The sequence below is a fragment of the Rhodococcus sp. OAS809 genome, from assembly GCF_040546695.1.
GTDB classification, from domain to species: Bacteria; Actinomycetota; Actinomycetes; order Mycobacteriales; family Mycobacteriaceae; genus Rhodococcus_F; species Rhodococcus_F qingshengii.
Window position 1 is genome coordinate 4,166,624 of sequence record NZ_JBEPOI010000002.1, and the last position, 115,343, is coordinate 4,281,966.

Consider the following 115,343-nt stretch of genomic DNA (forward strand, 5'->3'; position numbering starts at 1 on the left):
TGGTGCGCTCTTCTCGCCGAACGCGCCGTACCGGTCTCACCGATCCGGCATCTCGACGAGATCTACTCCGATCCCCACACCGCCGCGCTCGGCATGGTCGGAACCGTCGACCATCCGACGCTCGGACCGTTGAAGCAAGTGGCCTTTCCGGTCAACTTCTCCGGCCAGAGGCCACGTCTGACGTCGGCGCCGCCCGTTCTCGGCGCCGACAACGACGAAGTCCTTGGTACCGCTCAGGCCAGCCCGCTCAACGCAGGCGGCGTGTTGTCGTCGCGCCAACCGATGGCCTCGGCAAGCGTCGTGAGGTCGTAGTCCGGTCCGCTGACGCCGACGGTGAAGAGCGAGACACCGTCGGCGACCAGGTCAGCAGCATTCTCGAGCCCAGGCCACGGAACCGAGTGCTCTACTTCCAGCGGGTTCCGGCCCACGTCGGCGCAATGGTCGGAGAGGATGTCTGACTTGCGAAGGTGTGTCTCACGGTCGCCGAAGCTGTGCCAGACGTCGGCGTACTCGGCGACCAGGCGCAGGGTCTTCTTCTCGCCGCCACCGCCGATGAGGACCGGGATGTTGCGCGTCGGCGGCGGGTTGCCCTTCGCCAGGCGGCCCGTGATGCGGGGGAGGTATTCGCCCAGCAGTTTCAGCCGTGAACCGGGAGTGCCGAAGTCGTATCCGAACTGGTCGTAGTCCTTCTCGAACCAGCCGGCACCGATGCCGAGGATCAGGCGTCCGCCGCTGATGTGGTCGACGGTTCGCGCCATGTCGGCCAGCAGATCCGGATTGCGGTAGCCACCACCGGTGACCAGGGCGCCGATCTCGACGCGTTCGGTCTGCTCGGCCCAGGCGCCGAGCATGGTCCAGCACTCGAAGTGTGCGCCGTCGGGATCGCCGGTCAACGGGTAGAAGTGGTCCCAGTTGAAGACGATGTCCACCCCGGCGTCCTCGGACCGCAAGACGGCGTCGCGTATCAACCCGTAATCGGGTGCGTGCTGGGGTTGGAGTTGAACACCGATGCGTACCGGACGAGTCATGCCACGCTCCTGACGAGAGGAATGGTTGTCTTCTCCCATCATGGCCGGGTGTGCGCGGTACCGCTACCGCCGCCGTCGGTGACGGGTTTGCCCGATCTTGTGCCCACCCCTTTTCGAGCGAACGGTACTTTCGGCGCCTTAGATCGACTGAACGTGCCGTTCGCTCAAACAGGGGGGCAGTCAAAGGGGGCGGGCAAAAAAGGGGGGGGCGGGCAAAGGCGGCGGGTAAAAACAGGGGTGGTCTGCCCACAGCAGACAGGCGGGGCCGCGGCACTGCCGCGCCGGTAGGAATGGATTCATGACTACTGAAGCGCCCACCGATACCGGCTACCGTGACCTGTTGACAGACAGGCTCTTCCGACAGCGAACCATTCTGCTCACCGGCGAGGTCAACGACGCCATGGCCGAACGTGTGTGTTCGGAACTGGTGCTCCTCGCCACCACCGACCCCAAGCGCGACGTCGTGCTCTACATCAATTCACCTGGCGGATCGGTGTTTGCCGGCCTGGCCATCTACGACACGATGAAGCTCATCCCCAATGACGTCGTGACGGTCGCGATGGGCTTCGCGGCCAGCATGGGCCAGGTGCTCCTCTGCTCCGGCACCCACGGCAAGCGAATCAGCCTGGCGCACAGCCGCATCATGATGCACCAACCTTCGGCAGGTATCGGTGGCACTGCGGTGGACATTGCGATCCAGGCCGAGAGCCTCGAGCTGATGAAGCGTCAATCGCAGGAAATCCTCGCCGCCGAAACGGGCCGGACCGTCGAAGAGATCGAGACCGACAGCGATCGGGATCGCTGGTTCACCGCCGAGCAGGCGCGCGAGTACGGAATCGTCGACCGCGTCGTTACGTCCTTCGCCGAGATCGCACCGCAAGCCACCTTCCCCAAGATCGGATTGTGACGTCATGTCCCAGTACACGATTCCCAGTGTCATCGAGCGAACACCAACGGGTGAGCGATCTTTCGACATCTTCAGCAGGCTGCTCAACGAGCGCATCGTCTTTCTCGGCACAGAGATCGACGACGGCGTCGCCAACGTCGTGATGGCTCAGATGCTGCATCTGCAAGCCGACAACCCGGATCGCGAAATCGGTTTGTACATCAACTCTCCCGGCGGTTCCACCACGGCGATGCTCGCGATCTACGACACCATGCAGTTCTTGAAACCGACGATTTCGACGTACTGCATGGGTCAAGCGGCTTCGGCTGCTGCAGTGCTTCTGGCCGCCGGCACTCCAGGCCATCGGCATGTTCTTGCCCATTCGCGGGTGCTGCTGCACCAACCGTCGACGCAAGGTAGTGGCACCATCTCGGACCTCGCGCTTCAAGCAGCCGAGATCCTGAGAATCCGGGAGCAGACCGAGGCGATTCTGAGTAAGCACACCGGTCAGAGCGTCGAGCGGCTCCGTAAGGACACCGATCGCGACAGGATCTTCACTGCCGACGACGCTATCTCCTACGGACTGGCTGACACCCTCATCGAAGGGAACTGATCAGGCTGCCATCAGGACGGGACCGGAGATCGGGGCGGGAGAATGTCCGAAGGTGAGGGAGTTGAGCGCAACGATCCTGTTGCCCGCTCGGAACAGCAGGTGCTCGAGCGGCATCCCGAGCGCTTCGCAGATGGCGCGCAGAATTTCCGACGACGGTTCCTTCTTGCCCCGTTCGATCTCGGAGAGGTACTGCTTCGACATCCCGACCTTTGCGGCTACGTCGTCGAGAGTTCGGTCCTGATCGCGTCGAACCTCCCGCAGCACTCGTCCGTAGGCTTCACGAATCAGCGGGGGTTTGCGCACGGCGACAGCCGGATCGGGGGAGTTCCGACTCACCCTTGACCAGGACCAGTCTGCGCGGCGCATCCATAGGCCGAGTATTCCAGCCGACCGGTTCGCACACCACCCGGTTCACCGAGGGCTGACATCTAGTCCGTTCGAACACCACCGGCAAGGAACATCGCTCGAAGAACGAAGGCCGCCTCGGGCCCGATGATCTCGCCGACAAGGCTGGTGTAGCGGTCGACGAACTCGGGCCCGTGGGAGGCCTCGTCGGAAGTGGGGTCGCCGAGGTGGTGCGCCAGTTCGTGCAAGACAACGAATTCGCGTAGCGCCCACCGGCCGTCACGGTCGTCCGGGACGGCGATGACGTCGTTCGAGTAGTGAGCGGCGGCATTGCCGCCGCGGGAGCGTACGGACACCGGAATGGTTGCCCGAGTCCAGGTCTCCCGTACCCAATTCAGCCCGAGTAGCTGATCGCAGTACGCCTGGACCGACTCCACGGAACCGAATTTGCGCTCGACCGGCAAGGTGATGGTGGAAACCCATGACCTCGACGCTCCGAAGTCCACGCTGGTCGGCGCGATCGAACATGGTGCGCACCAACGTCTCTGCCTCGTAGACGGCGCTCCGCTGCGTATCCCTCACGAGTCCAGCTGCCCGCGCACCCCGCCGATCTCCGGAAGGTTCCCCAGACGTGCGGAGCGCGCAGCCCGATCACCCGCTCGTCGAGCATGCGAGGAATGCCCGGCGCTTGCGCGGCCGCCGCCCCGCCACGTCCCACGCGCTTTGGAGTTGGACGAGTAGTAGTCCTTCAGCTCGATTTCCTTGTTACGCAGCACGAGTGCGGTTTCGGAAGACGACGTGGCAGATTCTGCGATCGCAGTCTTCTCCGTCTCCTGCTTCGTCTCGGCCAACCGAGCGCCGATGCGGGACGCGTACGCCATCTGGAAGTTCAGGCGCGCCGTCACTCCGGCGACCGGCTTGCGGACCTGCGTGCTGACGCGTCGTCGTCCACGAGTTTCGACGACGGTCCGCACGGACGTTTCGCCGCGGTACGCCCCGGAACGCACGTACGCGTCGGAGTCACGCACCATCTGGAAGAGCAGGCTCGAATACAGGGCCTCACACACGTCGATGTCGCCGGCGAACCCGTAGGCGTAGATGACGGCCGACGTCTGCGCGATGTCGCATTGCACGTCGTTGGCAGCGGCGATGGCGATGAACAACTGGGCGTACGTTCGCAGCCCGCGCTTGCCCGGTTCGCCGATGGTGATGAGCCGTTGAGTGGGCGTCGCACGCTTTTCCGAAGACGCGGTGTGCGCACGCGCGACCGCCAGGTCGATCGCGGAACTGGTGGCCAACCGCTGAGCGGCAGCCATGAAGGCTTCACCTTCGTGTGGATTGTCGGTGGACTCCGCTTGGCGAAGCAGCGCACCGATGCGGGTCAGCATCTTCTCCGAACTCACCGTGAAAGACTACGCTCGCGCGCCGACACGGACGTTTATGCTGCTAGCGCACACGCTCACCCTCGACTTGGATCGTCCGGCACGTTCCTGCCGGTAGAAGGGATCAACCCCGTCATGGCTTCAGTGACTTTCGAGAGCACCACCTGCCTGTTCCCCGGATCGAACACTCCGGCAGTGGACAAGCTCGACCTCGAGATCGAGGACGGCGAGTTCCTCGTCCTCGTCGGACCCTCCGGCTGCGGAAAGTCGACCACCCTGCGCATGCTCGCCGGGCTCGAAGACGTCCACAGCGGACGCATCCTCATCGGCGACCGCGACGTCACCGGTCAGGAGCCGAAAGAGCGCGACATCGCGATGGTCTTCCAGAACTACGCGCTGTACCCGCACATGTCGGTGGCCGAGAACATGGGTTTTGCGCTCAAGCTCGCCGGAACCAACAAGACGGAGATCCGCGCCCGCGTCGAAGAGGTCGCGAAGATGCTCGATCTCGAGCCGTACCTCGATCGCAAGCCCAAGGCGCTGTCCGGTGGCCAGCGTCAGCGAGTGGCGATGGGCCGCGCCATCGTTCGCCAGCCGCAGGTCTTCCTGATGGACGAGCCGCTCTCGAACCTCGACGCGAAACTCCGTGTGCAGACACGTACGCAGATCGCTCAGCTGCAACGACGCCTCGCGACGACGATGGTTTACGTGACCCACGACCAGGTCGAGGCCATGACGATGGGTGACCGCGTCGCCGTCCTCGAAAAGGGAATCCTGCAGCAGTGCGCCTCGCCGCGCGAGCTGTACAACAAGCCGAAGAACGTTTTCGTCGCCGGCTTCATGGGTTCACCCGCGATGAACCTCTTCACCCTCCCCGTCGTCGACGGCGGCGTCGCATTCGGTGACGGGATCGTTCCGGTTCCGCGCGAGACGATGAACGGCGTCGTCGAAACCGAGGTTGTTCTGGGTATTCGCCCCGAGCACCTCGAGATCGCAGCCGAAGGCCTGCCGATGGAGGTCGACGTCGTCGAGGAACTCGGCTCGGACGCCTACGTCTACGGCCGGACCACGATCGGCGGACGGTTGCAGCAGATCGTCTCGCGTGGTGACTGGCGCAATCCGCCGCAGAAGGGCGAGCGCGTCAACCTGCGCGTCGACCCCGAGAAGGTGCACATTTTTGCCACCACCGACGGGCGTCGCCTGGGTTAGGTCGACCTGTCAAACGACACATGACCGATTCAGGTTCGGCGTAATACCCACAAGTAGGGGTGTCTCGTGCCACAGTAGGGGCCGATGCCGGGAGCCGGCACCCATGGCGCATGCCGTGAGCCGGCTCTCGGTGACCGTCTATTTGTCATACACATACGGGGAGCGAATCCATGGTTCTGAACTCGAAGGCGATGCGCCGCGCTGCAATTGCAGCCACGGCAGCGTCCATGCTGGTACTGGCAGGCTGTTCGTCCGATTCGGACAAGGACAGCGGAACCAGCACCACGGCCGCATCCGGGGGATCGTCCTCGAGCGAAGGCCGCGGACCCATCACGATCGTCGAGGGGCAGGATGCCCTGAACGAGGCGCTCGAAAACATCATCTCCGACTGGAATGCCGAGCATCCGGACGAGAAGGTCACGCTCAAGCCGCTGGCGAAGGAAGCCAACGCGCAGGTCGACGACATCACCCAGCGCATGCAGGCCAAGAGCGACGAGTACGACCTCATCGGCGTCGACGTCGTCAACACCGCCCAGTTCGCCGCAAACGGTTGGCTGCTGCCGCTCGAGGGTGACCTCGCGATCGACGAGTCCGGCCTCCTGCCGTCGACCGTCGCTTCGGGCACCTACAACGGCAAGCTCTACGCAGCGCCGAAGAACACCAACGCCGCCTTCCTGTACTACCGCAAGGACCTCGTCGAGAAGGCCCCCACCACGTGGGCCGAGCTCAAGGAAAACTGCCCGAAGGCTGTCGAAGCCGGCATCTCCTGCTACATCGGTCAGTTCAAGAACTACGAGGGCCTGACGGTCAACACCACCGAGATCACCAACGCCTTCGACGGACCGTGGGTCGGCCCGGACGGACTCACCCCGGCCATCGACGACAAGACGAAGGCAGGCGTTCAGTCGATCGTCGACAACTTCGCCGACAACACGATCCCGCAGGAAGCGCTGACCTACTCCGAGGGCGAGTCGCAGACCGCGTTCGGCGACGGCAAGGCACTCTTCATGCGCACGTGGTCCGGCTTCTCGGTCGACGGTGAGAAGACCTCGGTTGCCGGCAAGTACGGCTACACCGTTCTTCCGGGTGTCGACGGACCGGGCGCTTCGACCGTCGGCGGCTACAACGTCGGCATCAGCGCGTACTCGGACGCACCCGCCACGGCTCGTGACTTCCTCGAGTTCATGCAGACCAAGAAGTCGCAGACGTACTTCACCGAGGTCGGCGGCGCACCCGTCCTCTCGGCTGTCTACGACGATCCGGCAGTGCTCGCTCAGTTCCCGTACTTCGCGACCCTGAAGGAAGCACTCGCCACCGCTCAGCCGCGCCCCGTCACGCCGTACTACACGCAGGTGTCGAAGTCGATCTCCGACAACACCTACGCTGCTATTCGCGGCGAGAAGACCGTCGAGCAGGCTTTGGCGGACACCAAGGCCGGCATCGAAACCGCCGGTAACTGATCTACCAGGAGCAATAAGCAATGGCAGAACCGCAGGATCCTTCCGCGGCTGTGCCTACCAACCCCACGGTCGGGGCCGGTTCAACCGGTCCCGACCGTTTGGGCGTTGGTGGGAGACACCGTGCACCGGAACCGCTAGAAGAGCCGTCGGCATCCGAGGCAGCAGGGACATCCCTGACCAAGGTTCTGCCTGACCTTGCAGCTACTCCACCCCCGCCGACCTCGCCCCCGCCTGCGTCGGCGGACAAGCCGAAGAAGCGTCGACGAGTTCCGGTGTGGGCGTTCGTCGCACCGTCGCTGATCGTTCTCGCCGTCATCATTCTGTATCCGCTCGGACGAGCGATCTGGATGTCGATGCACAGCGACGGCAAGAAGCTCGATCCCGAGACCGGCATGTTCGTCACCGGTCAGTTCACGTGGTTCGACAACTACAAGAACTGGATCACCCAGTCCTGCAACACCGCCAACGGCTCGATTCCCTGCCCGCCCGGCACACTCGGATCGCAGTTCTGGCAGTCGATCGGAAATACGTTCGGCTTCACCGTCGTCACCGTCCTGCTCGAGACGGTGATCGGTCTGTCGATGGCGTTGATCATGGCCAAGACGTTCCGCGGACGCGGTTTGCTCCGCGCTTCCGTGCTGATTCCCTGGGCCATCCCCACCGCCGTCACCGCGAAGCTCTGGTTCTTCATCTTCGCCAACGACGGCATTGCCAACAAGATCCTCGGCACCAACATCCTGTGGACGGCGGACCCCTGGCCGGCGCGATTCGCGATCGTCGTCGCCGACGTCTGGAAGACCGCGCCGTTCATGGCGTTGCTGATCCTCGCGGGTCTTCAGATGATTCCCGCCGACGTCTACGAGGCCGCCAAGGTCGACGGTGCGACGGCGTGGCAGCGGTTCCGCATGATCACGCTTCCGCTGGTCAAGCCCGCACTCATGGTGGCGGTGCTCTTCCGCACGATGGACGCGCTGCGCATGTACGACCTGCCCGCGATCATGATGGGATCCAATCCCGCCACCTCCACCATCTCGGTTCTGGTGGTCGATCAGATGCGCGTCGGCGCCAATTCGGCGTCGGCACTGTCCACCATCACGTTCCTCATCATCTTCGCTGTGGCCTTCATCCTGGTCCGATTCCTCGGAGCAAATGCGGTCAGCACGCAGGAAAAGCAGCGGAAGGGGGAGCCGGTATGAACAAGGCACTACGCGGCAAGATCGGCACCTACATCGGCGTCGTACTGATCATCGTGTGGGGACTCGCTCCCTGCTATTGGATGATCGTGACGGCGCTGCGCGACCCGGCGGACACGTTCTCGACGTCGCTGTGGCCCACCAATCTCACGCTGTCCAACTTCACCGCGGCGCTCGATCCCGACGCGAAGGTGAACTTCACCCGTGCACTGATGAACAGCCTCATCATCGCGGGGCGCGACCACGCTGATCGCCTTGGTCATCGGCGTGTTCACGGCGTACGCGCTCTCGCGTTTCGATTTCCGTGGCAAATACTTCGTCACCGGAATCATCCTCGGCGCGTCCATGTTTCCGGTTGTCGCCCTCGTGACTCCGTTGTTCCAGTTGTTCACCGACATCGGCTGGATCGGCAGCTACAAAGCGCTGATCATCCCGAACATCTCGTTCGTGCTGCCGCTGACGGTCTACACGCTGACGTCGTTCTTCTCCGAGCTTCCGTGGGAGCTCGAGGAGGCGGCGCGTATCGACGGCGCCACCCGTGGCCAGGCCTTCCGTCTGATCATGCTTCCGCTCGCCGCGCCGGCACTGTTCACCACCGCGATCCTCGCCTTCATCGCAACGGTCAACGAGTACCTGCTCTCGCTCCAACTCTCGAGTGACAAGACCGCACCCGTCACCGTGGCGATGGCCAAGTTCTCCGGAACGGACCCATTCGTCACGCCGTACACCTCGATCATGGCCGGCGGAACCCTCGTGATGGTCCCGCTGGTCATCATGGTTCTCATCTTCCAGCGACGCATCATCGCCGGTCTGACCGCAGGCGGCGTCAAGTCGTGATGCGGGCCGCACGGTTTCGATGAGGCGGGCTTCGCGCGCCCAGCGCATGGAGCTGATTGCCGGCTTCATCTCGGTCTTCGCCCTCATGGCGTTGATCGGCGCTGTGGTCGCGATCGTCAAGGGCGACCCCGGCGTGATGCCGTCTTTGGTGCTGCTCGGTTGCGTCGTCGCTCTCGGGCTGGCGTTCCGCGGATATCGGAACGCGGTCCGAGCAGAACGTCGCGAGTAGCCAGCCCGGTAGGGTGACATTTCGGTATCGCAGTTGCCGGGAGTTATCTGATCGAGATATCACCCTGGTGGAATGGTGCCGGTAAGTCCGGATCCACGACCGGGAGTGTTGAGTGAGTCCATCTAACAGATCGAGTGCGACGGGTGGCGATCAGTCGTCGGCTCGATCGGGCAAGTCGGCTAATTCGCCCCGGTCGAACAAGTCGGCCAAGCCCGCGAAAAAGCAGCGCTCGAAGTGGCGGTACGTCCGGCGGACCATCTACGTGCTCGTGCTCCTGATGGTCATCGTGCCCGCGTCGGTTTTTGCTGTCGCGTACAGCCGGACCGACGTCCCGCGCCCCTCTGACATGCAGACCAATCAGGTGTCCACCATCTACATGGCCGACGGCACGACCGTGCTCGGCAAGGTAGTGCCGGCGGAGGGAAACCGCACCGAGGTCGCGTTGTCGGCCATCCCGATTCACGTCCGCGATTCGGTGCTCTCGGCGGAGGATCGTAACTTCTACACCAACCCCGGGTTCTCGATCTCCGGATTTGCTCGCGCTGCCCGCGACAACGTGATGGGCAAGGAAAGCGCCGGCGGTGGTTCGACGATCACTCAGCAATACGTGAAGAACGTCTTGGTCGGTGACAAGCGCAGTATCGACAGGAAGCTGCGTGAGCTCGTCATCTCCGCCAAGATGGCGCGCGAATGGTCCAAGGACGACATTCTTGCCGCGTATCTCAACACCATCTACTTCGGTCGCGGTGCGTACGGCATCGCCGCCGCGTCGAACGCGTACTTCGACAAGCCGGTCAGTGAGCTGAGTGTCGAGGAAGGCGCAGTTCTCGCGTCCGTCATCCAGAGCCCGTCGTTCCTGGACCCCGAGACCAATCTGTCCGCGCTGCAAGCGCGTTGGGACTACGTTCTCAACGGCATGGTGGAACTGGGCAGCCTGACCAAGACGGATCGCGACGCGATGCAGTTCCCGGTCGTCGCCCCCGCCAATCGGCCGACCGATCTGAACCAGGCGCCAGGACCCGAAGGCCACATCAAGACCCAGGTACTCAAGGAACTGGCCGAGGCCGGTATCAGCGATCAGACGCTGAACACCGCTGGTCTGCAGATCACGACGACCATCGACCCGGTTGCGCAGGAAGCTGCGCTGAACGCCGTCAGGCGGAATCTCGAGGGCGAGCCGGAAGACCTGCGGACCGCAGTAGTGTCCATCGACCCCAAGACCGGTGGCGTCGACGCCTATTACGGCGGTGACGACGGAGCCGGCTTCGACTACGCCCAGGCGCCGCTGCAGACCGGTTCAGCGTTCAAGGTCTTCGGTCTGGTCGCAGCATTGATGGAAGACATTCCGCTGTCCGCACGGTTCGACAGTTCACCGCTCACGATCAACGGCGTGACCATCGGAAACGTCGGCGGCGAATCCTGTGGTCGATGCACCATCGCCGAGGCACTCAAGCGTTCGCTGAACACCAGCTTCTACCGGTTGATGCTCTCGATGGAGAACGGTCCCCAGAAGATCGCCGACGCCGCCCACCTGGCCGGCATCCCCGAGCACATTCCCGGACTCGACTACCCGACGCTCACACAGGAGGGTGGTCCGCCGGAGAACGGAATCGTGCTCGGCCAGTATCAGTCTCGCGTTATCGACATGGCGTCCGCTTACGCGACGCTCGCCAATTCCGGTGTGTACCAGCAGCCGCACTTCATCCAGAAGGTCGTGACGGCCGAAGGTGAAGTCCTGCTCGATCGCCCGGTCTCTCCCGGTGAGCGTCGTCTCGATGCTGCCGTTGCCGACAACGTCACGCAGGCAATGCTCCCGATCGCGTCGTACTCGAACGGTCACGCGCTTGCCGGTGGACGCCCGTCTGCAGCCAAGACCGGTACCGCGCAGTTGGGTGACACGGGCCAGAACAAGGATGCGTGGATGGTCGGTTACACGCCGTCGCTGTCCACCGCGGTGTGGATCGGAACTTCCGACGCTCAGGCCATCACCAACTCCTACGGTGGTTTGATCTACGGCTCCGGAGTGCCTGCGGACATCTGGAAGAGCACGATGGACGGCGCGCTGAAGGGATCCGACTGGGAGAGCTTCCCGTGGCCGGACCCCATCGGCGGGCAGGCCGGCGTTCCCGCGAACTCCGGCGTGACCTCGGGGGACGGGACGGGCACGCGCACGACGGGCGCGGTCGCTCCCCCGGCGCCCATCGAGGTGCCCGGCCTACCGCCGATCGAAGTACCGCCGCTCCCCCAGTTGCCGCGTCAGATCGAGATCCTGCCGGGCATCGTCATCCCACTACCGGGCTGACAAGCAGCGCCCGATTTCCGGTTCTCAGGCCTGATCGTCGAAGAGACCGAGTTGGGTGGGCGCTGCATCCTTGGCGGGCAGTACGACGACGCGCAGTCCGCGCCTGAGGTTGCGGATCGCGTGCGTCCACGCGCGCTTCTCGCCCGCACACAGGTCGGTGTCGTCGTCCTTGCGGCGGATGGACTCGGTCAACGCCTCGTGCCAGGCAGTCTCCTGCTCCTGGCTGATCCGCAGGTAGTCGAGAATGGTGTCGCGGTCGTGCTCACAGATCACGGCAACCTCTTCGGCGCTGAGCTCGCCCGTTCCGTCTGCGTCGAGTTCGAGGAGCGCCATGAGAGCCGGAGGAAATTCGTGGCACTCGTGTGACTCGTATTCGGCACCGGGATCTTCGTGCTCGGAGGCCATGCCGTCGTTGAAGGCGGTGTCTCCGGTTGCGCGGATGGGTTGCCCGCCCAGTTCTTCGGCGAGTTCGTCGGATGCTTCGGCCAGTTCGGCGAACGAGCGCAGAGCCCGCAGCAGGTGCTCGGCGACGAAGGGTGCGCCGTCCACGCGGACCACGCCCAGCACACTCTGCTCGACGAGAATGAGCTTGATGGTCGGCCATTGCCGATTGAGCTGAGCAAGAATTACAGCAGCGTTCTCGAGGTTCTCCACCGAATGCACGACCCGCGAGAACACCTCTACGTACTCGTCGTCCTCGAGGACACGAACATAGGTGACCTGCTCACCGCGGACCAGCGGGATATCGCCGTCGTCGTCACGCTTGGGCGGATGACCGAGAAGGCGCTCGACGGCCCCGTCGACCAGGATCCGCAGCATGTCGCCCGAACCCGAGGGAGCGTGAGACGGCGTCGTGGCGAAGGCCGGCGTCGACTCGCGCCCACTGGTGCTGGCACGCAGGAACGACGGGTGCGCAATGCTCCACATTTCACGGAAGACGCGCAACACCTTTGTCACCAGTTCCTCGGGACGAGCGCGGTCGACGTCGATGTAGAAGGACATGGACCCATTGCCCTCGGGTACGTGCTCGCACAGATCGGGAGCGTTGAACCCCATGTCGAGCAGCGCTGAATGGTCTTCCGGTTCGAGCATCCGCAGTGGATGCAGAAACCTGTTGGAAGGAACTTCACAGCGCACGGAGGTCTGGTTCCATGCGAAGAACTGGATGCACGCGGGTGCGTCGGCCAGTTCGTCCATGCTGTCGTAATGCGACTCCACCACGAGGGTGTCGTCGTCCTCCATCACGGAGATGTAGCGAGCGAGATGAGTCTCGAAAGTAGTCCAGGCACTCAGGATTTCCAGATCGAAAGTATTGTCCGACATCGTCGCTCCTCTGGTCCGGGGGCGCATGGGGCCCTACCGACGACTCGCCGAAACCCCTGCTTTTCAAACCCCGCCTACGACGGTAGTCCTGGGGTCCGACAGTGAAGATGTAGTCCCAGACTGCCGTGGCGCTGGGACTGACAGTCGGCCCGATGCTTGCCGATTTTGCATCCTTGTGTAAGCCGCAGGACTAGCTCCGTCTCGCGTACCCCCGCTGCGCTGCCGATACTTCAGGGATTTGGGGGATTCCAACTCGCTTGAATGGCGAATGAAGGGGCGATCCGCCACGGACCGCTTCCCATCCCAGCGAGGCACTCTGGTGGGCCGCCGCACACACCACGGAATTGAATTGAATCAGCCAGGGCTCGTTCGACCTGTCGGGTTAGTCACCAGCGATGGGCCGCTCAACGACTGTCTGGCCATGCTGTTCCAGACCAAGGAAGACCTGCCGTGACCGCCGTAGCTAGTGCTTAGACCGGCTCGGGATTGGCGTCGAGCCAGAGCTTCAACGCTTCATCCCCGATTTGGCGGCGGCTTTTCCGTGTGCGCTTGAGGACATCTGCCCTGACGCGGATGTCCTCAACCAACTCTGGCGCTACTGGCCAGGGAAAGTTGATTGGGTTCGCTGCAGAGGCTCGGGTGGGTGTAGCCATCAGCTCCGCCCGGGGAAACAGCTCGATGAGTGTGATCATCTGTTGGACTGTGATTTTCAGAGGCTCGTCCTGGACACCCCACGTCAGCAGGGTGTTACGTATTGATTCGTCTGCGGTGCCCTGGTTGTGCACAAAGTCATTTCTGAGGGTGCGAATATCTCCGAAAAGCGGAATCAGGATATCTGTTCGGCGCCAGCGTTTACCGTCAGCGGCGAGTTCGTGGGCGAGCGCGAGTCGGCCTCGATAACGTTCTTCCCACACCGCGAAGATGTGGGTGAACCACTGGCCATACAGCATCGCTTGTACCTGTGGGTAAGGGCCGATATCAAGCAGCCCTTCACCGAGGACGTGCGTCGTCACGCCGGCAGAGGTAGCGGACGCGACGTGATGCATATCGGTCCGGCCCTGCCCAGGGGAGTCGACGATCCGGAATGTCGCCACGTCCAGGAAGCCAGGTAGCCGTCCGTTCGAGTGCCACGAGTTCACCTTGGCCGCAATCGCACCTTGGCTGGTCAACGTAACAGCAAGAGAAAGGAGGTAGTCGCGCTCGAACTGGTCGACGAGTTGCTCCACTGTGACCTCGTTCGGGATCACAGCGTCGAGCGCGCTTAAGGCGTCCTCAGCTGCAGCTGTGATGGAGTGCATGTGCACTACCAGATCGCGGCCGGTCATGACTTTGGGGCGTAGTAGATCACGGATTCTCGCGATTGCGGGGTCAACGGCCCGGACTACCGCTTCGGTAGTAGTTGCGGACAGCCGGTCAAAATCGGACACCGTGTCGCCAAACGGCGTTGCGTCGAGTGCCTCGATGTATGGCCCAGCCATGGGCTTGTCCGCCCCCCCATTCATCGGTTGGCGTCCCCACGCCGACGACAGCTCGCGAACCGTGACAAGGCGGAGCTTCCATTCCGTGACGTCGTTATTCATGCCGTCAGGCTAGGTGTAGTTCCCGACAGGTCTCTAGCTTCGAAATCATCGTCGGTTGTTCTTCACGACCGGTTAACGATTTTCGCGGCTCGTGAGGGTCGGCGAAGTTGCCATCCGGCAGGAGTTCCTTCCGGGGCTGCAGACGTTGTGGCAAAACCTCACATCGTCGGCGCCGTCGGTATGTGCATTGTGGTCGTTTCTCGGTTCACTCGCTGTCCTTAGGCTCGGCAGAGGGTACTGGCAAGGAGAGGCGTGCGATGAGTCGTGAGAGCTGGGTGGGCCGTGATGCCCGATCCATCGCCGAAGCCGTGCGGTCGGGTCAGGCGTCGGCGCGGACCGTCGTCGAAGACCACCTCTCACGGGTCGACGAATGCAATGTCGAACTCAACGCACTGGTCACCGTGCGCGCCGAGGAGGCTCGCACGGCCGCGGATGCCCTGGACGAACGACGCCTTCTCGGTGAGACACTCGGCCCCCTTGCCGGGGTTCCGTTCACGGTCAAGGACCTGATCGCCACTGCCGGCGTGCGCACCACTGCCGGTTCTCGCACTCTGGCGGACAACGTCCCGACCGTCGACGCCCCGGCCGTCGCGGCATTCAAGGCTGCCGGTGCAATTCTGATCGGCAAGACCAACACCCCGGAATTCGGCGCGTGCGGCCTGACTCGAAACGAACTGTTCGGAACCACGGCCAGTCCGGTGCGACCGGACGGCGTCGTCCGGTCCCCCGGCGGATCGAGTGGCGGCGAGTCCGCGTCGGTTGCTGCCGGAATGAGCGTGCTCGGACTCGGTACGGATTTTGGTGGCTCGGTGCGTTGGCCCGCCCACTGCACCGGCCTCACTTCGGTTCGCCCGACGCTCGGACGTGTCGATCCGGAAGGTCAGTATCCAGGCGTGCTTTCGGATGGACGGGTACTCGCCAACCCTGCGACGATGCACGGCACGATCCAGACCATCGGCCCACTGGCCCGCAACCTCGGTGATGCGGCGCTTGCGTTGCGCGTCCTGTCGAAGCCGCATTTCTCGTGGACCGAGCCTGATTCGGTCGACGTCGACGACCTCGACATCCGCTGGGCCACCGGCGAGGGAACGATTCCCGTCGACGAAGAAATCCGGTCAGCGGTTCGGACGGTGGCGATCAGCCTGGACGCGAGCGAGTACGACGGTCTGGCCCTGCCGCGGGCCAACGCGCTTTTCGGCGCGTTGCGATCGGTCGAGACCCACGCGGACATCCACTCTCTCGCCGCAGGTTCAGCGCACTCTTTCGACGCGGACATCACCGCCATGCTTGCGGCAGGCCGTGATCGCAGTTTTGCCGAGGTGGAAGCGCTGTGGGCGGATCGTGCGATGTTGATCGCCGACTTCCTCGACGAGATGGGCGACGTCCTGATTCTGCCGGTTGCGTCGGTGCTCGCTCCGCCGCTCGGTGTGGAGAGCTTCGAGGTGGGCGGTCGCAAACTCACGTGGATGGACGCGCTCGCGAGTTGCCGGGCGATCAGTGTGCTCGGCCTTCCGTCGGTCGTGGTTCCGGTAGGACTCTCCCGCAACGGTTTACCGGTCGGAGTGCAAGTGGTGGCCCGGCCGTTCCACGAGCACGTTGCGCTGTCCGTGGCGGCGCGAATCACGTCGAATGCGCAAGCTCTAGTCTGACTTCCATCTTTCGGTTTCGGCTGCGAAACGTGTTGCGTACGAGTCGGCAAGGTCGTGAAGCGTGGTGACGCAGTCGCCGTAGTACGTCGGTGCATGCATGGTAGCCAGAATCCGCGGCTCGAGGTCGGCCAGGGCGCGGATCGTGGGTTCGAGATCCGGGGTGAGGCAGGTGGCGTGGCCCAAGTCCTCGGCTTCCAAAGCGGGACCGACGATTTCGTGCTCGGTGGTCGCGGGGTGGTGCCCGAACGCAGTGAAGAGATCTCCGCAGAACAGCGTCGACGTCGTCTCCTCGAACATCAGACCCGCGTCCCAACCGTGTGGGACGTGTGGGGTGTCGATGTGCCGGACTCGGCGGCTGCCGGTTTCGAGTACGTCGCCGTCCTGCAAGGGAAGTGGCGCCCGATCGGCCAGATCGTTGACCTGGACGAAGCACCCCATCGCACCGTGTGCAACTTGCGCTTCGGGGGCCGCCGCAAGCCAGGAGTTCATGGACCCGCATTCGTCGGCCTCGACGTGACCGAACGTGATCCATTTCAGACGGTCGATGTCGATCAGCGTGGAGAGTGCGTCGGAAGCCGAGGTGAACAACGCTCGCTGCCCGGTGTGGAAGAGCAAGGGTTCCTCGCCGTCGACGAGAAACTGGTTCATCGTGAGGTTCGCTTCGTCCACGAAGGTCGACAGTCGGTAGATGTCCGGCGCGATTTCGGTGATCGTGGTGGTCATCGCTGTGCTCCGATCAGGGCTGTTGTACATGTCGAGCTGTCTTCTCCAGCCTTCTCGCCGCCCCGCGCCTGCACAAGGTTCTGGACGTGCTTACGGCTCTGCAATAGTGGAGGACGTGTTCGTACTGCTGCTGACAGGCCCGCCGGGCGCGGGGAAGAGTTCCGTGCTGACCGCGCTTCACGATCGACTCGGTGAGGCCGGGGTGAGCAACGCGATGATCGAGGTGGACGAACTCGAGCGGTGCTACCCGCCGCTGGGAACCGAGCGGGCAATCGCACACGTCGGGATGTTGTGCGCGTCGTACAGGGAAGCGGGGTACGAACTCCTGTTCCTCACGGCGACCGTCGAAGACGACGACTACGGGCGCGCCCTGCTGGCCGCGACCGGCGCCGAGGGGCACCTGCTGGCGCGCCTCGAGGCCGATCCGGATACGTTGCGTACCAGAATCATCGAACGTGAACCGGCCGGCTGGGCCGGGTTGGACGAGTTGGTGGAGGCGTCACAACTGCTGGCCGGTTCGATGCCGACGCTCAGTGGAGTCGACGTGGTTCTGAGCACCGAAGGCCGCGATCCCGAAAGTGTTGCCGACGATCTGGAAGCGGCTCTGCGAGAACACAGTCCGTCGCTTCTAGCCGTCGGTGTTCAGAGCGGTGACCACTGAAGCGAACATCGTCGACTTGATTGCCCCCAGTGTGCCCGCATTCTTCGGGCCGATCGGTGCAACCATTTCGATGGCCTTGGCGGTCAAAGCGTCGACGGATGCGGTGAAGTCCACCAAACCGGCTGCGAATGCGTCACTTCCGCCGTATCGCCGCCCCGTGGTCATGGCGACGATTGCCGACGCCGGGCTGAGTTTGGCCTGGATGAGAGCTGCCATTCCTTCGGTGAAGGGGATGTTGATGTCCACCTCCGGGAAGCAGTAGTAGCCGCGATCATCGCGCATGACGCGGTAATCGTGCGCGATGCCGAGCATGGCGCCGGCTCCGAAGGCGTGGCCGTTGATCGCCGCGACGGTGGGCATCGGGAACGTCAGCATCCGGGCGAACAGCGACTGCACCTGCTGCACATACCACTTCGCCTTGTCGCCGTTAGCGCCCAGCCAGTCGAGGTCGAGTCCGTTGGAGTAGAACTTGCCCGTCGCCGTGGTGACCAGGGCATGTGCGCTTTCGCTCAAAGCCTGGTCGAGTAGCTTGTCGACGGAATCGAGCCACTCCGGCGAGAATCGATTCTCGTCCTCGCCGAGATCGAGAACGGCGATCTTGTCTTCGAAGCGCAGAGTTGCGGTCATGATTGGCCTTTCCTGTTGCGTGGCTTGGGCAGTGGTGGGTCGAGATGCAGAACCGCTCGAACGGCGGCATCCAACCGCGCGCGTGCTGCGGCGTCGGGGACTCGCCAACCGTCGGCGCGTTTGGCGGGATGGATGAGCAGTCCGGTAGGCAGGCCGACAACACAGGCCTCGATTGCCTCGACGGCTCTGCCGTCCTTGCGGCCCCAGAGCGCGGTCGACAACCGGATGAACAACTCGACCAGAGACCGGTCGAGTTGTGTGAGTTGCTCGGCGATGTCGGCAGGGACGTCGGTGCCGAGCAGTTCGTCGCGCTGGATCGTCAACAGCAGCAACGCGGATTGTGGGTAGTCGAGCGCGAAGACGGCCGGAACTTCGGCGGCTGCGACGACGGCGGAAACCGCCGAAGTCGGCGACGGGTCCGCGAGAGCGTCGTCCACTCTCGATTGTTGAAGCGCGAGAAATCGTCGCGCAGCACGCAGCCACGCGCTACCGACCAGTCCACTGCGAGAGCCGAATGCGTGATAGATCGCCCCGTTGGATACACCGGTGGCGTCGGAGACTGCCCGGACCGTGACAGCGCTCGGCCCGGCGGTGGCGGCAAGTTTTTCGGCAGCGTCGAGCAGGGTGTCGAGGTCGTGGACGCGTGGCCGAGGCATGAACGCACAGTAACAGAGCGTCTGCTCTGTTACTAGTGTGCGGTCAGATCACCGAATTGGCGCGAAGATCCTCGATCTCCTCCGGGCGCAGGCCGAAGTCGGTGAGTACGTCGTCGGCGTCACCGCCGAGAGTCATGGGTGGCGCATTCCTGACGGGAAGAGTCTTGCCGTCCACCCAGAACGGTCCGCGGACAACGGGAATCGACGTTCCGTCGGCGCTCTGGGTCTGCTCGACCATCTGCAATGCCTCGACCTGCGGGTCGGAGAACACCTGATCGATCGAATGGATCGGGCCGCAGGGGATTCCGGCACCGCGGATCTCGGAGATCCATTGCGCCGCGCCCTTCGTGGTCAGTAGGTCCTCGAGTTCTTTGGTCAGTTGGTCTCGGTGCGCCAAACGTTCTTTACCCGTGGCATATTCGGTACGGAAGGCGAGCTCGGGGTCACCGAGTACCGAGCACAGTGCGATCCAGTGCTTGTCCGAGCCGGTGGCAATGTTGATCGGGAAGTCGGCAGTGTCGAAAGCGCCGTACGGCGTGATCGTCGGGTGCGTATTGCCGTTCGGCGTCGAAACCCGTCCGGTGCTCAGGTAGTCCTGCGCCTGGAAGGTCATGATCGAGATCGCGGATTCCAGCAACGAGGTCTGCACGCGGTGCCCACGACCGTCGCGTCCGCGCGAAGCCAGTGCCGCCGTGATTCCCAGTGCCGCGTAAATGCCCGAGACCGTGTCGATGATGGGGATACCGACCCGCATCGGGGTCTGTTCCCCGGCACCGGTGACCGACATCAGCCCGGACATGCCCTGGGCCACCTGATCGAGTCCGGGCGCGAACTGGTCCGGGCCCACCGGGCCGAAACCACTGATGCTCATCACGACGAGCCCTGGATTCTCCTGCTCGAGCGAGTCGGGATCGAGCCCCATGTCGGCCAGTACTCCCGGACGGAAGTTCTCGACCAGCACATCTGCGTCGAGGGCCAGGCTGCGAAGCAGTTTCCGCCCGCGGTCACTGCGCATGTCGATGGCGATCGACCGTTTGCCGCGGTTCACGGAAGCGAAGTAGAGGCTTCGATCGCCGTCGAACGGCGGCCACTGACGCGAACTGTCGCCGGAGCCACGGGTTTCGACCTTGACCACGTCGGCGCCGAAGTCCGAGAGCAGCGACGTGCACAGAGGCCCCGCGAGAGCGCGGGTGAGGTCGAGAACTTTGATACCGCTGAGCAATTGGTCCATGGGAGAAACCTCGGTTCTGTGGTGTGCAACGTCGCCCACTCGATCCGTCGCACCATCTGCGTGAATTGCCGCTGCAGTGATCGTCGGAGAGGGGAAGAATGAAGGTCAGGCCTGCTTTCGGCTGGGCTCGGTGACAACACTGGTCGAGAGCGCAAGGTGATGCGACGGCGACATTGCACAACTGCAGGGCCCGGATTTAGGCGCATTGTGTGACAGGCAGGATTGCGGTGGGCCGATACCGTGAACTCTCTACGGACGGCGATGCAAGCGGGAGGCGAGGCGATGCGCGACATTTCCACTCAGCTGGCGCAGTGGCACGCCCGCGGCGAGGATTTTGCACTGGCGACGGTTGTCCGTACCTGGCGATCCTCACCGCGCATGCCCGGTGCTTCGATGGCCGTCTCACGCTCCGGCGAGGTGGTCGGCAGCGTCTCGGGCGGGTGTATCGAGAGTGCACTGTACGAGATCGCCCAGGAGGTTCTCGCCGACGGCACCAGTCGCGTCGAGGTCTTCAGCGTCTCCGACGACGACGCCATCGGAGTAGGGCTGACCTGCGGCGGAACCATCGAAGTGTTCGTCCAGGCCGTCGGAGCCGATTTCGTCGAGTTCGGTCAGGTTTGTGAACGGATCGAGGCCGATACGCCCGTCGTCGTGGTCACCGAAGTGCGTCCGGGAGCACCGGCACGGCACCTCGTCGTCGAGCATGGCCGACGCAGCGGGGATCTGGATGCCACGGAGGACGAGGTGTCCATCCTGCTGCGCACGATGGACACCGGTGAGTCCGTCGCTTTTGTCGCGCCGGCGGGAACTCTCATCGATTCGCAGCACGACCTGCTGGTCGAGATCTTCGCGCCACTACCGCGGATGTACGTGTTCGGGGCCATCGACTTCGCGGCCTCGATGTGTACGTTGGGCGCCTTTGCGGGTTATCGCGTGACCGTCGTGGACGCACGGCCGGTCTTCGCGACACGGGCGCGCTTCCCCGACGCCCACGATCTGGTCGTCATGTGGCCACACAAGTTCCTCGAAACCGCACCGATCGACAACAAAACCGTCCTGGCCGTACTCACGCACGACGAGAAGTTCGACATCCCCCTGCTCGAGATCGCGCTGCGTTCGCCGGCTGCGTACGTCGGCGCGATGGGAAGTCGTGCGACGCATGAGCGTCGGGTGGCGCTGTTGAAGGAGCGAGGCGTCACCGACGTCGAGTTGGGGCGTCTGCACTCACCGATCGGGTTGGATCTCGGTGCGAGGACACCTGAGGAGACTGCAGTGTCGATCCTCGCCGAGATGACCAAGACCCTGCGCAATGCCTCCGGTTTGGAACTGCGGGATCTGCAGGGGCCGATCCACCCGCCACCTCAGGAGAATCCGACCGCCCTGCATCGAACGGCCTGAGTCGACTGCGCTGAATTCGGACATCTTGTGTTCGGTGGGGATAGGATCGTTTCTTTCGTGAACCATCTTCCGTGATCCGAATGAAATCGAGGTGCCTGCCAAGTGGCAAACCCGGCCGTACCGGCATCCGAGGTGAATGCTGTTCTCTCCGAACTTCTTCGAACCCCGCTCCTTCCTGGTGTTCGAAAGGTCGCCGGCGGCTGCGAAGACCCGACGGTAGCCCGGGTGGGATTCATGGCGGTTCCGGACATCGGACCGTGGCTGCGGCACGGACAGTTGCTGATCACCACGCCGGAAACCCTCGCCAGGGTCACCGAAACCTTCAAAGCATTTGTCGGACGGTTGTCGACGCGAGGTGTTGCGGCACTTGCCGTCCAATTCGGCGCAGACGGGGACACTCTCGCGCCGGAGCTGGTCGACGCGGCCGAAAGCGCCGGCTTCCCGCTCCTGGTTTTTCACGGTGCGTGTGATCACCCTGCGGCGAGAGACCGTGAGCAGACGGAGTCGGCCCAGATCGACGCCATGTTCGGGGCCGAGCGCTTGCGACGGCTGCTGGTCGACGTCGTGATGGGCGGCGGCGGCCTCCCGCAATTGACCGAGGTCATCGCACGGGAGATGAAGGGCGCCGCCCTGATCACCACCTCGGACGGACGCGAGATCTGCCGCGCCGGGGACGCCGCGGAGCGCAAGCATCTGTCTGCCTGTCCCGCCGTCGATTCCACCGGTCGTCTGCGGACCGACACCGTCGAGGGCGGATTGGGTCTGCACGAGTTCGACGGTCAATTCATCGCGGTGTCCGCGATTTCCGCCAATCACATCGACCACGGGCGTCTCGCGTTGTTCACCGGTGAGCGCGTCATGACGAGTTACGACCAGTACCTGGTCGAGCGGGCCGCGTCGGTGTGTGCGTTGGTCATCACCCGCGAACAAGCCGTGGCGTCGGTGGAAGAACGCCATCGCGCCAACTTCGTTCACGACCTGCTCCTCGGCCGGGCCGGGGACCACGATCACGTTGTCTCCCACGCCAAGACATTCGGTTGGGACTTCGACCGCCCGCTGGTGATCGTCTCGATCGAGCCGGACCCGATCGACGAACCGGCCTCGGCGGCGCCCGCTCGGCTGCCCGTCGTCGATCGCCAGGCGATGGCGTTCTCCGGGGCGATCGCCCACCGTGATCCCGGTGCGGCGGTGACCGCGCTGACGGGCGAGACGGTGATCGTCATGGGCGTCGGCACCGACACGATGGCATTGGTGCGGGACCTCGTCACGGTCGTTCGCGGTGAAGGTGGCGGCGGGAGAAGGCCGTTCAGTGTCGGGGTGTCCCGGCCGACAGCGGCGATCGACGCCGTTCCGGCGCTCTACAGTCAGGCGCGCACCGCACTGACCGTCGGGCGACGGATCTCCGGTCCGTGGACGGTGACTCAGTTCGACGATCTGGGCGTGTACAGACTGCTCAGTCTGGTCGAGGACGAAAACGAGCTCGAGACGTTCGCCCGCGAGACGCTGCGGGAATTGACGGAGGAAACTGCCGAAGCGCAGGACATGCGCAAGACATTGGAAGTCTTGCTCGCGACCAACATCAACATCGCCGAGACAGCGCGCAAGCTCCACTTCCATTACAACACACTGCGTTACAGGGTCGTTAAGCTGGAGAAAATGCTGGGACCCTTCACGGCGCAACCCGAACTCCGGCTGGATCTGTCTCTAGCACTGAAGATAACCGCGATGCGCGGCATCAATCACTAATATTGCCAATCCGGGTCGGTGGGTTCTGGCAGATTGTCATCACGTCGATACCCCCGCGCTGTAATAGCGTTTCACTCCAGTCACGGTGTTTTGTGAGCTGGAGCACACTCAGCGTTCGGACACCTTCCTCTGCACGAAAGGTCCCATCATGCCGATTTGGACGTTGCACGGAGATGGAAAGAACATCAAACCGGGTGAAGTGGTCGCTCCCGGCGAGCGGCTCAGCTGGGGAAGAACCATCGGGCTGGGCAGCCAGCACGTGGTGTCGATGTTCGGCGCGACGTTCGTCTTCCCGATCATCATGGGGCTCAATCCTCAACTTGCCGTGATGATGTCGGGTTTCTGTACGCTCTTCTTCCTGCTGGTGGTCAAGGGACGCATTCCCAGCTACCTCGGTACGTCGGCGGCCTTTGTCGGTGGTATCGCCGCCATTCGTGCCCAAGGCGGAACATCCGCAGAGGTGACCGGCGCGATCCTGGTGTCCGGACTGGTCCTGGCAGCCATCGGTATCGCGATCCACTTCCTCGGTGGCCGGGTCGTATTCAAGGTTCTTCCCCCGGTGGTGACCGGCGCAGTGGTGATGCTGATCGGATTCAACCTGGCACCCGTCGTCGCGGGGCTGTACTGGCCACAGGACCAGTGGGTGGCTCTGATCGTCATGGTGGCCCTGATCGTCATGAGTATCGCGCTACGAGGCTTCATGGCGCGCATCGCCATCTTCCTGGCGCTGATCTTCGGCTACGTCCTCTCCTGGATCCTCGACCGGGTCTCGGGGACGATCACCTCCTACGACGCAGGCACCGGTCAGATCACCGAGCACTTCCGCGTCAACTGGGATTCGGTGCAGTCGGCGTCGTGGTTCGGGCTTCCTCCGTTCTCGGACGAGGCCAACGGAATCGTCGGCATCCACGCTCCGTCGTTCAGCCTCACGTTCATCATCCTGGTCCTTCCGGGTGTCATCGCGTTGATCGCGGAGAACGCGGGCCACGTCAAGGCCGTGGCCGAGATGACCGGGGACGACCTCGACCCGTACATGGGACGTGCGCTCGCCGGTGACGGTTTCGCCACCGCTATCGCCAGCAGCGTCGGCGGTTCGCCCACCACGACGTACGCCGAGAACATCGGTGTCATGGCAGCGACCCGTGTGTACTCCACCGCCGCCTACGCGGTTGCCGGCATCGTCGCCATGATGCTCGGCTTCTCCCCCAAGTTCGGTGCCGTCATCTCGGCGACGCCCGGCGGTGTTCTCGGCGGAATCACCGTGGTGCTCTACGGCATGATCGGTCTGCTCGGCGCCAAGATCTGGAAGGAGAACGGCGTCGACTTCGGGAATCCGCTCAACCTCATGCCGATCGCGGCCGGCCTCATCATCGGTATCGGCGACACCGCTCTGAAGTTCAGTGACACGTTCTCGCTCAGCGGCATCGCGCTCGGCACCATCGTCGTGATCGGGATGTACCACCTGTGCCAGTTCATCGGTTCGAAGAACCCGGAACTGAATGCGAAGAATCCGGAACCGAACAAGCCGGATTCGAAGACTCCCGGCGGCGATCGGGAGGAACCCGCCAAGCAACTCACGTGACGCTTGGCTGAGTGTGCTCGATCGACGAAGGCCGGACATCCTCCGCGGAGGATGTCCGGCCTTTCCGGTGTTCTGGGTACTGATCGATCAGACGGAGGTACTGGCTTCGACCAGGCCGATACGGTCGATGCGTTCGGTGCGGGTGTTGAGCCGTTCAGTCGCATCGGTAGCACTGAGCACGCTCAGCTCGTAGTGCAGTACCGCTCCGACGCGAGTGCAGAAGGCGGCGGATTCGTCCGCGGCATCGGGAAATTCGGGGATGACCCGATCGACGATGCCGCCCGCGAGCAGATCGAAGGACCTGATCCCTTGACTGGCTGCCATGTCCGGCGCGTGCGTGACGTCGTGGAACATGATCGCGCTCGCACCTTCGGGAGGTAAGGGCGAGAGCCAACCGTGGCGGGCCGCCAGCACTCGATCGGCCGGAATCAGTGCCAGGGCGCCGCCGCCCGTGCCCTGCCCGAGCAGGAGGGAAATGGTGGGGACCTCGAGTGAAATCATGTCGGCTATGCACCGAGCGATCTCGCCCGCCAGTCCACCTTCTTCGGCCTCCTTCGACAGTGCCGCGCCCGCTGTGTCGATGATCGTCACCAGCGGCAGGTCGAGTTCTGCGGCCAGCCGCATACCTCGCCGAGCCTCCCGCAGAGCGCCGGGGCCGAGTGGGGAGTGAGCAGTCTGTCCGCGCCGGGTCCTGTCCGAGAAGGACGCAGGGCATGTCGCCGAAGCGAACGAGCGCGAGCATGATGCCGGGATCGTTCTCGCCTTGGCCGGTTCCGTTGAGCGGGAGCATGTCCGAGGCGGAATTGAGCAACACTTCCCGTATCCCCGGTCGGTCTTCGCGCCGGGATGCGACGACGGATTCCCACGCCGACGTATCGGGTGGGCAATCGTACGAGCACGGGTCACTGGGCAATAAGTACCCACGATGCGCCCCGGTGATGATGCGCAATGCGCGTTCGACGATTTCGGCGAGCTGGTCTGGCGGCCTCACTGCATCGATGAGTCCGTGCTCGTGAAGGTTCTCCGCTGTCTGGACACCGGCGGGGAAAGGTGAGTTGTACAAGGCCTCGAACACTCGAGGGCCGAGGAATCCGACGAGGGCCCCCGGTTCCGCGATCGTCACGTGACCGAGTGATCCCCAGGACGCGAATACGCCTCCGGTGGTGGGGTTTCGGAGATAGACGATGTAGGGCAGGTGCGCTTCTTTGTGCTTGATGAGCGCCGCGGTGATCTTGACCATCTGCAAAAACGCCGTCGTCCCCTCCTGCATACGCGTTCCCCCGGACGTGGGAAGCGCAAGAAGGGGCAGCTGCTCTTGGGTGGCTCGACGGATGGCGACGACGAGGCGTTCTCCCGCCGCCACGCCGATCGAACCACCGAGAAAACCGAACTCGCAGACGATGATTGCCACACGGCGGCCTCGGACGGAGGCGCTTCCGGTCAGGACGGACTCGTCGAGCCCGGTCTTCTCCTGGGCCCGCAGAAGTGCTTCGGCGTAGTCGGAGTCGGTCGCGACGGGAATCGGAGGGGTATCCCACGATTCCCAGGTGCCGGCATCGATCACCAGATCGAGCAAGTCGCGAGCCGTCAGGCGGTTCATCGGGTGAATCCTTGTAGCCACGACATGATTTCGTCAGTGTCTTCACCGAGAACCGGAGGTGCAGTGTGGCGGGTCTCCGTCACTTCGGTTCCGTCCGGATCGAAAAATCGTAGCGGTGGACCGGGCAGTGTGATGTTTCCGAGCGTGCTGTGGTCGACGTCGACGAGCAATCCCTGTGATCGGGTCTGCTCCCATTCGTACACTTCGGAGATCGTCCGAACCCGTCCTGCCGGTACTCCGATGCGGTCGAGTTCGGTCAGAAGCTCGTCACGCGAGTACGGCTTGAAGGTACGTTCGATCAATTCGACGACCTGGAAATGATTTTCGACGCGTTCGGCGTTTGTTGCCATACCCGGGGCGTCAGGGTCGAGGTCGAATCCTTCGCAGAATCTTCTCCACAGGCTTTCGCTGCCGACCGAGATCTGTACTGCGCCATCGCCGGTACGAAAGAGTCCGTACGGTGCGATGGAGGGATGGTGGTTGCCCTGCGCTGTGCCTACCTCACCGGCGACGGTCCACTTCGTTCCTTGAAACGCGTGAACACCGACCACGCTGGCCAAGAGCGACGTTCGGACAACGCGGCCTCTCCCCGTCTGCTCGCGTTCCTTCAAAGCCGCGACGACACCGAACGCCCCGTACATTCCGGCGAGAAGATCGGCGATCGGAACTCCGACTCGTTGAACGTCGTCCGGACTCGAGCCGGTCAGCGACATGAGTCCGGCTTCCCCCTGGGCGATCTGGTCGTAGCCGGCGCGACCGCCTTCCGGGCCGTCGTGGCCGAAACCGCTGATGGACAGAACGATCAGTCGAGGATTGAGTTCGGCCAGCCGCTCGGTCGAGAATCCGAGTCGATCGAGAACTCCGGTGCGGAAGTTCTCCATGAGAACATCGGCGCGGCAGACGAGATCTTCGAGGGTCGCGCGCCCACTGTCGGATTTCAGATCGAGCGTGATCGACTTCTTGTTCCGGTTCGTGGACAGAAAATACGTCGATTCCCGTTGCGTGTTCGGTGGTTCCAACGTGGGCTCCACAAAAGGCGGCCCCCACCCACGGGTGTCGTCGCCGCCGTGAGGTGATTCGACCTTGATCACGTCGGCACCCAGATCGCCGAGCATCATTGCCGCGTGAGGACCCGCGAGTGCGCGCGTGAGGTCGACGACTATCACGTCGTGTAACGGACCACTACGAGCACTTGTGTTGTGAGGCTTCGAAGTCGAGTTCATGTCGCACCGCCGTGTTCTGGTGTAATTGGCTGAGCCAGTTGGTGGTTGAGGCCTCCGTAGTTCGGTCGACTCCGGTCCGCTGGACCGAGAAACCGGCCAGGGCCACTGAAGGAGGTATGTGCGGCCCGTCTTTCGAACCGTAAGCGGGCACCGGTGAACGGCACATGGGTAACCTTGCCGACGACGGGTGTCAGTGGTGGGTAAGAAGTGACGAACGCTCACCGGGCGGCGCGATTGCGGTTGTATCGAACCGTTATCGGGACGTTCTGTCAGCTCATATCGTGCGAAGTCATGACATTTCGTGCATCTTCATGACCTGCAGGGCGAGTGAGACGTTCAATCGAAGGACGGGGTCGTCGGTGAACGATCCGACGACGCTCTCCAGCTTTCCGATTCTGTAACGCAAAGTGTTGTAGTGCATGTGCAGCGCCCGGGAGGCCTCGGCGACATTGCAATTGCAGTCGAGCAGGGTCTGGAGTGTCAGACGCAGGTCAGCGGCTTCGGCGTTGTCCGCCGACAAGGACTTCAGAACGTCATCGGTGAACGAACGCAGTTCGCTCTTGTCCGTCTGGAGCGAGAGGAGTCGGTGTACACCGAGTTCGTCGAAGTGTGCGATCTGCCCCGGCCCGTTGATACGTCGGCCGACGACCACGGCTGTACAGGCTTGGTCGTAGGCCGCGGGTAGATCGGCCAGGGAGTAGATCACCCGGCTCACTCCCGTGCTGAAGGATCGGCGGCCGCTGGTGCGATCGCCGGCAACCTTGCGCACCAACCCTTCGATGTCCCGAACCGCACGGTCGGTGCTGGTCGGGAAAAGCGTGACCACCTCGTGTCGAAACCCGACGGACGGCGCCGTCCGCTCGTGTGTTCGTACCACTTGTTGCCAGCCGTCGCTGAGTCGATCTTGGTCCGTGCGAGTGGAATTCGCGTGCTGGGATTCCGGGTGATCGACGTCGAGTTCTGCAACCACAACGGCAAGTGGACGAGTGACATCCCACCCCAACTGGGTGAAGTGCGCGCTCACTTCCGCTGGCGAGCCGGCTTCGCCTATCAGTGCGTCGCGGAGGAAGTCGCCGCGGAACTTGGATTCCACTGCCGCAACTGCCAGCTGTTTGGTGACGGCCAGCGCGGCAACGGTGGCCGCTCGCTCCAGCGCTTGAACGACAACTGCGCCGAGTTCGTGGGTGCCGGCGTACGCCACCATTCGGCCGTGGTCGGTGCCGCCGGCCACCACCCGGGTGAGCGCCAACTGGCCGGGAAATCCTTTGGGCGCGTTCTGTAAACCGACAGCGACCCGTTCGGTCAGGAACCGACCGGTGCTTTCGAACAACGGAAGCGCGTTCAGCGCGGCTGAATCTCCGGCCTCCGTCAACACTCTTCCGTCCGGCGAGCAGATGAGAACGCTGACGTCGAAAAGCGCGGCGAATTCTGCGGCAATCTGAGGTAGATCGCCACCTTCCAAGACGATCGACGTCAACGAGCGGTGAAGTCGATCGGCAATGTCGAGTGCCGCGGACTGCTTCGCCACCAACTTGGTGAAGACCTCCGAGATCACCTCGTCGAATCCCGCGGTGACGGGAAGAACCAACAGCGGAAGCCCTCGCTGCTCTGCCATGTGCAGCATCGCCTCGGGCAGCTCGTCGAGATAACGGCCCGTTTTCACGGCAAGTGCCGCGACTCCTCGACGTGCAAGACCGTCGACGAGGTCACTGAGATCTGTGTCGTCGAGAAGCTCGCCGGTTCGCCCGTAGCGCAGCGGGAACCCGGTTGTCACCAACAACTCGTTCGGCTTCACCCAAGCGAGGATGTCCGGTACTTCCATCACGTTCACCGATTGAACGAGGTGGCGCAAGCCCCCGTGCCCGGCAAGGACTTCGGCTCCACGCAGACTGGGCAGCTCGAGGACATCCCGAACTGTGAGTCTGTAGTCGCCACCTTCTGGCAAATGTTGAAGCTCTTCGCTCGAATATTTGGCAGATCTATCCATGTCGCGAGACTACGCTCGATCTCACAGTGAACATTGTCAACAGTTGACGAAAATAGCCTCTCGGAATGAGCGGTTCTCCGTATGTCTGCCAACTACCGCGGCCCGAATTGGCGATCGCCCGCGTCTCCGAGTCCAGGTATCAGGAAAGCATTTTCGTTCAGGCCGTCGTCGATGCTCGCTGTGAGGAGCCGGACCGGATGTCCGGAGTTCTTCAGTGCTTCGATCCCTTCCGGAGCCACGACGACACATATTGCAGTCACATCGGTGGCTCCGCGTGCAATGAGCAGATCGATTGTGCGGACGATGGATCCACCGGTCGCCAACATCGGATCGAGGACGTAGACGGGGGTGCTCGACAGATCAGCAGGCAGGGACTCCAGATACGGAACCGGCTGGTGTGTCTTCTCGTCTCGTGCCATTCCCACGAAACCGACGCCTGCCTGCGGAATGAGGGCACTCGCCTGTTCGACCATGCCGAGGCCCGCTCGCAAGACCGGGACCAGGAGTGGTGGATTCGCCAGCCGCACCCCCAGCGTCGGAGCAACTGGCGTCTCGATGTCGAACTGTTCCAGTTCTGCGCCGCGCATGGCCTCGTAGACCAACATATGGGTCAGTCTGCGCAAGGCGGACCGGAACGTTGCGTTGTCGCTGCGAGCGTCGCGCATGGTCGTGAGCAGCGATGCCGCCAGCGGATGGTCGACAACAGTGGTGTCCATGGTCGAATCGTAAGTGAGAACCGATGGGGCGGCGCACAACCGGTGATTCGGAGTCGAAATAACCAATCGCGGTTTTCGTTTGGGCAAGTATTGACGATGCCGATGGGTTCGAGTCGTCATAGCGTGGTCGACACGGCAGTTCCGAACCGCTCGGCTGGACTGGGCGCCCGGAGCTGTCAAGGCCCAATTTTGCCTCCACGATTCCCTATACAAGGAGATGCCAATGCCCGAAGCAATCGAGGTCCGTAAGGTTCCGCTACACAGCGTCTCCGACGCCAGTGAGCTCGCCAAGCTGATCGACGACGGTGTCCTCGAGGCCGACCGCGTCATTGCAGTCATCGGCAAAACCGAGGGTAACGGCGGCGTCAACGACTACACGCGCATCATCGCGGACCGAGCGTTCCGAGAGGTTCTCTCCGCCAAGGGTAATCGCAGCCCCGAAGAAGTGGCGGAGGTGCCGATCGTCTGGTCCGGCGGCACGGACGGCGTGATCAGCCCGCACGCGACGATCTTCGCGACCGTGCCGGCAGACAAGGTCACCAAGACCGACGAGCCGCGCCTGACCGTGGGTGTCGCCATGAGTGAGCAACTGCTGCCCGAGGACATCGGCCGTACGGCCATGATCACCAAAGTTGCTGCGGCAGTGAAAGACGCGATGGCCAATGCCGGCATCACCGATCCCGCCGACGTGCACTACGTACAGACCAAGACTCCGTTGCTGACAATTCACACCATCCGTGACGCCAAGAGCCGCGGCAAGACTGTGTGGACCGAACAGACTCATGAGTCGATGGACCTGTCCAACGGCGGAACGGCTCTGGGGATCGCGGTTGCGCTCGGCGAAATCGACATGCCGACCGACGAGGATGTCATGCACAGCCGCGAACTCTTCTCCTCTGTCGCATCCTGCTCGTCCGGCGTCGAGTTGGACCGCGCGCAGATCGTCGTCGTCGGTAACGCACGTGGCGTCGGCGGACGCTACCGGATCGGCCACAGCGTGATGAAGGATCCGCTCGACCAGGACGGCATCTGGGCGGCGATCCGTGACGCCGGACTCGAACTTCCGGAGCGGCCGCACTCGAGCGACCTGGACGGTCAACTCGTCAACGTGTTCTTGAAGTGCGAGGCCAGTCAGGACGGAACGGTCCGTGGCCGTCGTAATGCGATGCTCGACGACTCCGACGTGCACTGGCACCGCCAGATCAAGTCGTGTGTCGGCGGAGTCACGGCAGCTGTCACCGGCGATCCGGCAGTGTTCGTCTCGGTATCGGCAGCGCACCAGGGTCCCGAGGGCGGCGGCCCAGTCGCTGCCATCGTCGATCTCGGTCAGTAGTAGGCAAGAACCTCGCTGGAAACCTCGACAGTCGCGCCGCCACCGGCAATTCGTCCTCGAATCAGTTGCCGGTGGCGGCGAGTCCGCCGCGGCGTACCCCACTTCACTGCTTGAAAGGATTCACGATGGTTCATGCTGCTGACCCTGTCGACGAGAGCGTTTCCGGTGCGCCCGAGAATCGCGAACTCGTCATGGCCGATGCGGTCACGCTCAGTGGTCTGATACGCAGGCGTGAAGTGTCGTGTGTCGAGGTGATGGAGAGCTTCCTCGATCAGATCGAATTACATAACCCGGCGGTGAACGCGATCGTCGCATTGCGGGATCGGGAAGCGTTGACGGCGGAGGCGCGCGAGCGTGATTCGCAGTTGGCGAGTGGGCAGTATCTCGGTTGGATGCACGGGTTTCCGCATGCGGTGAAGGATCTTTCGGCAGCCAAGGGTCTGCCGTTCACGTCCGGGTCGCCGATGTTCGCGGACCGAATCGCCGAAGATGACGAACTGTTCGTCAAGCGGATCAGGTCTGCCGGTGCCATTGTGATCGGCAAGACGAACACACCGGAGTTCGGGCTCGGATCCCAGACGTACAACCCGGTGTGGGGTACGACGGTGTCGCCGTACGACAATTCGCGCACTGCCGGCGGTAGCAGCGGTGGCGCCGCAGCGTCGTTGGCGCTCCGCATGTTGCCGGTGGCTGACGGAAGCGATTACATGGGTTCGCTCCGAAACCCGTCGGCATTCAACAACGTTGTTGGGTTTCGACCATCCTGGGGTCGGATACCGGAGACGGGATTCATCGCTCAGGGCGCTGTTGTGGGCCCGATGGGCCGAACCGTCACCGACGTGGCTCACCTGCTTTCCACGATGGCGGGGCCGGATGCTTATGCACCGTTGGGGATTCGTGAGGATCCCGCGGTATTCACCGAAAGCCTCGCACGTGATCTGAAGGGCTCTCGGATCGCATGGGTCGGTGACTGGAACGGTTACCTGGCAACCGAACCTGGAGTTCTCGAGTTGTGCGAATCCTCGTTCGAGGTCTTCGAACAGTTGGGGTGCCGCGTCGAGGCGGCGCTTCCCGACTTCAAACCCGAGGACATCTGGCAACTGTTCTTGCGGTGGCGTTGGTGGGCACAGCTCGGCTTGATCGATCAGTACAACGATCCGAGCTTGCGCGAGTTGATGAAGCCCGAACTGTTGTGGGAACTCGAGCACGCGGTCACACTGTCGGCTCTCGACGTGACCAAGGCCGCGGAGGCCCGCAACGGCTGGCTGTCGGCCATTACCAAGATGTTCGAAACCTACGACTACATTCTCGCGCCGAGTGCTCAGGTGTTTCCTTTCGACAAGAACACTCACTGGCCCGAGACCGTCGACGGCCGATCGATGGACACGTATCACCGGTGGATGGAGACGGTTGTTCCCTGGACGATGGCCGGGGTTCCGGTTGCGGGGATGCCGGTCGGCTTCGACGATCGTTCGCTTCCCATGGGTATCCAGATCATCGGTCGGCACGGAGCCGACTTGGACGTACTCCAACTCGCCTACGCATTCGAGCAGGCAACCCAGTGGGTCGAGCGGGTTCTTCCGCCCGCACTCCGCGTGAACTGACCGATCTATTTCGAACGTATCCAGTTGGGAGAGAAAGACGATGGCTTCGGCATTGTGGCACGGGTTCGCGGACATGGGCGCTGTGGAGAAGAACGGCGCGTTTGTCGTCTCTCGCGGTGAGGGCGCGTACATCTGGGACCGCGAGGGCACGCGGTATCTGGATGCGACGGCGGGCCTGTGGTTCACCAATGTCGGGCACGGGCGCACGGAGATCGCGGATGCGGTGGCGGCTCAGTTGTCGAAGATCGCTCATTTCTCGAATTTCGGTGATTTTGTTCCCGAGACCACGCAGGTGTTGGCGGAGCGGTTGGCGACGATCGCGCCGGTTGCCGGGAGCAAGATCTTCTTCACTTCGGGTGGTTCGGATTCGGTGGACACTGCGGCGAAGCTTGCTCGTCGGTACTGGCACGAGGTGGGGCAGCCGGAGAAGGCGATCATCGTCGGTCGTCAGAAGGCGTATCACGGAATGCACGTTGCGGGAACGGCTCTCGCTGGTATTCCGGTGAACCGTGAGGGGTACGGCGAGCTGATGGCGGATGCGGCGACGGTCGGCTGGGATGATGCGAAGAGTCTGCTCGAGTTGATCGAGAGGGTCGGTGCGAACAAGATCGCTGCGTTCTTCGCGGAGCCGATCATCGGTGCGGGTGGGGTGTATCTGCCGCCGGAGGGGTATCTGGCGGAGGTGCGTGACATCTGCCGTGAGCACGACATTCTGTTTGTCGTCGACGAGGTCGTGACCGGTTTCGGCCGTATCGGTGGTGAGTGGTTCGCGTCTACTCGTTTCGATTTGCAGCCCGACATGATGACCACGGCAAAGGGTTTGACGTCGGGTTATGTTCCGATGGGTGCGGTGTTCATCGCGCCGCGGGTGGCGGAGCCGTTCTATGCGGGTTCGTGGTGGCGCCATGGGTACACGTACGGCGGGCATGCCGGTGCTGCTGCTGCGGCGATGGCGAACCTCGACATTCTCGAGCGTGAGAATTTGCTCGCGGAGTCGAAGCGTTTGGAGGCGTCGTTGCATACGCATCTGCAGCCGTTGGCGGAGCATCCGCGGGTGGCGGAGGTTCGTAGTGGGCTCGGTGCGGTTGCTGCGGTGCAGTTGGCTGATCCGGCGGAGGCGTTGCCGTTTGTGAAGACGCTTCGCGAGCATGGTATTTCGGGTCGCGCCGCGGGTCAGGGTGCGATGCAGATTTCGCCGACGTTCGTCATGACCGATGATCAGGTCGCGGAGATGGCAGCGGGAATCCTCGCAGCCCTCGGCTAGGTACCTCGTTTTCCGTTGACAGACATCGTGTTACGGAATCATTAAGCCGAAGAAAATGTTTGGGCCCTTTGTGGCGTGGTCCTCATCTCGGTCGAAACTGCCTCCAGCACTGACGATGACCCCTGCCCGCATCATCTGCCACCATTGTTGCCAATCTCGGTGAGTGGGTTCTGGCAGATTGTCATCACGTCCAAATCTCGGTCCTGCATTAGCGTTTCACTCCAGACACGGTGTTTGTGAGCTGGGGCACAAAGCATTTCGAACACCTTCCTCCTTTGCGAAAGGTCTCGTCATGCCGATCTGGACGTTGCACGGAGACGGAAAGAACATCGGAGCCGGTGAAGTGGTCGCTCCCGGCGAGCGACTCAGTTGGGCGAGAACCATCGGGTTGGGCGGCCAGCATGTCGTGTCGATGTTCGGCGCGACGTTCGTCTTCCCGATCATCATGGGCCTCAATCCTCAACTTGCCGTGATGATGTCGGGCTTTTGTACGCTCTTCTTCCTGCTGGTGGTCAAGGGGCACGTCCCCAGCTACCTCGGAACATCCGCAGCTTTTGTCGGTGGCGTTGCCGCCATTCGTGCCCAAGGTGGAACGACGGCCGAAGTGACCGGTGCGATTCTGGTGTCGGGGTTGGTTCTGGGATTCGTCGGCATCGCCATCCACTTTCTCGGCGGTGGCGTCATCAGTAAAGCGCTACCGCCGGTGGTGACCGGCGCTGTGGTGATGTTGATCGGCTTCAACCTGGCGCCTGTGGTCGCGGGGTTGTACTGGCCGCAGGATCAGTGGGTGGCACTGATCGTGATGGTTGCACTGATCGTGATGAGCGTTGCGCTACGCGGCTTCCTGGGACGTATCGCCATTCTCGTCGCGCTGGTTTTCGGCTACATCTTCTCGTGGGTCCTCGACCGGCTCTCCGGTCCGATCACGTCCGCCAGTGGTAGTGGCGCACCCACCGAGCACTTTCGTGTCAACTGGGATTTGGTGCACTCGGCGTCCTGGTTCGGGTTGCCGCCGTTCTCGGACGAAGCCAACGGGATCGTCGGTATTCATGCTCCCTCGTTCAGCCTCACGTTCATCGTTCTGGTGCTTCCCGGTGTCATCGCACTGGTCGCGGAAAACGCCGGACACGTCAAGGCGGTCGCCGAAATCACGGGCGACGACCTCGACCCGTACATCGGACGCGCCATTGCCGGTGACGGTTTTGCCACCGCCACCGCCATCGCCAGCGCAGTAGGCGGCTCCCCTACGACGACTCATGCCGAGAACATCGGTGTCATGGCTGCCACGCGGGTGTACTCGACCGCCGCGTACGTGATTGCGGGTTTCATCGCGATCCTGCTCGGCTTCTCGCCCAAGTTCGGAGCAGTCATGGCGGCGACGCCCGGCGGCGTCCTGGGCGGAATTCTTGTGGTTCTGTTCGGCATGATCGGTCTGCTCGGCGCCAAGATCTGGAAAGAGAACGGCGTCGACTTCGGGAACCCGCTGAATCTGATGCCGATTGCCGCCGGTCTGATCATCGGTATCGGCGACACGGCGCTGAAGTTCAGTGACACGTTCTCGCTCGGAGGTATCGCGCTCGGCACCATCGTCTTGATCGCGATGTACCACCTCTGCCGGCTCGTGGGGTCCTGGAACCCTGAACTGAACAGGCCGAAGTCCGGGAGGCGGCCGGGCGCAACGCCGGGGGCGAATGCGTCAGATGACGAACTTGAAGAGCCCGTGGCGCAGCTCACGTGATGCCAAGTTGAATGTATGCCAGGTATGACCCGTGACCGTTGTCACATCTGCACAAAACGTGAAGTGACTCATAGAGGCAGGATTGAGTAATGAAACCGTCGCCGCTGACTTATCACCGACCGTCCTCGGTCGAGGACGCGTGCCGAATCCTCTCCGAGGTCTCTCACGAGGGGAAGGTGCTCGCCGGTGGGCAATCGCTTGTGCCGCTGCTGTCCATGCGCCTCGCCGCGCCCGCCCACATCGTCGACATCGGATCGATCCCGAACCTCGCTTCGGTGACCTCGTCCGAAGACGAAGGAGTGCGGTTCCAGGCCCTGGCCACGCACTCGGTGCTGGCGGCCGACGAAGGTGCTCGTCGAGTCCAGCCTCTGCTGAACCGTGCTCTGCAGTTGGTAGCGCACCCCACGATCCGTAACCGCGGGACGAGCGTCGGCTCCATCGTCCATGCCGATCCGTCGGCGGAGATGCCGGCAGTCCTGACGCTGCTCGGGGGCAGCGTGACCGTCCAGTCGGTGCGTGGCACCCGCGAGATCGCGTCGACGGATCTCTTCGCCGGCCCTCTCGAGTCGAGCCTGGAATCAGACGAGATCGCGGTGTCGGTGTCGGTGCCCGCCGCCGAACCCGGCGTGGGAACCGCCATCGACGAGATCGCGCGCCGTCACGGTGACTACGCACTGGTCGGTGTCGTCGCACGGATTCGCGTCGTCGACGGTCTGGTGGCCGAAGCGCACATGACGTACGTGTCCGCCGGAGAGCTGGGACAGGTCGTGGACTACACGGACGTATTGGCGGGGGCGTCGGCGACGGATCAGCGGGATCCGCGGTGGCGCACTCTCGGAGAATGCGCCCGCGCGCAGATAGATACCGAGGCAGACATTCACGGGACGGCGGCGTACCGCTCGCAGTTGGTGTCCGCGCTCACCGCGCGGGTCGGCTTCGCAGCGGCAACGGATGCTCTCAGTGAGAACGCAGTACTGGCAGGAAAGTGGTGACAATGTCCAAAAACGATCGCTCCATCGATGATCAACTTGCCGAGCTGGCAGCAGACACCGGTGAGCACCATGTAGCTGTCACGTTCACGCTCAACGAGGTGACGAACACCGTCGTTCTTCCCTCCCGCACTCTGGCTTCGGATGCCATTCGTCACCACCTCCGTAAGACGGGCACGCACGTGGGTTGTGAACACGGCGTGTGTGGTGCGTGCACCGTGCTGCTCGACGGAAAGCCTGTTCGATCCTGTCTCGTCCTCGCGGCCAGCCTCGAAGGTCGATCGATCACCACCGTCGAAGGCCTCGTCGAGCCGGACGGCACTTTGCATCCGGTTCAGCAGGCGTTCAAGGATTGTCACGGTCTGCAGTGCGGATTCTGCACTCCGGGATTCGTGACGACCATCGCGGCATTTCTCGAGGAGAACCCCAACCCCACGCGGGAGGAAGCTACCGACGCGATAGCGGGAAACCTCTGCCGTTGTACGGGGTACCAGAACATCAGGGCGTCGGTTTTGCGCGCAGCCGAGATCAAGCGTGAACGGGCCGGGCAGTTCCCGCTCGGAATCGACGACGCGTCCACTCGGGAGGCGTTGGATCGCAAGGTGCGGGGAACAACGAATCCTGTCGGAGGACGGGCGGGTAAGGCATGAGTACTCCGGTCAAACCAGCAAAGCGCAACGGGGCGAAGCACCCCGCTTCCGATCATTCGACGGCCGATCATTCGGTTGCCGACGACGGCAAGTTCTTCGGTAAACCGATTCCGCGCGAGGAAGATACGCGTCTGCTCAGCGGTCAGGGGCGATACCTCGACGATCTGGGCCACAACGCGCTGATCGCGGCATTCGTCAGGTCGCCGCACGCTCATGCGCGAATCATCGACATCGACATCGACCAGGCGCTGGAAGTGCCTGGTGTACATGCCATCTACACCTACGAAGATCTCCTGGCCGACACGCCGGAAATGGCGGAGAACCTGCCACTGCTCATTCCGCATCCGGGAATCATCGCTCCGCGCAACGGGTATCCCCTCGCGAAGGACGAGGTGAAGCATGTCGGAGAAGCCATCGCCATGGTGGTCGCGGACAACCGGTACATCGCCGAGGACGCTTGCGCGAAGATCGACGTCACCTACGAGGCGCTGAAGCCTGTAGTGGGGATCGACGTCGCTCGCACCGCCGCGAACGCCGTCCACGCCGACGTTCCGGACAACGTCGCCGCTCACCTGCAGCACGGGTTCGGAGATCTGGATGACGAACTGGCCGCCGCGCCGCACCGACTGACGCTGGATCTCGAAATCGAGCGTTCGGCTTCCATGCCGATGGAGGGCAAGGGCGTCTACGCACGTTGGGACGGTGACGAGAACACCCTCACGTTCTGGACCTCCACCCAGACGTCCACGTCCGCCCGCGCCGCAATCGCCGCGCGATTGGGGATGGCGCTGAACAAGGTTCACTGCATCGCTCCTGACGTCGGCGGCGGATTCGGCGTCAAGATCGTTCACCCGTGGCCCGAAGAAGTCATGATCACGTGGGCTGCTCGACGCCTCGGCCAGGCCGGTATCTCCTGCGAGGTGAAGTGGGTCGAGGATCGCCGTGAGCACTTCATCTCGAGCGCACACGAGCGCGGGCAGATCCAGAAGGTCGACATCGGATTCGACGACGAGGGTCGTCTGTTGGCGTTCGACTTCACGTTCTGGCACGACAACGGTGCCTACCTGCCGTACGGGATCATCGTCATGATCAACACCGCGACGCAGGTTCTCGGGCCGTACAAGCCGAAGTCGTTCCGGGTCAACGCCTATTCGCTGTACACCAACACCGTGATCGTGACCCCGTACCGCGGCGCCGGACGTCCGCAGGCCGTGTTCGCGATGGAGCGATCCATGGACGCCATCGCCAAGTACCTGAAAAAGGACAAGATCGCGGTGCGGGAGGCGAACTTCATTCGCCCCGAGGACATGCCGTACGACTTCGGCCTGATGTTCCAGGACGGACGCCCGTTGATCTACGACACGGGCGACTACCAGGCGGGCATCGACAAGCTCAAGAAGCTCATCGACTGGGACGGATTTCCCGAGTACCAGAGGAAGGCTCGCGCCGAAGGTCGGTCGGTCGGCATCGGTATCGGCGCGTACGTCGAGGGAACCGGACCCGGACCCTACGAGGGTGCGCACGTCGTGGTCGAGACGTCCGGAAAGGTCAAGGCCGCAACAGGCTTGACGACGCAAGGCCAAGGCCATCAGACCGCGTTCGCCCAGATCGTTGCGGACGACCTCGGAGTCAAGGTCTCCGACGTCGAGATCGTCACGGGTGACACCCGCCGGTTCGGTTATGCCGTCGGCACTTTCGCCTCGCGTGGTGCGGTCATGTCGGGTTCGGCCTTCCATGTCGCGGCGCAGATGGTCGCGGAGAAGGCGAAGAAGATCGCGTCCGGAATCCTGGATCTGCCGGAAACCGAACTGGAACTCCGGGAAGGCCACGTGTGCAAGATCGGCACCGAAGCCGGAGTGGAGGGTACGTCCGTACCGCTGAGTGTTGTTGCCGTGCTGTCGAACCCGCTACGATATGCGTTCGACCGTGAGTCGAAGCTGGCCACCGGTTTCGCCAAGACCGACACGGACATGTCGAAGCCGCCGATTCCCGAGGGTGAGCAGCCCGGTCTGGAAGCAACCGGCTACTACTCGCCGCCCAGTTCCACCTTCGCTTCGGGAGTGCACGCGGCGATCGTCGAAACCGATCCCGTGACAGCCGAGATCACGGTCCGTCGTTACGTTGTCATCCACGACTGCGGAAACGTGATCAACCCCCGCATCGTCGAAGGTCAGGTCATGGGCGCCGTCGCGCAAGGTATCGGCGGCGCACTCTACGAGCGGATCGTCTACGACGAGCACGGGCAGATGCTCAACGCGTCGTACATGGACTTCTTGATGCCGTTCGTCACCGAGATGCCGGATTCGCTCGAGATGGATCACACCGTGACGCCGTCAGGGCTCAACCCACTCGGAATGAAGGGTGCCGGTGAGGCCGGTGTGATCCCCACCAGCGCCGTCATCGCGGCTGCCATCGAGGACGCCGAAGGAATCTCGATCACGTCCATGCCCATTTCACCGTCCGAACTGTTCGAACTTCGACTCGCACATGCGGGTTCGTCATCAGAGGAGAATGCATGAGAATCGCCGGCACCGCGCAGCTGACGGCACCTCGCGAAGAGGTCTACGACAAGCTCCAGGACGGTCGTGTACTGGCCGCGACCATTCCCGGTGTGCAGTCGCTCGAGCAGCTCACGGACAATCACTACAAGCTCTCCATCATGGCGGGGGTCGCGTCGATCAAGGGCGTCTACGACGGCGAGGTTGTTCTGTCGCAACAGAATCGGCCTAATTCGTTTGTCATGACGGCTTCGGGGGCGGGTGCTCCCGGCACGGTGAAGGCGGACGTCACGGTCACCTTGACGGAGAACGAGGGTGGCACGCTGCTTTCGTATGACGCCGACGCCGTGGTCGGCGGGATGGTCGGCGGCGTCGGGCAGCGCATGATCACCGGTGTAGCCAAGAAGATGGCCGGGGTGTTCTTCAAGAGCATCGACGGCGTCATTGCCAACGGCATCCCCGAGAAGGTCACTGCCGCCGTGGCGGCGGCGGTACCGGCAGTGGCGGTCGAAGGCGCGCCGGTAGTTTCCGGAGCTGTCGCGGCACCGGCGGTTCTCCCGGCCGCTGCACCGACAGCGGGCGGCACAGATGCTCGCACGGTGATGGTCAGCGCCGTCGTCGGCGCAGCCATTGCTTTGTCAGGTGTTGCTATAGGCGGATTCCTGGCGCGTTCTGGTTGTCGCGAGTAGTTCACTCAGGTGTCAACAGCTGATTTGCGATGAGGGAAACGCCCCGAACCGACCAGGTTCGGGGCGTTTTTCACGTCCGCGTAACCCACGGGGGCGCCGGCGAAGATCCGCTCGTGATCGTGCGCCGAACCTTGGTCCCCCGATTCGGCGAATTGTGACAAAGAATCCGCTCTTCCGAACCTGTGGAATAGCTCTACACGTCAGGTACGAGCCACTTACCGGCTAGGCCGCAACCGTCGATCGGTACCAGACGAGACGAGCCAAAGATCTCAGGAGGAAGCGTGGAACCCAGGAAGATTCGGGTCGGTATCGATACCGGCGGAACGTTCACCGACATCGTGGCAGTGGACGACGAAACCGGCGCCATCGTCACCACCAAGACCCCGTCCACCCCGGCGGACCCCGCCGAGGGCTTTCTCGCCGGTATCGAGAAGGTACTCGCCAAGCTCGGTGAGAGTGGCGACTCCATCGGTGCGGTCAGCCACGGCACGACCGTAGCGACGAACAAGCTGCTCGAAGGCAAGGTCGAGAACCTCGGCTTCATCACCACTGAGGGCTACGAGCACGTTCTCGAGATCGCTCGTCAGTCGGTGCCGGACGGTTACGGCAACTCGTACTTCTGGGTCAAGCCCGAACGCATCGTCCCCGCCGATCGTGTACGCACCGTCGGTGGACGCCTTTCCTTCGACGGCAGCGAGATTCGTCCGCTCGACGAAGAGAGCGTTCGCAGCGCAGCGCAGTTCTTCAAGGACCGCGGGATCCGGACCATCGGCGTCTGCCTCATGCACTCGTACGCCGATCCGACGCACGAGGAGCGCGTACGCGACATCCTCTTCGAAGTTTTCCCCGATGCGACGGTGAGCATCTCGAGCCAGGTGCTGCGTGAGTACCGCGAATACGAGCGGTCCATCACCACACTCGTGGACGCCGCGGTCAAGCCGAACATCCGCAACTACGTGAACAACATCGCGAATCGTCTGCGTGAGTTCTCGACCACCGACGGTGAACCCCGCGACATCCCGTTCTACGTCATGAAGTCCAACGGAGGTGTCCTGTCGGCCAAAGAGGTTGTTCACCAGCCTATTACGACAGTCCTGTCGGGACCGGCCGCCGGAGCCCTCGGTGCTGCGCTGATCGCCGACGCCGCCGGCGTCGAGCAGGTGTTGACCTGTGACGGCGGCGGAACGTCGACGGATGTCACCGTCGTGGTTCGCGGCGAGCCCGCGCTGACCACCGAAGGGCGAGTAGGCAACTACCCGTCGAAGATCCCGATGATCGACGTCGTGACCGTCGGCGCCGGTGGTGGGTCGATCGCGTGGATGACGCCGGAACACACCCTCCGAGTCGGCCCTCAGTCGGCCGGGGCCGATCCCGGACCGTTGTGCTACGGCAAGGGCGGCAGCGAACCGACCATCACCGACGCGCACGTCCTGCTCGGTCGCATCCCACCCCACCTACTCGGTGGCGAGATTCCTCTCGACACGGAATTGGCACGCAAGGGCCTCGAAGAGCTTGCAACACAGCTCAGTCTGGGCTTCGAAGAGTGCGCGGTCGGCGTCCTCGAGGTCTCGGCATGGAACCAGGCCAACGCCCTGCGTCAGATCACCGTCAAGCGTGGCCTCGACGTTCGCGACTTCACCCTCGTGACGTTCGGCGGCTCCGGCTCCCTGCTCGCCTGCCGTCTCGTCGACATCCTGGGTCTGAAAGACGTTCTCGTCCCGCTCAATCCGGGTAACGTCTCCGCGTTCGGTCTGCTGACGGTCGATGTCCGCAACGACTACGTCCAGACGCACGTCAGTCGTCACGACCGGTTGAAGGCTGAAGACCTGCAGAGCCAGTTCGACGCGCTGGCCGGCGAAGCCGAGATCGCGCTTGCCGAAGAGGGTTTCGACGAGACGCAGCGCAAGTACTCTCGCACTGCGGATCTGCGTTACCTCGGTCAGGCCTTCGAGGTACGCGTCCCGGTGGCGGAAGGTACCGTCACGACGCAGATCATGGACGACGCGGCCGAGGCGTTCCACCAGGCGCACCGCGAGCTGTACGGCTACGACTTCCGGGGAGACCCGTCGCAGCACGTGGAATGGGTCAACCTGCGCGTGAGTGGCATCGGCCCGATCAAGCGTCCGACGCTCAAGGAGATCCCGGCCGGCACCGGCGCCGACACCGCTCGAACCGGTTCGCGTCAATCGTATTTCGACAGCTGGGTCGAAACGGCCACCTACGATCGCACACTGCTCGGTGCGGGTGACGTCATCGAAGGACCGGCCGTGATCGAGGAGTTCAGCTCGACTGTCCCGATCCATCCCGGATTCTCGGCACGTATCGACACCTTCGGGAACATTCGTATCTCGAAGTCTTCCGACTCGAACGGAGTGAAGTGATGACCGCCATTCTCGATGCTGCTGCTGCCACCGCGGCCAAGCCGTACCGACTCACCGCTACCGACGGCGCGTCACCTGATCCGATTTTGGTCGAGATCGTCGCCGGTTACCTCGCCAGCGTGGAAATGGAGGTCGAGACCTCCATTTCGCGCACCTCGCGCTCACCGATGATCCGTGACGCTCACGATTTCCGCGCCGGTATTCACGACCGGAACCTCCGCAAGCTCACGGGCCGTTCGTATTCCGCGCTGGTGCATCCGATCGCCCGGGACTTCCCACTCGAGACGATGAAGCCGGGAGACGTGTACTTCCACAACGACGTCTACCTGTCCGAAGGTGGCATCGGCCATCTCCCCGACCTCTGCGTCACGGTGCCTGTCTTCGCCCGCGTCACTCCCGATGCCGAGCCGAAGGTTGTTGCGTTCGTTCAGGCATTCGGTCACCACGACGACATCGGCGGTTGCTGCCCCGGCTCCATGCCGTCCGGCGCCACCACGGTGTACGAAGAGGGACTGATGGTTCCGCCGATCAAACTGTGGGACCAGGGAGTTCCCAACGAGGCGGCACTGCGCATCATGACGCGTAACTCCCGTATGCCGGATGCGTTGGCAGCTGACCTCGACGCCGAGTGCTCGGCGTGCCTGATGGGTGCGCGTCGACTCACCGAATTGTTCGAGCGCTACGGCGTCGACACCGTCGAGTCGTGCTTCGACGCGATGATGGACGCGACCACCGAGACGTACCGTCGCGAGATCCTCAGCAAGATCCCGGTCGGTGAGTACACGTGGGAGGACTACGCCGAGCACGACGGCGTCGACGAGCCGATGCTCCACATCCAGCGCATCACGCTCACGAAGACGCGGCCGGAGGACGAGGGCGGCGAGCGACTCATCCTGGACTTCAACGGAACCGGACCGCAGGCAAAGGGTCCGATCAACCACTGCGGTGACTACGCGGACGGAAACTTCCTCATCAAGTGGTTGGCCCCGATTCTGCGTAACCTCGCGGACACCCCGGAGCGCATGGCCGAACTGGATGTCAACGAGGGCGTCGTACCGCTGATCGAGATGAAGTTCCCCGAGAAGGGAACACTGATCACCCCGATCTTCCCCGCTCCCACCAACGCGCGCACGTTTGTCATCCTCCGTCTGCTCGGAGTGCTGGCCGGCGTCGTGGCCAAGGCTGTGGACGGCAACATGCCCGCCGATCAGGAGACCATCAGGTACACCGGTGTTTACGGTGAGGACTTCGAGGGTCACTCGTACCTCATGCGTGAGGTGCTCGGCGGAGGTTCCGGCGGACGCTACTACGCCGACGGCGAGGACACGATTCACGTCGTTCCCGATTCACGGAACCTGCCGACCGAATTCACCGAGAGCCGTTTCCCCTTCATCGTCGAAAAGCTCGGTCTGGCCATGGATTCGGGCGGAGCCGGACGCTACCGCGGCGGTCTGGGATACGAGAAGCACATCCGCATGCTCAAGGATGCTCACTTCATGTCCATCGCGGACCGTTCGATCCTCGCCTGCTGGGGAGTCAAGGGCGGCAAGGCCGGTCGGCCGTTCTCCGTCGTCCTGGATCCGGGTGGACCGAACGAGCGTGAGTTCGACGCGCTGACCGATGCCGAGCCGATCAAGGCCGGCGAGGTCGTACGGATTCGCACCACCGGTGGTGGCGGTTGGGGAGATCCACTGGAGCGCCCGACCGAAGAGGTCTTGCGAGACATTCAGTGGCGCAAGGTTTCCGTAGAGGGTGCACGCGACGACTACGGCGTTGTCGTCGTGATCGAGGGTGACGAGCCGACCGTCGACGAGGCTGCTACCACGGAGCTACGGGATCAGTTGCGCTCGGAACGCGGTGAGAACGAACCCTTCTTCGATCGGGGTCCGGGCTACGCGCAGCTTTCCGGTGGCGCCACCTCAGCGGTCTACGACTACGTCTAGGACGGAAAACTCTCATGGAGAACGGAATTGCTCGCGGCGCCGACATCGCGGTGATCGGCGCCGCGGGTAAGACCGGTGAGGCAGTCGTCGCTGCACTGCCGCCGAGCGTGACAGTTCGGCGACTGGTGCGAAAGGCGCGTGTCGACGGGGACTTCGAGGTAGAACTGGAAACCGGAAGCGGACTGCGCAAGGCGCTCGCCGGGTGCCGAGGCGTGTACTTCATTGCCCCGAACGTCCATCCCGACGAGCCCGCACTGCTTCGCAATGCGCTGACGGCAGCGGCATCGGCGGGAGTGGAGCACTTTGTCTATCACTCCGTCGCGTGGCCGTTCAGCCCGTCCATGCCGCATCACCTGGACAAAGCCAGGTGTGAGGACGAGCTGCATCGTTCACCCTTGAAATGGACTGTGCTGCAACCATGTGCGTACGCGCAGAATTTCGAGGCGGTACTCACTGGTCGGTCTGACACCATCGTCCTGCCGTACAGCGCGGAAACGAAGTTCTCGTTCGTGAGTTTGGCGGACGTGGCGGCTGTTGCCGCGGTCGTACTGAGCGAGGGCTCGGGTGAACATCACGGAGCGACGTACGAGGTGGGCGGCCCGCAAGCTCTGAGCGTCATGGAGGTGGCACAGATGGTGGAAAAGCAGACGTCACGGACCGTCGCGATAGATCAGATCAGCGTGGATCAATGGCGCGAACAGATCGGCAGCAGCCTTGACGTCAACGCCAGCTCGCGTCTGGCGGCGATGTTCGAGTTCTACAACCACCACGATTTTCTTGCCGGCAGCGCGGCCGTCGAACTGCTTCTGGGTCGCCGACCGATGGCCGTCGAGAGCCTGATTCGCTGAATCCGGCTACGAAATGCCTCCTGCCGCCCAGACCACCAGTGGGGGCAGGGCGGCCAGGATCAGGCAGACCGTTCCGTTGAGCCACTTGTGCTCCACCGTGACGGCGGCGAACTCGCGCAGAATGGCGCTCGGCAGGTAGTACCGGGCGGTGTGGGAACCGATGACTTCCGCATCCAGATCGAGGCTTCGGGCAAACGTCGCAGTTCGGAGGATGTGGAAGTTGCTGGTGACCAGCACCATTCGAGGCTTCGTGGTGTTGGCACGGAGAAGGTCCCTGGTGTACTCGAGGTTCTCGAGCGTGGTGGTCGAGCGGTCCTCGAGAATCACGCTCTCGCGCGGTATCCCGTGATCGACGAGGTAGACGCACATTGCCTCCGCCTCGCTGACCACCTCGTCCGAACCCTTCCCACCGCTCACGACCAACAGTGGTGAACGTCCTTCGCGGACCTCGGCGCGAAAGACGTCGGCCGCCTTGTCCAGACGGCTGGCAAGCAGGGGTGTCACGTCGGCGCCCGAAAGCCCGGCGCCGTGAACCACTATCGCGTCCATCCCGGGCTGGTACTTCTGGCGTCCGTAGACGTAGGAGTAGAGCAGAAAGCTCGTGAACAGAAACCCCAGGTACGACGCGACCAGGCTGAACGAACCGAGAACGACTGCGAGCCAATATCTCTGCGTCAGCAGCGCTGATGCGAGCAACACGTAGGGAACGAGCAGGCCGAGTCCGGCGACGAGTGAGAGCAGATTCGCGACGCTGAATCCCTCGCGCCGCAGCATCGTGACTCCGTTGACGATCAGGAATCCTGCAAGCATGAGCACCAGCAACGGCGAGAGCAGAGCGATCGTCGCGATGACGAACGACGGGACCTCGGTTCCCGGCGCACCCGACTGCAACATCCACAGACCGGTGAAGATCAGTCCGAGAAGTAGGTAGACGCCGTTGCTCAGCCTCCGTCGATCCTGCCTGAACCGGTAGCCGCAGAATCCGAGCAGCGCGAGGCCGATGAGGAGAAGGATCACGGAGCCAGCCTAGGCGAGGCGCTTACGACACGGGCGCCACCACCTTCGACTGCTGGATCGCGGACAGGACCCTGGTACGGCACTCGATGAACAGTGGGTCTGCCTTGGTGGTCAGTTGATCTCGAGCTCCGGTCAACGGGACGTCGACGATGTCCTGCGTCAATGCCGGAGTTCCGCCGAGGACGACCACTCGATCGGACAGGTACACCGATTCGTCGACGTCGTGGGTGACGAGGAGGACGGTGATGCCAAGATCACGCTGAAGCGTCAGTAGCAGGTCTTCGAGTTCCGCGCGGGTCTGCGCATCGACCGACGCGAAGGGTTCGTCCATGAGGAGTACCTGCGGCCGATAGGCGAGAGCGCGAGCTATCGCCACTCTCTGCTGCATTCCGCCGGACAACTGCCAGGGGTAGGAACGCGCAGCACCGCCTAGACCGACAACGGCAAGTGCATCGCTAACCCTCTCGTTCTGAACCTTCCGCGCCAGACCGTTGCCCCGTAGCGGCAGGCGAACGTTCTCGCCCACTCGAAGCCACGGCATCAGTGTGCGTCCGTAGTCCTGTGACACGAGAGCCAGCGTGGCCGGCGGTGCATCGATCGCGATCCCGGCGATGCGGACCTCACCGGTGGTCGGCTTCTGCAGACCGGCGATGCAACGAATCAGCGTGCTCTTGCCGATGCCGGAATGGCCGACGATGCAGACGATTTCTCCGGGTGCAACGGACAGATCGATGCCGCGGAGCACTTCGCGGCCGGTGGGACCGCCGTAGGTCACCCCGAGGCCGCTCAGTTCGACTGCGGGTTTCGATGCCGCAGATTCTGTGGATGACATCAGTTTCCTTTCACTGCGAGAGCGTCGTGGGTCCGCGGCTGCCATCTGAGCAACCATCGTTCGATCACGCCGTATCCGAGGTTGAGCACGTATCCGATGATTCCCAGCAGGAGAATTCCGGACCACATGTCCGCGATCGCGAAGGTCTGTTGCGCGACGATCACGAAGTGACCGATTCCTGCAGTGGATACATACATTTCGCTGCCGACCATGATGACGACACCGATCGCGAGACTGGTACGGATACCGACTGTTATCTGCGGCATCGCTCCGGGGAGGAGTACCTGCGTCACCAGGAGGGGTGTACGGATCCGGTAGCTGCGCGCCACCAATCGGATACTCGGGTCGATGGAGCGAATGCCGTCGAGGGTGTTGAGGAGTATCGGCCAGACCGCGCCGAAGGCGATGGCGGCAACGTTACCCGTCGAACCGGTTCCGAAAACGATGAAAAGAGCGGGTAATACGGCCAGCGCCGGAATAGCGCGGAAGAACTGGAGAAACGGATCGGCAATGTCGGCAGCCAGCGGGAACAGTGCCAGCAGGAGACCGGCGCCGACGCCGACCACCAGTGCCACGGCGAAACCGAAGGCAAGGTTGGTCAAGCTCGGTACGACATCGTGGGCGAATCCCGGACCGAACCAGTTGTCCACAAACGCTTTCCAGATACGCGACAGCGGCGGGAAGTAAGGCGACTTGCTCGACTCCGAACCGAAGTACCATACGACGACGATCAAGATCGGCAGCCACAACTCCCACGCGAGGAGTCGAAGTCCTGACATCATCTTCACGTCGTCATCCTCCTCGGGATGTAATGCCAGGCAAGTAAACGATTCTCGATCGCCATCACGGCGAAGGCGAGCAGCATTCCGAGTAGTCCGGCGACGATGATCAGTGCGAACATTCGATCGGGGACGGATTGGCTCAGCAGGATCTCCTTACCGAGTCCCGGCACGCCGGCGATCAATTCTGCACCGATGGTCAGCAGCAAGCTCAGTGTTGCCGAGATGCGAATCCCGGTGAAGATGTAGGGCATCGATGCCGGTGCGACGACGAGAGCGAGCCTGCGCCACAGTGGAAGTCGGAAGGATCGTGCGGTGGCCAGCAGTTCCGGGTCGACGTTGCGCACACCGTGAATCGTCTGGAGCAGAATCGGCCACACACTTACTGCCACGATCAGTGCCACCGCCATCCGTTGCGTCGGGCCCATGATCAGCAGAAAGAGCGGAATGATTGCGAGCGGCGGAACGGTTCGGCAGAAGTCGATGACGAAGCGGGAGGAGACCGTCAGGAACGGGTGCGCGGCGAGCAGCAGCCCTGCCGGGATTCCGATCACCAGGCACAGCGCCAATCCGATCGCCGTGGTGGTCACCGTTTGTCCCAGTGATGTCCACAACGAGGACGTGCCGAGCTCGTTCACAAAGGCCACTGCCACGTCGCTGAACTTCGGAATACCTTTGACGTCCTCGTCGCCGAGCATTCCGAAGATCTGCCAGGCGGCTGCCAACGCGAAGAGCGTCAGCAGCCGACCGAGCAGAACCTGCCTGCGGCGAGTCTGCAGGGTTGTCAAGGCGGACAACTCAGTTGGCCGGGGTCAGCAGGGATTCGGCCTCGACCGAATCCGTCAGTACCCCGTACTTGACCAGCAGTTCGATCTCCGTGCCGAGAGCACCCGGTTCCACTACTGCGACGAACTGAGGATTCTTGCTGTTGGCCAGCATTTCGAGCGGAATCTTGGCTTGTGTCGAGAGTGCAGCCTTGACCGCGCCCGGATTCTGATTGGCGTAGTCAACTGATTTGGCAAGCGCGGTACGGAATTTAGCGAGTGAGTCAGGGTTCGCATTGACAAACGATTCCGAAGCGACCAGCGAGGTCCCTGGCACACCGGGTGCGGCCAAGGGGAAGGGGTGGCCGAGGATCTTCAGCCCCGAGTCGGTTGCTTTACTCAGGAACGGATCGATGAGGAATGCCGCGTCGGCCCCGCCGGTGGAAACCAGGTCGCCGAGGTTGGGCATGGGCGCCTGAATGAACGAGACCTTGTTCGCTGCTCCGCCGGATTTCTCCACCGCGGCAGAGATGACTGCTTCGCTGACGGACTTCAAACCGCTGATCGCGACGGTCTTGCCTTCGAGGTCACGGAAGCCGCTGATGGAACTGTCCTTGGCGACCACGAGACCGGACTGGTCGACGCTGTCATTTGCGGCAAAATTCGTGAGCCCGCCGACAATGGTGACGGGCATGTTCTGGCTCCGTGCCTGAATTGCGGCAGCGGCAGTCGTGGCTGCCATATCTGCATTTCCGCTGAGCAGCAACGGAATTTGAGCCGAGGAACTAGCGCCGCCCTCCACGAGTTGGATGTCGAGTCCCTCATCGGTGAAGTACCCCTGCTCCATGCCGAGCCAAATCGGTGCGAAGTCCGCGATCGGCTGAGGTGCGATTCGAATCGTGGTGGTCTGGGTGCCCCCGTCGTCGGAGGCCGTGGCGTCGCTCGAACAGCCTGTCAGTGCCAATGCCGCGGTCGCGACCGCGGCTAGGGCAACAACTCTGAACCGTGGTGCCGACCGAAGGGTAAGTCCAACCGTCATGTCCGAAAACCTCTCGCTGGGAAAGATATGACTTCCTTGCCGGTAATCCGGTGGGAAGGTGAAGACGCTCAAAGAATTCCGTATGCCGGAACGATTGTTGTGACTATAGTAATTTCCTAGGCGAATGCCAAGGGTTTTCCAAGAACACGAGATTTCGGATCGCCGGGTACATCCACGGCACCGGGAGGGGATCGGATGACGAAGGGTTCTGCGTCCGCCGTCGACAAAGCGCTGGATCTACTCGAGGCCATCGCGCGCTCGACCACGCCGATGAAGCTCAGCGAACTGGCAGAAGAAGTCGGGATGCTCCGCCCGACTGCGCACCGAGTGCTCGGAGAACTCGCGAACCGTGGTTGGGTCTTCCGCTACGACGGTCGCTATCTCCCCGGCCCGGCTGCACTGCAGGTTTCCCACGAAGCGGCAGCGCATTCGTTGGCGGCCTTGTGCGATCCGACCATGCGGGTGCTGTCCGAGAGCACGGACATGATGGTGAATCTGCAGGTTCTCGAGAGCGGCGGGACGCGGATCATCGCGGCGCTGCGTCCCGAGAGACTCAAGATGATCACTCGGATGCTCGGGGATCTGCTTCCGCCGCACCGGTTCGCGGGTCCGCTCGCGTTGGTGGCGGCACTCGAGGACAACACCCGGGCGCCCTACCTGGCGATGGTGGAGAAGAGCGGCTATCCGCTGGAAGGACCCACCGGCTTTCTCGCCGACATCGCCGAGACGCAGAAAACCGGATTCGCCGTTGTCCACAAACGATCTCAGGACATCATCGGTTCGGTCTCGCGTGCAGTGTCTTCCCGCAAGGGGTCTCCGCTCTGTGCGTTGACGGTGATCGGTTTCGATACCGACTTCGATGAGAAGACGACGCGAATGGTCGAAGAACACCTGCTGCGGGCCACCGATGAAGTGCAGCAACTCCTCACTGACCACACTTCGGGCAAGCGCCCGTCCGACACAGGAGAATAAGGATGATTTCACGGACCGAGGGCTTCATCACCGTCGCAGACGGCGAACGGGTCTGGTACGAGACTGCCGGCGAGGGCCCGGATCTGATTCTCACGCACGGTCTCGGCGGAAATGCGGCCGTCTGGTACCAGCAGGTGCCCTACTTCGCTCAGCACTATCGGGTGATCAGCTGGGATCAGCGAGGATTCGGACGCTCTACCAACGAGAACGGCAACCACGGCCCGGTAGCGGCAGTCTCTGATCTGATCGAAATCATGGACCTGTTGGCGGTTGATCGAGCGCACGTGGTCGGCCAGTCGATGGGCGGTTGGGCCGCATTGGGGACCGCGATCGCTGTTCCGGACCGGGTGGAGTCGGTAGTCCTGGCCTGCACGACCGGCGGCATTCCCGTCGGATTCGGTCCGGACAGCGCACCTCCCCTCACCGCAGCACCCGTCACCGCGCGGCCCCTGGGGGAGCATCCCGCTGTGGGCGGACGGTTGCCGAGCTTGGACATGGCGAGGGCATACCTGTACCAAGCTCTCGGCACCTTCGGCCATCGCCCACCTGACACCGAGTTCTTCCGAATTCTCAAGGCCCACAACTATTCGGTGGCCGAACTCGCGGCGGTGGCTGCGCCGGTTCTCCTGATCGCAGGTGAGCTGGACGATTTGATGACACCCGAGCGGATTCGCGGCGCCGCCGAGTTCCTGCCTCACGCCGAAGTGGTCGAGCTTGCCGACCGCGGCCACTCCCCCTACTTCGAGGACCCACACGCGTGGAACGAGTTGGTGGCGCACTTCCTGGCCGATGTTCGTGCGCGCCCAGTGCACTGAAACGCCAACTCGTCACGCATATTCCAACTCCGAGGAGATCTAATGGATTCATCTCAGACCGTCGAGTTCATCCCACCCGCTTTCGATACGCCGTTCTCCACCGGAGTGCGCGTCGGAGACGTTCTGTATCTGTCGGGTCAGATCGGCATGCTTCCCGACGGGACCTTGGCAGACGGCTTCGAAGCGCAGGCTCGCCAGACGATGGAGAATATCGTGGCTTCGCTGATCGCCTACGGTTCCGGTGTCGAAGCGATCTTCAAATGCACTGTCATGCTTGACGACATGTCACGTTGGCAGGAGTTCAACAAGGTCTACCTCGAGTACTTCCCGGCGTCGAGACTGCCGGCCCGCAGTGCGTTCGGAACAGACGGACTGGCGCTGGGTGCGCACATGGAAGTCGAATGCATGGCCTACACCCCGCGGGTCTGACTGCTCGCGGGCACTAACCGTCCCAATCCACACGTTCAGCCAGGCGCAGCAATGTGCGTCGGCGTGTAGTGCTGGTTTCGCCGATGTGCGCGATCCGGCCGTAGATGTGGGCGCGGAAGTTCTCCACGCCATCCCGATTCTGTTCCTGCGCAGAAGTACTGGCGGCATTGTGCAGCAGGGCGCGCAAGCGATCGTAGTCGTCGCGCGGATACGAGGGTTGGTCGTTGATCACCAGCCCGGTGAGGTGTTGGCGTCGATGAGGGCGCATCACCTTGGTCTTTCGTGGATGGATGGCAAACCCTTCGTCTCTGGCGAACTGCTCGACCGTCCAGAGGAGGGTGCCGACGTCGACTACTTCGATTCCGGAGAACGCGAGGTCGTCGGCGTATCGGGTGTAGGTGAGCCAGTTCGCTTGTGCGAGTCCACTCAAGCGGATGTCGAGTTTGCGTGCGACGAGATTCGCCAGTGCAGGAGAAGTGGGTGCGCCTTGCGGAAGATGCGCGGTGCGTAGCTGTGATGCCTGTGCATACGGTAGGCCGCGCAGGGTATCGGCAGGCGTTGCAACAGTGCACAATCCGGTGAGAACGCCTGCCACTGCGGGTGGATAGCCGAGGGCGGCGAAGACGGCATGAACGCGGCTGCCGCTGATCGAAGGGAAGAACTGCGCGAGGTCCGCGCCGATCACGATTTCCGACTGTGCGTGCGGCGCTGCAAAAGTCAGAGGGCTTCGACCACGGACAAATCCGTGTGCCGCGTCGTGCGGGGGCACCAGGTCGAGGATGCGGCGCAGGATCTTCCGCTGAATTTCGCGCAATCGGGGTTTCGGTACCTCGAGGAGGCGAGCGCCGGCCTTCTTGCTGATCTGCATCGGCCGGTAGTGGCGTAGCGGTCGGGGTTTCGTGCGGAGCCATTCCCCTCGGTCGGCGAACCACTCGAGTTCGGAGATCGTCAGATCCAGTGAACGAGCCAGGTCCACACTGGTGTTGTAGCGGGGAACGTCGAACCGCCACACCGAGGTTTCATTGGTGTCCAGTGAGAGAGGAACAGGCCGCAGGCGAGGTAGTTCGCGAAGCAATCGATACAGAGTCTGCGGTTCGAACGGTGGAGCGGGCGTGAGGTCGAGAACGCGCACGGCCAGGAGCGTCGGGGAAACGCCGAAGACGGTTCCGAATGCCTCCTCGAGGCCGCTGAGGGTCCACGGAGCGTCAGCGGCCGCAACGGCCAGACGACGCGCCAACTCGGGATCGAGCTCGAAGTCACGCATGATTCGACTCCGGGATGCGACGGGGCGGGGTGACCAAATCCTTTGTCCGGTGCGGCGGCAAGCACGCGGAGCGTGCCGAACGCCGGTGGACGCAGTATCCAATTCTTCTGGCCGACCCAGGGGTTACCCCTGAGACTGGTCGCGTGGACCAACTCTCACCCACGCGCCGCCGCATTCCTTCACAATGGCAGACCGTTCGGTATCTGTCACGTGTGAAGCGGATCTGTCAGGAGTGGGTCCTCAGATCGACGAACGATCCGAACCGACGAACTCGCTGATCCACGGCACGACTGCTTCGCGGACGGTGACCGCTTTCGGCAGTAGTCCGTTGCTCAGCAGGAGATCGGCCGCGCGCTGCTGCTCGTCCAGGAACTCGTCGGTGACAGGGTTGACACCGAAAGGACGTCCGCGCAGTGCAGCTTCCCAGGCATCGAGGCTCGCGGACCCGCCACGCTTCTCGACGTCGTCGACGAAGACCTGGGCGGCTTCGCGGGGGTTGGCTTCGATCCAGGCGTCGGATTCCTGCAGGGCCTCGATGATCGCCTGGAGGGCCTCCGGGTTGGTATCCGCGAAATCGCGCCGGGTGAACCACAGTGAGGGGTGGCTGAAGAGTCCGTCGGTGGCGATCAGCGTGCGCAGTTCGTGGTTCGCTTCGATGTCCGTCAGCCCCGGGTACGCGCCAACCCAGGCATCGATGGTGCCGTCGACGAGGTCCGCTCCACCACCGCGTACGTCGGTGTCGACGGGGACGATGTCGGACCAGGTCAGCCCCGCCTGATCCAAGGCGAACAACAAAAGTGTGGTCTGCCACGATCCGTGCGCGATGCCGACGCGCTTGCCACGCAGGTCCTCAACCGTGTTGATCTCGGACTCCGCCTTGACTACCAGGCGCCCGTTCTCCACACGTGGGCCGGAGATTCCGATGTAGACGAGATCGCGGCCCTGAGCCAATCCGGTGACGGGCGGCGTGAATCCGGTTCCGATCACGTCGTATCCGCCCTCCTCGAACAGCCAGTCCGAGTGCAGGGTCGGCAAGGCGTTTTCCGGGTTGACTGCAGGCTTGGCGGGAAGCTCACGCAGGTCCACCCACTCGACGTCCGGGAGACGGCGTTCGAGGATTCCGGTGTGGCGCAGTACGAACAGCGAATTGTTGTGTGGGAAGTATCCGACGCGAACGGTCATGAGATCTACGGTTTCCTGTTCTGAATCAGTGATGGGGGTGGCTAGATGAGGCCGCGTCGACGCGCCTCGTCGGCGAGTCCGCTACGGCCCCACTGCACGGCGAGGTTGGACGGATCGAATTCGACCGAACCGCCGAGGGATTCGGCGATCGCCTGGAACTGTGCGCCCTCCTCGAGGAGGACGACGAACTTCGCGAGGTCGAGCAACCCGCTGCGGCCGATGACGTTGACCCCGCCGTTGGCTTCGAAGATCGCCACCAGATCGGGATCGTGTTCGAGACGCTCGAGAATGAAATCGCCTGCAGAACGGGACCGATCGATGTGCGGCGGAATCTCTCGGGAGAGCGTCAGCCTCTGCGAAGCCGCATAGCGGATGGGTAGCGTCCGATGTGTCTGTGCCCAACCGCCGAGCCACGGTGTGTGGATGTGGACAACGCTGGTGATTTCCGGATGCTGACGGAAGACCGATGCGTAGCCGGTGACAAATCCGGCCGATCCGTTGCCGGACAGCACCTCTCCATCGAAGGTGGCGACAACCGGTGACACCGACGGATCGTTCGCCCACGGTCCCGGATCGTTCAGGGCGACCGCGATTTCGGTGCCGGGTACTCGTTCGACGAAGTTGACGGTCCCGTTGGCTGCAACGGTTCCGGTCTTGCGGAAGACGTCGAATGCTTTGTCTGCTGCTTTGCGAGCTTCTTCGACGAATGCTGCGGTATCGGTGTCGAGTCGAGTTTCGGTGGTGGTCATCGAGTCTCCAGTCCAGAAGGTGTGATCGGGGTGCGCTGCAGGAGGGGAAGAACTTCTTCGCCGACGCGGTATGCCTCTTCGAGATGCGGGTTACCGGCGAGGATGAAGGCGTCGACGCCCAGTTCGCGCAGCTCGTCGAGTCTTTCGGCGACCTGCTCGTAACTGCCGACCAGTCCGAACGCCGGTCCGCCGCGGATGAGGCTGAAGCCGCACCACACGTTGGGTTGCACTTCCAGATCTCGGTAGCCGGTGATGTGTTCGGGTACCCAGCCTTTGATGCGGGCGGCGCCCACCGAGTCACCCTGGGCTGCACGGTCGGCGGCCCCCTTGTCGACGAAGGCCCAGCCTTTCTCGATCTCGGCCCACGCGGCTTCTTCGGTGTGCCGGGCTACGACGTCGATGCGTACGGCGAATTTCGGCGTGCGTCCCAGTTTGGCCGAGTTCTCCCGCACTCCGTCGATCTTGGCTCTGAGATCGGCGTACGGCTCCAGCCAGGAAAGGTAGTAATCGGAGTGCAGTCCGGCGGCGGCGACGGCTGCGGCCGAAGATCCGGAGAAGTACACCTCGGGAAACGGTTGGCCGGCCAGTCCGGTTGGCAGTGCGGCGCCGTGGGTTTGGAAGAAGCGACCGTCGAAGTCGAAAGGTTCGCCGTCCCACACACCCTTGAGGACATCGAGGAACTCGGACGTCCTGGTGTAGCGATCGTCGTGGTCGACCTTGTCGCCCCACCACAGCTGAGGCGCTCCACCTCCACCACTGATGATGTTGTAAACCAGACGTCCGCCGGTTGCGCGCTGCAGACTGGCCGACATCCGCGCTGCCTGTACCGGGTGCAGGAACCCTGGTTGGAACGCAACCATGAAACGGTAGGTGGTGGTCTCGGCGGCCAACGCTGCTGCGGTCGCCCACGGATCCTCGGTCATCGGGAAAGACGGCAGCAGTCCACCGAGGAACCCTGCGGACTCGGAAGCCTTTGCCACCGCGGCCATGTGGTCGATGTAGCTGTATCCGTCCAATTCGCCGCCGCGGATCGCGGGAGCAATGTTGCCCGGCCCGTATCCACCGGCATCGCCGCGGTTGTAGCGACGCGGAGTACGCAGTGACGCGTGGTCGCCTTCCATCCCGATCCGCCAATAGAAATCGATGCTCATGCGGTGGCCTTCTCTTCTGTGGTGGCCTTCTCTTCCTTGCGAATCCGACCCTCGGGATCGACCAGGTGCAGGAGATGCTCGCCCGCCCGGTGCAGCTCTTCGATGTGTGGCCGACCGGACAAGACGAAACCGTCCACGCCGATATCGCGATACGACGACAATCGCTGCGCCACCTCCTCGTAGCTTCCGACGAGGCCGATACTGTGCTCGTAGCCGATGCGGTCGAATCCGGACCACAGGATGCCGCCCCGATCGATCTCGAGTGCAGCGGAATCGGCTTCTCTCAGTTGCCGTTCGACGCGAGCCCAGGCTTCGTCCGCTGTTTCCCTCGCGATGATCGGGATGCGCAGGACCTTCTCGACGGTCCTGCCGAGTTCGGATGCTCGGTCGTCGAGGGTGGTGATCCGTGTCGACAACTCGTCGCCGGCAAGGGTGAACTGATGGACATCGGCATGGTGGGCCGAGAGTTCCAGAGCTTCCGGTGAGTCCCCGGTCAGATGCACTCGGGGAAAGCGGAGTCCCGACAAGATGCCTCGGAATCCGCCGCCGAGTACGTCGTAGTACTCGCCGTCGAAGTCGTAACCCGTGCCGCCGAATCCGCCAGGGAGAATCTGCTCCTCGTTCCATACGCCACGGGCGACGGTCAGGAACTCCGCGGCGCGCGCGTAGCGGTCGGCTCCTCGAACCACGTCGCCGCGAGCAGCGGCGTCTTCGGGGTCCGTCTCTACCTTCACTCGCCATTCGAGACGACCTGCTGACAGGCGCTGAAGTGTCGCCGACATTTTGGCGGCGTAGACGGGGGTGCCGAAAGTGGGGTGAAACTCCACGACCACTCGCGAATGACGCGTCTGACGTAGGGCGGCGGCAGCAACGATCCAGGATTCTTCGCCATTCGGATCGTACGGTGCGACAACGCCGTCGACGCCCGACAGTTCGGCGGCGAGAACGATCTGTGCCAATTCGTCGAAGGGCCCGAAGTTTCCGGGACGAACATCGGTCGCGACGGTAGTCGGTCGCTGCGGCCCGAAGCCGCCGCGACTGTTCAGTGCGGCCACCGCGCGGCGTCCGTCACCGCGAGACGGTAGCTCCCAGTAGACGTCCGTCATTCTGCTGTGCCCTTCTGCGCAACGAGGTTGCGTGCCTGTTCCAGTGGTTCGTGCGCCACCCAGGACTGCAGGTCGAAGTCGGCGGCAAGGAAGCCGTGCGCATACAGGAATTGTTTCTGCACGCCGAGCAGGTCCACACGCTCGTCAGACAGGCTCAAATGCAGTCCGGTGTGGAAGTTCTCGCCGTACGCTGCCACCACACCTTCGGGCCCCGACTGTGTTTCGGTCTGCAGAACGGCTCGGACCTCGTCGATGTTGGCTGCGGCCCAGTCCGCCGCTCTCAGGCTCTCGGCGAGGAAGCCCACGACGATGTCCGGGCGTTGTTCGAGTAAGTCGGCGTGAACTGTGATCGGTCGTGGGGTGCCGTTGTTGACGCGATCACGTAGCGATGCAGTGGAATCGAGATCGACGGCAACGGCGAGGCCATGTTCGCGGGCAACTTCCTGGGCGCGGGCACCCTTGACGTAGATGGCGTCGACGTCGCCGCGTAGCAGGGATTCGACGCCCCACGTCGTGTTGCGGGTGGACGAGGCGGTGCGGACCTCGGGGGCTGCCGTCGTCGCAACCTCGACGAGAGTGACGTCGGCAAAACTCAACTCGCCGAGTCGAAGTGCGGAGGCGAAGCCGTGCAGGGCCATGGCACGGGGAAAGCTCCTGGCCTGATCTGCCGCCCAGGCCGGGATGCCGATCCGAGCGCCTGCCAGAAGACCGGCTTCTCGGATGTCGGAGTCTCCGCGCACCAGGATTGCCTGGGCCTCGTCGATCCAGGTGAGCCCGATGAGCCTCGTCGGAGAACCACTGGCACGCGCGGCCAGTGCGGGGACGTTGCCGCCTTCACGAATGAGTCCGGAGAGGTGGTGATCGAAATGGCGCACTGCCAATTCCGGTCCGGCATCTTGCAGTACGCCGAAACGCACTCCGGATTCGTTTGCCGTCCGGTCGAGCCAACCGAGACTGTTGGCGAGGCCGCTGGCGGTGGGAACGGGGCAGCGGGTGTACCAGAGTGTGTCGATTGCGGAATCAGCGATCAATGTCATGACTGTCCTGTCCGTCGGGGAAGGTGCGACCGACGCCGAGTTCCTTCAGGAAACTCGCTCGGTAGCGCAGAGATTCGGGATCGTTCCGATCGCGGGGGCGTGGCAGGTCGATGTCGACATCCACGGCAAACCCGCCCTTGTCGAGGATGAGCACACGGTCGGCAAGTCGTACGGCTTCGTCGACGTCGTGCGTGACGAGTAGTACAGCCGGACGGTGGCGGGCGACCAGATCGCCTACCAAGTCTTGCATTTGGAGCCTGGTCAAAGCGTCGAGGGCTGCGAACGGTTCGTCGAGCAGTAATAGTTCAGGTTCGCGAACAAGAGCGCGCGCCAATGCGACGCGTTGGGCCTCACCGCCGGAGAGCGTGGCCGGCCAGGCGCGGTGCTTGTCCGCGAGGTTGACCTCGGAGAGTGCGTTGCGTGCGTTGTCGGCCACCTGGCGCGATCGCTTTTGTCCCACCGTGACATTAGCCAGAACTCGCTTCGACGGTATCAATCGCGGTTCCTGGTAGACGACCGTGCGGTCGCGCGGGACCAGCACCTCACCGCTGTCCGGTGCTTCCAAACCAGAGAGCACTCGCAGCAGGGTCGTCTTGCCGGTTCCGCTGGGGCCGAGCAGAACGACGAACTCGCCGCGCGTGATCTCGAGGTCGATACCACCTAGAACAGTCTTGTCGCCGAATGACTTACGCACTCCGGTGAGTGAGACTGCTACCGGTGATCCGGCACGTCGCTCGGCCGCAGTGGTGCCGGTCCGCTCACGGGCTGCCAACGGCGGCAGAGGTGCTTCGGTGGATGGCAGCGAGCCGATGGTTGTATTCGTCATCGCGCCACCGACAATCTCCGCCACGGCATGGAGTACCGCTCGATCAGTCTGACGATTGCGTCGAAGATGAGTCCCAGTGCCGCGTACATGACGATGCACAGAACCATGTAGTCGGTGCGGTTGTATTCCTGCGCCAGGGTGACCAGATACCCGATGCCCTCACGTGTGCCGACCTGCTCGGCGGCGATCAATCCGGTGATGCTGAGCGACAGGCAGATTCGAAGCCCCATCAGAACACCGGGGAGGGCGGTCGGAAGAATCGCTCCGAACACCAGTCGCCAACCCGTCAGGCCGAAACCTTGTGCCGCTTCCACCATCTTGCGATCGACTCCGCGCACTCCCAGGTAGGTGTACGCGTACATGGGGGCGACGGTCGCGACGGCGATCAGGACTACCTTGAAGGTTTCGTCGATACCGAACCAGGCGATGAACAGCGGAACGAGCGCGAGGAACGGAACCGCGCGATTGATCTGCATGGTCGAGTCGATCAGTTCTTCACCGAGCGAGGAGAGACCGGACAGAACCCCGAGCACCAATCCGACGATCACACCGACCGAAACACCGAGTGCAGCACGTTGAAGCGACGCGAGACCGAAGTCGACCAACTGACCCGACTGGTACAGCTCGGCGAATGCCGTCCACACCGCCGGAGGTCCGGCCAGGATCTCTTCTCGGATCAGTCCGGTAGCGGATCCGATCCACCATCCGGCAACCAGCAGCGCGGGCACGAGGAAGCGGAGTGGGATCGAGACCCACTTGGGCCTGCTGCGATTGCGGCGGTAGCGGGGCGTTTCGAGTTGTGGATGCTCCACTGACGGCGACGCAGTTCGTGCGGGCCGGGTCAGCGTCACCATCGGGTCACTTCCCCTCGGTGGTGGGCGCTGCCGCTGCCGAACCTGCCACAGCACCCTGGAGGTCGAAGATCACGTCACTGCCCTTGATCGGCTGCTGGATCACCTTGTTGTCGGCGAACAACGTGGAGATCGATTCGAGGTCGGTAGCGTCGGCTGCAGTCGGGTAGCGGAAGTTGGTGATCTGGCCGCCCAGGGTGATCGCGTCGTCGAGTCGCTGTCCGGAGAGTGCGCGCGGACCGGTCTGTTCGAAGACGTTCTCGAATGCTGCCGGGTCGGCCTGCTGCTTCGCGGTGAGTTCCTGGGTGACTTCGAGGAACTTCTGGACCACTTCGGGATGCGCTTCGAGTACTACGGTGCGGCCGGCGATGATGGTGCTGTCCACGGAGTCGATGCTCGCCTCGGTTGCGATCTCGACCGCGCCCTTGGCCTTGGCCTCCTGATACGGAATCAGGAACGATGCCCACGCGTCGACCTGCCCGGTGGAGAATGCCGACGCCGCGTCAGCCTGTTGCAGCGGAACACGTTCGACGGAATCGATCGGCACTCCGGCCTGCGTCAGAGCCTTGAGCGTGATGTACTCGCCCTTGCCTGCAGGGTTGACGGCAATGCGCTTGCCGGCCAGATCTGCGACGGTCTTGATGCCGGACTCCGGAGTGGCGATGATGCCGGCCTGGTCCTTGTTGTACGGGTCGGACGTGGCGAAGATGCGGACACCCACGTCCTTGGACAGTGCGCCGACGACGGGACTGTATGCGCCGGTTTGGATGTCGAGTTCACCGCTGTTGAAGAGTTTGAGGTTGGAGCTGAATCCCGGTGTGGTCTTGACCCATTCGATCTTTGCGCCCAGCGGTGCCAGCGCCTCGTCGTAGGTTCCGTCACGCTTGCCGACGGCGATGGCACCGGAGTTTCCGGGATCGAAGACCTTGAGCGTGAAGTCTGCGCTGGAATTGCCTGCGGCGCTGTCGGAATCGGAAGACCCACACGCCACCGCCAACCCGGCCAGCGGGATCATGGCGAGCGCAGCGGCAGCTCGTGGCAGTCGGCGGAAGCGGGACATGTATGTGGCTCCTTCAGGCGTTGAATCGTCAGAACTGACGACGATGACGCTATTGGGTGCCTGTCCGTTTTACCCCCGTTTGTTTTCTGGAGATTGGAAATCTTGACAACATCGGAAGTCTGTTCATCTGGGCTTTTGTAGCTCCACGTTCGGTTCCTTTCCATCTGATGGAAAGGATGGCCGGACTGCTGGGTCCGTGTTAGCGTCCGATTCTCAGGTCGATCAGGCCACAGCGAAAGGATCGTTCGTGACGGACGCACGCGGCGCGGGAGTTCAGACGGTAACCCGTGCCCTGACCATGCTCACATGTTTTCGCAGTGGCGAAGAACTGGGAGTCTCGGAAGTTGCGCGGCGACAAGAGCTTGCGGTCAGCACCACGCATCGATTGCTGCAGTCGCTCGTCGACGCGGGATTTCTCGAGAAGGACGACGCAACCAGTCGGTATCGCATCGGCGCGGCGCTGGCGGCTTACGGACAGGTCTCCTACCGGCAGCATCGGATCTATCTGTCCGAGCCCTATTTGGAGCAATTGGCCGCGACGACAGGAGCATCCGCTTCCCTGGCAGTGCGAAGCGGAAGTGAGGTGGTGTTGCTCGGATTCAGTCGGTGGCGCGAGGCCGACGGGCACGTGCTGCAGGGTGTCCGCCTTCCCTTGCATGCGAGCGCACTGGGGAAAGCCTTTCTGGCTTGGTCCGATGTCGACGATTCCGAGCTGGCTGCGCTGCCACGTGAAGCGACCACTCAGCGTGCGATCACCGATGTCGCCGGTATCCGCCGGGAACTGGAACTGACTCGTGAGCGAGGATACGGATTCAACGACGAGGAGTTGACCCCGGATTTCCGAACGATCGGAATTCCGATAATCGATGGATCTGGCACTGTGCGTTACGCTCTCGGGCTTCGTGGTCCGGTCGAGCTGATGATCGACGAACGGATTCCGTTCCTCGCGGATCTTGCCAAGGTGACTGCACGACAGATCGGTGAGGTCCTTCTCCGACGTGATGTGAAAGCGCTTGTGGCAGATCCGGCCGAACGTGATTACCGTTGAAGTCGAGGGCGCGATCGCACAATGGCTACGCGACGTGACCGCGTCCTCGCGAGCGTGGAGACGAGTGATGACGACGATCGGTGTCGTTGCCCTGTTGCTGGGCGTCCTGTTGATCGTGGTCGAGGCGCATGCCCCAACCGCGGGGGTGCTCGGTGCGCTTGGAGCACTCATGATCGGTGCCGGCGTGTGGATGCTCTTCACGTCCGACGGTATCGGGCAATTGATCGCGATCCCGGTGACGGCGGGGGTCGCGGTAGTCGGCCTGGGCGTGGTGGCGGTAGCGAGTCGAAAAGCGCTTACCGCGCGCCGCGCTCCCGTGCGTACGGGGACGGAATCTCTTGTCGGCTCGGACGCGACCGTTCGCAGTTGGACCGGTGCGCAGGGTCAGGTCGAGCTCGACGGCGGATTATGGCGTGCTCGAATGGAATTCGGGTACGACGATTCTGTGCCCGCCGTGGGCGAATCCGTCGTCGTAGAGCAGGTTCGAGGCCTGACTCTGAAAGTGCGCCGTCGTGAACCGTGGGAGCTGCCGCTATGACCACCGTGCTTGTCGTGTTGTCCGTGTTTGTCGTGCTGATTGCAGTCCTTGTGGGCATGTCGGTGAGAGTTCTGCGCGAGTACGAGCGCGCGGTGGTGTTCCGCCTCGGTCGACTGATCACCTTGAAGGGTCCTGGTCTGGTGATTCTGGTGCCGGCGATCGATCGTATGGAGCGGGTCAGTCTGCGAACCGTTACGCTGAAAATACCTGTCCAAGAAGTGATTACCCGCGACAACGTTCCTGTGAAGGTCACCGCCGTCACGTACTTTCGGGTCGTCGACGCTGACCGTTCGATAGTCGAAGTCGAGGATTTTCTGGCCGCCACCTCACAGATCGCCCAGACCACACTGCGCTCCATCCTCGGTAAAGCTGAGTTGGACTCGCTCCTCTCCGAACGTGAACGGCTCAACGAGGACTTGCAGAAGGTAATCGATCAGCAGACCGAGCCGTGGGGAGTCAAGGTCACGACCGTCGAGATCAAGGACGTCGAGATTCCGGCCAACATGCAGCGCGCCATCGCCAGGCAAGCAGAGGCCGAACGAGAGCGGCGAGCCAAGATCATCAACGCCGACGCCGAGTTTCAGGCTTCGGCCAAGCTCGCCGAGGCGGCCGAGGTGATCAGCCGCAATCCGACCACCCTGCAGTTGCGATATCTGCAGACACTTCACGAGATCGGTAGCGAGAACAACTCCACCGTTGTCTTCCCCTTGCCGCTGGATCTTGTCCGGCCCTTTATCGGTGGCGGAGTTGCGGCAACTCCCGCGACCCAAGAACCTGCCCGTTTCGCCTGGAATGCGAAAGTTGTTGATTAGCATCTAGTTTCGGTTATCCGTTCCTTGTATTCGAAACTATGTTCGATTAGACTTTCGGCATGGACAGTCGGGATGCGTGGCAGCTGGATGGCGAGGGCCTCAAGGGGGAGGTTCTGGATCTGGTGCGTGTCCGGCACGAGTTGCAGTCGCGGTTGGTGTTGCTGATCGTGGAGGTGTTTTCCCGTGAGGTTCTCGGCGGGAAGGGTTTTCGGGCGATCGCGCAGTGGTTGCATGGTTCGACGAATTTGGAGATCGGTGAGTGCAGTCTGCTGGTCGGGTTGGCGCGGTTGTTGATGCTCGAACCTGTTGTCGCGGATGCGTTTCACCGTGGTGATGTGGATGCGTTGAAGGCGCGGCAGGTTGCGTCGTTTTGTCAGCATCCGCCGAAGAACATGACGCCGGCGGACGTGGACAAGGCTCGCGGGATCTTGCTCGGGTTGGCGTCGAAGAACATTGCCGATTGTGATGCGGTGCGGGCGGCGATCCGGCGGATCGAGAAGCAGTACGGCAAGCGTGAGGACGGTGTTCCGGTCGGCGAGGATTCGGAGCGTAACGAGTTCTACGCCTCGAAAGGTTTGTACGGGCGGGTGTCGGTGAAGGGTGACTTGGATGCTGTGAACGGGGCGCGTCTGATCTTGTTGTCGAGTCTGTCGGCGCCGACGCCGGAGAAGGACGGTGTCAAGGACACGCGTACGCCGGCGCTGCGGCGGGCGGACGGGTTCTGCGAGTTGTTGCGGCGGTACGAGCGGGCGGGGTTGGGTCCGATCGAGGGCGGGGTGAAACCGCACATCACGGTGACCGCGTCGGCAAAAGATATGACGGACCTTAAAGTTCTGAAAGACCTCCTGCCGTCCACTGAGGAGTTGGGGTTCGCGTGGACGGATTGGGTGGGCCCGATCAGTATCGATACCGCCCGGATGTTGGCGTGCGACTGCACCGTGACGCGAATTTTGTTGGATGAGAATGGTGTTCCGCTCGACTGCGGTAAGGAAGCGAGAACGGCGACGGTGCCGCAGCGGCGGGCTCTTGCGGTTCGGGATGGTGGGTGTGCGTTTCCGGGGTGCGGGACACCGTCGGGGTGGTGCGATGCCCATCATATTGTTCACTGGAACGATGGCGGCCCAACGGATCTCGACAATCTGATCTTGTTGTGCGGTCATCATCATCGGACACTGCACCACACCGAATGGCGGGTGGAGATCGAGCCGGATCGGAAGACAGTGTTCTATCCACCGATGTCGATCGACCCGTATCAACAGCCGATCGGCGGGAACAGCCCACCCACAGCAGCCTGAACGGGCGCAACTGAATACGTACACACCGGGGCTTAGCCATGCCCCGGTGTGTACGGCGTGTGCGGTCAGAGCATCGTCGAGATATGGTCCGGCAGCGCGACACCGGAGTCGAGATCCTCGGACGGGATCGGTTCACCGAAGTGCGTAGCTGCGGGAACTACTCCAGCCCAAACGGTTTCGATACCGATGTCGGCGGCATCGTCACCGGGGCCGCCGGTGCGAGCCTTGACGGAAGCCTCGTACAACGGCAGCGCAAGAACGATGGTTGCCACCATTTCCTTGCGCGTGTGATCCCGCAAGTGTTGGGAACGTCCGGGAACCACCTGGTCGACGATCAGATTCAAAGCCTTCACGCGTTCGTCGCCGTCGGTCACGACTCGAGGTGATCCGATGATGACGCCGCTGCGGTAGTTCATCGAGTGGTGGAAGCCCGACCGAGCCAACACGAGCCCGTCGAGGATCGTGATGGTGATGCAGATTTCGCTGTCGGGAGCCAAGCTCCGTGAAGCGACTGAACCGTGAACATAAATAGATCCGCCGCGGTCGGGGCCGTCGAGGTCGAACCCGTAGGCGGTGGGAAACACCATGGGAACTCCGCCGACGGTCACACCCATGTGGCACAGCTTCGCGGACTGCAAGACGTCGACGAGTGCCGCGCGTTCTGCGACGCCGTGGTGGCGGGCGCGCTTGTGCGTCGTACGTGCTGTTGGGGACAGCGGAACAGGTGCAGTGGGGGCAGGAGCAGGGGCAGCAAAGACAACGGAATCTGTCATGCAGACAATGCTGGTGGCAAAGTGGCTTCAAGTCATGGTCCAATCAGTGGAGACTTCGATAGGCCACTTCGATTTGCCACTTCCGGGAGGATTCCGAATGTTTCTGCCTTCGGCGGTAGCCGTCGTCCTCGACCGGACAGATCGGCGGGCGCTCCCGATCCAGATTGCCGACCACCTCAGAGCTGATATCCGCAGTGGTAAGGCGGCAGTGGGTCTGAGGTTACCCAGTTCCCGGAAGCTGGCGGCGGAACTCGAGGTGGCGCGGGGCGTCGTGGAACGGGCGTATGAGCAGTTGATCGCCGAGGGTTGGCTTGTCGCTGTGCACGGCTCAGGCACCTTCGTTGCCGAGGCGCCCTCCCCCATGGTCACTCCCACGACTACACCGAAGAATGCCGCCGACAAGATGTCGCCCAGGGTGCAGCTCCGGCCGGGCGTGCCGTGGACGCCGCCGCGTGCATCGGCAGCGTGGCGGCGGGCGTGGCGTGACGTCGGGTCCAAACCGCCACCTTTCGAGGATCCCGATCCTGCGGGTGACTACGAATTGCGTTCGGCACTATCGGAATTGCTGGCAAGAGCCCGCGGAATGTCGGTTGAACCCGAGAGAATCCTGATCACCTCAGGTGCCACGCATGGTCTCGGCCTCGCCCTGTCGGCTCTGCGTACCCGTGGTGCTGTTCTGGCGATGGAAGATCCCGGATACCGGTATGCGTCCTCGGCCGCTACAGCCTGTGGATGGTCGCTGCTCGACGTGCCCGTCGACGCTCATGGTCTCTGTGTCGACCAACTCGAAACTGCGTCGGAGAGCGTCCGTGGCGTGTATGTGACACCGTCCCATCAGTATCCGACGGGTGGGCTGCTTCCGGTAGGTCGGCGCAACCAGTTGATCGAGTTCGCCCGCGTCCGCGACGTCGTCCTGTTCGAGGACGACTACGACTCCGAATTCCGTTACGACGTAGCGCCTTTGCCTGCGCTTGCCCAGTTGGCTCCTGATCGGGTGGTGTATCTCGGAACAGTTGCAAAGACGCTCGGCGCCGGAATTCGATTGGGCTGGTTGGTAGCTCCCCTCGACCTGGTCGACCGCATAGCAGTACACCGCCAGCGAATCGGCGACTTCCCGTCGGTTCCGCTGCAGCAAGCACTCCTGTCCCTGCTCCGTGACGGCGAATGGGATCGAGCGGTGCGTACCGCCCGGCGCAGGTACCGGGAGCGTGATCGGGCGGTCGAGGAAGCGCTGTCATCGTTCGGTGAACTGCGGGGTCTCGGCGCCGGCATGCACACGACGCTCATGCTCGACGCGGATCTGGCAGCCACCGTCGCTCGCGAGGCACTTGAACACGGCGTCGAAGTGCCCACCCTGGTCGAGTCCACCCGAACGCACGGAGACCCCGGCGGATTGGTCATCGGCTACGGGCGAGTGGAATCCGCGGACCTCGAATATGCGCTCGAGGTGATAGCCGAGTGCCTCGCACGTCACTGCGCGTGAAGTCTCGTTGATCGGGAGTGCGGCAACGGATGGGCGTGGTCCAGTTCTAGCGTCTGCTCGTGACGATCCGAAGCCAGACCTTTCCGCACCTGCTCGCACCAGGCACCATCGGCCCGATGACCGTGCCCAATCGTGTGGTTCTCCCTGCGATGGACATGAACCTGTGTGAAGACGGGGAAATCGAAAAGGGCGACATCGACCACTTCGTGGCTCGTGCGGCTGGTGGAACGGGTCTGATCATCACCGGTTGCTGCGCTGTTGCGTATCCGCTGGGCTGCACCAGCCGCAAGGAACCGGGGCTTTCGGAAGACCGGTTCATCCCCGGTCTGAAGGCGTTGGCCGACGCAGTCCACGACGCGGGCAGCAAGCTCTGTGTGCAGATGACACACCACGGCAAGGTGGCGCGCATCGATACCCTCGACGGCCGACCGCAGTTGGTCCCGTCCACGCCGAAGCCGCCGGGTGACATGAGCGCGATGGCCGATTGCACGCCAGAAGAACTGGGCAAGATGGCTGCCATCAACGAGGGCAAGAGGGCTACGTACCACGAGGCAACCAAGGAAGATCTTGATTGGCTGGTTCGCATGTTCGCCGAGGCTGCCGGACGGGTGAAGGCGGCGGGCGGCGACGCCGTCGAGATTCACTGTGCCCACAACTACGTCCTCGGAGCGTTCCTGAGTCGGTACACGAATCAGCGCAGCGACGAGTACGGAGGTTCCATGGAGAACCGTGCTCGCCTCGCTTGTGAGGTCATTCGGGCGGTCAAGGAGGAGGTCGGTGGTGCGCTCGCCGTCATCGTGCGTCTGGCCGGTCAAGAGTACGGCGAAACCGACGGGCTGACGGTCGACGAGGCTGCTGCGGCCGCGAAGATGTTCGAAGAGGCCGGCGCTGACGCCATTCACGTCACCGGTACCGCGCTGAATGCTTTTGCCAACTTCACCGACGGCCCCCTGCCCGACAAGGTCGGCTACTACACCGACAATGCAACGCGAATCAAGCAGGCGATATCGATCCCCGTGATCACGGTCGGACGTATGCTCCCCGAGGTCGGCGAGAAGATGATCGCGGAAGGTCGCACGGACTTCGCCGCAATGGGCCGCCAGCTCCTGGCCGATCCACAGTTGGTGAACAAACTCAAAGACGGTGCACCCGAGCGGGTTCGGCCTTGCATCAATTGCTACGTCTGCGTGCAGGAGAACTTCTGGGACGAGACGCCGCTGTGCGCTGTCAATCCCGCGCTCGGCAACGAAGCGCTTCTCCCCTTCGTCCGGACCAGCACTCCGAAACGCATTGTTGTGGTCGGAGCGGGCCCCGGTGGTCTCGAGACGGCCCGCGTGGCCGCTGAACGTGGGCACCGAGTCACGGTGTTGGACAAGTCCGATCGCCTCGGTGGCACCCTGTGGTTCTCGAGCCTCACTACCCCGGACAACGGGCGTCTGCTCAGCTGGTTGAAAGTGGAAATCGAGCGTCTCGGTGTCGATGTTCGACTGAAGACCGAAGCCTCGGTTGCCTTGATCCGGGCACTGAACCCCGACGCCGTAGTCGTGGCCACCGGTGCGGTTCGTGAGCGGCCTAGCGTTCCGGGCGGTGATCTCCCGCACGTGCACACCGGTGATTCGTTGCGCGCGTTGATGACCGGAGCGGGAGACGTCTCACAGGTACCGCCGTTCCTGCGGACGATGGCCAAGTTGGGCAAGCTGTCCGGTATCACCAAGAGCCCCGCGGCGATCCGAGCTGTGACCCGCAAGTTCCTGCCCATGGGTAAGGACGTTGTCGTGATCGGTGGTTCGCTTGTCGGACTCGAGCTCGCGGAGTTCCTGGCCGAGCGAGGTCGCAATGTGACGCTGATCGAAGAAGGCCAGCAGTTGGGCATTCCGATGGCGATGCCGCGCCGCTGGACGGCGGTGCGGCACGCCAAGCATGTCGGCGTGAACATTCACCGCAATTCAACGGTGCAGCGCATCACCAAGGAGCACGTCGAATTCCGTTCCGGTGACAAGACACTGACCGCTCCGGCCGACATGGTTGTCGTCGCCTCGGGAGTGTCGGCGCAGGCGCCACTGGCCGACGCTCTGATCGGCGTCGTCTCCGACGTGCACGTGGTCGGTGACGCGGTGAACGTCGACTACATCGAGGGCGCGATGCACACGGCGTGGAAAGTCGCGATGGATCTTTGACCCATCCCCTAGGTAGCGCTTTGTGCCGCAACGATGTCCGGCCACCAGCGGGCCGCGACATCGGGGTGCGCACGTAGTCGACTCTTGAGGGCGTTCGCCCCGTAGGAATCGTGGATCGGGTTGTTCGCGTCCACGGTGACGCCGGTGGCGCGCGCCGCGAGCTCGGGCGGTAGGTCGAACTCCGGGATCTGCGCTGCGTAGTTCGGGTTGAAGAAGAACGGCACCGAGATACGTTCACCGTCGCCCTCGGGTGAAACTACCCGGTGCACAGTCGCTTTCAAGTAGCCACCGGTAGCGACCTCGAGCAGTTCGCCGATGTTGACCACCAGCGCCCCGTCGATCGGCGGCGCGTCGATCCAGTCGCCGTCGTGCTCGACCTGCAGACCGCCCTTGCCCGGTTCGACATAGAGCAGAGTCAGCACACCCGCGTCCTTGTGTCCGCCGACGCCCTGGGAGCCGGCACCTTTCGGGCGGCCCGGGTAACGCACCACCTTGATGAGGATCGACGGATCGTGAGCGAACGCGTCGTCGAAGATGTTCGCATCCTGGCCCAGGGCTACCGCCCATTCGCGTAAGAGGCTCAATGCGATCGAGGTGAGTGTGTCGTTCCACTCGGTGATGACGTCGCGGAGTTCGGGAAGGGCGTCGGGCCACTGGTTGGGGCCCTGCAGGATCTCCCAGGCCGGTGAGGTGTCGGTGCGCTCGGCCGCGGGCTGTTCGGCCCCGATGTCGATCTGCTCGCGCCAGTCCTGCTTGCCTTCGGTCAGTTCGCCGCCGAGCCGGGTGTACCCACGGAAGTGCGGGCTGCGGACGTTCTCGATCGCGAGCTTCTCGGCAGTCGGCAGCGCGAAGAACTCGCGGGCGACGGCGAGGAGGCGGCGCTGCAGTTCGTCGGGAATTCCGTGGCCGACCAGGTAGAAGAATCCGACCTCGTGGGTGGCCTCGCGGAGCTGAGTGCGGAACTGCTCGGCGGTGTCGGGGTTCTGCGCAAGCGATAGATCGAGCACTGGCAGCGACGTAATCGACATGGGGTCCTCGATCCGTGTGATGGTTCTGATGTCCATCATTCCACGCTGAGCGGCACCCGGACCCGCACGGCAATTCGGCAGCCGCAGGCGTGATTACCCGCGCGGATGCGGAAACACCCTGCGGATAACAGAATCGGGGCCTTGCGCCATTGGCGCAAGACCCCGAATCAGTGTGAGTCGAATTAAGCTTCGTCAGCGCCGATGATGAACGCTTCGAGCTCGATGCGAGCCTTGTCGTCGGCCATCTGGACCGGCGGGGACTTCATCAGGTAAGCGGAAGCCGGGTAAACCGGTCCACCGATGCCGCGGTCCTTGGCGATCTTGGCTGCGCGGACGGCGTCGATGATGATGCCGGCAGAGTTGGGCGAATCCCAGACCTCGAGCTTGTACTCCAGGTTCAGGGGAGCGTCACCGAAGGCGCGGCCTTCGAGGCGGACGTATGCCCACTTGCGGTCGTCGAGCCACTCCACGTAGTCCGAGGGACCGATGTGGACGTTGCGGTCGTGAACCTTGCCGGCAAGTGCGCCGGTCAGGTTGGACGTCACGGCCTGGGTCTTGGAAACCTTCTTGGACTCCAGGCGATCACGCTCGAGCATGTTCTTGAAGTCCATGTTTCCACCGACGTTGAGCTGGTAGGTGCGGTCCAGCACGACGCCGCGGTCTTCGAACAGCTTCGCCATCACGCGGTGGGTGATGGTGGCGCCGACCTGGCTCTTGATGTCGTCACCGACGATCGGGACGCCGGCGTCCTTGAACTTGGCAGCCCACTCCGGGTCGGAAGCGATGAAGACGGGCAGAGCGTTGACGAATGCCACGCCTGCGTCGATCGCGCACTGTGCGTAGAACTTGTCAGCGTCGTCGGAACCGACGGGCAGGTAGGAGACGAGGACGTCGACCTGAGCGTCCTTGAGTGCCTTGACGACGTCGACGGGCTCGGCGTCGGACAGCTCGATGGTCTCGGCGTAGTACTTGCCGATGCCGTCGAGGGTCGGGCCACGCTGAACGGGAACGTCCAGGGGCGGGACGTCGGCGATCTTGATGGTGTTGTTCTCGCTCGCGAGGATCGCCTCGGAGAGGTCGAAGCCGACCTTCTTGGCGTCGACGTCGAACGCAGCGACGAACTGCACGTCGCGGACGTGGTACTTACCGAACTTGACGTGCATGAGGCCGGGGACCGTCTGGGTCTCGTCGGCATCCTTGTAGTAGTGGACGCCCTGAACCAGGGACGAGGCGCAGTTACCCACGCCCACAATGGCTACGCGCACCGCGGTGCTGTTCTCACCCATGGTCGGGTTCTCCTTCTTTCCGGGATGTTCCTGTTGTCGATTGCTCGGCTGCGATTAATTCGTTGAGCCAACGCACTTCGCGCTCACTCGATTCGAGTCCGAGCTGATGGAGCTGACGGGTATAGCGGTCCAGCGATCCGCTGGCCCGACCGACGGCCTCGCGGAGCCCCTCACGGCGCTCCTCGACCTGACGTCGCCTGCCTTCGAGGATCCGCATCCGCGCTTCTGCGGGGGTGCGGCTGAAGAAGGCGAGGTGAACGCCGAAACCGTCGTCGGTGTAGTTCTGCGGCCCGGTGTCGGCGACCAGTTCGGTGAACCGTTGCCGACCTTCCGGAGTGAGCTGGTAGACGCGACGCGCCCGACGCTTGAGCGTGCCGGTGGCAGTGTCGACGTCTTCTGAGATCAATCCGTCGGCTTGCATGCGCCGCAGTGCTGGGTACAGCGATCCGTACGAGAACGCGCGGAATGCGCCGAGCAGACCAGTGAGCCGCTTACGCAGCTCGTATCCGTGCATCGGTGACTCGAGGAGCAGCCCGAGGATTGCGAGTTCGAGCAACTGACAAACCTCCCGAGTCGTTGAACCTAACCGCTTGATGCGATAACCAACTATATCGCGCCGATATATAAAACCACACTGCGGCCCGATACGTGTACCAAGGTGTCACGGCTAGATCAGGGGGTGAACGGGTAAATCGACATGATTTCGCCATCGAGGGCAGCGGTCAGGTACCCGCTCTCGTCGAGGTCGTTGCCGACGTGAATTTCGATGGTCGGCACGGTTTCGGAGCTCTCGATCATGAGGTACCGCGTGGTCGGATTCTGCACGGAGGTGGTGGTTCCGGCGCCGTCGAGCAGGGCGATCACGATGCGAGGATCGAGCTGTCTGACGTCGATCTGTGTCACGTCGGGTTCGCGTGATCCTCCTGAAGTCGTGTCCTCGAGGTCGCCTCGGTAGTAGCTGTCCAGGCTCTTGCGCGGCGCGGCAGGATCGGCGCGCGTTATGCGTGCATAAGTGGGATAGATGGTCATCTCGTCGACCAGTCCGCTGCCGTACTCCGTTTCGATGGCATGGAACATCGCCCCCAGGCCGTCGACGGTGTGTAACTGTGGCTCGGGGCTCGAGAAGATCGTGACGTCGGACGCGGCGTATTTGATTCCGAAACCGATAGCCGAGACCAGTGACAGAGCGATGATCACAACGGCGATCCAACGCGTGTCCAGCGAAGGTTCTTTCCGGAGAACGGGTAGGGACGCCTCGGTCTGCAGATCGAACGTCAATTCTTCGAGATCGCCGAGAGTAACTGCAACCGCGGCGAGTTCGGTCAATTCGTCGTGCTCGGCCGCGGTGAGTTGCCCGTCGGCGAAGGCGGAGTCCAGCACTGCGCAGGTGGCCTCGCGGTCGGCGTCGCGAGCACGGGTGGTCCGGGTCAGATCGTTCGGCATGTCCGAGGCCTATCGAGGAGTGAAGGGAGACAAGCGGATCGGGCGGCCATCCGGGGTCAGCTCCATCGAACCGCTCGCGCCGAGTTCGTTGTCCACGTAGATGGAAATACGTGGATCTTGGCCCGACGAACTCATGCTGATGTGTGAGACCTTGGCGTCGGGGACGTTGAGATTGGCGGACGCTCCGGCCAGGTATCCGGCGAGTTTGTCGATGTCGACCGAGGCGAGGTCGAAGGTAGTCGTGCTGGCCGCCCGGGATGTGGAGCTCTCGCTTGGTGTGAAACCTCCACGAAAGTCGATGTCCTCCTCCAGATTCGGCGAGACAGCGGCGGCGCGAGTGACGCTTGCATGGCCGTCGTAGAAGTTGGCGGAATCGATCAGCGTCGTGCCGTACTTGGCGCTGTATCTGGTGATGAATTCCCCGATCCCGCTTGCAGTGACCGTGTTCAGCGTCGAACTCACAATGGGGGCAAGCGGTCCGACAGGTTCGGCTGCAGCAGGTGGAGGCGGTGGGGGTGAATCGTCGGCGGACAAGGTGAGGAACCCGATCATGCCCGCGAAGACAACCGAAGCGGCCGCGAGGTACCAGATCTTGTCGATACGACGAACTTTGGCGACGGCGTTACGCAGCGTCGCTTTCTGCAGATCGCGGACCAGCAGATCGAGCTGGCCGAGGGTGGTCGCGGTCATGGCCGATGCCGTTCGGTTTGCATGCTCGTCCGCCGTGATCTGTCCGTCGGACAGGGCGGAGTCGAGAACGGCGCAGGTGTCGGAACGGTCGACGTCGCGCGCGCGGGTGCGCGTAGAGGTAGTAGTCGGGGACCCACTCACCGGCTCACCCTAGCTCCCGTACGGGTAGGAACGAGAGATCTCGCCCCACGGGGTGACCTCGATGCGTCCATCCTCGCCGCGGATGTTCTCCGCGTAGATCGCGATCTCCGGGACACCGTAGTTCGCGTCGAGGATCACGGCGGTGATCGTCGCGTCCGGCACTTTGATGAATTCGCCGATGTTTTCCATGAACGGCGTGAGTTTGTCGATCTCGATGGAGCCGAGGTCGAACGTCGGCTGATCGCTTCTGCGAGGGGTGTTGTTCGGCTCGATCTGGAATCCACCCCAGAAGCTGATGCGCTGGGTCTGAGCCGGTGCACCGGGTGCTGCGCGTTGGACCGAAGAATGCTTCTCGTGGAAGCTCGCGCTGTCGACGAACATGTCGCCGTACTCGTCTCGATACCTCTCGATGAATGCGCCGATTCCTTCCGGGGTCAACGTGTCGATGTGTGCGATCAGGATCGGTTCGACGGTCGGCTCCGGCGCCGGAGTGGTGGTCGGCAACGGCGGAGCGAGGGAAGTAGTGCTGGCATAACTGGCAGTGATGTCTTCCGAGGGCGTCAACGGTGACCGACTCCACGCCACTGCTGCGATCGCGCCGACGACGATCAGAGCAGCAGCACCGACGAACACGGCCTTTCGTGCCGTCGACGTCCGAGGCACCGTTTTGGTCTCGATCTTCGGCACCTGCAGATCGTTGACCAGGCGTGCGAGTGCGAGCAGGGTCTTCGCGGACTTCGCCTTCTCGGTCCGGTCGAAGTAGTCCTCCGCGCTCAACTGCCCTTCGGCGTACGCGGCGTCCAACACATTGCACGTTTCGACGCGATCAAGATCACGAGCGCGCGTCATCGGAGAACGAGAAGACTTCACAGGAAGTGATCGTAATGGCTGGTCGCCATGCCCCCAGCCCCCGAAATGTGTTCATCGTGACCCTCCCGAACCGTCCGTCGCGGCACGGACGCACGTACGCTGGTCAGGTGCGGATACAGCGGCAAGTTGTGGACTACGCGCTCGCGCGTCGGTCTGTGCTGGCCGAAGTGTCTGCGGGTCGGACCGACGTCAAGCAGGTGTGTGACGCCGATCCGTACCTACTCAGAGCCGCGAAGTTCCACGGCCGGGGCAGCGACGTCGTCTGCCCCATTTGCCGCAAGGAACAGTTGACGCTCGTGTCCTGGGTGTTCGGCGACAAGCTCGGTCAGGTTTCGGGATCGGCCCGAACCTCGGACGAGCTCGCTCGGCTTGCGGAAACAGCAGAGGAGTTCACGGTGCACGTTGTAGAGGTGTGCCGTACCTGCAGTTGGAACCACTTGGTGCAGTCCTATGTGCTCGGCGCAGTACCTGCGCCGCCGCGACCGCGGCGAGCACGCCCACCAAGCCGGCGCACCGCCAGCGAGTAACGCCACACCCGAAGAAGGGCCCGATCGAAGTCTGCACGTGATCGGTCCGTGACCACTGGAGATTTGATTCGTGAGTTCCCCCAGCAACAACAACCCGGGCGGCAACAACCCGGGTGGCCGTCCCGTCGGTCCCAACCGTCCCGCCGGACCTCCTCAGGGTCGTCCGCCGCAGGGACGTCCCATGGGCCCACCACCGCAGGGACGCCCTCCGATGGGTCCGCCCCCTCAGGGTCCGCCCCCTCAGGGTCGTCCGATGGGACCCCCGCCCCAGGGTCGTCCGCCGCAAGCCCGACCTTCGGGCCCGCCTCCTCAGGGCCGCCCCGCCGGTCCCCCTCCTCAGGGTCGTCCGCCGCAAGGCCGACCTGCCGGCCCGCCGCCTCGAGATCGCGCCGTAGGCGCTCAGGCGAACGAACCGACCCAGCGCGTCGCGGCAGCAGCAGCGACCACCCGTAGCAACGCGGGCACCCGCCCGCCGGTCGGACCTCCACCGACGAAGCCACCGACAGGTGGCTCCGGTGGCGGTGGCAACGACGGACAACCCCCGAAGGGAAGAAAGAGCACCGTGAAGAAGAAGTCCAAGTGGCGCACAGTTCGCCGCTCGGCCTACGTCTTGGTGGCGCTCGGTCTTGTTCTGCCCGTCCTTGCCTTCATGGCGGCGTACATCGTGCAGGACGTCCCCAAGCCCGGTGACCTCAAGACCAATCAGGTGGCGACGGTCTTTGCCGCCGACGGCACCACGGTGATCAGCACTGTCGTCCCGCCAGATGGCAACCGCGTCGAGGTCTCGCTCGATCAGGTACCGCCGCACGTTCGCAACGCTGTTCTGGCCGCAGAGGACCGCGATTTCTACTCGAACCCGGGCTTCTCGATCTCCGGTTTCGCACGCGCGGCCCGAGACAACGTCCTCGGTCGCGACAGCGCCGGTGGTGGCTCGACCATCACGCAGCAGTACGTCAAGAAGGCGCTTGTCGGCTCGGAGCGTTCGCTGACGCGAAAGATGAAGGAACTCGTCATCTCCTCGAAGATGGCCAACGAGTGGTCCAAGGACGACATCCTCGCCGCGTATCTGAACACCATTTACTTCGGTCGCGGCGCATACGGCATCGGCGCAGCATCCAAGGCTTACTTCGGTAAGCCCGTCGACCAGCTGTCCATCGAAGAAGGCGCCGTCCTGGCGTCGTCGATCCAGCTTCCGTCGCTCCTCGATCCCGAGACCAACCCGACCGGCGCGAAGTCCCGTTGGGATTACGTGCTCGACGGCATGGTGTCCGCCGGCACGCTGGATCAGGCCGCGCGCACGCCGATGCAGTACCCCGCCTACATCCCGCTCGCCCAGGTCGACAACAGCAGCCAGGGCTCGACCGGACCCGAAGGCCTGATCAAGCGTCAGGTGCTCAAGGAGATCGGCGACGCTGGAATCAGCGAGCAGTTGCTCAACACCGAGGGCTTGCAGATCACCACGACCATCGACCCGCAGGCTCAGGCCGCAGCGGTCGAGGCAGCCCGTTCCAATATGGAGGGCGAGCCGGAGAACCTGCGTACCGCAGTTGTCTCGGTCGATCCGAAGACCGGAGCCGTCAAGGCGTACTACGGCGGTGAGGACGGCGCGGGATACGACTTCGCGAATGCCGGACTTCAGACTGGTTCCTCGTTCAAGGTGTTCGGCCTCGCAGCCGCCCTGGATCAGGGAATCCCGCTCTCGCAGATGTACGACAGCTCACCGCTGACCGTCAACGGCATCTCCATCGGCAACGTCGAAGGTGAAAGCTGCGGCACCTGCACCATCGCAGAGGCGCTCAAGCGTTCGCTGAACACCAGCTTCTACCGTCAGATGCTCAGCCTCGACGGCAACGGCCCGCAGGAAATCGCGGACATCGCTCACAAGGCAGGCATCCCGAAGGACATCCCGGGCGTCGGCCCGTCGCTCACCGAGGCCGACGGTTCCGGCCCTAACAACGGCATCGTGCTCGGCCAGTACCAGGCCCGCGTGCTCGACATGGCGTCGTCGTACGCGACACTCGCCGCGTCCGGTACGTATCACGCACCGCACTTCGTGCAGAAGGTCGTCGCGGCCGACGGCACCGTGCTGCTGGACCGCGGCGCGCCCGCCGGTGAAGACCGCATCGACGCTGCCGTGGCGGACAACGTGACGGCTGCGATGCAGCCGATCGCGGCGTACTCGCGCGGTCACAACCTGGCCGGCGGACGTCTGTCGGCGTCGAAGACAGGTACTGCGCAGCTCGGTGACACCGGAGCCAACAAGGACGCGTGGATGGTCGGCTACACGCCGTCGCTTTCGACCGCGGTCTGGGTCGGAACTCCCGACGGTGAAGCGATCACCAACTCGGGCGGCGCGATGATCTACGGCTCGGGTCTGCCTTCGGACATCTGGAAGGACACGATGGACGGCGCCCTCGAGGGCACCGACAACGAGAAGTTCCCGACGCCGGGCAAGATCAACGGTCAAGCCGGTGGTGTTCCGGAGTACACGGCTCCCGCACCGCCCAAGACGTCGGCGCCGCCGACCACCGCACCGACGACGACGGAAACCACTCCGCCGCCCGTGGTGACAACGACGCAGGTCGAGGTTCTGCCGGGCATCACGATCCCGATTCCGGGCATCTCCCGGCCGACGACAACCACGCCACAGGTACCAGGGGCAGGCGAGACCACCGAGGAAGAACCGGCAGGTGTGAGCCCCGGCCAGTAGTTGGAGGGTGGTCGGTTCGAAAGACGGTAACCTCGCGGAGTGGCCGCGAATGCTGATGATGCCGAACCGACCTCCCCCGCTCCGCTGGCCGAAGATCTTCGTTCGGCGGATTGGCGGGACGTTCCCAGTCGCAACGACGCGATGGTGTCTGCGCTGTCGGGAACCGTCGGCGGTCCGGTAGGTCGTCACGCACTGATCGGGCGCACTCGCTTCTTCACACCGATGCGAGTGATCCTTCTGCTCGCCGTGGTGTTCTTGGCTTTCGGCTGGTTCGCCAAGGCGGGCTGTATTCAACAGGCGCCGGTCGGCGAGAGCGGGCAGGTCGGCCTCGACTGGAGTGGCAGCCGTCAGTACGTGGCGATGTGTTACTCCGATACCGTTCCGCTGTACGGAGCCGAGCGCCTCGATCAGGGAGCATTCCCGTACAAGACGTCGTGGGAAGAAGTACGCGGCGACGGTTCGATCCAGATGCGGTACATGGAGTATCCGGTCATCTCGGGGCTCTATCAGTACGGCGCAATGAAAGTCGCGAAGGCGTGGGATTCGATCACCTGGCTGCCGGGCGCGATTCAGGTGGCGCTCTATTTCAACGTCGTGGCGTTCGGGTTGGCGTTGGCGTGGCTGGTCACCGTGTGGGCGAGCACCCTGCTGGCCGGACGACGAGTGTGGGACGGCGCTCTCATCGCGTGCTCCCCTTTGGTGATCGTGCACGTGTTCACGAACTTCGATCCTCTGGCGACGGCGTTCGCGGCGGGTGGGTTGTTGGCGTGGGCACGCAAGCGGCCCGTGCTCGCGGGAATCCTGCTCGGCCTGGGCGGCGCCGCAAAGCTCTACCCGCTGCTCCTACTGGGACCGCTCTTGGTCTTGTGTCTGCGCGCGGGCAAGACGAGGGACTGGCTGGTGACCGCTCTCAGCGCGGTCGCGGCATGGCTTGCGGTGAACCTGCCCATTGCCGCGCTGTACCCCCATGGTTGGTACGAATTCTTCCGGCTCAACTCCGAACGCGGGGCCGATCCGGATTCGCTCTACAACGTGATCGCGTCGTTCACGTCGTGGAAGGGCCTCGACGCTCCTCTCGCACAGGGTGAGTCGCCGTCGAATCTCAACGCCGTCTCTCTGCTTTTGTTCGTGGCCGTCTGCATCGGTGTCGGATACGTCGCCCTGACGGCGCAGCGTCGTCCGCGAGTTGCGCAGCTGTGCTTCCTGTTGGTGGCGGGCTTCCTGCTCACGAACAAGGTGTGGAGCCCGCAGTATTCTCTGTGGCTGGTGCCGCTGGCCGTGTTGGCCTTGCCGCACCGCAGACTCCTGCTCGCGTGGATGACCATCGACGCCCTGGTCTGGGTTCCACGAATGATGTATTACCTCGGTGTGTCCAACAAGGGGCTGCCCGAGCAGTGGTTCACCGGAACCGTCGTGATCCGGGACATCGCGGTACTCGTTCTGTGCGCGCTGGTGCTCCGGCAGATCTACCGGCCGTCGGAGGATCTCGTGCGGTACGGGTTCATCGACGATCCGGCGGGCGGTGTTCTCGATCAAGCACCGGACAAACAACCTGCCTGGCTACCCGGTTGGCTGAAGCCGTCCAAGGCGAAGGAACCGGAACCCGTCACGGTCTGAGGTCACCACTCGTCGAGGGTGGTGTACCCGTCCTGGACCGCGCGGGCAAACAATGCTGCCTTCGTGGGAGCCGGCCGCCCGACGTCGCTGTACTTCGTGCGGATCCGAGTGATGTGTGTGTTGACGGTGCAGACGCGTAGGCCGAGTGTCTCGGCGACCTCGGACTTGGAATCCGAACGTAGCCAGGCAAGAAGTACTTCGATCTCGCGGACGCTCAGCTTCGGCTTGTGCTTGCCGTGCTTGGGGTTGCCGACTCGGGACACGTTTGCCTCGATCTTCGGAGAAATGCCGATTGAAGACATGCGAGTAGCGCCTTTCGACGGAGGGGATGGGCGTCGACTGCCGTATTTGCAGAAGGGCTGCTGGCTCGGGGTGCGACTGAGACGAGTATTTCGATCGAGGTGTCTCAGTGGAACGGGTGCAACTCTCTCGATACAGAGTCCATACAACGGACAAATCCCCTACCTGCTCCGATAGAGTGCGTCGCTATGAACTCGAAGGCGGAAGCCGGTACGCACAATCAGGTCGATCCCGCCCGGATCGAGTCGCGTGGGCAGTTTGCTGAGACGCTCACTGCACTGCGGAACGCAGCCGGACTGACGGTCCGCGAAGCCGTCGAGCGTTCGGGTGGTTTGCACGGAACCGTCAGCGGATGGTTTGCCGGCCAACACCTGCCGACGCCGGCGAGTACCCCGATGTTTTTCGCGCTCCTCGAGGCCTGCGGCGTCGATTCCGAGGATGAGCGGGAGCGCTGGATCAGTGCGGTGCAACGAGTGAGACAGCTGACGGCCAGACGACGCGGCGACGCCACCGTTCCGTATCGAGGTCTCGAGTCGTTCCGGCAGGAGGACGCCGAGTGGTTCTTCGGTCGAGACGAACTCACTGCCAATTTGGCGGAACGGGTGGCGTCGGCGATACAGGGTGAACGTCGCCGTCAGTTCATGGTGATCGGTGCTTCCGGCTCGGGTAAGTCGTCGTTGCTGCGGGCCGGGCTCGCCCCCAAGATCGCTGGAGACGATCCACGGTTCGACGGCTGGCGGGTGGAAATCCGGCAGCCGGGTACGGGAGGAATCCCGTCGTCGATTTCCGACGAACCAACAGTCTTGATGCTCGATCAGTTCGAGGAACTGTGGACGCAGTGCGACGGTGATCGTCGCGAGGAAATACTGCAGACTCTCGCGGAACTCGGTGAGAACACCATTGTCGTCATCGGCATGCGTGCCGACTTCTACGGGCTCGCGGCGAAGGAACCGCTTTTGGTGCCACTGCTCGACGACTCGCCGATGGTGGTCGGGCCGCTGACCGAAGAGCAGTTGCGCGAAGTGATCGTCGAGCCGGCGGTCAAGGCCGGGATGACCGTGCAGAGCGAGTTGGTTCAGGTTCTGGTCTCCGAGCTGACACCACGCGGCTCGCGCACGGCCAGCGACCCCGGAGCTTTGCCATTGTTGTCGCACGCACTGCTGGGGACCTGGCAACGGTCGACGCGTAAGACGCTGACCGTCTCGGATTACTACGCCACCGACGGGATTGCCGGAGCCGTCCAGCAAAGCGCGGAGGAAGTGTACGGCGAGCTCACAGAGCGGCAGCAGCAGTTGGCGCGCAGGATCTTCCTCCGGTTGGTCAACGTCGACGAAGTGACGCAGACGCGTCGGCGGGCACCGCGCACCGAACTCTTCCTCGGTGACGACGTCGACGACGTGAATACCGTCATCGACCGGTTCGCCTTACGGCGCCTTCTCACCGTCGACGAGGAGACCGTCGAGGTTTCGCACGAGGTCTTGCTGTCCGCGTGGAGTCGGCTTCGCGATTGGATCGACTCGGACCGCGCCGGCCTGGCGGTGCATCGCAGGTTCACCTACGCGGCGCAGGTGTGGGAAGACAGTGGACGCGACCCCGGCGCGCTGCTCGGACCCGCACGTCTTCATCTGACGGAAGAATGGCTGCGTTCGGGCGAACTCGGGCTCCCACTGGAACCGAGTCGGACCCGCGCCGCCGACTTCAATGCCACCGAGCGGGAGTACCTCGCCGCGAGCATCGAGCATCGTGATCAGCAGGAATTTGCCGATCGCCGACGTACACGCGTGCTACGGCGGCTCGTGACTGCGTTGGCAGCCGCGTCGGTGATCGCTCTGGTGTTGGCGGTGGTTTCGACCGTCGCCGGTATCGGAGCCAATCGTCAACGTGTCCAAGCAGATACCGCGCGAGACGAGGCGATGTCGCGTCAGGTGGCCACCGAGTCGATCAGGATGCGCGAGCGGGATCCGTCGCTGGCGTCGCAGCTTGCTCTGGCGGCATTTGCGGTCAACGAAACAACCGAAGCCCGCTCGGCATTGCTGGATGCGTCGGGCGTTCATTCGGCTACTCGCATCATCGGACCGCCCGGCGCGATGAAGGCCCGGATAAACCCAGCCGGAACTGTTGTGGCGGTGGGGGGTTCGGATGGGAAGGTCAGACTTTATCCGATGGTCGACGGTGTGGCCTCAGCTGTTCCGCAGGCGGAGTTCCTCGGAGTCTCGGAGGGCACGGCGCTCTTTGCCGTCGCCTACAGCCCGGACGGACGGCTGCTTGCGACCGGTGGCGCCGGCGGCGCTGCGCTTTGGGACGTGTCGGATCCCGAGAATCCGGTTCGTGGAACTCTTCCCGTCGACGGTGAACGGGTAGTGCAGGACATGGAGTTCAGTCCAGACGGAACCAAGCTGGTCGCCGGTACCTCGACGCCCGACGTTCTGCGATGGAACATCGACACCTCCACGAATGCCGTTGCTTTGCCTGCTCTTCCGCATCCAGCTGACGGCATTGTCACCGCGACGTTCAGCCCCGACGGACGTTTCCTCGTGGCGGGCGGGCGTCAAGCGACTCTGCGCGTGTGGGACGTCGCGAAGTGGGGTGAGGAATCGGCGCCGATCTTCGCGACCGAGCCCAACGGCACCACCGTCCACTACCTCGGCGTCGCCTTCAGTCCGGACGGACGCGAGCTCGCGGCGGGAACCACTGGCAGGGAGGTGGTTCGGTGGGACATGAGCGATCCGGCGCGCCCCACTCCCCTGCAGGCACTGACGGGATTTTCCAGCTACGTCAACGAACTGAACTACGGCAAAGACGGAACACGTCTTGCCGCAGGAAGTTCCGACAACTCCGTGCGCGTGTGGGACCCCCGAACCGGGGCATTGATCGAAACACTTCCGGACAGTGGGGCGGTGACCACAGTCGACTACAGCGATGACGGCCGCAATCTGGTCACCGGGGGACTCAACGGTGTGACTCGCGTGTGGGCTCTTCCGGGTCCGGTCTGGGCGGGAGCTCGGGACACGATCTTCACCAGTCCCTTTGCCGCGGACGGCTCGCGTCTGGTGGCCGGCGTCGGTGCCAGGGGTGGCGCGATGTTGGCTTGGAACACCGAGGATCTCGATCGCCCCGCGGTGATGCCGGAGTTGAAACCGCAAGGGGCCGACACTTTCAGCGGTGCGTCGGCGGTGTCGGCAGACGGGAACCTGGCGGTGAGCGGCACCGGCGGCGGCGGTGCATATCTTTGGGACCTGAGTGATCCGGCGTCGCCACGGATCTACAGCGAACCCGCGGTGTACGTGAAGGGCATCGTGGCGGTTGTCGCACTGAATCCCGCCGGAGATCTGCTGGCGGTGTCCTCGCAGGACGACAACAGTATTGCGTTGGTCGACGTTTCCGACCCGTCGGCTCCGAAACTGTTGTCGTTGACCGATGTCGGCTCCTACCCGCAGATGATGGCCTTTCAGCCAGGTACCGACATCTTGGCGATCGCGAACGCCAAGAACGAAGTGGATCTGTGGGACGTGTCGAACGCAGCGTCGCCCCGGGTGGCGGCGACGGTGGGTGGATTCGAAAGCTACGCATTAGCAGTGTCTTTCAGCGCCGACGGAACGCTGTTGGCCGCTGGAAGTGCGGATCACGGTGTCGCCGTGTGGGACGTACGCACACCGTCGGCACCCGAGGAACTCGCTCGTCTCGTCGGCCCCGAGGGCGCAATCTATTCGATCTCGTTCAACCGCGCCGGTGATCGGCTCGCTGCCGGTGTCGGCGACGGAACCGTCTGGCTCTGGGATATCGAGACGCCCTCGCAGTCAACACGATTTGCGACGCTGTCCGCCTACCCGGGTCGCGTCAACGACGCTCAGTTCGCCGGCGAGAGTGACATGATCGCGGGTAGCGGGTCGGACAAGACCGTTCGCTTGTGGGGAATCGACCCCGACGGCGTCGTTGATCGATTGTGCCGCACCGCAGGATCTCCCATCACGGAAGCCGAATGGGAGCGGTACCTGCCCGGTGTTCCCTACCAGGATCCGTGTGCCGGCTGACGCGCTTCAGTTCATCCAGAACTCGAGCGCCGCTTCCCGACCCAGCTCGCCTCCGCTGCCGGTGATCACCAGTCCGGCGGAGGCTGAGCTTGTACGTCACGTCCTTGTTGGTGACGGTGAATCCGTTGCCCGTGGGCGTCGGATCGTCGAGTTCGATGGTGGCGCCGTCGCTCAGCCGTTGACCCTTGTAGTAGTAACGCCCGACTCCGGTTTCGCAGATGACGATTCGTGATCCGGTCGTGACGGCGATGGCGACGGCAGGATTGGTGGAGTTGCAACTGGGGCCGCCGGAGATGAAGCCCTGACGGTTGGTGCCCGAGACGGTCGGCGCTGGTCCGATCGAGGTTGTGACGCGTGGGGGCGTCGTCGTTTTCGGCGCTGTGGTGGGTGCACTCGGCGCCCGAGTCGTGTTCGTGGAGTACGAGTACGGCGTCGTATAGGTGAGACTCCGCGAACTCGCTTCATTGGCGGCGTTGCCGAAAGCGGCGGCGAGCAGCCCGAAGAATGCAATCCACACGATCGCGGCCAGGATGCCGAGTGCGGTGAAGATGTAGCCGATGATCAGTCCGGCAAGGGCGAGTCCGTCGCCTTCTTCGCCGGTCCGTTTGATCTGGCCGCGAGCGATGTGCCCGAAGACGATCCCCAACGGCGCGATGAGGAACGCGAAGACGAGGGCGAGCACCGCGAGTGTGTTCGTCGGCCGCCTGCCGTACGGATCGGGCTGCCCGTACGGAGACGGTTGCCAATTCTGATTGCCCTGGTACCCGTACCCACCCTGATCGCTCATGAGGTGAATCTTGGCATGGACTTGGCCGAAGAGTGCAGGTGATCGCTAGTTTCGGGTACGTGTCTCGAGCTGAGGTGCGATGGTCGGCCAATCGTCGTCGGTCATCGCGAACAGCGCTGTTGTACGCCAACTGCCATCGGCGCGGCGTCGGTGCTTGCGCAGCAGGCCCTCGAACTGAGCGCCGAGCTTTGCGATCGCGGCCCTGGACTGTTCGTTGAACTCGTCCGTGTGCCACTCGACGCGTACGGCTTCGAGCTGGTCGAAGGCGTGACGAAGCAGGAGCAGCTTCGATTCGGGATTGATCCCGGTTCCCTGAACCGATCGCGACAACCACGTGTATCCGATTGCAAGACTGCGGTTTACCGGGTCGATCTGGTACATGGACGTGGTGCCGACCACGGCGTTCGTCGCGATGTTCACCTGCGCAAAGGCGATCCGATTAGGGTCGTCGGTTGCTGCAGCGATGTACTTCTGTGCCTGTTCCCGATCGGTGATGGGCGATGCGGTCCAGCGAAAGATCGCCGGGTCGTCGGCAGCAGCGAGCAGAGCGTCGGTGTGCGCGACGCCCAGGGGTTCGAGTCGGACACGATCACCGGTCAGCGTCGGTGATTCGAACCATGATGCAGTCATCAGGCGTGCTCCCGTGAGTGAGTCGGAAGGTTGTTGTCGGAGTTGGCAATCTGATCGGTCCCACCGGCAAGCGGATACCGCAACGGGACTCGCAGGAACAGGAAGAAGAACACGGCGAGCAGGATGACGTGGCCCCACACGCTCGCCTGGACGACGGCCTCGTACTTGCTCGGATCGAGATTCATGTCCAGTTGGTAGAAGTACCGGAAGATGCCGATACCCAACGCTGCGTCGGCGATCAGATAGGCGACGATCCAGAACCACCGGATCTTGAACAGTACGAGGAAAGGCAGGATCCACAGTGTGTACTGCGGTGAATTGACCTTGTGCAGCAACACGAATCCGCACAGCATCGCGGCACTGACTGCAATCCACGGAAAGTAGCCGTCGCGGACGTAGCGGCGCCAACCCAGATACATCGCGAGCGCGAACGACAACAGGATCATCACCGGAGACAGGATGCTCACCAGTGCGTCGTAGTCGGCGTTGAGTTCGCGAACTCCGAAACCGTAGAAGGGGCGCAAACCCCAGAACCACACCGAGTTGGTGGTGATGTCCGCGCTTCGCTTCTCCTGGAAGCTGAACGACGCGCGCCAGCCTTCGTAGGAAATGAGGGCGAACGGCAGGTTGACGAGGACGACGGTGACGATCGCCGCGCCCGCCGTCATCAGCGCTCCACGAACGTCGTAGCGCTTGCCTTCGGTGCCGCGTAGAAGCACGTAGGCCATGAGCGGCAGCACGAACATTCCCGGGTACAGCTTCAAACAGAAACCGATCGCCAGGATGACGGCCGCCAGAACCGCGCGAGTTCGCAGCGGGATCCGCTCGAACGTCATCAGGAAGATCGCGCCGACGCTGGTGGCCACCACCGGGAGCTCCCAGTTGTGGAATGCGTACAGAACCAGGGGCGGAGTCGCCGACCACACGAGCGCGTACGCGCCGCTCATCTTGCCGAGCATCCACGCCGTGAGCAGTCCGAAAGGAGCCAGGATCAGGGCCGAGTGCAGAAGGAAATCGGTGTCGGTGTGTGAGCCGATACCGCCCAGCCACATCAGAATTCCGCTGAGCACCGGGTATTCGACGGTTCCGCCGGTCAGGAATCCTTCGGGCGTTATCCCTCCGGTGACGAAGGGGAACAGATGCTGATCGATACCTCGTCCGAGCCAGAGCAACTGAATGTCGGAGTAGCAGACGTCGATGTTCTTGTTGACGTCGAAGTTCAGGCTTCGTCCGTCGGGCGCGAACGGTGCACCGCCGCATCTGGCCTTGTTGAAATAGCCCAGCGCCATCGTCAGCCCGCACAATCCGACGACCAACGCCAGGATCGACGCCGGGGTCTTGCGGTCTGTTCGCATGATTCTCACCCTAGGGGGCGCAGTGGCTCGCGGGGTGATGCGTCTGCACCACGCGTCGCGCATCGACCTGGCGGTCTTCCCGGAGGGCCGGGACGATTTCCCTGGTCAAGGCCCCTCGTGTAACCTACGAGGGTTGCTGACGCAACGACCCTCCTGCCACGGATAGTCCGTGGCCGTTTTCACTTAGTCCACAGGAGGTGATGAGGTCTTATGCGTCATTACGAATTGATGGTCATCCTTGACCCCAGCCTGGACGAGCGCACTGTCGCTCCTTCACTGGATACGTTCCTCAATGTTGTGCGCCAGCACGGCGGCACGATCGACAAGGTCGATGTCTGGGGTAAGCGTCGTCTCGCCTACGAGATCCTGAAGCATGCTGAAGGTATCTACGCGGTGATCGACATCAACGCCACTCCCGCCACCGTCGCTGAGCTCGATCGTCAGCTCGGTCTGAACGAGTCGGTTCTGCGCACGAAGGTTCTGCGCCACAACAAGTAATTACTGTCGGTAGCGAGCTCTACTCTCGCGCCCAACGGTCTTACATCAATGCAGGAGGAACCACATGGCTGGCGACACCATCATCACCGTCATCGGAAACCTGACGGCTGATCCTGAACTTCGTTTCACCCCGGCGGGTGCCGCGGTTGCAAACTTCACGGTTGCTTCCACGCCCCGCACCTTCGACCGTAATTCCAATGAATGGAAAGACGGCGATGCGCTGTTCATGCGTTGCAACATCTGGCGCGAAGCAGCCGAGAACGTCGCGGAGAGCTTGACCCGTGGTTCACGAGTAATCGTGAGCGGCCGGCTCAAGCAGCGTTCGTACGAAACTCGCGAGGGCGAAAAGCGAACTGTCGTCGAGCTCGAAGTCGATGAAATCGGTCCTTCACTGAAGTACGCCACGGCAAAGGTCAACAAGGCCAACCGTGGTGGCGGCGGTGGAGGCGGCAACTTCGGCGGTTCCTCCGGCGGATCGGGTGGCGGACGTCCGAGCGCTGCACCTTCGGGTGGAGACGATCCTTGGGGCAGTGCGCCTCAGGCTTCGGGCTCCTTCGGTGGTGCGGGCAGCGACGAACCGCCCTTCTGATCCGTACCTGATCAGGAACATCCAGAAAAGAGCAAAGACATGCCGAAGCCGCCCTTGCGCGACAAGGTTATGAAGAAGAAGGTCTGCACCTTCTGCAAAGAGAAGAACACGCAGATCAACTACAAGGACACGACGTTGCTTCGTAAGTACGTCAGCGATCGCGGAAAGATCCGTGCTCGCCGTGTCACCGGCAATTGCGTCCAGCACCAGCGCGACGTTGCCATTGCCGTCAAGAACTCACGTGAGGTAGCACTGCTGCCTTACGCCACCGTGGCTCGCTAAGGAAAGGGAGGAAAGAACATGAAGCTCATCCTCACCGCTGACGTGGACAACCTCGGTGCGCCTGGCGACACCGTGGAGGTCAAGGACGGCTACGGCCGTAACTACCTGCTCCCCCGCGGACTGGCAATCGTCGCCACCCGTGGCGCCGAGAAGCAGGTCGAGGGCATCCGTCGTGCACAGGAAGCGCGCGCTGTGCGCGGCCTGGATCACGCCAAGGAGCTCAAGGCAGCTATCGAGGGCCTCGAGTCCGTAACGCTGACGGTCAAGACCGCCGGTGGCTCGGGCAAGCTCTTCGGTTCGGTTACCGTCGCTGACGTCGCTGCTGCGATCAAGGCTGCCGGTGGACCGGTTGTCGACAAGCGCTCCATCGTGTTGCCGAAGGCTCACATCAAGAACACGGGCAAGCACGCCGTGGTCGTGAACCTGCACCCCGATGTGGTTGCCAAGTTCAACCTGAACGTCGTCGGCGCATAGTCGACTGTTCGTCTTGTCGGGCCCCGCACACTTCGGTGTGCGGGGCCCGACGTTTTGTTTCGGGGTGCGGTGTGCCGCCTGTCAGCGTCCCGAATCGGACCTGGGGATAACTCTCACACTGTGATGTTCGACTTGGTGATCAGTGACGAATCGGGCGAGGCAACACGCCCGACACGCCGACGCGCCGACTGTGGAAAAACTATTTTCATCAACAGGCCTGTGAAATTGTGGATAGCCATCTACCTGGTCTTTTGTAGTTACTAAGCAAAGTAGTCCCCAAATGCTCCACAGGCGGTGCACACCGTGGGGCGGGAGTTTCCACAAAGCATCCACAGGTTTATCCACAGTCCGGTTTGTATGCGGACCTACTAGTCCCTAACGTCATCTCGGCGTCTATCTACAGCCCGGCCGAATGCGGCTAGGGGATGTCGGTGGGGGCAGGTACAAATGATGAGGGCGCTGCGGTTTCTGGCAGTGTCGTCGAGTGTTTTACGGGAAGGTCTCGCTTGTGGCTGTTGTAGATGATCGAGGACCTTCCGACTTCTCAGGGCCGGACTACCCGGGCCCTCCCGAGGCCGAGCCCGACCAGGAGTTCGGACGCCAGCCACCTCAGGACATGACTGCCGAGCAGTCGGTGCTCGGCGGCATGCTGCTGAGCAAGGACGCCATCGCTGACGTCCTCGAGGTACTGCGTCCGGGTGACTTCTACCGGCCCGCCCACCAGTCCGTCTACGACGTGATCCTGGACCTCTACAGCCGTGGCGAGCCCGCCGACCCGGTGACGGTCTCCGCCGAGCTCGACCGTCGAGGTGAGCTCCGCCGTATCGGTGGTGCTGCCTACCTGGTGACGCTGACCCAGACAGTGCCCACAGCCGCCAACGCCGCCTTCTATGCCGAGATCGTGGCCGAGAAGTCCGTGCTGCGTCGTCTGGTCGACGCCGGTACTCGCATCGTCCAGTACGGCTACGCCGGCACCGAGGGCCAGGACGTGGCCGAGGTTGTCGACCGCGCGCAGGCCGAGATCTTCGAGGTCACCGAGCGTCGAACCACCGAGGACTTCGTACCCCTCACCGAGCTCCTCCAGCCCACGATGGACGAGATCGACTCCATCGCCAGCCGCGGCGGAATTTCCCTCGGTGTGCCCACCGGATTCAAGGATCTCGACGAGATCACCAACGGCCTTCACGCTGGTCAGATGATCATCGTCGCGGCTAGACCTGGTGTGGGCAAGGCGCTTGCCCTCGATACTCCCCTCGCGACGCCCAGTGGCTGGACCACGATGGGTGACGTTGCTGTCGGCGATCTGTTGATCGACAACCACGGCAAGCCGACGCGGGTTGTTGCCGCTACCGACGTGATGGTTGACCGCCCTTGCTACGAGGTCGAGTTCTCCGACGGAACTGTGTTGGTGGCCGACGAGCAGCATCAGTGGTTGACGGAGACGCGTGCTTCGCGCCGTTCAGCGCAGAACGCCAAGACAGGTTACAACCGCTATAAGAATCAAAAGACATTCGCCGAGGTCCGAACCACGGCGGAGATCGCATCGACGGTGCGATGCGCAACGGCGGATGGCCGCGTTAATCACTCTGTCGTGAATGCCAAGCCGCTCGACCTACCAACGCAGGATCTCCTTGTCCCGCCCTACACACTTGGCGCTTGGCTAGGTGACGGTTCTACTGCCTGCGCACAATTCACCATTGCTGATCCCGAGATCATCATGTTGATCGAGGCCGAAGGCCTGGTTGCAGTTCCGTCCAAGTCGGCGCATTTGCGCTACAGCCTTAAATTAGCCCCGGAAGATCCCGTCGCTCCGCGCGATTGCGTTGTGTGCGGAAAGAGCTTCGTGCCGTTCACCAGTCAGGTGCGAACGTGCGGTCAATCATGCGGCGGCAAAGCACGTTTCATGTCTGACCCTGTACCTGCGCCAACCTGTTCACACTGTGGTGGACCTTCGATCGGGCTGCGACTGTGCCAGAAGTGCCGCAATGAGTACGGCACGGTTCAAGGACGCCTACGTACGGTCGGTGTTCTGGGCAACAAGCACATCCCTGTCCAGTATCTCCGTGGGTCCGAGGCGCAGCGTCGTGCGGTTCTTGCGGGGCTTCTCGACACTGATGGAACTGTGACTGCCGGTGGCTCCGTTCAGTTTTCGGTAACCAACGAGCGCCTCGTCCGCGATGCCCAGGAATTAGTGGTCAGTCTTGGCTATCGCTGCCAAATGAGCACAAAGCGAGTCAACGGTCGCACCGAGGCTTCGTCGACTGCATTCACCTTGACCTTCTCGACTGATGACGAAGTGTTCGGTCTTACGCGGAAAGCGATGCTGCACAAGGAGCGTCGAGCGAGTAAAAGCACTGCGCGCAGCGGATCGCGCTACATTGTCGATGTTCGACCAATTGCGAGTGTTCCGGTTCGCTGCGTCGAGGTCGACAACTCCGACCACATGTACCTGGCCGGTCATTCGATGGTCCCGACGCACAATTCCACGCTCGGAATGGATTTCCTGCGTTCCTGCTCCATCACGCACGGCATGGCCAGCGTCATGTTCTCGTTGGAAATGAGCAAAACCGAGATCGTCATGCGTCTGCTGTCCGCAGAGGCAAAGATCAAGCTCGGCGACATGCGCTCCGGAAAGATGACCGACGACGACTGGACCAAGCTCGCGCGTCGCATGAGTGAGATCAGTGAGGCGCCGCTATTCATCGATGACTCCCCCAACCTCACCATGATGGAAATCCGCGCAAAAGCGCGGCGGCTCAAGCAGAAACACGACATTCGCCTGATCGTCATCGACTACCTCCAGCTGATGAGCTCGGGTAAAAAGGTCGAGTCCCGTCAGCAGGAAGTCTCCGAATTCTCCCGTAGCCTAAAGCTTTTGGCGAAGGAGCTCGAAGTTCCGGTTGTCGCGATCTGTCAGCTCAACCGTGGTCCCGAGCAGCGAACCGACAAGCGTCCCCAGGTCGCCGACCTTCGTGAGTCCGGTTCACTCGAGCAGGACGCCGACATGGTGATTCTGCTGTACCGCCCCGACGCGACCGAGCGAGACGATCCCCGTGGCGGTGAAGCCGACCTGATTCTGGGTAAGCACCGTAACGGCCCGACCGCGACAATCACTGTGGCGCACCAGCTTCATCTCTCGAAGTTCGTCGATATGGCGCGGGGATAGCTGCTGCCGCCATCGCCTGGTGATGAGACAAAAATCGGACATCATGAGATTTTGAGACAAACACCTGCAGTTTTGTGAATTTGAGACAAATGCGGGCTGAGCCCACTCTCAGCTTTCTGAAGGTTGGAATTGCTGCGTGCCAGGACACTGTTTCCTGCACACAGCGACGCCTTGCGGGCAAATACGACCGCAAGACGTCGGTATCGTTGGGGGTTTAGGTTGGTCGGGGTGGTTCGTAGCTGGCTATCTGCCGGAGGCGATCGATGTTCGCCCGCACGAGGTGGTACAGCGAACTGCCAGTCGGTGTGAGTTGGCGTGGCCCGTGGCTGGTATCTCGTGTGAAAACGTCGGTTCCGAGTGCCTTGGCAAGGTAGGTGTATTCCCGGCGTATCTGGGTGGGTCGGACCCCGAACATCGCGGCAGCGTCGCCATCGAGCTTGCAGTGGGCGCTGTCGGCGAATCGGCAGAGTCGAAGTGCTGCAATCTTTTCGCCGGCGAGCGCCAGATGGACGAGTTCTTCGGGGTCGCCTGCAGCGGATGCTGCGAGTGTGAGTGAGAGGCTCGTTCGTCGGAGATCGCTGCGACCGATGTCGGGGAGGTAGCGTTCTTCGCGCCCGCGGTCCGCCCATGTATCAGTTTCAATTGTGAATTGTGGTGTATAACTTACTGGTTCACCGATTCGATGCTTCAGCAAAAGGCGTTGCGCGACTTCGCCGGACTTGTCTTGGAGGTCGACCGGCATCGTCAGGACGAACTTGCGGTAGCTGTAGGCTGCGGGGCCGTGGAGCAGAGCGGCTCCGTAGGTCACGAGCGGGTCGCTGCCGGTCAGGAGCTGCCAGATATAGCGTTGGATCTTCCATGTGAATGCGGTGGTCAGGTAGGTGTTTGCTGCTCGGGCGAGAAGTCTGGTGTGGTTACGTCCGATGTCGGATGGCGCGGGGAAGAGGTGGCGCCGCCTCCGGTAGTCGATCGGTGGCGGGTATGACAGTAGATGCGCATGCAGGTTTTGAAGGTAGTTGAATACTTCGGTTCCGTGTTCGTTGCTGATGAGATGGTTTAGTGCATAGCGGATTTCGTCGGCGTTGTAGTCAAGGCTGAATTCCAGGGCGAGTCGGTTGTAGTCTGGTTTGCGTCCCATCGAGGCGAGTGCGATCGGTGCGGTGAGCGGGAAGAGTCGTATGACTCGGTCGGGGAGTTCGGGAGCGTTGTCGCGTACCTGCCTCCAGATGCAGGAGGGAAGATTCATCGCGTCGATCGATCGTGTGGTGGCGTTAGTCAATGCCTTCGCGGAATGCTGTGGTCGGCGGCGTCCGAGCCGGTCGCTCAAGACGGTTCCGGTTTGTGGCGGTCGGCGCCAGCTGAGTAACCGTTCGAGGTGGACGGTGCAGGTGGCGTGGTTCCTTCGTCGTAGATGGTCGATGATGTGTGTGATTCGCGATGGTGACAACCACGTATCAAGTAAGTCTCTGCCGCTGGCAGCGGTGGTGAGGATGCCGATCGCCGCGGTTTGTGCGATGAGAAACTGTGGGGTTGTTACTTCGGATACTCCACTTCGGCCCATGGGTGTGCTGACGAAGTCCGACCGACTCAGTTTTTGAGTCCACGCTCCTGGGTCCGGGCTGTCGGGGATGGATCCGACGCCATCGACGTAGGTCATGGCGTTGAGAGCGTGCCGGGTCAGGAGCGAGGCGTCTGTGAGGATGCTTTCCGCGCTGAGGAACTCGTCGCCGGTGTATGCGCATGAAGCGCCGTTGGTGTGCAGGATTCTGGTGAGCCATGAGTGCGTTTCGTAAGCGGCCGAGTGGATTTCGATTGTGTGCGCCGTGTTCTGAGCCAGGATTTCGGTGGCACATCCGTGACTGCATCTTCTGAGGCGCCATGCGGATATGTGGGAGCCGGTAGTGCGTGGGTGGTGTGTGCGCGTGTCACGCGCTCTCGATCCGCACGCGGGACAGTTGTCTCTTAGCACTGTGTGGTGTTCCTCGCAGATGTTGATCCAGCGCAGGTGCCAAGGCAATTTCCAGCGGAGATCGTCGTCGATGAGACATATGGGGCAGTAACCGGTTCCGCGTACCTGAGACCATGGGCCGGTCGATGAATCACGCGTGACGTTCGCGAGCCCGACAGGCTTGTATCGACGTAGTGTCGCCTCGGCCAATCGGTCAGGGTCCACACCGGTGCACTCGGAGACGCGAAGGAGCGAGGGGTCGTCGACGGCCCTGGTGAGGGGTAGGGCTTTGTCCTTGTTGATGGTGTCGTCGTGGCCTGTAATGTCGCGTGGGCGGCACCCGTTGAGATCGGCGAGAAGTTCGATCCAAGAATCGAGTGACTCGTCGTGAAGAAGATCGGCTCGGATTGGAATCATTCGGTGGCCTTTCTCTTGGATTCGAAGATGAGGTCATTGACTGTGGGGCTCCGGCGGTGGGCAATTGCGGCGATAGTGGCGTCCTTGAGCAGCTCGAGGGACAGGCCTGTTCGGCCGCCGGACGCGTGAAAGAGGTTGGCGGCGAACGTCGCGTCACGGAGTTCGCTGCTGTCGAGTCCGTCGATGAGTTCAAGTCGGCCGATCAGTGCACCGATACGTCGATGCCAGGCTCGCATTTGAGTCTTGTCCGTGTCGACGAACGGCATCAGATCGCGACGATGCATTCGACCAGCGAGCTGCACTGCTGCGGAGTATTCGTCCTCTGAGCGATCCGTCCGTCTGAGGAGGGCGCTGTTTTCGAGTCCGGCTCCGACGAAGACGAAACTGACAGGAAGCGCGTCGACCGTCATTTTCAGGTTGTCGGTCAGATCACGAGCGGCACCCACGCGGCGAAGCATGTGCGCGTCGTCGACGACGATCATCCGAGTTCCGATGCTGGGCAGCACTGTTCGTAGCTGCCGGAGCATGTCGGCCCCCGTCGCCAGCCTGGTGTTCGGGACGCTGGCGAATGCGCCGATAGCCCGTAGGAGTGTCGGCCAGCTTGCGCCCGCATCGCTGACGAAAACTACCGGTATGTGTTCGGCTCGAATACCTTTTCCTGGATCGTGAGGATGTTTGAGTAGGTCGTCATGTATTCGGAGCATGGCGGCCGTGGTCGCCTGTGTTTTTCCGACGAGTGATGGCCCGTTGATCGCGACCCATCGACGGCCCGCATTCACCGAAGTGGCGTTGTGGTCGAGCAACTTGCGCATGTCGTTTTCGATCGTTTGGATGTCGGAAGTCTCGATGGGGCCGATCGATCTGATCCATCGGGCGAGTGTGATCCCATCACCGTCGATCCCGCACGGCGGCGCATCGGCAGAGTCTCGCCGCCGCAGTCGAGGCCAGTCTGCGCGGTTCTGTAGGACGGGTGGCTGATCTGCTATGAGGGAACGAATGGCAGATGTTGTCTGGATTGTCATGGGTCACCACACCTCGTCGGTATCGGCTGGCTCGAGATCCCAGATCGCGAAAGTGTCCACGTCGACTGGCGGTAGTGCCGGCATGCCGATGCCGCTTGTCTCAGTCGTTCCGGGGTTCGACTGCGGGACCGGAGCTGAGTTCGCGACACGGGCGCGGTCAAGGGACCAACGTTTGCGTTCGTGTTCGGCTAGTTCGTCAGCGAACTTACAGAAGGCAATTTCGGCGTTGTCTCGCTCTTCGCGGGTCAACCGATTGCGCCCGAGGAACTGCGAAAAGTCATCTGCGACAAGGTCACTGAACGGAGGAAATGTCGTACCGTCGTCGTGGATGGCGGTGAGGGTGTGCCAGCGCCCGTCGAAGTCGTCTCGAAAGAACATCCGAGACCTGTCGTAGCTGTCGTAAAAGAACCGGCGCTTGCGTCCAGGCCGAGCCAACGGCGAGATGGACCCTCTCCGAACCTCGTTGAGGATCGGTCCATCGTAGCGGAAGTCTCGATAGTGAACGCCGTCCGACGACACTGCAAGATCGGCACAGTCGAGGAAACCGAACACGTCATCGGGGTGGGGAGCTACGTGCAGATCACCACCCCGAATCAAGCATTGCTCATACCGCTGGGCGGGAGTCAAAAAGTGCCCCTTCTTGGTTGCTGACGGTAGTCCGCTGTGAGGAAGATGCGGATAGTAGGTCATCGCCCATTCCTTGCAGATCGATTGCACCGCAGACAATGTCAGAGTGGCATTGACATCATCGCCTCGGTTTTCGGGACCGTTGCCGGTGAAGCCATCGAGGTTCTGCTGCATGATGGCTAGTGACCGATTCACAGACTCGACGTAGGGCTTGTCCATGCCGCGTCGGGTTCGTGCCAGTTCGATCGTGCTACCCCACCGTGCAAGCGCATCGACGACACGGTAATTCTCGTACTCGCTGCCGTGATCGATAACCAGCACGCCGATACCCATCCCTGGATGGACGAGCGTTTCTCGGGGCACGCCCAGCGCAAGAGTGTGGGGGCGGGCAATTTCAGGTAGGACGAGCGGCGACATTACGTCGAAGAGCAGCATCCGCGTGTCTCGGCCCGATGGCTTCTCAGCCGTGACCCGTACCGTGACCAGTCGAGTTGCCACACACACGGCGACGCTGATCCATGGCCGTATTTCCTTTCCCGTGTCGGGGCATCTAATCCACACGTTGAGTTCGGTGGCATCAATTTCAATTCTCTCGCCGGGCATTGACGGTGCAGGCCTGCGATATCCGCGTTGAGCCCGGGCGTTGTTGGTGCGACGAGTCCGTGCTGTGCCCGCGAGAGTCAGTTCGGTGGACAGTATCCGGACGACAGCTTCGAGGCGGAAAGATGTGAGCAGTGGGTCGTTGATTCCCAGGTGGTCTAGCTCTCGCAGCACTCGCGTCTTCCTCGCTTGGAGACCCACCGTCGACTTGTGCCTCGCCAGATCCAATAACACTCGGTAGATTGTGTCCAATGTGCCCTCGCGGAGACCCAATCTCGGGTCGTCGGGGCGCGATTTGTCAGCGTGACGAGGAATGAGCGCGTGGATGCCGCCGCTCTCGAAATCCGAAACCATGCGATACAACTGAGCGCGTGAGTATCCACGGGTGCCTGCGAGATCTCGGGTCAGCGTCCGGAGTCTCGATGGCCGCGTGGTCAGTGCAGGGTTGTACCGAGGATCGCTGTCGGGGCCGACAACTCCTGACGGGTCCCCGTGGATCACAGTGCGTGCGTGTGCGGCTCGTTCGATCGTTTGCAACTTGACGTGCGTCGGTAGATCGTCGAGTAGGTCGCTGTCGCTGGTGTCGGTGATCCTCGGCTGATCGATCATGCAGAAGTCATTGAACATCCAAATAGCCTGCAGCAGAGCTGTTTCGATGTACTCGCCGGCATCATTTCGCAGAGTCGCAGTTGGTGGGGTCAGTGTCGCCGCGATCGAGATCACCGTACATAGCTGCCCGTCCACCTCGAAGCGGGTTCCCAGGCCGAACGTGTTGGTATTCATCGCCATGCCACCTCCGACGCCTGCGTGATGGGCCGGTCGAGATCGACGTCGAGATGGCACTGCGCGAGCGCCCGCAGAGCCCGTCCACGTCCTACCGGGCCGCCGCCGAACGCATCCGACACTGCACCAAGGCTTTTCGTTGACTGAATGTCGCTACCCGCCACCCACCAAGGCTCTTTCATGGCAGGCGCTTTCCACCGGAGCGCGCCGAGCAGGCGAAGATTCACAGTTCGCTGGCGCGGCATCGTCCCACATACGCGGTAGTCGATGCCGTGCGCCCGAAACGTTTCCGGAAGTAGCTCGGTCAGTATCACTCGGGCGTACGTGCCCATGTCGTCTTCGGCGCGCACGCTGACGATCTCTACACCACTGTCGCAGGACACTAGGAGGTCCGGTATTTGAAGGATGCACCGCTCCCCAACGGGCCAAGACAGCACACAGGCCTGGCTTTGATAGCGGTGCACGTCGGCTCGGCGGTCGAGTTCCATCATCCAGAGTTGCTCGAGCTTGGATTCGGCCCATACTACGGCTGGTAGGCCAGCAAAACGGGCAGTATGGATCATCAGGTTTGAGCGTGAATGCATATGTGACCCCAGCCGGCGCACCGGCATCACGGACTCGACATTCGTTCTCGTCAGGGTTGCTACCGGCGCGATGCGGGTGTCTGCGCCGTCCCACAAAATCACGCTGCATTCGGCGACGGCCTTGGCCCGGATTTGTGGATCGCGAAGTGCGTCGAGCGCATCCCGGCGGGGCAATGCGCGGCGGAGGTGCGCAGTGATCTGTTTGGGTGAGCGACGAACTCCTCGGCGCGCACTCACAGAAGTGCCTGGTACCAGCGGCGATCTCATCGTGGACCCCAGACTGGTAGCCCGGCACAGTGGTCGAGTACAGGTCGATCTGCCGCTTCAAGGAGTCGATCCGCAACGAATAGAACCTTGACAACGCCCGATGGGCAGGCTGAAATAGACATAACAAACCTCCAAGTCAACAAGGTGAGTTTGGGTGAGGCAGCGGCGACCACCGCTGTTGAGATTTGAGGAAAAGCCGGGTTGGCGCCCGGCTTTTTCCATGCCCAGAATGGCTAGGGACCGTCACGGCTTCGTCGCGAGCACTCGCATTCAAGAGCGTCAAGAGCCTCAGCAGTTACTGCACTGAGCGTGCGCTGGGACAGCCGTGCGCGCTCGTAGAGGCGTTGGGCAGTCTTAGCGGGCAGTCGGACCTCAACCCGCACGGTGTCGTCCGGCTCGAAGTTCCTCGTCGTGCGTCGCCCAAAATGAGCCGACGGAAGTTCTATCATCGAGTGCGCCATCCTTTCGCCGTGTTTCAATTTCTGGTCGGCGCACCTCCGATGTCACACAGAGTACCGGCTCGGCCCGGTACTCCACAATGGATTCGACCGTCGAATTAGGTGTGCAATATTTCGAAATATGTGGTGGAGCAGCGTGATTGCTGTCGGGCAAGCGTGTGTCACCGCCCCGATCAATGATCGGGTGGGGTCCTGTTCCGGTTCGGCTCCATGATTGGCTCTGGGCCGCGACTGACTTGACCGGATTGGAAGTTGACGCTCGTAGAAGGTAGGCCAAACGGGACGTCGCGGCTCACAATCTAGCGAAGTTTCTTGCTGCAATGGTGCCGGCGCACATACTCTGATTTGATCGCCGAGTACGCGATTGAGGAGGTGATCTGTGATGAGTGCACTCTCGACTGGCGCGCGGATCGAGAAGGCGAGGCTCGCTGCCCAAATCGCAAGCCGACGCGAACTGGCCGACAAAGCTGGTATCTCCCCGTCCACTCTCTCGCGCATCATCGCTGGCACCCAGCCGGCGAAGGCGAACGAGCTACTCGCTCTCGCGATGGCGCTCGGTTGTAACTTGGCCGAACTGGCAGGCATCGCCACGACGGCTGGACACCTCCAGTGCGGAGCTCGGCCGGACAGTGGCGCGAACTTTGAGGTGATGCGAGAGCAACTGCTCCAGTTCTTCGAACTCAACTCCTACCTGGACGAGTAGAGCATCAGCCTCCGCCAGTAAACACAGAGACAGACGTCAGCAATCACGGGCAGCGCCCTCGCTCGAGCTAACGCGACATCCGCCGCGTAGCTTCGATTGCTTCAAACCCTTTTTCTTGCATAGTGTTTCGCTCGTGACCTTGTAGTTCTTGTAGGGGATGCGGGCAGGCGCATTTGCTGGGGAAAGCTTGTGCGGCTTCCTTTCGTCTTCCGGTGGCTACGGCATTAGGGGGTGCAGCAACGGCATTGCGAGTGCAGCAATGAATCAGGTCTGAAGTCGATCAAGGTGCAGAACTTGCCGCAGTTTTCAGGCTCGGGGCTCTTCGAGCGTCGACCGCGGATCGAAGTCGGTGGACGCATGACTCAATCCGAGGCCATCACCAATTTCTTCTGAATCACCGAACTCGTCTGACCAAACAATCCGTCGGAGGTCAATCCGCAACGGATGAGGGTCTGGCCAGGTGCCGCTCCCTCGCCCAACTCCGCTGGGCGTCCGAGAAGTCTCTAGTGCCACACAATCCACCGCCGAGTGGACCTTGGGCCGCGCCTCTCCCCACATTCGACAGAGATCCGAGGAGAAGATCGGACCTGGCGGAGCAGTTCACCATCGCCGAGTTCACCGGAGGACCAGCAGCGCATGTCGAAGTCATCGAGATCGCGATCTTGGTGCCGGCTCTTGGCCTGGCAGACGAGCTGCTGTAGGCGAGGTTCGCTCTGTCTGCAGCATCCGAAACAACCGCGCTTCGTTGCCGGTGGTAGAGGAAGCCCGAAGCGATCATCATCTCTCGCAAAATCGCATGCCTTGGGAAAGGCGGTTTGTGATTCATCAGTACTGTGAGTCGCTTCATCCGGCCCCAAAACGATGCGCGGGTTCGGTGATGCTGACGCCGGATGACGCTCCGGCGCCGCCTACTGACTGTCGGCATCGCACAATATCCGAATGATGACAACAGATTCGCCGCATGGAGATTCGCGAGTAGACAGGCCGCCAGTTCTTGAGCCGCCACCTGGATCGCGCGGCACGCGGATCGGGTTCTTTGCAGGCACCGCGCTCGCTACGGTGAGTGCCGCCTTGTTTATAGTGTCGGGATTTGCGATCCTTTCCGGAGGTTCGGGGGTCGCGCAGCCCGTTGCGACAATCCTCGGTGGAGCTGGCGTTCTCGGGGCCGGTGTCCTCACTTTCCGATCCGCACACAACACTCGAATTAGTGCGGAGAGAACCGCCGCTGAACAACTCACACATGCGGCAACCGAACTTGAACACGCGAAAAGCGTCGCGGCAGACGAGAAAGCGAGACACGAGAAGCAATTTGAGGAGCAGCGACAACAAAGCGAGCTTAGTCGGGCGGAGCAAACGAAGACGGACGAGCGCAACCATCACCGAGAAGTGATACGAGACTTACGATCTCGATACACCACCTGCGCCGAACAACTCGCCCACGAATCCGCTGCTATCCGGCTCGCTGGCGTCTACGCCCTCGCATCCCTTGCCGACGACTGGCAGCAACAGAACGACCGCAATGAGAAACAAGTCGCCATCGACCTACTCCGCGCCTACCTTCGCACCCCCAACACTCACACTCCAGAACTGATCGCGGCCATGCTGCCAGATACGGGCGAGCTGGAAGTGCGCAAGACTATCCTCCTCGCGTTGCACAACCGCTCAGCTGAAGAGACCTCGGATCCGAAAAGCTGGAAAGGATTCGACTGCACCATTAGCCGTGCGGACCTATCCAACTTGAATCTGACCTCCTCAGACATTCCCGGAGCATTCCTTCGGAGTGTGAACCTATCCGGTGCGATTCTGACCGGTGCGAACCTGACGTCAGCGAACCTGGGTGGCGCAGATTTGGTATCCGCGGACTTGACTTGGGTAAATCTTTCTGGTGCGAAATTGTTTCACGCGGACTTGACGGGTGCGATCCTGGTTGACGCAGATTTGTCGAGCGCGAACCTGACCCGCGCGGATTTCTCCGGGGCTCATCTATCTGGTGCGAACCTGACTTCAGCGAACCTGACCTCGGCGAACTTGCTAGATGCCGTCATGTTCACTGTGAACCTGTCTGGTGCGAATCTGTCCAGTGGAAAGTTGTCCGGTGCGGACTTATCTGACGCGAATCTATCTGGAGCAAACTTGACCGGAGCGAAGTTATCCGGCGCAGATTTGGGGTCCGTGAACCTGACCGCAGCAACATTAGTTGACGCGGACTTAACGAACGCCGATCTCACCGAAGCGAACCTGACCAACGCGAACCTGCACGCTGCAAATCTCGCAGGTGCAAAGATTGAACGTGCAAACCTTAGCCACATTTACTGGAGTGCGCTCACAGTGTGGCCGGACGAATTCTCCCCGCCCGCGTCACGTGACCGCCCCTAGGCGGGGAAGGGGGTGTCTACGGTTCGCCTAGGCAGTGCCTCAATATCGGCCATTACCGAGCGATGATCCACGCGAGGGCAACAGCGTCACTTCTGGCCGATGGTTCCGGCTGAATTCCGTCATGGATGCCTCCATCCCCTCGTCCCCGGGAGCGCTTAGCGTTCTGGCGGCCGGGTTCATGAATCCCGGGAGTAGCAGTTTCTGGCGTAGCGGTGCACCGCGTGGCTGTCGGTGAACCGGACTGACAGTGATCTAACCTATTGCCTAGCGAGGCGCCGACACGAGAGGGCAGGAATAAATAGTGGACAAGTTTGACGAGGGGTTGCGCTGTCAAGATGTTCATGCTGGACTACGAAATGTCAATCCCAATTCGGGAGTCCTAGTTCCGCTCGCCGGGACCCAGATGATCGGAATGGCAGCCAGTGTGGCGGCACTCGTTCGCGGATTGGACGTTGTTAGTGACGCGCAAGCACTGCGAGCGGTCGCGGCCGAGCAATTGGATGTGAGTCCGTATGCTTTTGACAACGTCATAAGATCTCTCGCGGATCTGGAATTTATCCAGGGTGTCGTCTACGAATCTGATCGGGTTGTCCGATTCACTGAAACTGTCCCATTTTACGACGATTTGTACGGCCGCCTTGGGGAAGCGTGGCGTGAAAAGCAGCCGACGGACCTCGAAGAGCAAATGGTTATTGCTGTCGATCGACTGGCTGAATCTCCGGTCCCGGTGGAGGAACTTGCAAGCCGGGCGGGTCTGGACTCCACGGACCTCCCGAGATTAATTGAAATCGGAGCACAATCCCAGTTAATCAAGACCATCGAAGTCTCGGGCGGGTTAGTCGCATACTCGCCATTCTTTGGGTTTGAGAATCCAGCTCTACTGGCAGAGTTGATACGGGATCACGGACCAGCGCAAATAGCGGACGCATTCGCGGCCGTCGTTGGTGAGCAAGGTCTGCCTGTCGAGTCGGCGAACAAAGTTCTCATAGACGCAGTTGGAAGGGGTCTGATACTCGCGCCTGCCGTTGAGTTGCCCGGAGGAACCTTGCAACCCTTTGCTACCCTCCCTTACAGCCTGGACTCAACGCTACTGAGGTCGAGGAAGCCAGTCTTGGAGAAGGCTCTCGCTGTGGTCGCTTGCCTCCGCTGTGGGCAGCATTTTGGCGGCTACAGTAATTTGTCGGCCGCTGGTTTGATTAATGTCATTGACAAACTACTCGACCCAAATCGTGGATATCTTAATCCGCGAGGGGAGCATGAACGTCAATATCGCCTGATGCACCGCAGTGGCCTCATTGCCTTTGGGCCCGACTTAAGGCATGGGGGTACATGGGTGACACCGCGTTTCATCGACACCACTGATAATAGGGAAGCGCTCGGAATTGCGAGAGACTTGCTGTCTCAGGGTCAGCAAATTGAGGGTCGTGGCGGCGGGGACGAAGCTCGTAAGATATTGGAACTCGGCGCGCCGTACACTGCGCCGATGCAGACCCTCAATCGAATGAAGAACAAGCCTAACATTGATGATAAGTCCTGGCAGGCGGTTATCGATAAAGCGTTGGGGAGAGGCGCACGGTGAGTGAACTCGATTTGGGGCTCAAAGTCGCGGCACGCCGGTTGTTGTGGCGCATGGGATACACAACGCGTATCGATGTTCAACTCCGGAGCGTGGGCGGAGTTGCGACTGCTTCGGCTGGGAGCCCTCGTCGGTCGGCTGGGGCGGAGTCGTTTACAGATCTTGATGTGCTTGGCCTTACGATATCTGGTGGCTACCGAGTTGAAAGTGCCATCGTAGACTGTAAAACCACTGCCAAGGGATCTACCGGCCGAATGTTCTGGGTTCGTGGAGTCGCGGATCTATTCGCTGCCGACGCAGCGTATATGTTGCGCGAGACCGACGTGTCACACGCAGCGAGACAGCTCGCGAATCGACTCCACATAACAGCATTGAATAGCAAGGAGCTAGCTCAGGCGGAAGCATTTCATCCAAGCGACCTTCCGCTGAATTCCGGGCCAGTGTCTTGGCTGTTTGATCGCGATAAGACCCAAAAAGTTCTCCACGCATTTAGTGGTCTGGATGGACGGCTGAGAGAGCTGCGTGACTATCGAGAGTTTGATTATTGGGTGGGAGAAGAATACCGAAGTCTCACGCAGATTGTGGAGCAGCTTCGCTTGTCCAGTCGATTGCTCTCGCCGAGAAATCCTCACCATGTATCCCTAGTGATCGATTTCGCCTGGTTGTATACCGTCAGCCTCACGCACGCAATCGAAAACATCCGAAAGGCGTATATAAGCGATCTGGACCTCGGGTTGTCACAATACATCTTAGGTGGCCCGAACGGTTTTTCCGAGAAAAAAGAGCTGTCAAAGATGCTCGCGCATCTGAGCCAGAACGGTGCAATTCCGCAGGATGTTTATGTTGATCCGCTTCCTTCGTATCACTCCCGTTTGCTGGAGCTCACTGCACGTCTGCAGCGTCGACCGGCTCATATACTTTCCGCGTTGCGGTTGCTCGAAGTGGGAGCCTTCACCGCTGCGCTCAAGGAAAAGATTTCAGCGCCTACTGACACGGGTGCACTCTACGATGAAGTTGGGGCAAAGTTGGCGGCCGATGTGGTCAATTTTCTCGTGACTACCTCGGACCTTGATTCGGGATTCACTGCGCGTGCACGCTCTATTCTGCTGGGAGAGGAATTCGTCGATCCTGAGAGCGTGAAGTCGAGGTAGTGATCGTGTTCGGGGGATTCGCCCGGACCGTCCCTCAACGTGACTGTAGGCGGTCGACACTTCTATACATTTCAGTCATGCCTCGGCCGACTCGACGGTCTGTAATTGACTTCGCGTCAGGGTCGCTAGGAGGGACGCGTGGGCGTTGACTAGGCCGGGTCGGCCTGCACTGGTCGGTCGCCAACAGGCCACAAACCGTCGGGGCAGCGAGCGCAACGTCGGGACCGTGTCGAGCATCAATCTACCGTTCTGCGAAACGCCAACTCGGGATCACCAAGGCGGACGCCGCGTGTGAGTGAAGGGCTTGATGCAGAGCCCTGGTTGTTCAACGCTCGGTTCTGGCTCTCTCGGAATCGGCTCGGGCGCCGTCGCTACGAACGGCGGTGAGCAGTTCGTCAAGGGTAGTAAAGACGGTTTCGGGGCGCCCGAGCGTTCGCTGGGCGTCTCGGAGTTGCGTGCCGGTGTGAGCCTCGGCGCACACGTACTGCGCGTAGCCGGCGGCGCTGGATAGGTGAAAAATGTCGACCAAGTCGTTCCGCTTCCACTTGCCCATGTGGTCGATAAACCGGCGGATAAAGAGTTCGGACATTAATCCGACCATGGGGGAATTCGCGAATAATCGCGCCAACTCAGCGTCGCTGAACATTGGGAAGTCTGTCGAGTTCGCCAGTCGGCGGTATGCGGCGGTGTAGTAGCCGATGTTTTCGTTCCAGTAGCGACGTCTAGCGAGTCGGCGACGTTGCTCCTTGGGTAGATGCTCTGCGTGGATTTGCGCCGTGATGGCTGCGTGATGGGTTACCCATTTAGTGATCGGGTTCTTCGGTATCCGCTCGGGGTCCACGAGCGCATCCAGGATGACGCTCGGCATGGTCAACATTGTCATTAACTTGTCCAGGTCTGGGGTCTCGTCGGTGATACTTAGGGAGGAGTCGCTGCCGAAGAGCGCACCGGGTTCTGTGACGATGGGATGTAGTACGGGTGCACTCTCTATACTGCCCAAACGCCTTCGCATGGACCGGTCGACTTCGTGCTTCCACAGATCGAGCGGGTTCCGAATCTGCCACCCGCTGGCCAGACGGGCCATCGCAATGCCGATCTCGTAGCGTCGGTCGCCATGTAACCCGGCGGTCTCGATCAGGTGTCCAGTTGAGAGGGGCAGGACGATGCCCCCATCGTTGGCGAGGTCGATGAGCTCCTGAGCTGCACGTCGCTCGCTGAGGTCCTTCACGCGAGCCGGTTCGTGCAGGACGTCGGCGACGGTTCGCCACCGGTTTTGGTCAAGGTAAACGGCCGGTCGGCCGTTGAGAGGCGGTGGGGATGCTGGATTGAACCCTTCGGTGAGGATGAGGTCGTGCCTGGTCGTGGTCGTATAGATCCACCACTTCTCCCAGTCGAAGGTCGACCCCTCGACTTGGGAGTTGATCGGCCTGTACCTGGCTTCGAGTTCGCTATCGAGGACCTGCCCGTCTTGGTAAACGACACGGACGGATCCGTTCTGGTAGTCGACATGCCAATACTTGAACATGTCAGCTGATATGGCCGTTGGTTCATCCATGGGGGCAGGTTAGCCGCGGGGACGAATGCAACTTGCACACCTGATCGGCTGAAGGTGTTCGTACGCCATCGGCGAATCCCTATCAGGCACACCAGCTAGTGTGCGATCCAGAATTAGTAGACAGCAGACAGGGCAAATTCACCGCACCCCGACGATGCCGTCGCATCCAAGTCCAGGCGCCCAAGCTGCTGCATTACGGTTCGGCGATATCAGACGATCCGAGCGTTGGTGATCTGAACCAACGGCGTGAGCGGATCTGGCGCGTTGCAATAGGCATCGAATTCAGAGAAGAAGGTGTCAGCGTCAATGGCCGCCTCGGCGGTGACAACGCCGCGATCGGTGACCGCGCCCCGGGCTATCAGTTGCAGGCCGATCGCGGCGGGAATCGAGGTTGAGCCTGCCATGCCACCACGCGGGAACCGAGTGAGCTGTGCACCGACCGCGTGGAGTTGGCCGTCCTTGATGCCCTTGGCCCACGTCCACAGGCCTGGGCCGTGCGGGTCCCTCGGATCGGCGAGTGCCGTCCGTGATTCATCAAGTGTTGCTTCGATCTCCGCTGCGGCGGCGATGTGGGTGAGTGCACGATTGTCGACTCGTTCCATGATCGAATCGACGCGGTCGAAGAACCACGGGTGCCCCGTCATCACGTTGAGGCTCGACTGGAGCGTCGTGTAAGTCCGGCGGAGCGTCACGGCCTCGGGGTGACCCAAAGTGCGTGCAGAGACTAGCCCGTAGCCGGGGTATTCGAGTTCGATGACTTCACGCGGGGTCACGTCCTGCAGCTTGCCGTCCCGGGTCACACGAATCGAGCCGGATGCTTGGATGACAAAGTGGACAGTCGCCGCGTTGGGGCGGTCAGGTGTGATTGAGATGGGCGCGATGGTCTGGATCGGCCACCCGGTGACGATCTCGGTCACCTCGTCGAGGTAGGTGACGGCCCGGGCGGCTAGCAGGTTTGACACCCCAGGGCTCGCACCCATCCCGATGAGAGCTGTGACGCCCGCTTCACGTGCGGCCGAGTCGAGTTCGAATGCTTCGAGGGTGGGCTCCCAGTCATCCATGATGTCAACGAAGTGACAGCCGGCTGTGATAGCGGCGGTGAGGATAATCTTGCCGAACCTGGTGAACGGACCGAGGGTACTCAGTACCCCCCACGCGCCGTCGAGGATCACAGACAGATCGGCGGACAGTGCGTCGACTCGGTCGGCACGAACGTGCTCACCGGCCGCGTCTGCGACAGCCTTCGCTTGGTCCACATCGAGATCTGCAACAACGATCTCGGTGAACTCGGGCATAGATGCCAGAGTCTCCACGGCTTTGGCGCCCATGGCACCGGCGCCCCCGAACACGACGATCTTCATAAAAACCTCTTCTGACTAGGTGTGGGCCGGCGAAGACACCTCCCTTAATGAAGGTTAATTAAGGGAGGTGTTTCCGTCAACAGCCGGAACAGGGGTCAGCTGACACCGACGATTCGCTCGACGAGGCCGACAACCCGATCCGCGAACTGTTCCTCGTTCATCTCTCCGTCGTACTCGAACCAGTTCGCGGAGTCCTCGCCAATACTCACGATCGCGCGGGTTGCAAACGTCGGACTGTCGGTCGTGAACACACCGAGGGTCACCCCCTCGCGAACGGTGTCACGCAAGGCGTTGAAGGTCTGGTTCTCCAAGGCACGGAATTCACTGCGAGACTCTTCGGACAGAACGGACATCAGATGTCCGGGTGCGTAGAGATTGGAGTATGCTTCCGCATCCGCCACTTGGCGCAGCTGACTGAGCACGTAGGCCCGTACGAGCGCCGCCAAGCGCTCGCGCGGCGTCGTCGCGGATTGTTGCGCGGCCAGAATCGTTCGAGTGAATCGTCGAAGGCTCCGGTCGATCACGGCGTGCAAGAGGACGGCCTTCGACTCGAAGTGCCAATACAAGGCTGGCGCAGAGACTCCGACGGCTGCGGCGATCTGTTTGAGCGACGCCGCTTCATATCCACGCTCGCTGAACAATCGCGCCGCCGCATCGAGAACGCGCTCGCGAGTGTCCTCGCTCTCGAGAGCAACCACGGCCGTCTTGGGCTCCTTGGGCATGGAGTGAGTCCTCTCTGAAACTTTGAACAACTGCTTGACGTCAGCTGATGTGACATGGCTTACTGTAGGCCACCGTTGAATTGAATGAACGTTAAGTCAATCAATGTTCCTTGAATTGAGCAACTAGAGGAGACCACTTATGAGCGCCATCGAGGTAAAAGAAGTGAGCGTTCGCTATAGCACGGTGGACGCCCTCGACGCCGTCGATCTTCGAGTGGAGACTGGCGAGTTTCTGACCGTGCTGGGCCCGAGCGGCTCAGGCAAGTCGACTTTGCTAGGCGTCATATCAGGACTCACGACCCCGACATTCGGGGAAATTCGAATCAACGGTGCCGACGTCACCCACACGCCGAGTCACCGCCGGAACATGGGACTCGTATTCCAGAACTATGCGCTCTTCCCGACGATGACTGTCGCCCAGAACGTCGCATTCGGACTCAAGGTCCGCAAGACTCCGCGGAGCGAAATCGGGTCCAAGGTTGCAGATGCCCTCGCCATGGTGCGTTTGGGATCGCTCGGTCAACGTCCCATCGGGGCACTTTCGGGGGGCCAGCAGCAGAGGGTGGCACTCGCCCGCGCCCTTGTGATCCGGCCGACGGTGCTGCTGCTTGACGAACCGCTCGGTGCCCTCGACCGCAAACTACGACAAGAGGTCCAAGTTGAGTTGCGTGATTTGCAACGCGAACTGGGCATCACCACCGTCATGGTCACGCATGACCAAGAGGAAGCGCTCACGCTCTCTGATCGCATCGCCATCGTCAACGACGGATCGATCGAACAGATCGGAAGTCCCGACGACCTCTATCGCCGACCTAGGACACCGTTCGTTGCGAGTTTCCTCGGTACCTCCAACCAGGTCGAGGGGCGTATCGAGCGCCACGGACCGGATTGGGCAGTCGTCTCCGGTGGCCTGAGGATGCCGTGCCGCGAGCCGGCAGAAATTTTGTCGGCAGAAGGTTCCATCGACAGGGTCGCGACGCTACGTCCGGAATCGATCAGCGTTTCGACACGTGACGAAGGCGCAATGGTTCGTGCATCTGTCCGGGACGCCATCTACCTCGGAGGCGCGATCAGATATCACTTGGACCTCGAGACGGGCCACGAGTGGATCGCGGTTTCGCACGACGCGTCTTCCGTCATCGATCGAGGTGCCCTCGTGCACCTTTCATGGTCCCCCGAATCGGTTTGGCTTATGGAGCCCACCACCTTCGACGGTCGGTCCGGACCCGTCGAACTCGTCACTGAAGGAGAAAAGGTATGAAGTTCAGGCTCATCACCTTGGTAGCAGTTTCTGCAATGGCACTGTCCGCCTGTAGTTCCAGTGGCGGGTCCGGCGGCACCCCCGATGCGATTCGCATGGTTGAGACCGGCGGCGCCAGTGGCGAATCGATCAAGGTCGCCTACGGCAACCCATTCACCGAAGCCACCGGCGTCAAGCTCGTTCAGGAGACTCCTCCCGACATGGGGAAGCTCGAGGCCATGGTCAAGTCGGGCAATGTCACCGCCGACCTCTACGAACTGGGTGGCTCGGCCGTCCAACTCGCTGTCGACTCGGACCTCATCCAGAAGCTTGATTGGGAAGCCATCGATCCCGAACCGATGAATGAAGCAGCGAAGACGCCGTACGGGCTGGGCTATCAGACTTTTGCCCTCTATATGGGTTCGCTTAAGGACACCAAACCGATCACGACGTGGCAAGAGTTCTGGGACACCTCCGCAGTGCCCGGCAAGCGAGCGATCCCGGCCTATGCCCGATATGCGCTTCCGATCGCTTTGCTCGCTGACGGAGTGAAGCCTCAAGATCTCTACCCCATCGACATCGATCGAGCGTTCAAGAGCCTCGAGAAAATCGCCGATGACCTGATCCTGTGGGATGCGGCTTCCCAAACGCCACAACTGCTTGAGTCGAAGGAAGCGGTGTACGTCGCGACGTGGGACAACGTCTATCCCAAAGACGGTTTCTATACGAGCTTCGATAACGCGGTGCGTGACCAGAGCTTTATCGTGATCCCCAAGGGTGCGAAAAACGTCGAGTACGCCAACAAGTTGCTCCACGAGATGAGCAAAGTCGAGAACCAGGTCAAGGCGGCCGGAATAATTCCTCTTGCTGGACCCAGCCCGGAACTACTCGATCACCTCAGTGCGGACGTCATCGAGTCGATGCCCGCCAATCCCAGCAACGAAGCCACCCAGGCAACCTACGACTACGCGTGGTGGGCCGAGAACGGCGACGCCGTCAACGAGCGCTGGGAGCAGTTCAAGCTCGAGAGTCTCGGATGAACGACGTCCTGACGTCGTCCCCTCCTGCCGCTGGGCCGGGCTGGACGGCCCGCGCCCGACGAACGAGACCGGCCGCCCGCGATTGGCAGCGAATTGCCCTCGTGGCGGCCGCCCTGATCGTGCTGTTCATGGGTTTCGTCCTGCCTCTTGCCTTGTTGGCTCCCCAGAGCCTGAATGACGGTGACGGCTTCTCGCCGGCCGCATACGCGAAGTTCTTCACCCATCACCTCTACCTCGACATCATCGTGAGCACGGCGAAGATCGCTGGTTGGACCGCTGTACTGTCCGTTCTCGTCGGCTACCCGTACGCCCTGTGGGTGAACAGGCTCGGCCCCCGAATGCGCGTCATCGCCGTCATCGCGGTAGTGCTCCCGTTCTGGGTGAGCATTCTTGTGCGGACCTACAGTTGGACCATCGTGCTCGGCAAGCAAGGCCTGGTCAACGAGGCCTTGGCGAAGATCGGTCTCATCGACCAGCCGCTCGAGTTGCTCTACACGGACACCGGCGTGCTCATCGGCACGGTGAACATCCTCGCGCCGTTCTTCATCCTTCCGATGATCGCTACCATGCGCGCGATCGACAATCGGCTCGTGCTCGCGGCGCGTAGCCTCGGCGCCACGCCCTTCCAGGCTTTCTGGCGCGTGTATTTCCCGATGACTGTTCCGACCCTCGTCTCATCGGCGTTCCTCGTCTTCGTCCTTGGTTTCGGTTTCTACGTGACCCCAGCCATCCTTGGCGGCGGCCGTGTCCAGATGCTTGCCACTCTTCTGGCCTATCTGGTCAACACGTCACCGGACTGGGCTCTGGCCGCGGCGATCTCGGTGCTGCTGCTCGCCACCACCGCACTCGTCGGCATCGTTTCGAAGCTCGTGAGGAAGGACTCCTGATGATCTCACGGTTTGCGCTCTCACTCTGGTCGCTCCTGGTCATGGTGTGGCTGGTAGCACCCGTCCTCATCGTCGTGCCGATGTCGTTCTCGGCCGGTTCGGGCGTCGGTTTCCCGCCGGAGGGGTTTTCCTTGCAGTGGTACGACCGACTGCTGTCGGATCCGATGTGGCTCGAAGCGTTGCAGACATCACTCGTCGTCGCGTTGTGCACCAGCTGCATCGCCGTAGTGGCCGGCACCCTGGCGTCGTACGCCATCGCACGATGGCCAGGGCGGCTCAGCACGTTATTGCGAGCCGCCTCGATGGGTCCGATGGTCGTACCCACGATCGTCCTGAGCGTTGCCATCTACCTCGTGTGGGCCAAGGTCGGACTCATAGGGACAGTCCCCGGCCTCATTATCGCGCACACAACGCTTGCGCTGCCGTTCGTCGTCCTTGTCATGGTCAACGCAGTGTCTTCATTCGACGTGCGCATCGAGCAAGCAGCCTCGAGTCTCGGTGCGAGGCAACGGATCATCCTGACGCGGGTGGTACTGCCGGCCATCGCCCCACACGCATTCGTCGCATGGCTCTTCGCCTTCATCGTCAGTTTCGACGAAGTCGTGATCTCCTCTTTCATCGCCGGAACCCACATCACCGTTCCGGTGAAGATGTTCTCCACATTGCGCAACCAGATTGACCCAACTATCACGGCGATCTCGACGATCCTCATCGCCGTCACGCTGCTCGTCGGTGTCGTTGCCGCAGTGCTCCTGCGCCGCAGACTCGCCTCCGTCGTCGGAACGATTCACTGACGCCACCATCACCACTATTCCCTGACACACCACATCACCCCTGGAGTACAGAGTTCCGTGAAATTCAACCTGTCGACGATTCTGTCGGAATCAGCTCGTATCTCACCCGAAGCGTCATACCTCGTCACCGACGCGGCAACCCACACCTACGCCGAAATAGACGCTTGGGCAGACCGCGCGGCGGGGGTCCTGGCATCGCGAGGCATCGGGATTGGCACACGAGTCGCGCTTCGCTTGCCCAACATCCCAGCCTTCTTCCCCTACTACTTCGCCTTGCTGCGACGAGGTGCAGTGATCGTGCCGATGAACCCGCTCCTCAGCGATCGGGAAGTCGCAACGATCGTCCACGACGCGACGGTCTCGCATCTCATCGTGCTCGGCGAGGACGAGGTGGACACACCGGCGGGGATCCAACGGTGGAACCTCGAAGAGTTGATGGCTACGGAAACCCAGGTCGGACCCCTCGTCGATATCGCTCAGACTGACGGAGACGACACAGCGCTCATCATCTTCACGAGTGGAACAACAGGAAGACCCAAGGGCGCTGAACTCACGCACCTGCAATTGTTCCTCACTGTGCTCCTCGAAGGCGACACCTATGGGATCACCTCTGACGACGTGCTGCTGGGGGCCCTACCGCTGTTCCACATCTACGGACTTTCAGGCGTCCTTCACTCCGCGACCTCGCGAGCTCAGACGATCTACCTGATGAACGGGTTCTCGACCCAGACCGTCTACGACGCAATCGAGAGTCACGGCGTCAGCGTCATACTCGGCGTGCCCACGATGTATCACGCACTCATAGCCGCAGACGACGGCACCCGAGACCTGTCCAGCGTCCGGATCGCTGTCAGCGGTGGCGCGCCGATGCCGATGGAGATGGTTCGAGACCTCGAACGGACTTTCCCGAACGTGACGTACCTCGAAGGATACGGCCTGACCGAGACCTGTAGCGCGGGCACAGTCAACGGGGGCCCGTTCCCGTATCGCGAAGGATCCATCGGCCGGCCGTTGTGGGGTATGCAGATGCGCGTCGTCGACCTCGACGGCCACGAGTTGCCGCCGGGCCCGGACCACACCGGAGAACTCGTCCTGAGGGGCCACGGCATCATGAAGGGCTACCTCGACCGCCCTGACCAAACCTCCGAGGCCCTACGCGAAGGATGGTTGTACAGCGGCGATATCGCGTGGATCGATAGGGATGGCTACGCCTATCTCGTCGGCCGACTCAAGGAACTCATCATCCGCGGCGGCTACAACGTCTACCCCCGCGAAATCGAGGAGGTGCTCTACGCCCACCCCGGCGTCAGCGCCGCCGCGGTCGTGGGCCGGCCGGACGCCCACCACGGTGAAGAAATCGTTGCATTCGTCGTTCCGACGGACGCCAACGTCGACGTCCACGACGTCATCGAATTCGTGCGCCAGAACCTGGCGCACTACAAATGCCCACGAGAGGTGATCATGATCGACTCCCTACCACAGGGCTCCACAGGAAAGATCGACAAATCGGTGCTCAGAGCCACCGTGATCGCAAAAGACACAGTGGGAGACAACGCATGAGCGCCCGCGTCCTCGTCGTCGGTGGTGTCGGCCAGATCGGTCGCCACGTCGTCCGCCTGCTTGCCACGTTGCCCGAAGTGAAAACCGTGATCATAGGCGACATTGCCGCTGAGAGAGCTGAACTGCTGGCGAGCGAACTCGGAGAACGAGGCGAAGCCCGTGCCTTCGACGCGACCGACCGCGTCCAACTCGACCAGGCACTCTCCGACGTCGACCTGGTTGTCAATACGATGGGCCCCTTCGACCGGTTCGGCCTGCCGATTCTTACGGCCGCTATCGAGAACGGCCGCAACTACGTCGATGTCTGCGATGACTGGCAAGCGACCGAATCGTTCTTGGCGCTCGACGAGAAGGCACGTGCCGCGAACGTGACAGCCGTCATCGGTTTCGGTCTGAGCCCAGGGATCACCAACATGCTCGCCATCCGTGCAGCGCGCGGATTCTCGAACATTGACCGGATGCTCACCGGGTGGTCACTTACAGCCGTCACAACCGAGCACGAGGAGATCTTCGACGCAGGCAGGGTCGGATCCGCTGCGACCTACCACTGGATCGAACAAGTCACCGGAACCATCCGGGTCTGGCGCGACGGTGGGCTGGCTGACGTCACTCCCCTCGACGTCATCGAGGTCGACTACCCCGATCGAGGCAAACAACGGGTCTACGCACTCGGCCACCCTGAGCCGATCACGTTGCCCACCCGGATCGGCATGGTTAGCGAGTCGCTCAACGTGATGTCCGGGCCACAGTTCGTCTTCGATCAACTCGTCGAGACCGCAGCAAGAGTCGACTCTGGAGAGTTCAGCGTTGACGAGGCCGTTGCGGCGATGTCAACCAACAAGCGTCACGCAGACGGGACCACACCGCCGGACAAGTTCCCGAAGGTCTGGGCCCACGTCACGGGAATTCGCGACGGAAAGCAAACGACAGTGGCCGCCCATCTGCTGTCCTTGCCGCCTCACCGCATGGGAGGAAACACCGGATATCCGGCCGCTCTGACAGCCGCAGCCCTTTTGCGCGGAGACGTGCAGACTGCCGGGGTTCTGGCACCCGAAGACATTGGGACACCTGAGGCGTTCTTCGAGTCGCTGCGTGCCGTGAGCACCGACCCGGGGGCTTCACTCGA

At 62.3% G+C, this 115,343-nt stretch carries 97 protein-coding genes and 3 pseudogenes (2 of these 100 running past the window's edge); 53 read left to right on the top strand and 47 right to left on the bottom strand.

The window, feature by feature from the left end:
* Positions 1-312: the end of a CaiB/BaiF CoA transferase family protein gene (locus ABIE52_RS22405; protein WP_058228170.1), read on the top strand. The gene continues 918 nt to the left of window position 1, outside the view; only the last 312 of its 1,230 coding nucleotides appear in the window; the start codon falls outside the window, past its left edge; the stop codon is at positions 310-312.
* Here the strand turns inward: ABIE52_RS22405 and ABIE52_RS22410 are convergent.
* Positions 234-1,028 carry an LLM class F420-dependent oxidoreductase gene (locus tag ABIE52_RS22410; RefSeq protein WP_030537640.1) on the bottom strand — a complete coding sequence of 265 codons (795 nt, stop codon included), beginning with the start codon at positions 1,026-1,028 and terminating at the stop codon, positions 234-236. The genes ABIE52_RS22405 and ABIE52_RS22410 overlap by 79 nt on opposite strands.
* Positions 1,029-1,326: 298 nt before the next feature.
* Here ABIE52_RS22410 and ABIE52_RS22415 point away from each other — a divergent pair, with 298 nt between their 5' ends.
* Positions 1,327-1,935, top strand: coding sequence for a ClpP family protease (locus ABIE52_RS22415; protein WP_007735229.1), 609 nt, complete (start codon positions 1,327-1,329; stop codon positions 1,933-1,935).
* A 4-nt stretch (positions 1,936-1,939) separates the two neighbouring features.
* The gene (locus tag ABIE52_RS22420; RefSeq protein WP_003945993.1) at positions 1,940-2,527 is read left to right on the top strand and encodes an ATP-dependent Clp protease proteolytic subunit; all 588 of its coding nucleotides are present in this window, start codon (positions 1,940-1,942) and stop codon (positions 2,525-2,527) included.
* On the opposite strand, the gene ABIE52_RS22425 is transcribed toward ABIE52_RS22420, so the two are convergent.
* The 3 genes and pseudogenes from ABIE52_RS22425 to ABIE52_RS22435 form a co-directional block, all read right to left on the bottom strand.
* Positions 2,528-2,863 (bottom strand): helix-turn-helix domain-containing protein, encoded by a 336-nt coding sequence (locus ABIE52_RS22425; RefSeq protein WP_354541534.1) that lies wholly within the window; start codon positions 2,861-2,863, stop codon positions 2,528-2,530.
* A 92-nt stretch (positions 2,864-2,955) separates the two neighbouring features.
* Positions 2,956-3,400 (bottom strand): annotated as a pseudogene (locus tag ABIE52_RS22430) (TIGR04338 family metallohydrolase).
* A gap of 50 nt (positions 3,401-3,450) precedes the next feature.
* Complete coding sequence (locus ABIE52_RS22435; protein WP_030537724.1) at positions 3,451-4,275, bottom strand: DUF2786 domain-containing protein; 825 nt, start codon at positions 4,273-4,275, stop codon at positions 3,451-3,453.
* 114 nt (positions 4,276-4,389) lie between these two features.
* Between ABIE52_RS22435 and ABIE52_RS22440 the strand changes: the two genes are divergently transcribed.
* The 6 genes and pseudogenes from ABIE52_RS22440 (at position 4,390) to ABIE52_RS22465 (ending at position 11,484) form a co-directional block, all read left to right on the top strand.
* Positions 4,390-5,463 carry an ABC transporter ATP-binding protein gene (locus tag ABIE52_RS22440; RefSeq protein ID WP_003946073.1) on the top strand — a complete coding sequence of 358 codons (1,074 nt, stop codon included), beginning with the start codon at positions 4,390-4,392 and terminating at the stop codon, positions 5,461-5,463.
* Positions 5,464-5,633: 170 nt separating this feature from the next.
* Positions 5,634-6,923, top strand: coding sequence for an ABC transporter substrate-binding protein (locus ABIE52_RS22445; protein ID WP_007735225.1), 1,290 nt, complete (start codon positions 5,634-5,636; stop codon positions 6,921-6,923).
* A 20-nt stretch (positions 6,924-6,943) separates the two neighbouring features.
* Complete coding sequence (locus ABIE52_RS22450; protein ID WP_192712617.1) at positions 6,944-8,119, top strand: carbohydrate ABC transporter permease; 1,176 nt, start codon at positions 6,944-6,946, stop codon at positions 8,117-8,119.
* Positions 8,116-8,953, top strand: a pseudogene (locus ABIE52_RS22455) (carbohydrate ABC transporter permease). The gene ABIE52_RS22450 and the pseudogene ABIE52_RS22455 overlap by 4 nt, the downstream one beginning before the upstream one ends.
* Positions 8,954-8,972: 19 nt before the next feature.
* Positions 8,973-9,182, top strand: coding sequence for a hypothetical protein (locus ABIE52_RS22460; RefSeq protein WP_019746112.1), 210 nt, complete (start codon positions 8,973-8,975; stop codon positions 9,180-9,182).
* Between the two features lie 112 nt (positions 9,183-9,294).
* A complete protein-coding gene (locus ABIE52_RS22465; RefSeq protein ID WP_192712618.1) occupies positions 9,295-11,484 on the top strand; it encodes a transglycosylase domain-containing protein in 2,190 nt (729 codons plus the stop codon).
* A gap of 24 nt (positions 11,485-11,508) precedes the next feature.
* Here ABIE52_RS22465 and ABIE52_RS22470 read toward each other — a convergent pair whose 3' ends face one another.
* Positions 11,509-12,807 carry a T3SS (YopN, CesT) and YbjN peptide-binding chaperone 1 gene (locus ABIE52_RS22470; protein WP_118605734.1) on the bottom strand — a complete coding sequence of 433 codons (1,299 nt, stop codon included), beginning with the start codon at positions 12,805-12,807 and terminating at the stop codon, positions 11,509-11,511.
* Between the two features lie 470 nt (positions 12,808-13,277).
* Complete coding sequence (locus tag ABIE52_RS22475) at positions 13,278-14,387, bottom strand: hypothetical protein (RefSeq protein ID WP_192712619.1); 1,110 nt, start codon at positions 14,385-14,387, stop codon at positions 13,278-13,280.
* Between the two features lie 257 nt (positions 14,388-14,644).
* Here ABIE52_RS22475 and ABIE52_RS22480 point away from each other — a divergent pair, with 257 nt between their 5' ends.
* Positions 14,645-16,036 carry an amidase gene (locus ABIE52_RS22480; protein WP_192712620.1) on the top strand — a complete coding sequence of 464 codons (1,392 nt, stop codon included), beginning with the start codon at positions 14,645-14,647 and terminating at the stop codon, positions 16,034-16,036.
* Here ABIE52_RS22480 and ABIE52_RS22485 read toward each other — a convergent pair.
* Positions 16,028-16,759, bottom strand: coding sequence for an MBL fold metallo-hydrolase (locus ABIE52_RS22485; RefSeq protein ID WP_003946042.1), 732 nt, complete (start codon positions 16,757-16,759; stop codon positions 16,028-16,030). The two genes, ABIE52_RS22480 and ABIE52_RS22485, sit on opposite strands and share 9 nt — an antisense overlap.
* A 115-nt stretch (positions 16,760-16,874) precedes the next feature.
* On the opposite strand from ABIE52_RS22485, the gene ABIE52_RS22490 reads away from it, so the two are divergent.
* The gene (locus ABIE52_RS22490) at positions 16,875-17,420 is read left to right on the top strand and encodes an ATP-binding protein (protein WP_225320201.1); all 546 of its coding nucleotides are present in this window, start codon (positions 16,875-16,877) and stop codon (positions 17,418-17,420) included.
* Here the strand turns inward: ABIE52_RS22490 and ABIE52_RS22495 are convergent.
* The 3 genes from ABIE52_RS22495 to ABIE52_RS22505 are packed head-to-tail and all read right to left on the bottom strand — an operon-like array spanning position 17,388 to position 19,934.
* On the bottom strand, positions 17,388-18,047 hold the full coding sequence (locus ABIE52_RS22495) for an enoyl-CoA hydratase-related protein (RefSeq protein WP_007735215.1): 660 nt from the start codon (positions 18,045-18,047) through the stop codon (positions 17,388-17,390). The two genes, ABIE52_RS22490 and ABIE52_RS22495, sit on opposite strands and share 33 nt — an antisense overlap.
* Entirely contained in the window at positions 18,044-18,703 is a 660-nt protein-coding gene (locus ABIE52_RS22500) for a TetR/AcrR family transcriptional regulator (RefSeq protein ID WP_003946066.1), read from the bottom strand. Before ABIE52_RS22500 ends, ABIE52_RS22495 begins: the two co-directional genes overlap by 4 nt.
* 43 nt (positions 18,704-18,746) lie before the next feature.
* Positions 18,747-19,934 carry a CaiB/BaiF CoA transferase family protein gene (locus tag ABIE52_RS22505; RefSeq protein WP_003946016.1) on the bottom strand — a complete coding sequence of 396 codons (1,188 nt, stop codon included), beginning with the start codon at positions 19,932-19,934 and terminating at the stop codon, positions 18,747-18,749.
* Between the two features lie 282 nt (positions 19,935-20,216).
* Here ABIE52_RS22505 and ABIE52_RS22510 point away from each other — a divergent pair, with 282 nt between their 5' ends.
* The 3 genes from ABIE52_RS22510 (at position 20,217) to ABIE52_RS22520 (ending at position 24,660) form a co-directional block, all read left to right on the top strand.
* Positions 20,217-21,332, top strand: a complete 1,116-nt coding sequence (locus ABIE52_RS22510) for an XdhC family protein (RefSeq protein ID WP_054187262.1) — start codon at positions 20,217-20,219, stop codon at positions 21,330-21,332.
* Between the two features lie 102 nt (positions 21,333-21,434).
* Complete coding sequence (locus tag ABIE52_RS22515) at positions 21,435-23,078, top strand: PucR family transcriptional regulator (protein WP_003945987.1); 1,644 nt, start codon at positions 21,435-21,437, stop codon at positions 23,076-23,078.
* A 148-nt stretch (positions 23,079-23,226) separates the two neighbouring features.
* A complete protein-coding gene (locus ABIE52_RS22520) occupies positions 23,227-24,660 on the top strand; it encodes a uracil-xanthine permease family protein (protein ID WP_003946008.1) in 1,434 nt (477 codons plus the stop codon).
* A gap of 87 nt (positions 24,661-24,747) precedes the next feature.
* On the opposite strand, the pseudogene ABIE52_RS22525 reads toward ABIE52_RS22520, so the two are convergent.
* From ABIE52_RS22525 to upp, 4 genes and pseudogenes are all read right to left on the bottom strand, one after another.
* Positions 24,748-26,260 (bottom strand): annotated as a pseudogene (locus ABIE52_RS22525) (carboxyl transferase domain-containing protein).
* The gene (locus tag ABIE52_RS22530; protein WP_030537716.1) at positions 26,257-27,483 is read right to left on the bottom strand and encodes a CaiB/BaiF CoA transferase family protein; all 1,227 of its coding nucleotides are present in this window, start codon (positions 27,481-27,483) and stop codon (positions 26,257-26,259) included. Before ABIE52_RS22530 ends, ABIE52_RS22525 begins: the two are co-directional and overlap by 4 nt.
* 289 nt (positions 27,484-27,772) lie before the next feature.
* Entirely contained in the window at positions 27,773-29,470 is a 1,698-nt protein-coding gene (locus ABIE52_RS22535) for a PucR family transcriptional regulator (RefSeq protein WP_003946020.1), read from the bottom strand.
* Positions 29,471-29,562: 92 nt separating this feature from the next.
* The gene (gene upp / locus ABIE52_RS22540; RefSeq protein WP_007735207.1) at positions 29,563-30,186 is read right to left on the bottom strand and encodes a uracil phosphoribosyltransferase; all 624 of its coding nucleotides are present in this window, start codon (positions 30,184-30,186) and stop codon (positions 29,563-29,565) included.
* A 223-nt stretch (positions 30,187-30,409) separates the two neighbouring features.
* Between upp and bar the strand changes: the two genes are divergently transcribed.
* The gene (gene bar, locus ABIE52_RS22545) at positions 30,410-31,519 is read left to right on the top strand and encodes a barbiturase (RefSeq protein ID WP_007735206.1); all 1,110 of its coding nucleotides are present in this window, start codon (positions 30,410-30,412) and stop codon (positions 31,517-31,519) included.
* Here bar and ABIE52_RS22550 read toward each other — a convergent pair.
* Positions 31,513-31,653: a hypothetical protein gene (locus tag ABIE52_RS22550; protein WP_155277953.1), complete on the bottom strand. Its 141-nt coding sequence runs from the start codon at positions 31,651-31,653 to the stop codon at positions 31,513-31,515. The genes bar and ABIE52_RS22550 overlap by 7 nt on opposite strands.
* Between ABIE52_RS22550 and ABIE52_RS22555 the strand changes: the two genes are divergently transcribed.
* The 10 genes from ABIE52_RS22555 to ABIE52_RS22600 all read left to right on the top strand — a co-directional run bounded on the left by ABIE52_RS22555 (position 31,645) and on the right by ABIE52_RS22600 (position 46,123).
* Positions 31,645-33,123 carry an amidase gene (locus ABIE52_RS22555; RefSeq protein ID WP_064113047.1) on the top strand — a complete coding sequence of 493 codons (1,479 nt, stop codon included), beginning with the start codon at positions 31,645-31,647 and terminating at the stop codon, positions 33,121-33,123. The two genes, ABIE52_RS22550 and ABIE52_RS22555, sit on opposite strands and share 9 nt — an antisense overlap.
* Before the next feature lie 40 nt (positions 33,124-33,163).
* Positions 33,164-34,387 (top strand): aminotransferase family protein, encoded by a 1,224-nt coding sequence (locus tag ABIE52_RS22560; RefSeq protein WP_047269349.1) that lies wholly within the window; start codon positions 33,164-33,166, stop codon positions 34,385-34,387.
* A gap of 292 nt (positions 34,388-34,679) precedes the next feature.
* Positions 34,680-36,125, top strand: coding sequence for a uracil-xanthine permease family protein (locus ABIE52_RS22565; RefSeq protein WP_192712621.1), 1,446 nt, complete (start codon positions 34,680-34,682; stop codon positions 36,123-36,125).
* A gap of 89 nt (positions 36,126-36,214) precedes the next feature.
* Positions 36,215-37,117, top strand: a complete 903-nt coding sequence (locus tag ABIE52_RS22570; RefSeq protein WP_042448023.1) for an FAD binding domain-containing protein — start codon at positions 36,215-36,217, stop codon at positions 37,115-37,117.
* Between the two features lie 2 nt (positions 37,118-37,119).
* Entirely contained in the window at positions 37,120-37,764 is a 645-nt protein-coding gene (locus tag ABIE52_RS22575; protein WP_003946048.1) for a (2Fe-2S)-binding protein, read from the top strand.
* On the top strand, positions 37,761-40,283 hold the full coding sequence (gene cutA / locus ABIE52_RS22580; RefSeq protein ID WP_007735488.1) for an aerobic carbon-monoxide dehydrogenase large subunit: 2,523 nt from the start codon (positions 37,761-37,763) through the stop codon (positions 40,281-40,283). The genes ABIE52_RS22575 and cutA overlap by 4 nt, the downstream gene beginning before the upstream one ends.
* On the top strand, positions 40,280-40,951 hold the full coding sequence (locus ABIE52_RS22585; RefSeq protein WP_007735490.1) for an SRPBCC family protein: 672 nt from the start codon (positions 40,280-40,282) through the stop codon (positions 40,949-40,951). Before cutA ends, ABIE52_RS22585 begins: the two co-directional genes overlap by 4 nt.
* Before the next feature lie 281 nt (positions 40,952-41,232).
* Complete coding sequence (locus tag ABIE52_RS22590; protein ID WP_007735491.1) at positions 41,233-43,332, top strand: hydantoinase/oxoprolinase family protein; 2,100 nt, start codon at positions 41,233-41,235, stop codon at positions 43,330-43,332.
* A complete protein-coding gene (locus ABIE52_RS22595) occupies positions 43,332-45,275 on the top strand; it encodes a hydantoinase B/oxoprolinase family protein (protein ID WP_007735492.1) in 1,944 nt (647 codons plus the stop codon). The genes ABIE52_RS22590 and ABIE52_RS22595 overlap by 1 nt, the downstream gene beginning before the upstream one ends.
* A gap of 14 nt (positions 45,276-45,289) precedes the next feature.
* Positions 45,290-46,123: an NmrA family NAD(P)-binding protein gene (locus ABIE52_RS22600; protein WP_003945973.1), complete on the top strand. Its 834-nt coding sequence runs from the start codon at positions 45,290-45,292 to the stop codon at positions 46,121-46,123.
* Positions 46,124-46,129: 6 nt separating this feature from the next.
* Here the strand turns inward: ABIE52_RS22600 and ABIE52_RS22605 are convergent, their stop codons facing one another.
* From ABIE52_RS22605 to ABIE52_RS22625, 5 genes are read right to left on the bottom strand one after another with little or no spacing between them, the layout of a single operon-like run.
* Positions 46,130-47,140 (bottom strand): YdcF family protein, encoded by a 1,011-nt coding sequence (locus ABIE52_RS22605; RefSeq protein ID WP_050656900.1) that lies wholly within the window; start codon positions 47,138-47,140, stop codon positions 46,130-46,132.
* Between the two features lie 22 nt (positions 47,141-47,162).
* Positions 47,163-47,972 carry an ABC transporter ATP-binding protein gene (locus tag ABIE52_RS22610; protein ID WP_161120461.1) on the bottom strand — a complete coding sequence of 270 codons (810 nt, stop codon included), beginning with the start codon at positions 47,970-47,972 and terminating at the stop codon, positions 47,163-47,165.
* Positions 47,972-48,754, bottom strand: a complete 783-nt coding sequence (locus ABIE52_RS22615) for an ABC transporter permease (protein ID WP_354541585.1) — start codon at positions 48,752-48,754, stop codon at positions 47,972-47,974. Before ABIE52_RS22615 ends, ABIE52_RS22610 begins: the two co-directional genes overlap by 1 nt.
* Before the next feature lie 2 nt (positions 48,755-48,756).
* Positions 48,757-49,539, bottom strand: coding sequence for an ABC transporter permease (locus ABIE52_RS22620; RefSeq protein WP_007735497.1), 783 nt, complete (start codon positions 49,537-49,539; stop codon positions 48,757-48,759).
* A 10-nt stretch (positions 49,540-49,549) separates the two neighbouring features.
* The gene (locus ABIE52_RS22625; RefSeq protein ID WP_054187227.1) at positions 49,550-50,554 is read right to left on the bottom strand and encodes an ABC transporter substrate-binding protein; all 1,005 of its coding nucleotides are present in this window, start codon (positions 50,552-50,554) and stop codon (positions 49,550-49,552) included.
* Between the two features lie 195 nt (positions 50,555-50,749).
* Between ABIE52_RS22625 and ABIE52_RS22630 the strand changes: the two genes are divergently transcribed.
* Genes ABIE52_RS22630 through ABIE52_RS22640 form a run of 3 tightly spaced genes read left to right on the top strand, consistent with a single transcriptional unit; the run spans position 50,750 to position 52,770 of the window.
* Positions 50,750-51,526, top strand: a complete 777-nt coding sequence (locus ABIE52_RS22630; RefSeq protein ID WP_192712623.1) for an IclR family transcriptional regulator — start codon at positions 50,750-50,752, stop codon at positions 51,524-51,526.
* Positions 51,527-51,528: 2 nt separating this feature from the next.
* Positions 51,529-52,341 carry an alpha/beta fold hydrolase gene (locus tag ABIE52_RS22635; RefSeq protein WP_007735499.1) on the top strand — a complete coding sequence of 271 codons (813 nt, stop codon included), beginning with the start codon at positions 51,529-51,531 and terminating at the stop codon, positions 52,339-52,341.
* 42 nt (positions 52,342-52,383) lie between these two features.
* Complete coding sequence (locus ABIE52_RS22640) at positions 52,384-52,770, top strand: RidA family protein (protein WP_003946047.1); 387 nt, start codon at positions 52,384-52,386, stop codon at positions 52,768-52,770.
* A 13-nt stretch (positions 52,771-52,783) separates the two neighbouring features.
* Here ABIE52_RS22640 and ABIE52_RS22645 read toward each other — a convergent pair whose 3' ends face one another.
* From ABIE52_RS22645 to ABIE52_RS22685, 9 genes are all read right to left on the bottom strand, one after another.
* Entirely contained in the window at positions 52,784-54,034 is a 1,251-nt protein-coding gene (locus ABIE52_RS22645) for a reverse transcriptase family protein (protein WP_192712624.1), read from the bottom strand.
* 240 nt (positions 54,035-54,274) lie between these two features.
* A complete protein-coding gene (locus ABIE52_RS22650; RefSeq protein WP_003946000.1) occupies positions 54,275-55,216 on the bottom strand; it encodes an ABC transporter substrate-binding protein in 942 nt (313 codons plus the stop codon).
* Positions 55,217-55,257: 41 nt separating this feature from the next.
* On the bottom strand, positions 55,258-55,965 hold the full coding sequence (locus tag ABIE52_RS22655) for a class II aldolase/adducin family protein (RefSeq protein ID WP_047271865.1): 708 nt from the start codon (positions 55,963-55,965) through the stop codon (positions 55,258-55,260).
* Entirely contained in the window at positions 55,962-57,116 is a 1,155-nt protein-coding gene (locus ABIE52_RS22660; protein ID WP_007735501.1) for an LLM class flavin-dependent oxidoreductase, read from the bottom strand. The genes ABIE52_RS22655 and ABIE52_RS22660 overlap by 4 nt, the downstream gene beginning before the upstream one ends.
* Positions 57,113-58,222, bottom strand: coding sequence for an LLM class flavin-dependent oxidoreductase (locus ABIE52_RS22665; RefSeq protein WP_050656907.1), 1,110 nt, complete (start codon positions 58,220-58,222; stop codon positions 57,113-57,115). Before ABIE52_RS22665 ends, ABIE52_RS22660 begins: the two co-directional genes overlap by 4 nt.
* Complete coding sequence (locus tag ABIE52_RS22670) at positions 58,219-59,259, bottom strand: ABC transporter substrate-binding protein (protein ID WP_007735503.1); 1,041 nt, start codon at positions 59,257-59,259, stop codon at positions 58,219-58,221. Before ABIE52_RS22670 ends, ABIE52_RS22665 begins: the two co-directional genes overlap by 4 nt.
* Complete coding sequence (locus tag ABIE52_RS22675) at positions 59,243-60,085, bottom strand: ABC transporter ATP-binding protein (RefSeq protein ID WP_118606044.1); 843 nt, start codon at positions 60,083-60,085, stop codon at positions 59,243-59,245. Before ABIE52_RS22675 ends, ABIE52_RS22670 begins: the two co-directional genes overlap by 17 nt.
* The gene (locus ABIE52_RS22680; protein ID WP_003946011.1) at positions 60,082-60,939 is read right to left on the bottom strand and encodes an ABC transporter permease; all 858 of its coding nucleotides are present in this window, start codon (positions 60,937-60,939) and stop codon (positions 60,082-60,084) included. The genes ABIE52_RS22675 and ABIE52_RS22680 overlap by 4 nt, the downstream gene beginning before the upstream one ends.
* A 4-nt stretch (positions 60,940-60,943) precedes the next feature.
* Positions 60,944-61,996: an NrtA/SsuA/CpmA family ABC transporter substrate-binding protein gene (locus ABIE52_RS22685; protein ID WP_064113624.1), complete on the bottom strand. Its 1,053-nt coding sequence runs from the start codon at positions 61,994-61,996 to the stop codon at positions 60,944-60,946.
* Between the two features lie 247 nt (positions 61,997-62,243).
* On the opposite strand from ABIE52_RS22685, the gene ABIE52_RS22690 reads away from it, so the two are divergent.
* The 4 genes from ABIE52_RS22690 to ABIE52_RS22705 all read left to right on the top strand — a co-directional run bounded on the left by ABIE52_RS22690 (position 62,244) and on the right by ABIE52_RS22705 (position 65,689).
* On the top strand, positions 62,244-63,044 hold the full coding sequence (locus ABIE52_RS22690; RefSeq protein WP_192712625.1) for an IclR family transcriptional regulator: 801 nt from the start codon (positions 62,244-62,246) through the stop codon (positions 63,042-63,044).
* Positions 63,045-63,111: 67 nt separating this feature from the next.
* Positions 63,112-63,582, top strand: coding sequence for an NfeD family protein (locus tag ABIE52_RS22695; protein WP_007735511.1), 471 nt, complete (start codon positions 63,112-63,114; stop codon positions 63,580-63,582).
* Complete coding sequence (locus ABIE52_RS22700; RefSeq protein WP_003946040.1) at positions 63,579-64,394, top strand: slipin family protein; 816 nt, start codon at positions 63,579-63,581, stop codon at positions 64,392-64,394. The genes ABIE52_RS22695 and ABIE52_RS22700 overlap by 4 nt, the downstream gene beginning before the upstream one ends.
* Positions 64,395-64,453: 59 nt before the next feature.
* Positions 64,454-65,689: an HNH endonuclease signature motif containing protein gene (locus tag ABIE52_RS22705; RefSeq protein WP_192712626.1), complete on the top strand. Its 1,236-nt coding sequence runs from the start codon at positions 64,454-64,456 to the stop codon at positions 65,687-65,689.
* Positions 65,690-65,754: 65 nt separating this feature from the next.
* On the opposite strand, the gene ABIE52_RS22710 is transcribed toward ABIE52_RS22705, so the two are convergent.
* Entirely contained in the window at positions 65,755-66,462 is a 708-nt protein-coding gene (locus ABIE52_RS22710; protein ID WP_007735513.1) for a pyridoxamine 5'-phosphate oxidase family protein, read from the bottom strand.
* 97 nt (positions 66,463-66,559) lie between these two features.
* Here ABIE52_RS22710 and pdxR point away from each other — a divergent pair, with 97 nt between their 5' ends.
* Positions 66,560-67,945 carry a MocR-like pyridoxine biosynthesis transcription factor PdxR gene (pdxR, locus tag ABIE52_RS22715; RefSeq protein ID WP_125052430.1) on the top strand — a complete coding sequence of 462 codons (1,386 nt, stop codon included), beginning with the start codon at positions 66,560-66,562 and terminating at the stop codon, positions 67,943-67,945.
* Positions 67,946-68,004: 59 nt separating this feature from the next.
* A complete protein-coding gene (locus ABIE52_RS22720; protein WP_192712627.1) occupies positions 68,005-70,122 on the top strand; it encodes an oxidoreductase in 2,118 nt (705 codons plus the stop codon).
* A gap of 8 nt (positions 70,123-70,130) precedes the next feature.
* Here the strand turns inward: ABIE52_RS22720 and ABIE52_RS22725 are convergent, their stop codons facing one another.
* The 6 genes from ABIE52_RS22725 to ABIE52_RS22750 form a co-directional block, all read right to left on the bottom strand.
* Entirely contained in the window at positions 70,131-71,189 is a 1,059-nt protein-coding gene (locus tag ABIE52_RS22725; RefSeq protein WP_019746062.1) for an isopenicillin N synthase family dioxygenase, read from the bottom strand.
* Between the two features lie 143 nt (positions 71,190-71,332).
* The gene (locus tag ABIE52_RS22730) at positions 71,333-72,436 is read right to left on the bottom strand and encodes an inositol-3-phosphate synthase (RefSeq protein WP_003945979.1); all 1,104 of its coding nucleotides are present in this window, start codon (positions 72,434-72,436) and stop codon (positions 71,333-71,335) included.
* Entirely contained in the window at positions 72,429-72,992 is a 564-nt protein-coding gene (locus ABIE52_RS22735; protein ID WP_003946014.1) for a PadR family transcriptional regulator, read from the bottom strand. Before ABIE52_RS22735 ends, ABIE52_RS22730 begins: the two co-directional genes overlap by 8 nt.
* 116 nt (positions 72,993-73,108) lie before the next feature.
* The gene (locus ABIE52_RS22740) at positions 73,109-73,879 is read right to left on the bottom strand and encodes a DUF1707 SHOCT-like domain-containing protein (protein ID WP_064689044.1); all 771 of its coding nucleotides are present in this window, start codon (positions 73,877-73,879) and stop codon (positions 73,109-73,111) included.
* Between the two features lie 9 nt (positions 73,880-73,888).
* Positions 73,889-74,710 carry a DUF1707 SHOCT-like domain-containing protein gene (locus ABIE52_RS22745; protein ID WP_064689045.1) on the bottom strand — a complete coding sequence of 274 codons (822 nt, stop codon included), beginning with the start codon at positions 74,708-74,710 and terminating at the stop codon, positions 73,889-73,891.
* A 9-nt stretch (positions 74,711-74,719) separates the two neighbouring features.
* Positions 74,720-75,559: a DUF1707 SHOCT-like domain-containing protein gene (locus ABIE52_RS22750; protein WP_064689046.1), complete on the bottom strand. Its 840-nt coding sequence runs from the start codon at positions 75,557-75,559 to the stop codon at positions 74,720-74,722.
* Between the two features lie 128 nt (positions 75,560-75,687).
* On the opposite strand from ABIE52_RS22750, the gene ABIE52_RS22755 reads away from it, so the two are divergent.
* The 3 genes from ABIE52_RS22755 (at position 75,688) to ABIE52_RS22765 (ending at position 80,434) form a co-directional block, all read left to right on the top strand.
* Positions 75,688-76,107, top strand: coding sequence for a DUF5318 family protein (locus ABIE52_RS22755; protein ID WP_042448217.1), 420 nt, complete (start codon positions 75,688-75,690; stop codon positions 76,105-76,107).
* A gap of 562 nt (positions 76,108-76,669) precedes the next feature.
* Positions 76,670-78,817 (top strand): transglycosylase domain-containing protein, encoded by a 2,148-nt coding sequence (locus tag ABIE52_RS22760; protein WP_007735524.1) that lies wholly within the window; start codon positions 76,670-76,672, stop codon positions 78,815-78,817.
* A 39-nt stretch (positions 78,818-78,856) separates the two neighbouring features.
* On the top strand, positions 78,857-80,434 hold the full coding sequence (locus tag ABIE52_RS22765; RefSeq protein ID WP_192712628.1) for a glycosyltransferase family 87 protein: 1,578 nt from the start codon (positions 78,857-78,859) through the stop codon (positions 80,432-80,434).
* A gap of 2 nt (positions 80,435-80,436) precedes the next feature.
* On the opposite strand, the gene ABIE52_RS22770 is transcribed toward ABIE52_RS22765, so the two are convergent.
* On the bottom strand, positions 80,437-80,736 hold the full coding sequence (locus ABIE52_RS22770; protein WP_003941253.1) for a helix-turn-helix transcriptional regulator: 300 nt from the start codon (positions 80,734-80,736) through the stop codon (positions 80,437-80,439).
* A gap of 186 nt (positions 80,737-80,922) precedes the next feature.
* Here ABIE52_RS22770 and ABIE52_RS22775 point away from each other — a divergent pair, with 186 nt between their 5' ends.
* Positions 80,923-84,765, top strand: coding sequence for an nSTAND1 domain-containing NTPase (locus tag ABIE52_RS22775; RefSeq protein WP_192712629.1), 3,843 nt, complete (start codon positions 80,923-80,925; stop codon positions 84,763-84,765).
* On the opposite strand, the gene ABIE52_RS22780 is transcribed toward ABIE52_RS22775, so the two are convergent.
* From ABIE52_RS22780 to ABIE52_RS22790, 3 genes are read right to left on the bottom strand one after another with little or no spacing between them, the layout of a single operon-like run.
* Entirely contained in the window at positions 84,701-85,552 is an 852-nt protein-coding gene (locus tag ABIE52_RS22780; protein WP_354541535.1) for a DUF4190 domain-containing protein, read from the bottom strand. The genes ABIE52_RS22775 and ABIE52_RS22780 overlap by 65 nt on opposite strands.
* Positions 85,553-85,597: 45 nt before the next feature.
* Positions 85,598-86,182 (bottom strand): GNAT family N-acetyltransferase, encoded by a 585-nt coding sequence (locus ABIE52_RS22785; protein WP_003941251.1) that lies wholly within the window; start codon positions 86,180-86,182, stop codon positions 85,598-85,600.
* A complete protein-coding gene (locus tag ABIE52_RS22790) occupies positions 86,182-87,537 on the bottom strand; it encodes a glycosyltransferase family 87 protein (protein WP_007735530.1) in 1,356 nt (451 codons plus the stop codon). The genes ABIE52_RS22785 and ABIE52_RS22790 overlap by 1 nt, the downstream gene beginning before the upstream one ends.
* Positions 87,538-87,747: 210 nt before the next feature.
* Here ABIE52_RS22790 and rpsF point away from each other — a divergent pair, with 210 nt between their 5' ends.
* The 5 genes from rpsF to dnaB all read left to right on the top strand — a co-directional run bounded on the left by rpsF (position 87,748) and on the right by dnaB (position 92,546).
* Positions 87,748-88,035 carry a 30S ribosomal protein S6 gene (gene rpsF, locus ABIE52_RS22795; protein WP_003941237.1) on the top strand — a complete coding sequence of 96 codons (288 nt, stop codon included), beginning with the start codon at positions 87,748-87,750 and terminating at the stop codon, positions 88,033-88,035.
* 64 nt (positions 88,036-88,099) lie between these two features.
* The gene (locus ABIE52_RS22800) at positions 88,100-88,624 is read left to right on the top strand and encodes a single-stranded DNA-binding protein (protein WP_003941248.1); all 525 of its coding nucleotides are present in this window, start codon (positions 88,100-88,102) and stop codon (positions 88,622-88,624) included.
* Positions 88,625-88,663: 39 nt separating this feature from the next.
* A complete protein-coding gene (gene rpsR / locus ABIE52_RS22805) occupies positions 88,664-88,906 on the top strand; it encodes a 30S ribosomal protein S18 (protein ID WP_003941245.1) in 243 nt (80 codons plus the stop codon).
* A gap of 18 nt (positions 88,907-88,924) precedes the next feature.
* Positions 88,925-89,380 carry a 50S ribosomal protein L9 gene (gene rplI / locus ABIE52_RS22810; RefSeq protein ID WP_007735531.1) on the top strand — a complete coding sequence of 152 codons (456 nt, stop codon included), beginning with the start codon at positions 88,925-88,927 and terminating at the stop codon, positions 89,378-89,380.
* 508 nt (positions 89,381-89,888) lie between these two features.
* Positions 89,889-92,546, top strand: a complete 2,658-nt coding sequence (dnaB, locus tag ABIE52_RS22815) for a replicative DNA helicase (RefSeq protein ID WP_354541536.1) — start codon at positions 89,889-89,891, stop codon at positions 92,544-92,546.
* Positions 92,547-92,760: 214 nt separating this feature from the next.
* Here dnaB and ABIE52_RS22820 read toward each other — a convergent pair whose 3' ends face one another.
* Genes ABIE52_RS22820 through ABIE52_RS22835 form a run of 4 tightly spaced genes read right to left on the bottom strand, consistent with a single transcriptional unit; the run spans position 92,761 to position 98,293 of the window.
* Positions 92,761-94,911: a TniQ family protein gene (locus ABIE52_RS22820; protein WP_192712631.1), complete on the bottom strand. Its 2,151-nt coding sequence runs from the start codon at positions 94,909-94,911 to the stop codon at positions 92,761-92,763.
* The gene (locus tag ABIE52_RS22825; RefSeq protein ID WP_192712632.1) at positions 94,908-95,933 is read right to left on the bottom strand and encodes a TniB family NTP-binding protein; all 1,026 of its coding nucleotides are present in this window, start codon (positions 95,931-95,933) and stop codon (positions 94,908-94,910) included. Before ABIE52_RS22825 ends, ABIE52_RS22820 begins: the two co-directional genes overlap by 4 nt.
* A 3-nt stretch (positions 95,934-95,936) precedes the next feature.
* Positions 95,937-97,943: a TnsB C-terminal domain-containing protein gene (locus ABIE52_RS22830; RefSeq protein ID WP_192712633.1), complete on the bottom strand. Its 2,007-nt coding sequence runs from the start codon at positions 97,941-97,943 to the stop codon at positions 95,937-95,939.
* Positions 97,940-98,293 carry a hypothetical protein gene (locus ABIE52_RS22835; RefSeq protein WP_354541537.1) on the bottom strand — a complete coding sequence of 118 codons (354 nt, stop codon included), beginning with the start codon at positions 98,291-98,293 and terminating at the stop codon, positions 97,940-97,942. The genes ABIE52_RS22830 and ABIE52_RS22835 overlap by 4 nt, the downstream gene beginning before the upstream one ends.
* 1,341 nt (positions 98,294-99,634) lie before the next feature.
* Between ABIE52_RS22835 and ABIE52_RS22840 the strand changes: the two genes are divergently transcribed.
* The 4 genes from ABIE52_RS22840 (at position 99,635) to ABIE52_RS22855 (ending at position 105,058) form a co-directional block, all read left to right on the top strand.
* Complete coding sequence (locus tag ABIE52_RS22840; RefSeq protein ID WP_192712635.1) at positions 99,635-99,955, top strand: helix-turn-helix domain-containing protein; 321 nt, start codon at positions 99,635-99,637, stop codon at positions 99,953-99,955.
* Positions 99,956-100,894: 939 nt separating this feature from the next.
* Entirely contained in the window at positions 100,895-102,331 is a 1,437-nt protein-coding gene (locus tag ABIE52_RS22845; RefSeq protein ID WP_192712636.1) for a pentapeptide repeat-containing protein, read from the top strand.
* 301 nt (positions 102,332-102,632) lie between these two features.
* Positions 102,633-103,910, top strand: coding sequence for a hypothetical protein (locus tag ABIE52_RS22850; protein WP_192712637.1), 1,278 nt, complete (start codon positions 102,633-102,635; stop codon positions 103,908-103,910).
* Entirely contained in the window at positions 103,907-105,058 is a 1,152-nt protein-coding gene (locus ABIE52_RS22855) for a hypothetical protein (protein ID WP_192712638.1), read from the top strand. The genes ABIE52_RS22850 and ABIE52_RS22855 overlap by 4 nt, the downstream gene beginning before the upstream one ends.
* Positions 105,059-105,383: 325 nt before the next feature.
* Here the strand turns inward: ABIE52_RS22855 and ABIE52_RS22860 are convergent, their stop codons facing one another.
* The 3 genes from ABIE52_RS22860 to ABIE52_RS22870 all read right to left on the bottom strand — a co-directional run bounded on the left by ABIE52_RS22860 (position 105,384) and on the right by ABIE52_RS22870 (position 108,696).
* On the bottom strand, positions 105,384-106,613 hold the full coding sequence (locus ABIE52_RS22860) for a hypothetical protein (RefSeq protein WP_192712639.1): 1,230 nt from the start codon (positions 106,611-106,613) through the stop codon (positions 105,384-105,386).
* A 209-nt stretch (positions 106,614-106,822) separates the two neighbouring features.
* Positions 106,823-107,974, bottom strand: a complete 1,152-nt coding sequence (locus ABIE52_RS22865; RefSeq protein WP_192712640.1) for a saccharopine dehydrogenase family protein — start codon at positions 107,972-107,974, stop codon at positions 106,823-106,825.
* Positions 107,975-108,069: 95 nt separating this feature from the next.
* A complete protein-coding gene (locus ABIE52_RS22870) occupies positions 108,070-108,696 on the bottom strand; it encodes a TetR/AcrR family transcriptional regulator (RefSeq protein ID WP_192712641.1) in 627 nt (208 codons plus the stop codon).
* A 139-nt stretch (positions 108,697-108,835) separates the two neighbouring features.
* On the opposite strand from ABIE52_RS22870, the gene ABIE52_RS22875 reads away from it, so the two are divergent.
* The 6 genes in view from ABIE52_RS22875 to ABIE52_RS22900 are tightly spaced (at most 57 nt apart) and all read left to right on the top strand, a layout consistent with a single transcriptional unit that may run on beyond the window.
* Entirely contained in the window at positions 108,836-109,957 is a 1,122-nt protein-coding gene (locus ABIE52_RS22875; protein WP_192712642.1) for an ABC transporter ATP-binding protein, read from the top strand.
* Positions 109,954-110,976, top strand: a complete 1,023-nt coding sequence (locus tag ABIE52_RS22880; protein WP_192712643.1) for an extracellular solute-binding protein — start codon at positions 109,954-109,956, stop codon at positions 110,974-110,976. The genes ABIE52_RS22875 and ABIE52_RS22880 overlap by 4 nt, the downstream gene beginning before the upstream one ends.
* Positions 110,973-111,863 carry an ABC transporter permease gene (locus ABIE52_RS22885; protein ID WP_192712644.1) on the top strand — a complete coding sequence of 297 codons (891 nt, stop codon included), beginning with the start codon at positions 110,973-110,975 and terminating at the stop codon, positions 111,861-111,863. The genes ABIE52_RS22880 and ABIE52_RS22885 overlap by 4 nt, the downstream gene beginning before the upstream one ends.
* Positions 111,863-112,657 (top strand): ABC transporter permease, encoded by a 795-nt coding sequence (locus tag ABIE52_RS22890; RefSeq protein WP_192712645.1) that lies wholly within the window; start codon positions 111,863-111,865, stop codon positions 112,655-112,657. Before ABIE52_RS22885 ends, ABIE52_RS22890 begins: the two co-directional genes overlap by 1 nt.
* A gap of 57 nt (positions 112,658-112,714) precedes the next feature.
* Positions 112,715-114,217, top strand: a complete 1,503-nt coding sequence (locus ABIE52_RS22895) for a class I adenylate-forming enzyme family protein (RefSeq protein ID WP_192712646.1) — start codon at positions 112,715-112,717, stop codon at positions 114,215-114,217.
* On the top strand, positions 114,214-115,343 hold the 5' portion of the coding sequence (locus ABIE52_RS22900; protein WP_192712647.1) for a saccharopine dehydrogenase family protein. Its footprint extends 37 nt past the window's final position; the window shows 1,130 of its 1,167 coding nt (coding positions 1-1,130); it begins with the start codon at positions 114,214-114,216; its stop codon lies beyond the right edge, outside the window. Before ABIE52_RS22895 ends, ABIE52_RS22900 begins: the two co-directional genes overlap by 4 nt.

Coding starts and splice junctions, on each gene's coding strand:
- ABIE52_RS22410 (WP_030537640.1), bottom strand. CDS start 1,028: ATGACTCGTCCGGTACGCATCGGTGTTCAACTCCAACCCCAGCACGCA.
- ABIE52_RS22415 (WP_007735229.1), top strand. CDS start 1,327: ATGACTACTGAAGCGCCCACCGATACCGGCTACCGTGACCTGTTGACA.
- ABIE52_RS22420 (WP_003945993.1), top strand. CDS start 1,940: ATGTCCCAGTACACGATTCCCAGTGTCATCGAGCGAACACCAACGGGT.
- ABIE52_RS22440 (WP_003946073.1), top strand. CDS start 4,390: ATGGCTTCAGTGACTTTCGAGAGCACCACCTGCCTGTTCCCCGGATCG.
- ABIE52_RS22445 (WP_007735225.1), top strand. CDS start 5,634: ATGGTTCTGAACTCGAAGGCGATGCGCCGCGCTGCAATTGCAGCCACG.
- ABIE52_RS22450 (WP_192712617.1), top strand. CDS start 6,944: ATGGCAGAACCGCAGGATCCTTCCGCGGCTGTGCCTACCAACCCCACG.
- ABIE52_RS22460 (WP_019746112.1), top strand. CDS start 8,973: ATGAGGCGGGCTTCGCGCGCCCAGCGCATGGAGCTGATTGCCGGCTTC.
- ABIE52_RS22470 (WP_118605734.1), bottom strand. CDS start 12,807: ATGTCGGACAATACTTTCGATCTGGAAATCCTGAGTGCCTGGACTACT.
- ABIE52_RS22475 (WP_192712619.1), bottom strand. CDS start 14,387: ATGAATAACGACGTCACGGAATGGAAGCTCCGCCTTGTCACGGTTCGC.
- ABIE52_RS22480 (WP_192712620.1), top strand. CDS start 14,645: ATGAGTCGTGAGAGCTGGGTGGGCCGTGATGCCCGATCCATCGCCGAA.
- ABIE52_RS22485 (WP_003946042.1), bottom strand. CDS start 16,759: ATGACCACCACGATCACCGAAATCGCGCCGGACATCTACCGACTGTCG.
- ABIE52_RS22495 (WP_007735215.1), bottom strand. CDS start 18,047: ATGACCGCAACTCTGCGCTTCGAAGACAAGATCGCCGTTCTCGATCTC.
- ABIE52_RS22500 (WP_003946066.1), bottom strand. CDS start 18,703: ATGCCTCGGCCACGCGTCCACGACCTCGACACCCTGCTCGACGCTGCC.
- ABIE52_RS22505 (WP_003946016.1), bottom strand. CDS start 19,934: ATGGACCAATTGCTCAGCGGTATCAAAGTTCTCGACCTCACCCGCGCT.
- ABIE52_RS22510 (WP_054187262.1), top strand. CDS start 20,217: ATGCGCGACATTTCCACTCAGCTGGCGCAGTGGCACGCCCGCGGCGAG.
- ABIE52_RS22520 (WP_003946008.1), top strand. CDS start 23,227: ATGCCGATTTGGACGTTGCACGGAGATGGAAAGAACATCAAACCGGGT.
- ABIE52_RS22530 (WP_030537716.1), bottom strand. CDS start 27,483: ATGAACTCGACTTCGAAGCCTCACAACACAAGTGCTCGTAGTGGTCCG.
- ABIE52_RS22535 (WP_003946020.1), bottom strand. CDS start 29,470: ATGGATAGATCTGCCAAATATTCGAGCGAAGAGCTTCAACATTTGCCA.
- upp (WP_007735207.1), bottom strand. CDS start 30,186: ATGGACACCACTGTTGTCGACCATCCGCTGGCGGCATCGCTGCTCACG.
- bar (WP_007735206.1), top strand. CDS start 30,410: ATGCCCGAAGCAATCGAGGTCCGTAAGGTTCCGCTACACAGCGTCTCC.
- ABIE52_RS22555 (WP_064113047.1), top strand. CDS start 31,645: ATGGTTCATGCTGCTGACCCTGTCGACGAGAGCGTTTCCGGTGCGCCC.
- ABIE52_RS22550 (WP_155277953.1), bottom strand. CDS start 31,653: ATGAACCATCGTGAATCCTTTCAAGCAGTGAAGTGGGGTACGCCGCGG.
- ABIE52_RS22560 (WP_047269349.1), top strand. CDS start 33,164: ATGGCTTCGGCATTGTGGCACGGGTTCGCGGACATGGGCGCTGTGGAG.
- ABIE52_RS22565 (WP_192712621.1), top strand. CDS start 34,680: ATGCCGATCTGGACGTTGCACGGAGACGGAAAGAACATCGGAGCCGGT.
- ABIE52_RS22570 (WP_042448023.1), top strand. CDS start 36,215: ATGAAACCGTCGCCGCTGACTTATCACCGACCGTCCTCGGTCGAGGAC.
- ABIE52_RS22575 (WP_003946048.1), top strand. CDS start 37,120: ATGTCCAAAAACGATCGCTCCATCGATGATCAACTTGCCGAGCTGGCA.
- cutA (WP_007735488.1), top strand. CDS start 37,761: ATGAGTACTCCGGTCAAACCAGCAAAGCGCAACGGGGCGAAGCACCCC.
- ABIE52_RS22585 (WP_007735490.1), top strand. CDS start 40,280: ATGAGAATCGCCGGCACCGCGCAGCTGACGGCACCTCGCGAAGAGGTC.
- ABIE52_RS22595 (WP_007735492.1), top strand. CDS start 43,332: ATGACCGCCATTCTCGATGCTGCTGCTGCCACCGCGGCCAAGCCGTAC.
- ABIE52_RS22600 (WP_003945973.1), top strand. CDS start 45,290: ATGGAGAACGGAATTGCTCGCGGCGCCGACATCGCGGTGATCGGCGCC.
- ABIE52_RS22610 (WP_161120461.1), bottom strand. CDS start 47,972: ATGTCATCCACAGAATCTGCGGCATCGAAACCCGCAGTCGAACTGAGC.
- ABIE52_RS22615 (WP_354541585.1), bottom strand. CDS start 48,754: ATGATGTCAGGACTTCGACTCCTCGCGTGGGAGTTGTGGCTGCCGATC.
- ABIE52_RS22625 (WP_054187227.1), bottom strand. CDS start 50,554: ATGACGGTTGGACTTACCCTTCGGTCGGCACCACGGTTCAGAGTTGTT.
- ABIE52_RS22630 (WP_192712623.1), top strand. CDS start 50,750: ATGACGAAGGGTTCTGCGTCCGCCGTCGACAAAGCGCTGGATCTACTC.
- ABIE52_RS22635 (WP_007735499.1), top strand. CDS start 51,529: ATGATTTCACGGACCGAGGGCTTCATCACCGTCGCAGACGGCGAACGG.
- ABIE52_RS22640 (WP_003946047.1), top strand. CDS start 52,384: ATGGATTCATCTCAGACCGTCGAGTTCATCCCACCCGCTTTCGATACG.
- ABIE52_RS22645 (WP_192712624.1), bottom strand. CDS start 54,034: ATGCGTGACTTCGAGCTCGATCCCGAGTTGGCGCGTCGTCTGGCCGTT.
- ABIE52_RS22650 (WP_003946000.1), bottom strand. CDS start 55,216: ATGACCGTTCGCGTCGGATACTTCCCACACAACAATTCGCTGTTCGTA.
- ABIE52_RS22655 (WP_047271865.1), bottom strand. CDS start 55,965: ATGACCACCACCGAAACTCGACTCGACACCGATACCGCAGCATTCGTC.
- ABIE52_RS22660 (WP_007735501.1), bottom strand. CDS start 57,116: ATGAGCATCGATTTCTATTGGCGGATCGGGATGGAAGGCGACCACGCG.
- ABIE52_RS22665 (WP_050656907.1), bottom strand. CDS start 58,222: ATGACGGACGTCTACTGGGAGCTACCGTCTCGCGGTGACGGACGCCGC.
- ABIE52_RS22670 (WP_007735503.1), bottom strand. CDS start 59,259: ATGACATTGATCGCTGATTCCGCAATCGACACACTCTGGTACACCCGC.
- ABIE52_RS22675 (WP_118606044.1), bottom strand. CDS start 60,085: ATGACGAATACAACCATCGGCTCGCTGCCATCCACCGAAGCACCTCTG.
- ABIE52_RS22680 (WP_003946011.1), bottom strand. CDS start 60,939: ATGGTGACGCTGACCCGGCCCGCACGAACTGCGTCGCCGTCAGTGGAG.
- ABIE52_RS22685 (WP_064113624.1), bottom strand. CDS start 61,996: ATGTCCCGCTTCCGCCGACTGCCACGAGCTGCCGCTGCGCTCGCCATG.
- ABIE52_RS22695 (WP_007735511.1), top strand. CDS start 63,112: ATGACGACGATCGGTGTCGTTGCCCTGTTGCTGGGCGTCCTGTTGATC.
- ABIE52_RS22700 (WP_003946040.1), top strand. CDS start 63,579: ATGACCACCGTGCTTGTCGTGTTGTCCGTGTTTGTCGTGCTGATTGCA.
- ABIE52_RS22705 (WP_192712626.1), top strand. CDS start 64,454: ATGGACAGTCGGGATGCGTGGCAGCTGGATGGCGAGGGCCTCAAGGGG.
- ABIE52_RS22710 (WP_007735513.1), bottom strand. CDS start 66,462: ATGACAGATTCCGTTGTCTTTGCTGCCCCTGCTCCTGCCCCCACTGCA.
- pdxR (WP_125052430.1), top strand. CDS start 66,560: ATGTTTCTGCCTTCGGCGGTAGCCGTCGTCCTCGACCGGACAGATCGG.
- ABIE52_RS22725 (WP_019746062.1), bottom strand. CDS start 71,189: ATGATGGACATCAGAACCATCACACGGATCGAGGACCCCATGTCGATT.
- ABIE52_RS22730 (WP_003945979.1), bottom strand. CDS start 72,436: ATGGGTGAGAACAGCACCGCGGTGCGCGTAGCCATTGTGGGCGTGGGT.
- ABIE52_RS22740 (WP_064689044.1), bottom strand. CDS start 73,879: ATGCCGAACGATCTGACCCGGACCACCCGTGCTCGCGACGCCGACCGC.
- ABIE52_RS22750 (WP_064689046.1), bottom strand. CDS start 75,559: ATGACGCGCGCTCGTGATCTTGATCGCGTCGAAACGTGCAATGTGTTG.
- ABIE52_RS22770 (WP_003941253.1), bottom strand. CDS start 80,736: ATGTCTTCAATCGGCATTTCTCCGAAGATCGAGGCAAACGTGTCCCGA.
- ABIE52_RS22775 (WP_192712629.1), top strand. CDS start 80,923: ATGAACTCGAAGGCGGAAGCCGGTACGCACAATCAGGTCGATCCCGCC.
- ABIE52_RS22780 (WP_354541535.1), bottom strand. CDS start 85,552: ATGAGCGATCAGGGTGGGTACGGGTACCAGGGCAATCAGAATTGGCAA.
- ABIE52_RS22785 (WP_003941251.1), bottom strand. CDS start 86,182: ATGACTGCATCATGGTTCGAATCACCGACGCTGACCGGTGATCGTGTC.
- ABIE52_RS22790 (WP_007735530.1), bottom strand. CDS start 87,537: ATGCGAACAGACCGCAAGACCCCGGCGTCGATCCTGGCGTTGGTCGTC.
- rpsF (WP_003941237.1), top strand. CDS start 87,748: ATGCGTCATTACGAATTGATGGTCATCCTTGACCCCAGCCTGGACGAG.
- ABIE52_RS22800 (WP_003941248.1), top strand. CDS start 88,100: ATGGCTGGCGACACCATCATCACCGTCATCGGAAACCTGACGGCTGAT.
- rpsR (WP_003941245.1), top strand. CDS start 88,664: ATGCCGAAGCCGCCCTTGCGCGACAAGGTTATGAAGAAGAAGGTCTGC.
- rplI (WP_007735531.1), top strand. CDS start 88,925: ATGAAGCTCATCCTCACCGCTGACGTGGACAACCTCGGTGCGCCTGGC.
- ABIE52_RS22820 (WP_192712631.1), bottom strand. CDS start 94,911: ATGATTCCAATCCGAGCCGATCTTCTTCACGACGAGTCACTCGATTCT.
- ABIE52_RS22825 (WP_192712632.1), bottom strand. CDS start 95,933: ATGACAATCCAGACAACATCTGCCATTCGTTCCCTCATAGCAGATCAG.
- ABIE52_RS22830 (WP_192712633.1), bottom strand. CDS start 97,943: ATGAATACCAACACGTTCGGCCTGGGAACCCGCTTCGAGGTGGACGGG.
- ABIE52_RS22840 (WP_192712635.1), top strand. CDS start 99,635: ATGAGTGCACTCTCGACTGGCGCGCGGATCGAGAAGGCGAGGCTCGCT.
- ABIE52_RS22845 (WP_192712636.1), top strand. CDS start 100,895: ATGATGACAACAGATTCGCCGCATGGAGATTCGCGAGTAGACAGGCCG.
- ABIE52_RS22860 (WP_192712639.1), bottom strand. CDS start 106,613: ATGGATGAACCAACGGCCATATCAGCTGACATGTTCAAGTATTGGCAT.
- ABIE52_RS22865 (WP_192712640.1), bottom strand. CDS start 107,974: ATGAAGATCGTCGTGTTCGGGGGCGCCGGTGCCATGGGCGCCAAAGCC.
- ABIE52_RS22870 (WP_192712641.1), bottom strand. CDS start 108,696: ATGCCCAAGGAGCCCAAGACGGCCGTGGTTGCTCTCGAGAGCGAGGAC.
- ABIE52_RS22875 (WP_192712642.1), top strand. CDS start 108,836: ATGAGCGCCATCGAGGTAAAAGAAGTGAGCGTTCGCTATAGCACGGTG.
- ABIE52_RS22880 (WP_192712643.1), top strand. CDS start 109,954: ATGAAGTTCAGGCTCATCACCTTGGTAGCAGTTTCTGCAATGGCACTG.
- ABIE52_RS22885 (WP_192712644.1), top strand. CDS start 110,973: ATGAACGACGTCCTGACGTCGTCCCCTCCTGCCGCTGGGCCGGGCTGG.
- ABIE52_RS22890 (WP_192712645.1), top strand. CDS start 111,863: ATGATCTCACGGTTTGCGCTCTCACTCTGGTCGCTCCTGGTCATGGTG.